At 45.9% G+C, this 102632-nt stretch carries 83 protein-coding genes (1 of these 83 only partly in view); 46 read left to right on the forward strand and 37 right to left on the reverse strand.

Annotation, left to right across the window (positions count from 1 at the left end):
• Positions 1–2391, forward strand: the 3' portion of a protein-coding gene (locus BLR32_RS12875) for an efflux RND transporter permease subunit (RefSeq protein ID WP_089832359.1). It extends 783 nt beyond the left edge of the window; only the last 2391 of its 3174 coding nucleotides appear in the window; its start codon lies beyond the left edge, outside the window; it ends in the stop codon at positions 2389–2391.
• A 75-nt stretch (positions 2392–2466) separates the two neighbouring features.
• On the opposite strand, the gene BLR32_RS12880 is transcribed toward BLR32_RS12875, so the two are convergent.
• Together BLR32_RS12880 and BLR32_RS12885 are read right to left on the reverse strand one after the other, a co-directional pair.
• Positions 2467–2880: a hypothetical protein gene (locus tag BLR32_RS12880; RefSeq protein ID WP_089832361.1), complete on the reverse strand. Its 414-nt coding sequence runs from the start codon at positions 2878–2880 to the stop codon at positions 2467–2469.
• A gap of 199 nt (positions 2881–3079) precedes the next feature.
• Positions 3080–5761 (reverse strand): AsmA family protein, encoded by a 2682-nt coding sequence (locus BLR32_RS12885; RefSeq protein WP_089832363.1) that lies wholly within the window; start codon positions 5759–5761, stop codon positions 3080–3082.
• 105 nt (positions 5762–5866) lie between these two features.
• Here BLR32_RS12885 and BLR32_RS12890 point away from each other — a divergent pair, with 105 nt between their 5' ends.
• Positions 5867–6457: a TrmH family RNA methyltransferase gene (locus BLR32_RS12890; protein WP_089832366.1), complete on the forward strand. Its 591-nt coding sequence runs from the start codon at positions 5867–5869 to the stop codon at positions 6455–6457.
• A 191-nt stretch (positions 6458–6648) separates the two neighbouring features.
• Entirely contained in the window at positions 6649–7473 is an 825-nt protein-coding gene (locus BLR32_RS12895) for a class I SAM-dependent methyltransferase (RefSeq protein ID WP_089832368.1), read from the forward strand.
• Positions 7474–7566: 93 nt separating this feature from the next.
• On the opposite strand, the gene BLR32_RS12900 is transcribed toward BLR32_RS12895, so the two are convergent.
• The gene (locus BLR32_RS12900; protein WP_089832370.1) at positions 7567–8646 is read right to left on the reverse strand and encodes a fatty acid desaturase; all 1080 of its coding nucleotides are present in this window, start codon (positions 8644–8646) and stop codon (positions 7567–7569) included.
• 232 nt (positions 8647–8878) lie between these two features.
• Complete coding sequence (locus BLR32_RS12905) at positions 8879–9640, reverse strand: Fic family protein (RefSeq protein WP_218124191.1); 762 nt, start codon at positions 9638–9640, stop codon at positions 8879–8881.
• A gap of 207 nt (positions 9641–9847) precedes the next feature.
• Between BLR32_RS12905 and BLR32_RS12910 the strand changes: the two genes are divergently transcribed.
• Entirely contained in the window at positions 9848–10228 is a 381-nt protein-coding gene (locus tag BLR32_RS12910) for a hypothetical protein (protein ID WP_143011459.1), read from the forward strand.
• A 71-nt stretch (positions 10229–10299) separates the two neighbouring features.
• Here BLR32_RS12910 and BLR32_RS12915 read toward each other — a convergent pair whose 3' ends face one another.
• Positions 10300–12708, reverse strand: a complete 2409-nt coding sequence (locus tag BLR32_RS12915) for a ribonucleoside-diphosphate reductase subunit alpha (protein ID WP_089832376.1) — start codon at positions 12706–12708, stop codon at positions 10300–10302.
• A gap of 86 nt (positions 12709–12794) precedes the next feature.
• Positions 12795–13766: a ribonucleoside-diphosphate reductase small subunit gene (locus tag BLR32_RS12920; RefSeq protein ID WP_089832378.1), complete on the reverse strand. Its 972-nt coding sequence runs from the start codon at positions 13764–13766 to the stop codon at positions 12795–12797.
• A gap of 466 nt (positions 13767–14232) precedes the next feature.
• Here BLR32_RS12920 and BLR32_RS12925 point away from each other — a divergent pair, with 466 nt between their 5' ends.
• From BLR32_RS12925 to BLR32_RS12945, 5 genes are all read left to right on the forward strand, one after another.
• Complete coding sequence (locus BLR32_RS12925; protein ID WP_089832380.1) at positions 14233–14865, forward strand: ABC transporter ATP-binding protein; 633 nt, start codon at positions 14233–14235, stop codon at positions 14863–14865.
• Positions 14866–14875: 10 nt separating this feature from the next.
• Positions 14876–15982: a hypothetical protein gene (locus BLR32_RS12930; RefSeq protein WP_089832382.1), complete on the forward strand. Its 1107-nt coding sequence runs from the start codon at positions 14876–14878 to the stop codon at positions 15980–15982.
• A gap of 87 nt (positions 15983–16069) precedes the next feature.
• Positions 16070–16942, forward strand: coding sequence for a YegJ family protein (locus BLR32_RS12935; RefSeq protein WP_089832384.1), 873 nt, complete (start codon positions 16070–16072; stop codon positions 16940–16942).
• 26 nt (positions 16943–16968) lie between these two features.
• The gene (locus BLR32_RS12940; RefSeq protein WP_176842260.1) at positions 16969–18048 is read left to right on the forward strand and encodes a Gfo/Idh/MocA family protein; all 1080 of its coding nucleotides are present in this window, start codon (positions 16969–16971) and stop codon (positions 18046–18048) included.
• A gap of 244 nt (positions 18049–18292) precedes the next feature.
• Positions 18293–19159, forward strand: coding sequence for a hypothetical protein (locus BLR32_RS12945; RefSeq protein WP_089832386.1), 867 nt, complete (start codon positions 18293–18295; stop codon positions 19157–19159).
• A 238-nt stretch (positions 19160–19397) separates the two neighbouring features.
• Here BLR32_RS12945 and BLR32_RS12950 read toward each other — a convergent pair whose 3' ends face one another.
• Positions 19398–20951, reverse strand: coding sequence for a hypothetical protein (locus tag BLR32_RS12950; protein ID WP_089832389.1), 1554 nt, complete (start codon positions 20949–20951; stop codon positions 19398–19400).
• Positions 20952–21167: 216 nt separating this feature from the next.
• Here BLR32_RS12950 and leuC point away from each other — a divergent pair, with 216 nt between their 5' ends.
• From leuC to BLR32_RS12975, 5 genes are all read left to right on the forward strand, one after another.
• Positions 21168–22565, forward strand: coding sequence for a 3-isopropylmalate dehydratase large subunit (leuC, locus tag BLR32_RS12955; protein WP_089832391.1), 1398 nt, complete (start codon positions 21168–21170; stop codon positions 22563–22565).
• 11 nt (positions 22566–22576) lie between these two features.
• A complete protein-coding gene (locus tag BLR32_RS12960) occupies positions 22577–23335 on the forward strand; it encodes a class I SAM-dependent methyltransferase (RefSeq protein ID WP_089832393.1) in 759 nt (252 codons plus the stop codon).
• A gap of 39 nt (positions 23336–23374) precedes the next feature.
• Positions 23375–23974 (forward strand): 3-isopropylmalate dehydratase small subunit, encoded by a 600-nt coding sequence (gene leuD / locus BLR32_RS12965; protein WP_089832395.1) that lies wholly within the window; start codon positions 23375–23377, stop codon positions 23972–23974.
• A gap of 97 nt (positions 23975–24071) precedes the next feature.
• The gene (leuB, locus tag BLR32_RS12970; RefSeq protein WP_089832397.1) at positions 24072–25151 is read left to right on the forward strand and encodes a 3-isopropylmalate dehydrogenase; all 1080 of its coding nucleotides are present in this window, start codon (positions 24072–24074) and stop codon (positions 25149–25151) included.
• Between the two features lie 57 nt (positions 25152–25208).
• Complete coding sequence (locus BLR32_RS12975) at positions 25209–26717, forward strand: 2-isopropylmalate synthase (protein ID WP_089832399.1); 1509 nt, start codon at positions 25209–25211, stop codon at positions 26715–26717.
• A gap of 48 nt (positions 26718–26765) precedes the next feature.
• On the opposite strand, the gene BLR32_RS12980 is transcribed toward BLR32_RS12975, so the two are convergent.
• Positions 26766–27467: a M15 family metallopeptidase gene (locus tag BLR32_RS12980; protein WP_143011460.1), complete on the reverse strand. Its 702-nt coding sequence runs from the start codon at positions 27465–27467 to the stop codon at positions 26766–26768.
• 133 nt (positions 27468–27600) lie between these two features.
• Between BLR32_RS12980 and BLR32_RS12985 the strand changes: the two genes are divergently transcribed.
• The 10 genes from BLR32_RS12985 (at position 27601) to BLR32_RS13030 (ending at position 35204) form a co-directional block, all read left to right on the forward strand.
• Positions 27601–28383 carry an SDR family NAD(P)-dependent oxidoreductase gene (locus BLR32_RS12985; RefSeq protein WP_218124192.1) on the forward strand — a complete coding sequence of 261 codons (783 nt, stop codon included), beginning with the start codon at positions 27601–27603 and terminating at the stop codon, positions 28381–28383.
• Between the two features lie 91 nt (positions 28384–28474).
• A complete protein-coding gene (locus BLR32_RS12990; protein ID WP_143011461.1) occupies positions 28475–29221 on the forward strand; it encodes a hypothetical protein in 747 nt (248 codons plus the stop codon).
• Positions 29222–29281: 60 nt separating this feature from the next.
• The gene (locus BLR32_RS12995; protein ID WP_089832405.1) at positions 29282–30133 is read left to right on the forward strand and encodes a fumarylacetoacetate hydrolase family protein; all 852 of its coding nucleotides are present in this window, start codon (positions 29282–29284) and stop codon (positions 30131–30133) included.
• Between the two features lie 5 nt (positions 30134–30138).
• Entirely contained in the window at positions 30139–30471 is a 333-nt protein-coding gene (locus BLR32_RS13000; RefSeq protein WP_089832407.1) for an L-rhamnose mutarotase, read from the forward strand.
• A gap of 68 nt (positions 30472–30539) precedes the next feature.
• Positions 30540–31367 (forward strand): amidohydrolase family protein, encoded by an 828-nt coding sequence (locus tag BLR32_RS13005; protein ID WP_089832409.1) that lies wholly within the window; start codon positions 30540–30542, stop codon positions 31365–31367.
• Positions 31368–31402: 35 nt separating this feature from the next.
• Positions 31403–32185: an L-fucose dehydrogenase gene (locus tag BLR32_RS13010; RefSeq protein ID WP_089832412.1), complete on the forward strand. Its 783-nt coding sequence runs from the start codon at positions 31403–31405 to the stop codon at positions 32183–32185.
• A gap of 36 nt (positions 32186–32221) precedes the next feature.
• Positions 32222–33517 carry an L-fucose:H+ symporter permease gene (gene fucP, locus BLR32_RS13015; protein ID WP_089832413.1) on the forward strand — a complete coding sequence of 432 codons (1296 nt, stop codon included), beginning with the start codon at positions 32222–32224 and terminating at the stop codon, positions 33515–33517.
• 63 nt (positions 33518–33580) lie between these two features.
• Positions 33581–33898 carry a hypothetical protein gene (locus BLR32_RS13020; protein WP_089832415.1) on the forward strand — a complete coding sequence of 106 codons (318 nt, stop codon included), beginning with the start codon at positions 33581–33583 and terminating at the stop codon, positions 33896–33898.
• Between the two features lie 110 nt (positions 33899–34008).
• Positions 34009–34998 (forward strand): AAA family ATPase, encoded by a 990-nt coding sequence (locus BLR32_RS13025; RefSeq protein WP_262487414.1) that lies wholly within the window; start codon positions 34009–34011, stop codon positions 34996–34998.
• Positions 34998–35204 carry a hypothetical protein gene (locus tag BLR32_RS13030; protein ID WP_089832418.1) on the forward strand — a complete coding sequence of 69 codons (207 nt, stop codon included), beginning with the start codon at positions 34998–35000 and terminating at the stop codon, positions 35202–35204. The genes BLR32_RS13025 and BLR32_RS13030 overlap by 1 nt, the downstream gene beginning before the upstream one ends.
• A 187-nt stretch (positions 35205–35391) precedes the next feature.
• On the opposite strand, the gene BLR32_RS13035 is transcribed toward BLR32_RS13030, so the two are convergent.
• Both BLR32_RS13035 and BLR32_RS13040 read right to left on the reverse strand, forming a co-directional pair.
• Positions 35392–35805 carry a cupin domain-containing protein gene (locus BLR32_RS13035; RefSeq protein WP_089832420.1) on the reverse strand — a complete coding sequence of 138 codons (414 nt, stop codon included), beginning with the start codon at positions 35803–35805 and terminating at the stop codon, positions 35392–35394.
• A 165-nt stretch (positions 35806–35970) separates the two neighbouring features.
• Positions 35971–36549, reverse strand: a complete 579-nt coding sequence (locus BLR32_RS13040; protein WP_089832422.1) for an O-methyltransferase — start codon at positions 36547–36549, stop codon at positions 35971–35973.
• Between the two features lie 62 nt (positions 36550–36611).
• On the opposite strand from BLR32_RS13040, the gene BLR32_RS13045 reads away from it, so the two are divergent.
• Positions 36612–37337, forward strand: a complete 726-nt coding sequence (locus BLR32_RS13045) for an MbnP family protein (RefSeq protein WP_089832424.1) — start codon at positions 36612–36614, stop codon at positions 37335–37337.
• A gap of 6 nt (positions 37338–37343) precedes the next feature.
• Positions 37344–38402, forward strand: a complete 1059-nt coding sequence (locus BLR32_RS13050; protein ID WP_089832426.1) for a cytochrome-c peroxidase — start codon at positions 37344–37346, stop codon at positions 38400–38402.
• Positions 38403–38406: 4 nt separating this feature from the next.
• Here BLR32_RS13050 and BLR32_RS13055 read toward each other — a convergent pair whose 3' ends face one another.
• Positions 38407–40644 (reverse strand): DUF4954 family protein, encoded by a 2238-nt coding sequence (locus BLR32_RS13055; protein WP_089832428.1) that lies wholly within the window; start codon positions 40642–40644, stop codon positions 38407–38409.
• Between the two features lie 24 nt (positions 40645–40668).
• Positions 40669–42507 carry a glutamine--fructose-6-phosphate transaminase (isomerizing) gene (glmS, locus tag BLR32_RS13060; protein WP_089832430.1) on the reverse strand — a complete coding sequence of 613 codons (1839 nt, stop codon included), beginning with the start codon at positions 42505–42507 and terminating at the stop codon, positions 40669–40671.
• A gap of 220 nt (positions 42508–42727) precedes the next feature.
• Between glmS and BLR32_RS13065 the strand changes: the two genes are divergently transcribed.
• Positions 42728–43258 (forward strand): histidine phosphatase family protein, encoded by a 531-nt coding sequence (locus BLR32_RS13065; protein ID WP_089832431.1) that lies wholly within the window; start codon positions 42728–42730, stop codon positions 43256–43258.
• Between the two features lie 134 nt (positions 43259–43392).
• Here BLR32_RS13065 and mgtE read toward each other — a convergent pair whose 3' ends face one another.
• Positions 43393–44769, reverse strand: coding sequence for a magnesium transporter (mgtE, locus tag BLR32_RS13070; RefSeq protein ID WP_089832433.1), 1377 nt, complete (start codon positions 44767–44769; stop codon positions 43393–43395).
• A gap of 51 nt (positions 44770–44820) precedes the next feature.
• On the reverse strand, positions 44821–45690 hold the full coding sequence (locus BLR32_RS13075; protein WP_089832435.1) for a bestrophin family protein: 870 nt from the start codon (positions 45688–45690) through the stop codon (positions 44821–44823).
• A 97-nt stretch (positions 45691–45787) separates the two neighbouring features.
• On the opposite strand from BLR32_RS13075, the gene BLR32_RS13080 reads away from it, so the two are divergent.
• The 5 genes from BLR32_RS13080 to hutI all read left to right on the forward strand — a co-directional run bounded on the left by BLR32_RS13080 (position 45788) and on the right by hutI (position 51278).
• Positions 45788–46177, forward strand: a complete 390-nt coding sequence (locus tag BLR32_RS13080; RefSeq protein WP_089832436.1) for an SET domain-containing protein — start codon at positions 45788–45790, stop codon at positions 46175–46177.
• Between the two features lie 154 nt (positions 46178–46331).
• A complete protein-coding gene (locus tag BLR32_RS13085) occupies positions 46332–46817 on the forward strand; it encodes a MarR family winged helix-turn-helix transcriptional regulator (protein WP_089832438.1) in 486 nt (161 codons plus the stop codon).
• Between the two features lie 20 nt (positions 46818–46837).
• On the forward strand, positions 46838–48406 hold the full coding sequence (gene hutH, locus BLR32_RS13090; RefSeq protein WP_089832440.1) for a histidine ammonia-lyase: 1569 nt from the start codon (positions 46838–46840) through the stop codon (positions 48404–48406).
• Positions 48384–50048: a urocanate hydratase gene (gene hutU / locus BLR32_RS13095; protein ID WP_089832442.1), complete on the forward strand. Its 1665-nt coding sequence runs from the start codon at positions 48384–48386 to the stop codon at positions 50046–50048. The genes hutH and hutU overlap by 23 nt, the downstream gene beginning before the upstream one ends.
• Positions 50049–50051: 3 nt before the next feature.
• A complete protein-coding gene (gene hutI, locus BLR32_RS13100; protein WP_089832444.1) occupies positions 50052–51278 on the forward strand; it encodes an imidazolonepropionase in 1227 nt (408 codons plus the stop codon).
• A gap of 73 nt (positions 51279–51351) precedes the next feature.
• Here the strand turns inward: hutI and BLR32_RS13105 are convergent, their stop codons facing one another.
• The 4 genes from BLR32_RS13105 to BLR32_RS13120 form a co-directional block, all read right to left on the reverse strand.
• Positions 51352–53169 (reverse strand): OmpA family protein, encoded by a 1818-nt coding sequence (locus BLR32_RS13105; protein ID WP_089832446.1) that lies wholly within the window; start codon positions 53167–53169, stop codon positions 51352–51354.
• 12 nt (positions 53170–53181) lie between these two features.
• Positions 53182–54183, reverse strand: coding sequence for a PorP/SprF family type IX secretion system membrane protein (locus BLR32_RS13110; protein ID WP_176842262.1), 1002 nt, complete (start codon positions 54181–54183; stop codon positions 53182–53184).
• A gap of 5 nt (positions 54184–54188) precedes the next feature.
• The gene (locus BLR32_RS13115; protein WP_089832450.1) at positions 54189–58364 is read right to left on the reverse strand and encodes a DUF7507 domain-containing protein; all 4176 of its coding nucleotides are present in this window, start codon (positions 58362–58364) and stop codon (positions 54189–54191) included.
• A 1110-nt stretch (positions 58365–59474) separates the two neighbouring features.
• Complete coding sequence (locus BLR32_RS13120; RefSeq protein ID WP_089832452.1) at positions 59475–61721, reverse strand: cellulase family glycosylhydrolase; 2247 nt, start codon at positions 61719–61721, stop codon at positions 59475–59477.
• A 213-nt stretch (positions 61722–61934) separates the two neighbouring features.
• On the opposite strand from BLR32_RS13120, the gene hutG reads away from it, so the two are divergent.
• The gene (gene hutG / locus BLR32_RS13125) at positions 61935–62936 is read left to right on the forward strand and encodes a formimidoylglutamase (RefSeq protein ID WP_089832454.1); all 1002 of its coding nucleotides are present in this window, start codon (positions 61935–61937) and stop codon (positions 62934–62936) included.
• Positions 62937–63073: 137 nt separating this feature from the next.
• Positions 63074–63676 (forward strand): hypothetical protein, encoded by a 603-nt coding sequence (locus BLR32_RS13130; RefSeq protein ID WP_089832456.1) that lies wholly within the window; start codon positions 63074–63076, stop codon positions 63674–63676.
• Positions 63677–63890: 214 nt separating this feature from the next.
• Here the strand turns inward: BLR32_RS13130 and purU are convergent, their stop codons facing one another.
• Positions 63891–64754, reverse strand: a complete 864-nt coding sequence (gene purU / locus BLR32_RS13135) for a formyltetrahydrofolate deformylase (protein ID WP_089832458.1) — start codon at positions 64752–64754, stop codon at positions 63891–63893.
• 65 nt (positions 64755–64819) lie between these two features.
• On the opposite strand from purU, the gene BLR32_RS13140 reads away from it, so the two are divergent.
• Positions 64820–65311 (forward strand): metallophosphoesterase family protein, encoded by a 492-nt coding sequence (locus BLR32_RS13140; protein ID WP_089832460.1) that lies wholly within the window; start codon positions 64820–64822, stop codon positions 65309–65311.
• Between the two features lie 41 nt (positions 65312–65352).
• Positions 65353–66447 (forward strand): DUF4421 domain-containing protein, encoded by a 1095-nt coding sequence (locus tag BLR32_RS13145; protein ID WP_089832462.1) that lies wholly within the window; start codon positions 65353–65355, stop codon positions 66445–66447.
• 122 nt (positions 66448–66569) lie between these two features.
• Here BLR32_RS13145 and BLR32_RS13150 read toward each other — a convergent pair whose 3' ends face one another.
• Both BLR32_RS13150 and BLR32_RS13155 read right to left on the reverse strand, forming a co-directional pair.
• Positions 66570–67214 (reverse strand): HD domain-containing protein, encoded by a 645-nt coding sequence (locus BLR32_RS13150; RefSeq protein WP_089832464.1) that lies wholly within the window; start codon positions 67212–67214, stop codon positions 66570–66572.
• A 75-nt stretch (positions 67215–67289) separates the two neighbouring features.
• Complete coding sequence (locus BLR32_RS13155) at positions 67290–69563, reverse strand: aconitate hydratase (protein WP_089832465.1); 2274 nt, start codon at positions 69561–69563, stop codon at positions 67290–67292.
• 234 nt (positions 69564–69797) lie between these two features.
• On the opposite strand from BLR32_RS13155, the gene BLR32_RS13160 reads away from it, so the two are divergent.
• Positions 69798–70019, forward strand: a complete 222-nt coding sequence (locus tag BLR32_RS13160) for a PspC domain-containing protein (protein WP_089832467.1) — start codon at positions 69798–69800, stop codon at positions 70017–70019.
• 153 nt (positions 70020–70172) lie between these two features.
• Complete coding sequence (locus BLR32_RS13165; protein ID WP_245705419.1) at positions 70173–70976, forward strand: DUF4382 domain-containing protein; 804 nt, start codon at positions 70173–70175, stop codon at positions 70974–70976.
• 82 nt (positions 70977–71058) lie between these two features.
• On the opposite strand, the gene BLR32_RS13170 is transcribed toward BLR32_RS13165, so the two are convergent.
• Both BLR32_RS13170 and kdsA read right to left on the reverse strand, forming a co-directional pair.
• On the reverse strand, positions 71059–71463 hold the full coding sequence (locus tag BLR32_RS13170) for a hypothetical protein (RefSeq protein WP_089832471.1): 405 nt from the start codon (positions 71461–71463) through the stop codon (positions 71059–71061).
• 257 nt (positions 71464–71720) lie between these two features.
• Positions 71721–72545, reverse strand: coding sequence for a 3-deoxy-8-phosphooctulonate synthase (kdsA, locus tag BLR32_RS13175; protein ID WP_089832474.1), 825 nt, complete (start codon positions 72543–72545; stop codon positions 71721–71723).
• Between the two features lie 253 nt (positions 72546–72798).
• On the opposite strand from kdsA, the gene BLR32_RS13180 reads away from it, so the two are divergent.
• Positions 72799–73743, forward strand: a complete 945-nt coding sequence (locus tag BLR32_RS13180) for an NAD-dependent epimerase/dehydratase family protein (RefSeq protein WP_089832476.1) — start codon at positions 72799–72801, stop codon at positions 73741–73743.
• 86 nt (positions 73744–73829) lie between these two features.
• Here the strand turns inward: BLR32_RS13180 and BLR32_RS13185 are convergent, their stop codons facing one another.
• The 9 genes from BLR32_RS13185 to BLR32_RS13225 all read right to left on the reverse strand — a co-directional run bounded on the left by BLR32_RS13185 (position 73830) and on the right by BLR32_RS13225 (position 82306).
• The gene (locus BLR32_RS13185) at positions 73830–75077 is read right to left on the reverse strand and encodes a sulfate adenylyltransferase subunit 1 (RefSeq protein WP_089832477.1); all 1248 of its coding nucleotides are present in this window, start codon (positions 75075–75077) and stop codon (positions 73830–73832) included.
• 102 nt (positions 75078–75179) lie between these two features.
• Positions 75180–76088, reverse strand: coding sequence for a sulfate adenylyltransferase subunit CysD (cysD, locus tag BLR32_RS13190; RefSeq protein ID WP_089832479.1), 909 nt, complete (start codon positions 76086–76088; stop codon positions 75180–75182).
• Positions 76089–76143: 55 nt separating this feature from the next.
• Positions 76144–76827 (reverse strand): phosphoadenylyl-sulfate reductase, encoded by a 684-nt coding sequence (locus BLR32_RS13195; protein ID WP_089832481.1) that lies wholly within the window; start codon positions 76825–76827, stop codon positions 76144–76146.
• Positions 76828–77850: 1023 nt separating this feature from the next.
• Entirely contained in the window at positions 77851–78279 is a 429-nt protein-coding gene (locus BLR32_RS13200) for an RrF2 family transcriptional regulator (protein WP_089832482.1), read from the reverse strand.
• Between the two features lie 62 nt (positions 78280–78341).
• Positions 78342–79058, reverse strand: a complete 717-nt coding sequence (gene dapB, locus BLR32_RS13205) for a 4-hydroxy-tetrahydrodipicolinate reductase (protein ID WP_089832484.1) — start codon at positions 79056–79058, stop codon at positions 78342–78344.
• A 49-nt stretch (positions 79059–79107) separates the two neighbouring features.
• The gene (locus BLR32_RS13210; protein WP_089832486.1) at positions 79108–79800 is read right to left on the reverse strand and encodes a DUF5683 domain-containing protein; all 693 of its coding nucleotides are present in this window, start codon (positions 79798–79800) and stop codon (positions 79108–79110) included.
• Entirely contained in the window at positions 79793–80722 is a 930-nt protein-coding gene (locus BLR32_RS13215; protein WP_089832488.1) for a ParB/RepB/Spo0J family partition protein, read from the reverse strand. Before BLR32_RS13215 ends, BLR32_RS13210 begins: the two co-directional genes overlap by 8 nt.
• A complete protein-coding gene (locus tag BLR32_RS13220; RefSeq protein WP_089808678.1) occupies positions 80706–81527 on the reverse strand; it encodes a ParA family protein in 822 nt (273 codons plus the stop codon). Before BLR32_RS13220 ends, BLR32_RS13215 begins: the two co-directional genes overlap by 17 nt.
• A 98-nt stretch (positions 81528–81625) precedes the next feature.
• Positions 81626–82306 (reverse strand): metal-dependent hydrolase, encoded by a 681-nt coding sequence (locus tag BLR32_RS13225; RefSeq protein WP_089832490.1) that lies wholly within the window; start codon positions 82304–82306, stop codon positions 81626–81628.
• Between the two features lie 293 nt (positions 82307–82599).
• On the opposite strand from BLR32_RS13225, the gene BLR32_RS13230 reads away from it, so the two are divergent.
• The 5 genes from BLR32_RS13230 to porQ all read left to right on the forward strand — a co-directional run bounded on the left by BLR32_RS13230 (position 82600) and on the right by porQ (position 89550).
• Positions 82600–83859 carry a metallophosphoesterase gene (locus BLR32_RS13230; RefSeq protein WP_089832492.1) on the forward strand — a complete coding sequence of 420 codons (1260 nt, stop codon included), beginning with the start codon at positions 82600–82602 and terminating at the stop codon, positions 83857–83859.
• A 109-nt stretch (positions 83860–83968) separates the two neighbouring features.
• A complete protein-coding gene (locus tag BLR32_RS13235; RefSeq protein ID WP_143011462.1) occupies positions 83969–84907 on the forward strand; it encodes a hypothetical protein in 939 nt (312 codons plus the stop codon).
• Between the two features lie 194 nt (positions 84908–85101).
• On the forward strand, positions 85102–85716 hold the full coding sequence (locus BLR32_RS13240; protein ID WP_089832497.1) for a porin family protein: 615 nt from the start codon (positions 85102–85104) through the stop codon (positions 85714–85716).
• Positions 85717–85889: 173 nt separating this feature from the next.
• On the forward strand, positions 85890–88292 hold the full coding sequence (gene lon / locus BLR32_RS13245) for an endopeptidase La (protein ID WP_089832498.1): 2403 nt from the start codon (positions 85890–85892) through the stop codon (positions 88290–88292).
• Positions 88293–88497: 205 nt separating this feature from the next.
• Positions 88498–89550, forward strand: a complete 1053-nt coding sequence (gene porQ / locus BLR32_RS13250; protein WP_089832500.1) for a type IX secretion system protein PorQ — start codon at positions 88498–88500, stop codon at positions 89548–89550.
• A 62-nt stretch (positions 89551–89612) separates the two neighbouring features.
• On the opposite strand, the gene BLR32_RS13255 is transcribed toward porQ, so the two are convergent.
• Both BLR32_RS13255 and ahcY read right to left on the reverse strand, forming a co-directional pair.
• Positions 89613–90344, reverse strand: a complete 732-nt coding sequence (locus tag BLR32_RS13255) for a pyridoxine 5'-phosphate synthase (RefSeq protein ID WP_089832502.1) — start codon at positions 90342–90344, stop codon at positions 89613–89615.
• 110 nt (positions 90345–90454) lie between these two features.
• A complete protein-coding gene (gene ahcY / locus BLR32_RS13260) occupies positions 90455–91783 on the reverse strand; it encodes an adenosylhomocysteinase (RefSeq protein WP_089832504.1) in 1329 nt (442 codons plus the stop codon).
• A gap of 518 nt (positions 91784–92301) precedes the next feature.
• Between ahcY and BLR32_RS13265 the strand changes: the two genes are divergently transcribed.
• Together BLR32_RS13265 and BLR32_RS13270 are read left to right on the forward strand one after the other, a co-directional pair.
• The gene (locus BLR32_RS13265; RefSeq protein ID WP_176842264.1) at positions 92302–98349 is read left to right on the forward strand and encodes a T9SS type B sorting domain-containing protein; all 6048 of its coding nucleotides are present in this window, start codon (positions 92302–92304) and stop codon (positions 98347–98349) included.
• A gap of 2 nt (positions 98350–98351) precedes the next feature.
• The gene (locus BLR32_RS13270) at positions 98352–99263 is read left to right on the forward strand and encodes a PorP/SprF family type IX secretion system membrane protein (protein WP_089832508.1); all 912 of its coding nucleotides are present in this window, start codon (positions 98352–98354) and stop codon (positions 99261–99263) included.
• A 300-nt stretch (positions 99264–99563) separates the two neighbouring features.
• Here the strand turns inward: BLR32_RS13270 and BLR32_RS13275 are convergent, their stop codons facing one another.
• The 3 genes from BLR32_RS13275 to BLR32_RS13285 are packed head-to-tail and all read right to left on the reverse strand — an operon-like array spanning position 99564 to position 102411.
• Positions 99564–100058: a GNAT family N-acetyltransferase gene (locus tag BLR32_RS13275; protein WP_089832510.1), complete on the reverse strand. Its 495-nt coding sequence runs from the start codon at positions 100056–100058 to the stop codon at positions 99564–99566.
• Between the two features lie 19 nt (positions 100059–100077).
• Positions 100078–100704: a DsbA family protein gene (locus BLR32_RS13280; protein WP_089832512.1), complete on the reverse strand. Its 627-nt coding sequence runs from the start codon at positions 100702–100704 to the stop codon at positions 100078–100080.
• A 33-nt stretch (positions 100705–100737) separates the two neighbouring features.
• Positions 100738–102411: a DNA polymerase/3'-5' exonuclease PolX gene (locus BLR32_RS13285; protein WP_089832514.1), complete on the reverse strand. Its 1674-nt coding sequence runs from the start codon at positions 102409–102411 to the stop codon at positions 100738–100740.
• Positions 102412–102632: the final 221 nt, after the last annotated feature.

The following is a 102632-nucleotide window of genomic DNA, read 5'->3' on the forward strand; positions in this document are numbered from 1 at the left end:
GTATACCTGAAAGATGTAGCCCGCGTACAGCTGGGTAAATTCAGCTATAGCAACAACTCTTATGTGGATGGCAGAAGAGCATCTTACCTGCTGGTATACCAGGCGCCGGGTAGTAACGCGATCGAGACTGCAGAAGCTGTGTATGAAACCATGGCTCAGCTGAAAAAGACCTTCCCTAAAGATGTGGACTATGTAGTACCGTTCGAATCAGTTTCCGTGATCCAGGTATCCATCCATGAGGTGGTAGAAACACTGCTGGAAGCGCTGTTACTGGTGGTGGTAGTGGTATTCCTCTTCCTGCAAAGCTGGAGGGCGACCATTATCCCGGTACTCGCGATCCCCGTGTCTATTATCGCAACGTTCATATTCTTCATACCACTCGGATTTACCATCAACACCCTGACCCTGTTCGGTTTCGTACTGGCCATCGGTATTGTGGTGGATGACGCCATTGTGGTGGTGGAGGCGGTCCAGCATAATATGGACCATGAACAAATGACACCTAAGGAGGCTACTTATGCAGCCATGCAGGAAATCTCCGGACCAGTAATCGCCATTGCGCTGATCCTGGCGGCGGTATTCGTACCGGTAGGATTTATACCCGGTATCGTAGGCCGTCTGTATCAGCAGTTTGCGATCACTATCGCGATCTCCGTACTGATCTCCGCTTTCGTGGCATTGTCACTCACACCAGCCTTGTGTACGCTCATCCTGCGACCAATGCATCTCGATAAGAACTCTAAGGGTCTGAATAAATTCTTCTTCAAATTCAATACATGGTTTGGTCATGTAACCAGCCGCTATTCAATGGGTGTGAAGAAAAGTATCCGTGGGGCGCGCTATGTGCTGATCATCCTGATCTGTATCATGGTAGGTACCGTGATGTTGTTCAGAGGTAAGCCTACAGGCTTTATCCCGACAGAAGATGAAGGTCGTGTGTACATCACTTTCGACCTGCCGGAATCATCTTCTACAGAGCGTACTATTGCCGTGATGACAGAAATGATGCATACGCTGGATAGTGTAAAAGCAATTGATCACTACGCGGCCCTCGGAGGTCTGAACGTAGTAAGCTTCGCAACAAAATCCAACAGTGCTACTATCTTCTGTCAGCTGAAACCATGGGATGAACGTAAGGATAAATCACAACAGATATTTGCGCTCGTAGCCCAGCTGCAGGCTAAACTGTCAAGATTTAAGGAAGCCAATGTGGTGGTAATTCCTCCTCCGGCAATTCCGGGTCTGGGTTCCACAGCAGGTTTCTCCTTCATCCTGCAACAGAAAGGCGGTGGCGGAGACATTAAAGAGTTTGAAGGTGTATTGCAGAAATTCACAATGGCCATCAACCAGCGTCCTGAAATAGCAAGGGCATTCTCCTTCTTCACGGCGCGTACTCCTGGCTACCAGCTGGAAATAGACCGTGAAAAAGCCAAGAAAATGGGTGTGCAGATATCCTCTATCGCTACCGCATTACAGACATACCTGGGTAGTGCTTACGTGAATGACTTCACCGTATATGGACGTAACTTCCGTGTGGTAACACAGGCCGACTCTTCTTACCGTGGCGATATCAAGGATCTGTCCCAGTACTTTGTACGTAATTCTTCCGGTACGATGGTGCCATTGAGTGCACTGACATCTTATAAGGTGACAGAAAGTGCGCCGGTAATTTCCCACTACAACCTGTTCCGCTCAGCGGAAATAAACGGTAGCCCTGCTCCGGGTTATAGTAGTGGCGATGCCATTAAAGCGCTGGAAGAAGTGGCCGCACAGGTATTGCCTGAAGGGTACGGATATGAGTTCTCCGGTTTGAGCCGTGAGGAGATCCTGTCAGGATCGAAGACGGTTTACATCTTCATCCTGTCTATTGTATTCGTATTCCTCTTCCTGGCAGCCCTTTATGAAAGCTGGACGGTACCATTCTCCGTACTGCTGGCAGTACCTATCGGTGCCTTTGGTGCGATCCTGACGCTGACCTTCCTGCCTAGTCTCACCAACAACGTATATGCGCAGATCGGTCTGATTACGCTGATCGGTTTGTCGGCAAAGAACGCGATCCTGATCGTGGAATTTGCGAAAGAACGTGTGGACAGAGGTATGGAACTGGTCACAGCGACCGTGGAAGCGGCCAAGCTGCGTTTACGTCCTATCATCATGACGTCCCTGGCGTTCCTGTTAGGTATTATGCCGCTGGTAGTATCCAGTGGTGCAGGTGCGGAATCCCGTAAAACAATGGGTTGGACAGTGTTGGGTGGTATGTTTACCGCTACCTTCCTGGCTATCTTTATTGTACCGGTATTATTCGTAACTATTACCCGTCTGGCTTACGGTAAAGAGAAACTGAAAGCTATGCAGGAAAATTATAAAGCAATGCAGCATCACGAATTATAAACGGAAATATTGCAGAGAAAAAGAAAAGGCGCCTGCGTTAGCAGGCGCCTTTATTTATTTAGAACTATTCTGGGCTTATTTGATGGTCATGGCAAAAAAGATCACTGATGCAAGAATGGATGCAGCAATCATTACCAGCAGGCTAATAAGTAAGATCTTCCAGCCTACATGTACTCTCATCTGGTGAGCAGGAGGTACAATATCTTCAAATCGGACAGCTTTTCTCTTTGTATACAAGTTGGCGGTGATAGCAGGCACTCCAGCCTCTAATGCAACCTGTTGCATAATGGCCGTTTTCAGGTGAGCAGGCGGCAATGCCGCTTCTTTGAAAGCCAGGCGTTCAAGTTTACGCTCGATTTCCTCTTTTTCGGTCTGTAGTTCCGGGAAAATATCGAGATAGAACTCATACTCAGATTCTTCCTCCGGCGTAGCAAAGCCGAGAAGCACCTTTTCGAGATTTCCATCTGATATGTAACGCTCGTAGTCCATAGTTGTGATGAGGGTATTTTCTCAAGTTAACACATCCGCCTTCGGCGGGATAGAGAAATATGCTTATTTATCCGTTCTGCGAATTTGGGGAAAAACTTAGAGAAAAAGTTGTCCAAACTAGCAAAATGGTTAACAGTATAAAAAAAGTAAAAACGGTCTGAAGGAAGTTTTCAGACCGTTTTTATCTTGACTGATTATTTTAGTTCGTTTTTTTCTTGTTAAACAGGTTGCCGATCGTGTTCTTTACAGCCTGTCCTGCCTGTTTGCCGGCATCCTGTAAAGGCGCTGATTTGGTACCGGTAGTATCTTTTTTACCGGTCAGCTGTTTAGTGATCTCATTTTTTACACCTGCAATAGCGTTATTTTTCACTGATGTGAGGGTATCCTTCAGGGCTGTTTTCACAGTATCCACTTTATTCTTTACAAGTGTGGATGCCTGGTCTTTCAGGTTGTTCAGTGTACCGGAAGCGGTTTCCTGCAGGTCGGTCTTGTAAGTCGGTTTCATGATATTACCACCCAGCAGCACATTCAGGTGAACGCTGTCGCTGACATTCACAGGAATACCTTTGCTGCTTGCTTTTGATGCCAGGCTGGTGATCAGTGCATCACCCTGTTTGCCGATCACGCTGCGTGGGAGGGTCATCTGCAGGGTATAGTCCAGTGACTGGTCAAAGCCATGGGAACCGCCTACCAGCATACTGATATTGCTGAAATTCACTTTGAATGGATTTACTTTCACGCGGCCATTCTCAAAAGCGAAATAAGTCTTGATATCTTTCAGGGAAAGATTTTTCAGCTGGGTTACGTTCAGTGTATTGGCCAGTTGGTCCACCGGAGCAAATTTCTGCAATGCACCTTCCAGTACCAGCAGGTCACCATCACCAGTCAGGCTGCTTAGCAGCGGCATCATATCCTGTCCCAGTTTGCCGGTAAGTGCAAGCTTGGAATTGATCTTACCATTCAGGAATTTAGCCACAGGCATGAGGGCCTGTACGGTATTGAAGGCATTGAAAGTCTGCTGCACGTCTACATTCTGTACGTTGTAAGACATGTTGATATCCGGGTTGGTCTTACTGTTTTTGGTGCTATAGCTGCCATTCACTTCCATGCTTCCCTGCAGGGCGTTTGCTTTGATCTGCTGTATGGAAACGGTTTCGTCTTTCAGTAAGAGGTTTCCGGAAAGATTGGACATATCCAGTTTATCGTAGTGTACTTTATCTACCAGTGCCTGTAAAGCGAAGTTCAGGTTAGCCGGAACAGCGAAAGGAGCGCTGGCTGTATCAGCAGGTGTTGCTGCCGCAGTTGTTTCAGTAGTACCCATCCATTTGTCAAGGTTGACTTCATCCGCTTTAACGGCCAGTTTACCATCCAGTGCCTGATTTTTCAACACATAAGCCAGCATGTTATTCACTTCACCGTTTGCCTGGAAGTTAGTACCCAGGTATTGTCCGTCGAACTTAGACACGGTCACATTCTTCGGATTGAACTGCATGGACAGGGTGTTCACCTTTACGCCATCTGGGTAATCCTTGCTGCGGTACAACAGGTTACTTACCAGGATGTTTCCTGCAGCATAGAATTTATCGTATGCCTGTCTCTCAATAGCGCTCATATTTCCTTTTGCGCTTACATCTGCATCTACCAGACCACTCAATGCTGTACCCTCTTCCAGTTTGTAAAACTGGGATACTTTGGAGAGGTCCAGTTTACCTTTTGCAGCACCATCCACATACATATCCGAGATAGGAGTTTTCACCAGCAGGCGCATATCCAGTGGGGTATTGTCCATTTCCACGTGCGCAGAAGGCATGTCTACAACGGTATGATCAGGAACACCATCCGGGTTGTTCACGCTCATTTTAACCTGGATATTCTTCACTGGTTTAGGCAGATCAGGATATTGGAAGAAACCGTCCTTTACAGCCAGGTTCAGGCCAAAAGCAGGCATCTGGGTAGCGCTGTAGGTGCCTTTTACATAACCGTCAAAAGCAGCGGTACCCTCAGTTCTGATCTTGTCGAAATCCTGCATGAAAATAGCCGGTACAAGAGAGAGGATGTCTTTGAATTTGGTAGACGGTGCCTTCATGGTAAGGTCCATGCCGTAGGTGCTGTCATTCACCATTTTAAAGAAGCCCTGGAAAGCCAGTTCCAGGTTATTCAGCGTAGCCTTTCCTTTCTGGAAGGTGTAGGTGCTGGTTTTGTTATCTACCTGTATATCAGCGTCCATTGTTGTTTTGGTACGCAGCAGGTAGGGGATGAGTCCATAACGGAAGGTAACGCCTTCAGCCTGGGTATTGGTCTGCAGGGTGAAAAGGTCCTGCGTGAAGTCGCCTTTCCCCTGATGATCCAATCCTTCTATGAGTAAAGCCATATCACCCTGCTGGTCATCGTAGCGGATGGTGGCATCTTCGATACTATATTTCTGGAGGTTCAGAGCGAATTTGGAGGTGGCGGTATCTGCCGGATTGGCCTGTGCGGTATCAGGCTTCATAATATCCCAGTTTACCAGCCCCTGTTTATTGATGATAGCGTGTACTTTGGGTTCCTGGATGCTTACATTGTAAATATCCATTTTATCCCCTTTGATAACGCTCATAAGGTTCAGTGCCAGGTCGATTTTCTTTATTGCAACGAGTGTATCGCCGGCAAATGGGGCGCGGTTTACAACGCTGAGGTCTTCCAATGCTACAGCCAGTCTTGGAAAATGTCTTATCAGGCTGATATCCACATCTTTAAAATCGACGTCTGCGACAAGTTGTTTGTTCAGCTCCGTCTTAACGAGAGACATGATCTTGCCTTTGAAGAAGTAAGGGATGGCAATTGCTGCTATAACCAATACCAGCAAGAAGATTCCTACGATTTTGAGGATTTTTTTGAACATGTTTTAGATAAATGTTTTTTATTATGTATGAAGGTAACAAGGAAAACCCGTATTCGAAAGTTTGATTTAGGTTAAATTTGCCCCCTGAAATTAATATAATCTTATATGACGCCGGAACGCAGGGAAAGGTTACTATCCGTATTAAATAAAAGACAGGCAGGGCTGACCGTTGTACTGGAAAACGTACAGGACCCCCATAATATTTCAGCAGTAATGCGTACCTGTGATGCTGTAGGCATCCAGGAGATCTATGTCCTGAACAACAAAATCGCCCGGCATAAGAAGTGGGGTGCCAGGAGTTCTTCCAGCGCTGCTAAATGGCTGACTATCCATCAGTTCTCCGATACGGCGGAATGTGTGGCGGCGCTCAGACAAAAATATGATAAGATCTTTACTACCCATCTTGCAGCAGATTCAGTTGGCCTGTACGAAATTGATTTTACCGGGTCAGTAGCATTGGTATTTGGGAATGAACATGAAGGGGTGGGCGACGAGATCCGTGCGGCGGCAGACGGGAATTTTGTTATTCCCCAGGTAGGGATTATCAAGTCGCTGAATATATCAGTAGCATGTGCAGTGAGTATTTATGAGGCTTTAAGGCAACGGACGATTGCAGGGTGTTATGAAAAGAGGAATCTGCCGGATGGGCAGTTTGAGGAGCTGCTGGAGAAATGGGGATTTGAGGAGGAAGAATAAACGGAGATACTATGGAGTATATTAAGAAGGCGCTTAAGCAGGAATGCTTAAGCGCCTTTAGTTTTTAGGGGTACCTGGATGGAGTTACTATGTATTCGTGCAGTCAACTAACTGTAGTAATATTTCTTCTGCATAAGGGAATTTCTGTCTGAGCATTGTCTTAATCCATTAAAAGAACAACTAACAACACTATGAATCCATTTACAGGCCACAACATCGCTCTGGGCAAAGAGAATACAATGGGTGATTCGGTTATGCTATTAGGTGATAGCAATCTTTGGAAATCAGTAAAAAAAACCGTTGAATTATTTTATCCAGGCTCGCCGAAAGAAAATGCCAACTACAGTGTAGTGGACCTTGGATGCCTGGAAGGAGGGTATTCCGTGGAATTCGCCAGGATGGGATTTAATACAACGGGTATTGAAGTGAGGCAGGACAATATTGACAAATGTAACTATGTCAAACAACAGCTAGGTTTGGACAACCTGAAATTCGTAAAAGATGATGTAAGAAATCTGAAGAACCACGGAAGATTTGATATTACACTCTGTTATGGATTGCTCTATCACCTGGAAAATCCTGTAGCGTATCTGAAAACGATCTGCGAAAACACCAATAAGCTATTGGTCCTACATACGCACTATGCCAATGAGCATGATTTCAGATATAGCCTCGGAGCGCTTAACAATCTTTACAGCCCGTTTGAGAAAAGAATTAAACCGCTGTACACCAAAAGGAACTACAAGTTAGGACGATTGACAACAAATGAAGGTTATAGAGGGAGATGGTATAAGGAATGGAATGCAGGAACTTCAGAAAATAAGGTGAGTAAGATGTTATGGGCGTCTCATGGTAATGATAAATCATTCTGGCTGCTAAAAAGAGATCTGATGAAAGCTTTGTACGCTGTAGGGTTTGATCATGTATTTGAGCAGGCAAACTTTATAGGAGATCTGGCTGCTGATAATTATATTGAGTATAATGATAGGAGTATGATCATAGCGTTTAAGAAATAAGGATAAACAAAAAAGCCGTTTTCCCCTGTTTCTAAGGCCGTTGTGAAACATGACCTTAGAAACAGGGGAGCGGCTCTTTATTAATATACCTTATCAGGCAGCTGTTTCGGCTTGTGCAATAGTCTGCTTCACCCGCTTTACTTCTTCGAGATAAGGATTCCTGTAAGTCTCTATGAACTGCTTCTTGGCATCGCGGCAGGAGCTCACACCACCAATAAATTTCAGGGTCCTGATGTAATACCAGGCGAAATCAATCTGGCCTGGTAAAAAACCCGACCTTGCACTTGCAGGATAGAGATGATGGTTGTTATGCCATTCTCCTGCAACGATTCCCGGCCACCACTGATTGATGGACTTATCTTTTGTATTAAAGTCAAATCCTACCACCTGCTTGTCTTCTCCTTTGGCATGTCCTTCATAATTGAAAGTTCTAACACCTACACCCCATACACAAGCGCCGGCCAGCAGTGCTGTTACCAGGTAAAACCCGCCGATAACATAAAAAACAGCAATCCAGAATGCCCAGTTTGCAAATGTGGTAATCACTGTCCTTAAAGGGTGCGCTACAGATCCCCATTTAAGATAGCTGGCATAGCTATTGGCTTTTACACCTGTATGGCTTAACATAGCCGCTACTTTATTGTAATCTTCTTCACTTAAGTTTTTAGCTATAGGCTGATGGTTGGCATCTGCCAGAAAGCAGTATAAAAAACCACCCTCTGCATTATAAGGATCACCTGGTTCGTCTGATAAAGCATGATGCACATGATGCGATACAATATAAACTTCTTCCGCCAGCATCTTAATCACGAGGTTAGCCGTAAAAAAGCGCCAGAATTTATTGCTGAACTTGTAAGCCTGATGTGTGCCATAGCGGTGGTACCAGATGGTGCCATGTGTCCCAATAAAAATCATTCCATACACAAAGGCCGCCAGTAAATACCAGATGTTAAAATCCTGTACCTGCATTACAGTAAAAATAATGACGAACGGAGCAAGCAGCAGGATACAGAGCCAGGAGAAAAACGGCAGCCAGTTTTTACGGGAGGCCGTAATATTGATTCTGCGGAAAAATTCGGTAAACAGTTGTCTAACAGTTGGCTTCACAAGCAAACCATTGCCGTCTTTCCAGCCATAGCTGGGAACAGCCAATACATTCTCAATAAATGACATACGCTTTAAATAAACAGTTGTAAATAAGTTTCATAGGACCCACTAAAGGAAAAAAGGAGACTAATGGGAGAGCGATAGAGGAAAGAATAATAGTTACGCTAACGTAAAAAAATAATTCGCATACAAGATGGCTCTAATCATCGATCTGAGCTCAATATAGTTCATAAATCACAGAACTATATGTTAAAATTATCAAAATGAGTAGAATGAAGCGGGCAGGACTGCTAACGACTTAGGAAATCTTTACGCCACTTTTCAAGAGTGCCGCATTTATGCTCAAATCGAGACTCCAGATTAATTGCTGAGAAATATATTCTATGAAAGGTTCCGGATTCCCACTATCAGCGTCAGCTAATACTTGCAGATACTCTTTTTTATTTGCAGACTTAATCACTACAGGCGGCAGATGATGTTTAAACAAAACATAATTCATCAACAATCGCGATAGCCTTCCATTACCATCATCAAATGGATGTATGCGCACAAAATTATAATGCAACATCGCCGCTAATACCACAGGATGCAGCTCATTCTTTTCCTCCTCTTCCCGCAACCACATCATTAATTCCCCCATCTTTATCGGTGTCTCTTCAGGAGATGCATAATGGAATATTTCTCCGTTTGGCAAACGTACAGAATTGGGATACTCTTTGTAATTACCTACTTTGATTTCGCGCCGTGTATACTGCCCATCCGATGTGATGGCCTCTTTCCAGAAAGGGCGGACTAATAATAATGAGTGCAGATTTTTAATGGTAGTCTCAGTAAGTGGTCTTTCATTATCAGCCGCTAATTCTTTTATTAGCTCATATGCAACATCATGGCCTTTCATTTCCTCGTACTCCCGCAGCTCATGATTACCTGTTGTTCTGTCGAAGATCAGTAACAATTCAGTTTCTCCGTACGTAAGCGTATTGCCTTCCAGATGATTGGAATTGTAGTTGAATTCCAGCCTGAACTTTTTGTCAAGCCTTTGCTTGTATTCAGCTTTCATGGGGAGAAGTTGTCTTAACTGTTCAGTTAACAGTGTTACTTTTTCAACGCCGGATGTCATCTGCTGTAATTTGTTTAAAATTAGTCAATTGAGATAATGCAGAAAAATCCATTTACTCAATCCCATAGAGTACTCATTCATTCTGTTCATTATTCTTCTTAAATTACTATTGATATACCCTAAATGTTGACTCAAAACCCAATCTCCATGAAAGCACTATCTATGTCCCTGCTTTTCGTTTTGGCATCGTTCGTATTTTCATCATTCAAGCCGCTGCCGGCGGCCATGACTACAAGCACAGCGAAGTTTGCTGATGGCACACTCGTTGGTTACCAGATCGATGGTACATCATATGCTTATTTCTTTTCTGCGGATCTTTCTGCCTCTTCTCCTTATCCGATCACACAGATCTCTGTGTCTCGTTTATCAGGAGAGTCATTAGCGGTAGTAGGATTTTCCGGAAGTGTTGTACGTGCACCGTTCCTCCATTTCAACATCAATGGAACGGCTACGGTGACATTCATCGACAATGGCACAACGGTGACAAAGAATCTGACAGGTTTTATTGAAGGTGGCATCATTGAATAAGCCTGTTATACGACAACAAAAAAGCCGTCTCAACTGAGACGGCTTTTCTTATATTGATAACTGTTATTTCATCATGCACTGCAGGTTACACAACCTTCTTCCATGGTACATACTGCACCTTCCACAAATTCAACTTCATCCAGTTTGGAATCAACCGCAGCTTTCGCACCTTTCGCTTCCGCTTTCTTTTCCACCATTGGTTCCATCTGCTGACCACCTTGTTTTTCAACAGTGAACTGTACCGCCTGTGCAGCAGCCTGCGTACGCAGGTAATACATACCTGTTTTCAGACCCTTCTTCCATGCGTAGAAGTGCATAGAGGTCAGTTTAGCTGCAGATGGAGTGTCAACGAACAGGTTCAGTGACTGTGACTGGCAGATGAATGCACCGCGGTCTGCCGCCATGTCGATGATAGTACGTTGTTTGATCTCCCACACTGTTTTGTACAGGTCTTTGATCTGTGTTGGAATCTCTGGAATATGCTGGATAGATCCGTTGGAAGTAATGATCTTGTTCTTCATATCATTATCCCACAGGCCCAGTTCTACCAGGTCTTTCAGCAGGTGTTTATTTACTACTACGAACTCACCGCTCAGTACACGACGGGTGTAGATGTTTGAAGTGTAAGGCTCGAAACATTCGTTGTTACCAAGGATCTGAGAAGTAGATGCAGTTGGCATTGGCGCCAGCAACAGGGAGTTGCGGATACCATGTTTCTTGATCTCAGCTTTCAGCGCTGTCCAGTCCCAACGTGGAGATGGTGTTACACCCCACATATCGAACTGCAGGATACCTTTGGATGCAGGTGAACCTTCGTAGCTTGAATAAGCGCCATCTTTTATAGCCAGATCTTTGGATGCAGTCAATGCAGCAAAGTAGATGGTTTCAAAGATCTCACTGTTCAGTTGTTTCGCTTCTTCACTTTCGAATGGATAACGCATCAGGATGAACGCATCAGCCAGACCCTGTACGCCCAGACCGATAGGACGGTGACGCAGGTTACTGTTACGTGCTTCATCAACAGGGTAGAAGTTATTATCGATGATGCGGTTCAGATTGAGCGCAGCCTGATAAGTTACTTCATATAATTTCTCATGATCGAATTTACCATCTATCACGAAGCGTGGTAATGCCAGTGAAGCCAGGTTACATACCGCTACTTCATTTGCATCGGTATATTCAATGATCTCAGTACACAGGTTGGAACTCTTGATAGTACCCAGGTTCTGCTGATTGGATTTGCGGTTGGCAGAATCTTTATACAGCAGGTAAGGAGTACCGGTTTCGATTTGTGCATCGAGGATAGCAAACCACAGGTCCTGTGCTTTTACTGTTTTACGTGCACGGTTTTCCTGCTCATATTTTGTGTAGAGTTTTTCGAACTCTTCACCCCAGCACTCATGCAGTCCTGGTGCTTCATGAGGACAGAACAGGCTCCACTCACCATTTTCTTCTACACGTTTCATGAACAGGTCCGGCATCCACAGTGCGTAGAAGAGGTCTCTTGCACGCATCTCTTCCTTACCGTGGTTCTTGCGCAGGTCAAGGAATTCGAAGATGTCAGCATGCCATGGTTCCAGGTAGATAGCGAAAGCACCTTTACGCTTACCACCGCCCTGGTCTACATAACGTGCAGTGTCGTTGAATACACGCAGCATTGGAATGATACCATTGGAAGTACCATTGGTTCCGCTGATGTAAGAACCTGTAGCACGGATATTATGAATGCTCAGACCAATACCACCAGCGCTCTGGGAGATCTTCGCAGTTTGTTTCAATGTATCGTAGATACCCTCGATACTGTCGTCCTGCATGGTGAGCAGGAAGCAGCTGGACATCTGAGGTTTAGGTGTACCAGCGTTGAAGAGGGTAGGAGTAGCATGTGTGAACCAGCGCTCACTCATCAGGTTGTATGTCTTGATAGCTGAGTCGATATCTTCTTTGTGGATACCAACAGACACACGCATGAACATGTGCTGCGGACGTTCTGCTACCTTACCATCCACTTTCAGCAGATAAGAGCGTTCCAGTGTTTTGAAGCCGAAATAATCGAAAGCAAAATCACGGTCGTAGATGATGCTGGAATCCAGGACCTCAGCATTTTTTCTAATGATCTCATATACATCGTCAGCGATCAATGGAGCAGGTTTACCTACTTTAGGATCGATGTATTCATACAGTGTCTTCATTGTTTTAGAGAATGATTTCACTGTATTTTTATGGAGATTGCTCACCGCAATACGCGATGCAAGCAAGGCATAGTCAGGATGTTTTGTAGTAAGCGATGCCGCTGTTTCTGCAGCCAGATTATCAAGCTCGCTCGTAGTCACTCCGTCATATAAACCCTGTATCACTTTCTTAGCTACATCGATAGCGTCTACATATTCCGCATTCAGTCCGTAGCAGAGCTTTTCGACACGAGCAGTAATCTTATCAAACTTAACAGCTTCTTTGTGGCCGTCGCGCTTAATTACAAACATGGGCAAGTGAATTTAAGAGGTTGAGTAATATATGAATTATGGTTAGTTGGCAAATTGTGCAATAGAATGCAATTATTATGCCTTTATTAGAAATCTTCGTCCAGGCTGAAGGTTTGTGTATCCTTACCAGACATCACACCTGCTTTCTGGTAATCGCCTACTCTCTTTTCAAAGAAGTTGGTCTTACCCTGCAGGGAGATCATTTCCATAAAGTCAAACGGATTTGCCGTGTTATATATTTTAGCATAGCCCAGTTCACTTAACCAGCGGTCAGCAACAAACTCGATATATTCTGACATCAGTTTGCTGTTCATACCGATCAATGCTACAGGTAATGCTTCGGTGATAAATTCTTTTTCGATAGAAACTGCATCACGGATGATGGTATGTACCTGTTCCTGTGGCAGTTTGTTTTCCAGCATGCTATACAGCAGACAGGCAAATTCACAATGCAATCCTTCATCACGGCTGATCAGCTCATTGGAGAAGGTCAGTCCCGGCATTAAGCCTCTCTTCTTCAGCCAGAAAATGGAGCAGAAACTACCGCTGAAGAAGATACCTTCCACAGCTGCGAAAGCTACCAGGCGCTCAGCGAAGTTGCCATTCTCGATCCAACGGAGTGCCCACTCAGCCTTTCTCTTTACTGCAGGTACAGTTTCGATGGCATGGAACAGGCGGTCTTTTTCTACCGGATCCTTTACATAAGTATCTATTAATAATGCATACGTTTCCGAGTGGATGTTTTCCATCATGATCTGGAAACCATAGAAGCAACGCGCTTCCGGCAGCTGTACTTCACTCATGAAGTTAACAGCCAGGTTCTCATTCACAATACCATCACTTGCGGCAAAAAAAGCTAATACGTGTGTAATGAAATGACGTTCTCCATCATTGAGGTTATTCCAGTCCTTCATGTCTGCACTCAGATCGATCTCCTCTGCTGTCCAGAAACTCGCCTCATGTTGCTTATACTTCTCCCATACCTTCGGATAGTTGATAGGCAGCAGTACAAATCTGTCTTTGTTTTCTTTTAAAAGCAGTTCATTCTCTAAATTCATCACTCAGTAAATTTTATATGGTTAACGTATACAGAAAAGAAAGGACATGACGGAGATGTTATTCTCTCGTTAAATATTGAACCCTTTCTTGCTACCCTTTGATACGTGTGTGTTCCGACCGAATTTCATGTGCCTGCTGGTTGCAAATTTCCTGCCTGACTACCGGGGGGTGTTCATTCATATCCCTGGAGACTAACAATCGCATCGTGAACTGATACAAATGTACACATGAATGAAAACCCACCCCTTTTTAGTTTTTAACAGCCTGTGGAAAAACAGCTGATGAATTTCGAAGACATACTATGACAGCGCACTCAGGCGAAACAGGGGTATTAATAAATCCTTAAATCCACACAGACTCATATGAGTAGTGGAATATGGGACGAAAGTTTTGTTAAATCATCCGGGGTAAATTGACTTTCAGCTATTTATTGCACATATTTACAAATAAATCATATTTCATCCGATGGCATCTCATGTATTAAGTCTTCGCCATATTATTAAATCTTATCATGACAATGTAGTGCTGGATATCCCCAACCTCGAACTGGACTACGGTGTGTATTGGTTATTGGGAGGTAATGGCGCCGGTAAAACTACCTCTATGAAGGTCATGGCCGGACTGATCCCTTTCCGGGGCGATATTCTGGTGGAGAATAATATCAGTTGTAATAAGCAGCCTGTCCAATACCGCCGCCTGGTGAATTATGCAGAGGCAGAGCCGCTGTACCCGGGTTTTATAACCGGCAGCGACCTGGTATCCCTGTATGTGAAAACCAAGGGCAAAGGGTACAAGGATATTCAGGAAGTGATTGACCTGCTGGGAGTTGCATCGTTTATCCACCAGCCGGTGAGCAGCTATTCGAGCGGCATGTTGAAAAAGGTGTCCCTGCTGCTGGCTTTTACCGGTACGCCCAGGGTGATCCTATTGGATGAACCTTTAATTACACTTGACACACAATCACTTCCACTGTTATACACATTGGTAGAAGAATTTCATCAACAATATGGCGTCACTTTTTGCATCACCTCCCATCAGCCGGTAACCGCAGGATCAATCCATCTGAAAGTGGAAGGAAAAAATATTGTGAAGATCTAACTTATCCCCAATGGCTTTATCCAAGATATTCACAATACGTTATTATGCGAAAAACACAGGATTTTTCCTGGTGATATTCTATTTCTTTTTTGGCATCGTTCCCGGTGGACAACTACTTTCTTATCACCATACGCTCATAAAAGGCTTTACGGGCAACATGGACTTCCTTGCCCTGGTTTGCCTGGCCTGGTTGTTGTACAACCTGAAGTGCATTGCTTTTGTCGTGAATGTGTTATCCACAAAAGAACATACTTTCCTTTACGGTACCCTGGGATTGCTGGAAGGTTCCACCAAATGGGGTACCTGGTTATGGTTGCATACGACTCTCTACGCGCCTGTGTTAATTTATAGCGGTATTGCAGCGATGATAGCCATACAGTTACATTTCTACCTGGCAGCTGTCGTTATGGTTTTGTTCAACATTATGATGCTCATTGCGCCACTATGGTTCTATGATCATAAGATGAAACATCCCGGTACGGTATCCTTCCTGGCCAGGTGGCAGCAATGGCTGAACAAGACGATCAGGAAGCCTGCCTGGGCGCTGTATGGTTATGAATTGCTGAATAACAATATGAAGTCGCTGGCAATTGCCAAAGTGGTGTCATGCCTGGTGGTCATTGCTACCTGTTCGCTGATGGGGAAAACATATGATGTACGTTTCATCCTGGTTGGCTTTTTGGTATGTATCTTGTCCCAGGTGATACTGATATACAATCACAGGCGGTTTGATGATCTTTATCTTTCCCTGCTGCCCCAATTGCCTTTGCCGGTGTGGAAAAGATATCTGCAGACGGGATTACTTTATTTAGTACTGTTACTGCCGGAAAGCATGCTGCTGGCATATAAAGTATGGCAACAGGCAGCACCGGAGCATCTCATCATGCTGGTAGCTACTGGCGTATCTGTTTTAATGCTGTTACGCAGCTTACTGTATTTTCCACGTATGGACCAGGACAAGTATTTCCGCTGGGTGCTGATCATCATCGTAACCCTGCTTTTTCTGGGCCTGGCCCATTTGTATTGGTACGGAATTATCCTGCTGCAGGTGCCTGCCTTTACTATTTTTTACAATAGGTTTTACCGTTATGAGGCCCCGCTGGAGAAGGTCGATTAGACACTCACTTCAAAATGAAAATATGGGTATATTCGTCCGTAGATCATAAACAGGGGGCACAGGACACAAATATTTTAACCATTGACTATGGGTTTCTTATCAAAAATCTTTGGTAGACGCGGGAAGGGCGGTACTGAAGATCAACTACCTGTTGTGCACATAGCTGATGATGATGAACGTATGAACTGGGCTATCGAAAAAGCCAACGCCACTTTACATTATTTTCAGACTTGTTTGCAGGAGCCGGATCCGGAGCAGCAGTACTTTTCCGTAAAAGTGCTGATCGACGATGGTGTGAACCGCGAACACCTGTGGCTTGTCTCCCCTAGCTTCGATGAAGAAGGCAACCTGTATGGCGTAGTCGGAAATAAACCAGTCTATGTCAATTCTGTTACGATCAATCAGAAGATCGGTATCGATCCCCGTTTTATTTCAGACTGGATGATCATTGAAGAGGGAAGGCTGATAGGAGGGTATACCATCCGGGCTATCCGGGATGGCAGACCTGCACATGAACGGCCTGAATTTGACCGTCAGGTAGGGTTATACATTGATGAAGGAGTTGATTACTTCGCACACGATTTTTCCACACCTGAAGGAGCCATCCTATGCCTGGAAGACGCCTACGATGAACAGGACATAGAAAAGGCTCTTGCCTGTAAAAACTTTGAAGAGGAAGCGAGATTGCTGTTGCTGAAAATGAACGACAGATTCAGTGGAAAGGAAATATTGGAAACTACCGCCGACATCCTGCGCGCATCTTTCATCAAAAGCCTTAAAAAGGACGGATTTCCGGTTTTCAGAGACCTGCGCCGCGCCTATCCTTATCGTAAAAAGATTACAGACAATCTTTACCTGATCACAGAAGTCTGCATTTTCCCTGATGGTAAAAAAAGCAAACAGGAGATCTACACCTTCAAAGGTGACGACGGTTGGAGAGTATTAAATATAGTAGAATAACAATTTACAGGTCAAATATCCATGTCATGATGAAGAAGGTCTTAAGTCAGAGCTTTTTGTTTTTATTTGCTGCTTTCGCAGCAGTTGCACAACAACCATTGAATGTAGGTGTAGTTGGTCTGTCGCACGACCACGTACACCTGCTGATGCACCAGTGGAAGAAAGGACAGGTTACCATCGCTGGTATTGCCGAATCAGATCCGCAACTGATAGCCCGTTACAAGAAAAGTTATCAGCTGCCAGATTCCCTTTTCTATCCGGATCTGAATACCCTGCTGGCACGTAAACACCCGGATGCGGTATTGGGGTATAACCCGGTGGCAGAACACATTAACATCGTAGAAGCCTGCGCTCCCAAAGGTATCCCGGTAATGGTGGAAAAGCCACTGGCTACCACCGTCGCCCAGGCGGAAAGAATGGCTGCGCTGGCAAGGAAGTATCATATTCCCTTGCTGACCAACTTCGAAACTACCTGGTACAATACCAATCAGTATGTGTATGATATGGTGAAAAAGCAGGATGCTATCGGCCCTGTGCGTAAAATGGTGGTGCACGACGGTCATGAAGGTCCACGGGAGATAGGTTGTAGTGAAGACTTTCTCCGTTGGCTGACCGATCCTGTGAAAAACGGAGGCGGAGCACTGATGGACTTTGGTTGTTATGGCGCCAACCTGATGACCTGGTTGATGGATGGCAAAGCACCTATCGCAGTTACAGCAGTAGCCCGTCATATCAAACCGTCTGTATACCCAAAGGTGGAAGACGACGCTACTATCCTGCTGGAATATCCTGAGGCAACCGGTATCATTGAAGCGTCCTGGAACTGGCCGTTTAGTATCAAGGATTGGGAAGTTTTCGGTAAATCAGGTTATCTGCATGCACTGAACCCCAGCGACCTGCAACAGCGTAAAAAGAGTGAATACCAGCCCGTTAAGGTACCGGAAGCAACCTATACGGATAATATTACATATCTTGCAGCTGTGCTGAATGGTACACTGAAGCCAGGAAACGATCTGTCTTCCCTGGAAAACAACCTGATCGTAGTACGTATTCTGGAAGCAGCCCGTACATCTGTGAAAGAAGGAAAACGCATTGTTCTTAAGTAAGAATGGGATTGAAACTTTCTATAATAACTGGCAGAGAGGAACGAGAGAACAAGCAGAGAATAAGCAGAGAAGACGGAGAGAACAAGTATGCCAGACGAACAAGCGTCGAACAAGCGTCGAAGATGCGTCGAACAAGCGTCGAACAAGCGTCGAACAAATACTAAACAGCCACACCGTTGTCATAAGCAATAGTGTGGCTGTTTGATAATACTACTATCCAACGTAACGCTATTAATAAATACCTATGTCCAACACATCACAGCAAACCCGGTCTGCTAAAGACCGTGCCTGGATTATTACCCTAACTATCCTTTTCGGCGTAATGGCCATCCTCCTTTTTTACACTATCATCTGCATCTGGCCTTCTGGTTATGTGAGCAGTAAAGACCCTTTCAAACTATTCGGAAGTATCTATACTATTACTGCAGAACACCGTTTTCTACTGCTGATGGTACTGGGTGGAGCCCTGGGCGCTAATGTCCATCTCATTATCTCATTTACTGCCTTTGTAGGTAACCGCACATTCGTAACAACCTGGATTCCCTGGTACTTGTTAAGGCCCTTGATCGGAGCCGGTATGGCGATGTTCTTCTATATGTTGCTGAGAGGCGGCATCCTGACTTACAGTCCGCCGGTAGCGCCTGAACTGCCTGAAAACAATCAGGTAACAGAAGCTACTTCCACGCCGGCTGTTACAGAAGGAGAAGTAAGCGCCAGCTCCGTACCGGAAGAATCCACCGTTCATGGTGCCACCACCCAGGATTCTACAGCTGCGGACTCCACTGCTACAGCTTCCGATTCCACCGCTGCAATACCTGCTGCAGAAAAGAGCGAGGCAACCGAACAGCGTGACAGTGTGCCGCTGAATCCTTACGGTATGATGGCGATAGCCTGCCTGGTAGGCCTGTTCTCAAAAGAAGCGTCTGAGAAACTGGAGGAGGTGTTTAAAACGCTGTTCAACGTCAAAGAAAAAGTGCAGTATAAAGATCCACTGCCGGCAGATAAGAATGGCAATGGGAACGGGAATGATAATGAAAACGTTAGTAATCAGACGGATGTAGCTGATACCGGTCTGGCTGATTCGAAGACGGAGCCAACTGAAGGGGTGTAATTTTATATTTGCCGGTTATACTTTGTTCAGGTAGGTACAGGGCGTATTGGTTCCTATCTGAGTTGCTACAAAGTTGCATATGACTTGCATTATCTTCCGATAATCCTCCGACTTGATCGGAAGATAATGCAAGCCATATGCAAGTTAGAGCGATATCAATACGGCTTCTGTCTTAGTACAGAAAAACTTTACAGTTTTTATAGTGAGGTTCAGGATTGACTTTACATTCCGGACGATATTATATCCTCTTCTCCTTCCTGACAAATTTCCGGTGAATGATCTCCTGCACCGGTATCCCCTCAATCTTACTCTCCAGCCAGGAAATAATATCCAGGTACAGGAACGACCGCCTCTCATAAGGATTCTGGGACAACTGCACCAGTCTTTCCTTCAGATCAGCAAAGGCACTGCGCAGCGCTTTCGGATGCGCGTAAATATTCCGTCGTAAGAATTTCAGGATCTCCTCCATCATCTGGCCAAGGTCTTTATTCTTGGCAATGAAGTGGTACACCGATTTGATCAGGTATTCCACCAGGCTGTAGTTTTCCAGCTCATAGTGGGCTATCAGGTGAAGAATGCGTGCAAAACATTGAATATCAGCACGCAGATTGCCTATACGCAGGTGAATGATCTTATTCAGATAATCGATCGCCTTGTTATTATCCCCGCTGCCAAAGTACAGGCAGGCTATCTTGTAGTAGAACAACAGTACCCTGTGCTGGTCTATTTTCAGCTGATGCTCAGCGATTTCCGTTTCCAGCTGCGGTACGAGGGATAGTCCCTCGCTGAAGGTCCCCTCCAGGAAGTAATGGTTAATACGTGCCGTATACACGTACACAAAGGCTGAGGTCTTGGTATTCTCATTGAAGCTTTCCAGGTTCTCGGCAATGAAAGTTTCCAGCTCTTCCAGATCCCGCATGAACTTTTCATGGTTCATGGTATAGAAATGGGCAGTCAGCAGGTTGTGCATGGCTTTGATGTACAGTTCCACATCGGTCCGCTGCAGGGAAGGGTAGTCCTTGAACAGGTCCACCCACTTCTGGGTGTAACGGTAGAACATGACAAAGTCCTGGAGGATGTAGTAATACCAGCTATATGCCTGGTAAAGGTGGATCTTCTCATAGAAACTCATGTCTGTACCAAAGTTGGGAGGCAATTCCTGTTCGAAGAACATCTTGACCATGTCGGCGTCCTTTTTATCCCGGGCATGGCCCAGTTTCAGGTACAGGCCGTACATACGGAGGGCCAGCGTGGAAAGACGGCTGATATTGCTAAGGCGGTGCTCTATCTGGCGTGACTCGGCGCTCAGTTCGTCAGCCCGGTTTTCCAGGCTGCGGGTAATGTGCCGGCTCTCAATCTGCTTTTCAAATTCGATGATTTCATAACTTAGCATTACCTCTTCCTGTTCAATGGCCATCGCTTTAGCCCGGGAAAGGATCTTAAGGCTCTGGTTATAAAGCCCTTTACTGTACAATACGCGCGCATAATCCAATTGCTCCCGAAGGTCAATCAATGGATCTTTCTGCTTGTACAACAGGCGGAGGCTGGTTAACAGCTGTTTGTAAAGATGGGCCTTTACATTGCTGAGCTGCTGCTTTTTAATGGCGGGTATCTTCTTGAGGATCAGTTCTTCATCATACTCCTTTAATTTGTCCAGCGTATTGAAAAGTTGAATAAAGAGAACGTCCTCCTTAGTGTTATTTTTATTAAAAGCAAGTTGAAAATTGCGCTTTTCAGCTTTTGTGAGTGTTTTAATTAATATAAAGAGGGCGTCGTGCTGGTTGTTGGACATCGTTAATAATATGTTATAATTAACTGACAATCAAAACAATAGTCGATGTCAGGCCTAGTTATATATCGTAATTAAGTCAAATTTAGCTATATGGTAATTAGCATTCACTATTAGCTTTGAAGGTACAAACAAACAAGGAAGCACAAAATTATCAATTTCGCCGGTGTCAATGTCTCACGATCTTAGCACGTGGCGTAACAAAATGTAAAATTACGGATGGGAAAAACATTATTTGACAAGATCTGGGACAGCCACGTAGTGGTTAGCAAGCCCGGCTTTCCGGATGCAGTATACATCAACACGCATTTTATTCATGAAGTGACCAGTCCGCAGGCATTTGACGGACTGCGCAAAAGAGGTATACCGGTTTTCCGTACTGCTAAGACCAGGGCTACGGCCGACCATAATGTGCCCACCATTGACCAGCACCTGCCTATTAAAGAGGCCCTGAGCCGCAAACAGGTAGAGATGCTGACCACCAACACCAAAGAATTCGGCGTAGAGCTCTACGGTCTGGGGCACCCTTACCAGGGCATCGTACACGTAATCGGACCTGAACTGGGTATTACCCTGCCGGGAATGACTATCGTGTGCGGCGACAGCCATACCAGCACACACGGCGCTTTCGGTGCCATTGCCTTCGGTATTGGTACTTCCGAGGTGGAACAGGTACTGGCTACCCAGTGTATCCTGCAATACCGCCCGAAACGTATGAAGATCGAGGTGAACGGTAAACTGAAGAAAGGCGTGGTGTCCAAGGATATCATCCTGTACATCATCTCTAAAATATCCGCTTCCGGTGCTACCGGCTACTTCGTGGAATATGCCGGCGAGGCGATCCGCAGCCTGAGCATGGAAGCTCGTATGACCATCTGTAACATGAGCATCGAAATGGGTGCACGTGGTGGTCTGATCGCTCCAGATGAAACTACTTTCGAATATATTAAAGGCCGTGAGTTTGCTCCTAAGGGCGCAGACTGGGATAAGTCACTGGCTTACTGGAAGACGCTGTACACCGATGCAGACGCTGCTTTCGATGTAACGCTGACCTTCGACGCGGCTGATATTGAGCCAATGATCACCTACGGTACCAACCCGGGTATGGGTATTGGCGTAACCCAGCATATTCCTACGCTGGAAAGCCTGGAAGACAAGGAAAAGCCATCCTTCAAAAAATCCCTGGACTATATGGGCCTGGAACCAGGCAGCGGACTGCTGGGTAAAAAGGTGGATTATGTATTCATCGGTAGCTGTACCAATTCCCGTATCGAAGACCTCCGCATGGTGGCCGACTTCGTAAAAGGAAAGAAAAAGGCTGATGATGTGGTGGTATGGATCGTACCAGGTTCCAAACAGGTGGAAGCACAGGCGAAGAAAGAAGGTATTGACAAAATATTTGAAGAAGCAGGTTTCAATTTACGTCAACCGGGTTGCTCTGCCTGCCTGGGTATGAACGAAGATAAAGTACCTGCCGGTATGTATTGCATCTCTACATCCAACCGCAACTTCGAAGGCCGTCAGGGACCTAACGCCCGTACCTTCCTGGCTAGCCCGCTGTCAGCAGCAGCAGCAGCTATCACTGGTAAAGTAACAGATGTAAGAGAACTGGTATAATCACTGAAAAGATGTCCTGGAACGCAGAATTATATAAGGAAAAGCACGCTTTTGTATTCGAATACGGCAATAGCCTGATCGAATGGCTGCAGCCAAAGGAAGGGGAGCACATCCTCGACCTGGGTTGCGGTACCGGCGAGTTGACATCCCAGATAGCGGCTAGCGGCGCGAAGGTAACGGGACTGGATAGTTCCGCCACTATGATCGCCAGTGCACAACAGCACTTCCCGGATATCACGTTTAAAGTGGGAGATGCTACTTCCTTTTCCCTGCCTGAAACATTCGATGCGGTATTCACGAACGCTACCCTGCACTGGATACGCCAGCAGGAAAAAGCACTGGACCGTATCTGGCAGCACCTGAAACCCGGAGGGCGACTGGTGCTGGAAATGGGAGGTAAAGGGAATGTGAACGATATCACGGGCGCGCTGGAAAAAGCCCTGCATAGCAGAGGGTATAGCTATAAGCCATTCTGGTATTTCCCTTCCGTAGGAGAATATACATCCCTGCTGGAAGAATATGATTTCAGAGTGAACCAGGTACTTTACTTTGACCGTGAAACTGAACTGGCAGACCCTGAGAATGGTATTGTGGAATGGCTGCAGATGTTCGGATCACATCTCCTGGAACAGGTACCGGAAACAGACAGGCTGCTTGTTCTGCAGGAAGTACAGGAGGCCTTACGGGCTACCAACTTCCGCGATGGTAAATGGTACTCGAAGTATGTGCGCTTACGTGTAAAAGCAGAAAAAATCAATTCAGATCTTTAACTTGTAAAATGAAAGACCTTCCCTGAAGGCTATTAAATAATGAGTAAGAATTTTCAACACCTGGTATCCACCGCAGTTCCTATTGCGATAGAGAATATTGATACTGATCAGATCATCCCTGCCCGCTTCCTGAAAGCAACAACAAGGGAAGGCTTTGGAGAAAATCTTTTCCGTGACTGGCGTTTTGAAAGCAACGATGCACCTAAAAAGGACTTTGTGCTGAACAATCCCATCTACAAAGGTGAGATCCTGGTAGCAGGTAAGAACTTTGGTTGTGGCTCCTCCCGTGAGCACGCGGCCTGGGCTATCGCCGACTATGGTTTTAAAGTAGTGATCAGCAGCTTCTTTGCTGATATCTTCAAGAACAATGCACTGAACAATTTTATCCTGCCTATCCAGGTAACTGACGAATTCCTGGACAAGATCTTCTCTGCTATCGAAAAAGATCCTGCTGCCAAACTGGAAGTAGACCTGGACAAGCAGTCGCTGAAGATTGTGGCCACTGGTGAAGAAACATCGTTCGACATCAATCCTTACAAAAAGACATGCCTGACCAACGGCTATGATGATATTGACTATCTGTTGAGTCTTCGTAAAGAAATAGAAGCCTACGAAGCCAGCCGCGAGTTTAATTTTTAACATTTTGCTTCAGTTGTTTCGCCGTACTTTTCGAGGAACGGCAAACCGCTGCGGTGTGCAATGAAGTAAACATCAATTTAAATCAACTTTAAACTAAATGGGCGTAGACAAAAAGATACTGGTAATTCCCGGTGATGGTATCGGACAGGAAGTAACTGCCTGGGGCCAGAAAGTACTGGAAACAATTGCTGTAAACTACAAACACAACTTTGTTTTTGAAGAAGGCATAATGGGCCATGTTGCCATCGAAGCTACCGGTAATCCGCTACCTGATGAAACACTGGACAAAGCCCGCAAAAGTGATGCGATCCTCTTTGGTGCTATCGGTCATGCCAAATACGACAACGACCCTACACTGAAAGTACGTCCTGAACAGGGATTGCTGAAGATCCGTAAGGAACTGGGCTTATACGCCAATCTGCGGCCTATTAAGTTGTTTGATGAACTGCTGGAAGCATCCAGCATTAAACCGGAAATACTCCGCGGAGCAGATATCCTGTTCTTCCGTGAGCTGACCGGTGATGTGTACTTTGGTGAAAAGAAACGTTCGGAAGATCGTAATACTGCTTCTGACCTGATGATCTATCACCGCTATGAAGTAGAACGTATCGCCCGTAAAGCATATGAAGCTGCCCGCAACCGCCGTAAAAAGCTGTGCTCTGTAGATAAAGCGAATGTACTGGAAGCCAGCCGCCTGTGGCGCGAAGTAGTACAGGAACTTGCGAAGGAATATCCCGATGTGGAAACAGAACATATGTTCATCGATAATGCTGCCATGCAGCTGGTGAAAGATCCTAAACGTTTTGATGTGGTACTGACAGCTAACCTGTTTGGCGACATCCTGACCGACGAGGCTTCTCAGATCGCTGGTTCCATGGGTATGCTGGCGTCTGCTTCTGTAGGCGATAGCACAGGTTTCTATGAGCCTATCCACGGTTCCGCGCATGACATTGCAGGTAAAGGTATTGCCAATCCGCTGGCATCTATCCTGTCTGCAGCACTGATGCTGGACATTTCCTTCGGACTGAAAACAGAATCACTGCGTGTGATCAAGGCAGTAGAAGCAACATTGAAACAAGGCTTCCGTACCATGGATATTGCGAACAAGCATACGGAAAATCACTTCGTGATGGGTACAGATGCAATGGGTGCAAAAGTGCTGGAGAACCTGAGTTAATACAGCCAACACAATTGCCAACTAAAGTAAATTATCCAATAACACAAATAATTTAAGATGAGCGATAAGAATCGTGTATACGTCTTCGATACTACTCTCCGTGATGGTGAACAGGTGCCCGGCTGTCAGCTGACAACTGTTGAAAAAATTGAAGTAGCGAAAGAACTGGAAGCGCTTGGAGTAGATGTTATTGAAGCCGGGTTCCCTATCTCCAGTCCCGGCGATTTTCAGAGTGTGGTTGAAATATCCAAAGCAGTGTCTGAGCCGGTTATCTGTGCGCTGACACGTGCCAATACCATGGATATTGACGCTGCCGCAGAAGCGCTCCGTTTTGCTAAACGTAAGCGTATCCATACTGGTATCGGTGCATCCGATATGCACATCAAATACAAATTCAACAGTACCCGTGAGGACATCCTGAAACGCGCTGTAGACGCTGTGAAGTATGCCCGCAAGTATGTGGATGATATTGAATTCTATGCAGAAGATGCAGGCCGTGCCGACAACGAATACCTGGCAAGAATGATCGAAGCTGTAATTGCTGCAGGTGCTACCGTAGTGAACATTCCTGATACGAATGGTTACTGCCTTCCTGACCAGTATGGCGCCAAGATCAAATACCTGATGGATAATGTATCCAACATTGATAAAGCGATCATCTCCGTGCATTGTCATAATGACCTGGGTCTGGCTACTGCCAATACCATTGCAGGTGTGATGAATGGTGCACGCCAGGTGGAATGTACCATCAATGGTATCGGTGAACGTGCCGGTAACACTTCCCTCGAAGAAGTAGCGATGATCCTGAAAACCCATCATGCACTGGGTTATCACACAGGTATCAACTCAAAACGTATCTATGGTATCAGCAACATGGTAGAGACCATGATGCGTATGCCGGTACAGGCTAACAAGGCTATCATTGGCCGTAATGCTTTCGCACACAGCTCCGGTATTCACCAGGATGGCGTGCTGAAACACCGCGAGAACTATGAGATCCTGAATCCGGAAGATGTAGGTATCCCATCCAATTCAATCATCCTGACTGCACGTAGTGGCCGTCATGCGTTGAAACATCACCTGGAGCGCCTGGGTTATAAACTGGATAAGATCAACCTGGATGAAGTATATCAGCGCTTCCTGGTAATGGCCGATCAGCGGAAAGATATCAACGATGCTGATCTGCAGGAACTGATGGGCGATGGTGATGATAAGAACTATGATGATAAAGCGATCAAGGTAACATTGCTGCAGGTAGTATGTGGCGATCCGCTGCGCCCGATGGCAACTGTGAAACTGAAGATCAACGGTGAAGAGAAAGAGGCCAGTTCCGCAGGTAATGGTCCTGTAGATGCTGCTATCAATGCTATTCACGAGATCATCAAAGATCAGATTGATATCGATGAATTCAATATCCAGTCTATGCGCGGTGGTAGTAAAGATGTGAGCAAAGTGAACATGCGCGTGAAACACAATGGCCAGGCTTATTATGGCTATGGTTATTCTACCGACATCGTGAACGCTTCCATGCACGCTTATGTGGATGCACTGAACAAGATCTATTAAGCAACATTGATATGAATGAAGAGGCTCTGTCAACTGACAGGGCCTTTTTTATTGGAGGTCTTTAAAAGCAATGTTCATCAGTGGATACAGCTTATGATCTTTCAGATAATAATGCCACCACTCTGTAGCCAGCGGCACAAAGCCATATCGTTCCATTGTACTGCGCAGTAGTGCCCTGTTGGCCGCTATCGCGGGATTGGGTTCCGCATAGTCATGATGTGCTTTCTCTGTAAAGTCGTCATAACCGCTGGGCATCGGAAGGGGCTTACCTGTGCGCAGATCTACAATGGTCAGATCCACTGCTACACCGCGGTTATGTCCTGAGCCTGCATGCGGGTCTGCCGCATAACGATCATCCGGTACGATTTCCCACATCATTTCTGTTACGCTATAAGGCCGGTAGCCGTCAAATATTAGTAGTCCCAATCCTTTTTTATTCAGTTCCAGTTGTACGGCCTTCAATGCTTTAGCTGCGGGCAAACGCAGGTATACAGCGGCATAGGGGTATAATACTTTATGGGTAAAGTTGTTGGCAGTAGCATAGCGGATGTCCTTGCGGATACCGGGGATGTAAGTCATAATGTTTACGAAGGCCTGGTTGCTGTCCGCTGATACCAGCTCCTTATACAGCGCAACAGTATTGACCACCGGCAAGCCGTATTTATTCAGGGGGATCTTTTGTGCATATGCTAAGTAAATATTGTTTGTCAATATGACATATAACAATAAAATAACTGTCTTGAGGAGCATCCTGTAATTGATTTTCAACCTTTTTTTATTTAAATATTCATAAATATGGTAATAAAGTACAAATTACTGGTAAAAAAGGATAGCTTTTGCCTTCTTAAAAGGGTTATTTTAGAACCCTTAAATCAGACAAAATATGAACCTGTTTAGATTAGACAATAAAGTGGCTGTGATCACCGGTGGTGGTAGCGGCATAGGACAGGCAATTGCGAAGGTATTTGCAGCGCAGGGTGCTAATGTACACATCCTTGAGCTGAATGAGGACGGAGGTAAGCAAACAGCGGCAGATATTGCTGCGGCAGGAGGGAAGGCGCAGGTATACGGTTGTAACGTAGCACAGCAGGCATCTGTAACCGAAACGATGGATAAGATCATTGCTGCGGCAGGACGTATCGACATCCTGGTGAACTGTGCCGGTATTGCCCATGTAGGCAAGCTGGAAACCACTACAGAAGAAGATCTGGACAGGATATATAATGTGAATGTGAAAGGTACGTACAACTGTATGTATGCGGTGATAAAACAAATGAAGGAACAGAAAAGTGGTGTGATCCTGAACGTGGCGTCTATTGCGTCCAGCGTGGGTATCCCCGACAGGTTCGCATATTCCATGAGTAAGGGTGCGGTACTGACCATGACCCTTTCTGTAGCGAAAGACTATATCCAGGACGGCATCCGTTGTAATTGTGTGTCGCCTGCACGTGTACATACGCCTTTCGTTGACGGATTTATAGCGAAGAACTACCCGGGTAAAGAAAAGGAAATGTTTGATAAACTGTCAAAAACACAACCAATCGGACGTATGGCAAAACCGGATGAGGTGGGCACACTGGCCTTGTTCCTGTGTGCTGAGGAAGCAGGTTTCATCACAGGTTGCGACTATCCACTGGATGGAGGATTTATCAGACTGAATAATTAAGAATCTGCAAAATGCATTTTACGAATGAGGGATTAGTTATATTCGTAATTCACATTTTTAATTCTTCATTCGAAAATCAATGCACAATTCCATGAAAGTTTGGCCATTATTACTTGCAGCAACCTTATTCTTTGCCTGTGGTCCACGTCAGGAACCGGTATCCAACGAAGTAGAAGATACTTCTTCAGCAGGTGAGGCCTTTGAACCAGTAGCACCAGCAGGAAAGGTCAGCGTATCTTTCCCGGTGACCGATACCACTGAGATTAAGATCCTCTTTGAAATAAATGGTCAGAAAAAGGAAAAAAGCTTTGAGCTGCCGCTGGCAATAGATGTTGAAGAGAAGGACCTGTACCGCCTGGTATGGGACAAGCCAAACAGCTGTTACATCGGTGTGTTGAAGAAAAACCGTACTACCCGTTACTATCACGCCAGCGTGGATGACAAGGGATACCTGCAGATTAATCACGTAGGAACACCTCCCGCAGGAGTATGGCAATATGCGGAAAACAGGATGGGATTGGGAAAAGTAAGTGTGTCAGCAAAAGCGAAACTGGAAGAGACCTATAAGAAGAATTTGAAATCAGGTACAATCATCGCAGACTTTATTGTCAGGGTGATACCACTGGCGTCTAAAGATTCTGTGCATATTTATGCTGAATTCGGCGGTGCTAACAGGACCATCTCTCAGGCAGTACCAGCAGGTTACAAAGCAGGCGTGCTTGTGTCAGAAGACAAACCGGCTGCATGTTTTATAGCGTTGGAGAAAGATGGTCAACTGCTCAATACTACAGAGATAAAAGTAGAGAGCGGACATTTACAGATCAACAATTTAAGATAATAGCATGTGCTGCGTAGCAGCCATCACATATAGCAAAACGTATAAACAGTAATTTTTTATATGAAACTGATCAGATTTGGTTTACCGGGTGCAGAAAAGCCGGGTATTGTAACAGAAGCAGGTACATTCGATGTAAGTGCATTTGGAGAAGACTTCGGCGAAAAGTTCTTTGAGACAGATGGTTTACAGCGCCTGGCTGTATGGTGGGAAAAGAACAGCGGTAGTTGTCCGCAGGTGCCTGCCGGTACACGCCTGGGATCCTGTGTACAGCGACCTTCCAAGATCATCTGCATAGGCCTGAACTATGCTGACCACGCAAAGGAAACCAATGCACAGATACCTGCAGAACCTATCGTATTCTTCAAGAGTACTTCCGCCCTGGTAGGACCTAACGATGATCTGATCATTCCACGTAACAGTGAAAAAACTGACTGGGAAGTTGAACTGGTTGTTGTGATCGGCAAAAAAGCCAGCTATGTTGATGAGAAAGATGCGCTGGATTATGTAGCCGGTTATGCATTGCACAATGACTACAGCGAACGCGCTTTCCAGCTGGAACGTGGCGGACAGTGGGTAAAAGGCAAGAGCAGTGATACCTTCGCTCCCCTGGGCCCATGGCTGGTAACCAAAGATGAAGTAAAAGATGTTAATAACCTGCGCCTCTGGCTGACCGTAAACGGTAAGACCATGCAGGACGGTACTACCGCTAACCTGATCTTCAAAATACCTTTCCTGGTATCTTACCTGAGCCAGTTCATGACACTGCTCCCGGGAGATGTGATCTCTACCGGTACACCTGCAGGTGTGGGACTGGGTATGAACCCACAGGTATATGTGAAACCAGGCGATGTGATCGAACTGGGTATTGATGGATTAGGCAGCTCCAAACAAACGGCTGTCGCGTATAAATAAACACTATGAAACGTTACTGCCTGGCATTGGACCTGGTGAATGATCCGGCCCTGATAGCTGAATATGAGGCCTACCATCGTGAGGTATGGCCTGAGATAAAAAAGAGCATTACAGATAGCGGTATCACTAATATGGAGATCTACCGCATCATGGATCGTCTCTTTATGATCATGGAGGTGAATGACAGTTTCTCCTTTGAAGCGAAAGGTGCAGCAGATGCTAGCAATCCTAAAGTACAGGAATGGGAGGAGCTGATGTGGAAATATCAGAAGGCCCTGCCAGTAGCAAAGCCGGGAGAAAAATGGCTGATGATGGACAGGATTTTTTCACTACATTGATGAAGCGGTATAGCAGTAAGGAAGTATAGCTTTATAGCCCTGGGAAGGAAGCTAAACGTTATGAAAAAATGATTATAGACGCACACCAGCATTTCTGGCAATATCACCCTGTAAAGGATGCCTGGATCACTGACGATATGAAAGTGATCCAGGAAGATTTTCTGCCACATCATCTGCAGCCTGTGTTGCAGGAGAATGGTGTGGATGGTTGTGTAGCTGTACAGGCAGACCAGTCGGAAACAGAAACCGATTTTCTGCTTGATCTGGCCGCTCAACACAATTTCATTAAAGGTGTAGTAGGATGGGTCGATCTTCGTGCAGATAACCTGTCTGAAAGACTGGAACATTACAGCCGATTTGAAAAGCTGAAGGGTTTCAGGCATATTGTACAGGGAGAACCTGATCCTGCTTTTATACTCGGGAATGGTTTCTGTCAGGGAATACGGGCATTATCAAAATACGATTTTACCTACGACATACTGGTATATCCCGTGCAATTACCTGCTGTTGCAACCTTTGTTCAGTTGTTCCCCGATCAGCGGCTGGTCATAGATCATATGGCCAAACCCTATTTCAAAACGGGAGATATCAGCGCCTGGGAAACACATATGCGTGCGATTGCAGAACATCCGCATGTATATTGTAAACTAAGCGGACTGGTAACAGAGGCTGACTGGCAAAAGTGGGATGCTGCGCATTTTACACCTTTCCTGGACGTCGTGCTGGAAGCTTTTGGGCCTGAACGCCTGATGTTCGGTTCTGACTGGCCGGTATGTAAGCTGGCAGCCAGTTATACAGAAGTAATAGGGATTGTTAATGATTATATCAGCCGCCTTTCTGCAGATGAAAAGGCGGGTATCATGGGCGGAAACGCTGTCAGGTTCTACGGTCTGTAGAGCCTTGCTCAATTAAAACAATTTAAACAGTTCACATGGATCTGGGATTAAAAGATAAAGTATTTATAGTTACAGGCGGTGCTAAAGGTATTGGTGAAGCGATCTCTAAACTGATCGCTGCAGAGGGTGGTATTACCGTGATTGCCGGTAGAAGCACAGAAGACAACAATAAAACAGTAGCTGCTATCACTGCTGCCGGTGGTAAAGCAGTGCAGGTAACTGCAGAACTGGGAGTGGCCGCAGCCTGTAAAAAGGTGATCGATTTTACCGTTGAAAAATATGGCCGTATCGATGGTTTAGTGAATAACGCCGGTGTGAACGATGGTGTAGGTCTGGAGAGTGGTAGTCCTGAGAAGTTCATGGCTTCTTTGCAGAAGAACATCTCTCACTACTATAACCTGGCGCACTTTGCATTACCTCACCTGAAAGCGACCAAAGGTAACATCGTGAATATCGGTTCCAAAGTAGCAGATACTGGTCAGGGTAATACATCCGGTTATGCAGCTTCCAAAGGTGGTATCAATGCACTGACCCGTGAGTGGGCAGTAGAGCTGGTACCTTATGGCATCCGCGTAAATACAGTGATCCCTGCAGAAGTATGGACGCCACTGTATGAAACCTGGATCAACTCTTTACCGAATCCACAGGAGAAACTGGCTTCTATCGTAGCCAAGATCCCGTTTGAAAAACGTATGACTACTTCAGAGGAGATCGCTAACATGACGGTGTTCCTGTTGTCTGATGTGTCATCCCATACCACTGGTCAGATTGTATACGTAGATGGCGGTTACACACATCTGGACAGGTCTATCAGCTAGTTGCCAACAGCAATTTTCATCATATAAACATTACATATGGCCGGAGCCGCAATGCCCACTTCCACAGTTAAGGCAAACACCGATACAAAAAAGAGTTACCTGTTCCCATTCATACTGGTAACCAGTTTATTTTTTCTCTGGGCACTGATTCACAACATGAGCCCTATCCTTATTCCACACCTGAAAAAGGCCTGCCAGTTGTCAGACATGCAGTCTGCATTTATTGACTCTGCAGTTTTTGCAGCTTACTTCCTGATGGCATTGCCTGCAGGAGCGGTGATGAAGAAGTTTGGATATAAGGCGGGTATCATCCTCGGATTGGCCCTGTATGCATTGGGCGCTTTTTTGTTTATTCCGGCCGCAAATGCCCGTGAATATAGCTTCTTTCTGGGTGCTCTGTTTATTATTGCTACCGGGCTTACTTTCTTGGAAACGGCTGCAAATCCTTATGTAACTATATTAGGTAATCCGGATACATCTACGCAACGTCTTAATCTTGCACAATCATTCAATGGTGTGGGTGCAATGATAGGACCTTTATTAGGTTCTCAGTTTATCTTAACGGGTGTGGAACTGAGTAAAGAGCAACTTAATGCTATGTCTCCGGTGGCTTTGCAACAATATCTCGCAAGTGAATCAGGTACAGTAAAGATTCCTTATCTGGTGATTGGTATTGTGGTGCTGTTAATTGCACTACTTTTCGTCTTTACCAAAATGCCGGAATTGACCGAACAAAAGGACGAGAACATAGATGCCACAACAAGTGAGAAAGGAAATATTTTCAGACACCGTCACTTGGTTGCCGCCGTAGTGGGAATGTTCTTTTACATTGGCGGACAGGTGGGAGTAAATGCTTTCTTTATCCGTTTTGCAAAGTATACCGCGGGTATTGGTGAGAAGGAAGCTGCCGCCATGTTAAGTATAGCAGGTTTAGGTTTCATGATTGGCCGTTTCTTCGGTACATTCCTGATGCGTAAATTCAAACCACAGACCTTATTAACATTGTATGGCGCTATCAATGTGGGATTGATCCTGATCGCCATGACCACCAAAGGACAGATAGCAGTATGGACCGTACTGGCTGTACCGTTCTTCATGTCTATCATGTTCCCGACCATCTTCTCACTGGGTATTAAAGGCCTGGGAGCTGATACCAAATTCGGATCATCACTGATCATTATGTCTATCGTAGGTGGGGCAATTTTCCCTCCGCTGATGGGACTGATCTCTGATAATTCCAATATCCAGATGGCGTATATTCTGCCACTGATATGCTTTGCGGTGGTGGTGTGGTTTGGAACGAAAGGATATAAGCTGGATAAAGCACACTAATAAACAATCAAATATTTCAATAGGAGGGTGTCAGTGATGGCACCCTCTTTACATTGATGATGTATGGACGATTTAAAAAATAAAGAACAGAGTATTATATACATATATAATTTGATTGTAGAAATGTTGGGAGAAGATGCTATTGAATCAGTTGACTTTTGGGAGGCTGATTTATATGCTACCGGGTTTAAGAAGAAAGATAAGTTGGTTTATGTTTCAACATGGGGGTGTAGAGATTGTACGCAGGAAAACATGAAATATTATGCAGAGTTTGAGGTGATTGATGAGGTTACATCAGAAACCCAAAGTATAGCAAAGATGCTCAAGGACGTTAGTGAGGAAGTGTTGTTGAAGGAGGTGTATGATTATTTGAATGGGTGAATTTTTGTCTTCGGATCGTGGATAGTTATATCTGGGTAGTGGACATTTATACCCGGGGGGTAGACATTCAGCTCTTGATCTGTTCAGAAAATGTCCTATTTTAGCTAATGATGGCAAATTCGCTCGATCATATATTTGTTAATAATTTTAAATCCATCAGGAACCTGGAGCTCCACGGCTTCAAAAGGATCAACCTTTTTATAGGTCGGCCTAATGTGGGGAAATCTAATATCATTGAGGCTTTATCGTTATTTTCATTACCCTATCTGAGAGAGAATACATCAAAAAGGTTGAATAGCCTTATTCGTCTGGAGCATGAAACAGAATTGTTCTATAATGGCAATACTGTGAATAGTGGATTGATCAGAACGAATGGGGGGAAAGTCGAATTGAGATATCATCCTAAGGAAGGGTTGAATATTGTTTTGGCGTTATCTGGTGGTAAATTGTTCGATTTTCATGTAGATGAAAAGCTATTAGTAAAGGGAGGGAGAAAAAATGATTCTTTTGAATCTCCCATCAAACGATACACCTATAAATCAGAGGTTGCCTATAAAAAAGGGCATGGTAAATATCTTATCCCACCTTATGGCTTCAACCTGTTATCTATCATCGAGCAGTACGGGGAACTCAAAAGCCAGGTTACGACTTTGTTCAAAGAATACGGATTGGACATTGCTTTTGATAAGAGCAGTCAGACTGTTAAAGTCATCCAATCCAATGACAAGGATGGAATGTTCCTGATACCGTACAATTCCATTGCAGATACCCTTCAACGTATTATCTTTTTTAAGGCAGCTATTGCTTCAAACAATGATAGTGTGCTACTGTTTGAAGAACCGGAGGCGCACTCATTTCCGCCATACATGGCGCATCTTACTCAGGAAATGATCCATGGCCCGAACAACCAGTATTTTATTGCCACGCACAGCCCTTTTATACTAAATGATCTGTTAGAAAACAGCCGGAATGAACTATCAGTTTTCTTAGTTCACTATGAAAATAGTGCAACAAGCGTTAAGCAACTTTCTGAACAGGAATTGCATGACGTTTTTCAAAACGGAGTAGATTTATTCACCAATAGCGAAAGCTTTATTTAATGGATTTAGCAATCATCCCGGAATGTTTTGTAGACACCAATCTTCTTGAAACTTTAGTGCCACCGATGACACGGTATAACCACCAAAAAGGCTGTGGTACGGTTGCTAAGGTAATGAAGCAACACTTTGCAGATCGGTTTGCTCTTGGTATTATAGATAAGGACAAAAACGAGGTAGATTATCTCAAAATACTCAAAGGGATTTAGGCATTTTACGATATATAATTCGGGATTACGACATATAGGTGTCGTAATCCCGAATTATATATCGTAAAAACAGATTTTATGTCGTAATTAATGGGTTATATGTCTTAATTGTTGATTTCATGTCGTGAAAAAAGAAAGGCTCCCAGGTACTCACCCGAAAGCCTTTTACCAAAAATAGGAGATCACCTCACTTCGCCAATACTACCAGCGGCTTCCCTTTCTCAACAACATACGTCGCCAGCTCTTTCGCCTCTCCTTTGCCCACATTCTTCACCTCATGTTTCACGCCATATGGTATAAACAACACATCTCCCGCTTTAAGTATCACAGGTGCTTTCCCTTCTAGCTTATACTCCAATACACCTTCTTTCACATAAATAATCTCTTCGCCCGGATGGCTATGTTTGGGAGCTGTCACGCCCGGTTTAAAATCTACCATTACCTGAACAGCTTCCCACCCCGGAATACTCAGATCATGCTGCTGAAGATCCTCACGGCCGAGGCCTTTTAATTGTGCTTTAGCGGAACTGGGTGTGAGCATTGCTGCTGCCATCATAACTACTGTAACGACTGTACTTGCGAGGATATGTTTCTGTTTCATTGTGTAAGTGTTTAATTGTACTGTAAAGGTATAGCGGGCGTGTAGCCCTGACCAGCACTATCTCCCGAGGTGGACAAGATTTGCCGCGAAGCGGTCATTCCAGTCTTTAAAAAAGCAAAGGCCTCCGGAAACGATCCGGAGGCCTTTAAAAAAATGACATACAAATTATTTTTTCACTGCAATAATAATCCCTGATGCCCACACCATTTTGGTAAGCAGCAGGTCTTCTCTTGCTTCAAGGTCTTTTATCAGCAGAATCACCTTATCCTGGTGGCCTTCCGGCCAGTTAGCCTGTGGCAGCATATCATCAATAATGTAAAGTCCTCCTTTATTGAGCATGGCCAGTGTTTCATCCAGCATCATGTATTTACCAGGCCAGGTATCTGCGAAGATGTAGTCAAACTTCCTGCGCCTGTTTTCCTTCAGCCATTCGTTGCCATCGGCATGTACGAGTTTTAGCCGCTTGTCGTCGCTTAGGAACTGTTTGGCGATATCAAGGAACTCGGCTGTATTATCTACCGAAATAAGGGTGCTTTCCTTATCCATGCCGTCCAGTATCCATGACGTGGATAGGCCGGTGCCTGTGCCCAGTTCAAGAAAGCTGCCATAGGGTTTGGAGGTTGCCAGTGTGCGGAGCAGGGAACAGGTCAGTGGATCGGAGGCCATAGTGAAGCCTGAAGCGGTCGTAGCGTCGGAGATGTACTGATAGTGTTCCGGGAATTGTTGTAGTATGTCTTCTGTCATGGGTTATAGTGTTAAATCGTCTTTCAACAAGGTAATAAAAAAAATCGCTTACTTTCGATATTATGAACCGTCTGTTATTACTGATACTCCTGTTTATGGCCTCGCGCACAGCTGCACAGCAGGTACAGCTGGAGATCAGTCATGCGGTAGCCGGCCAGCCTATGCAGCTGCAGACAGCTAGTTATACCAATGCCGCCGGTGATACTTTTAACATCACATTGTTCAAATATTATCTCAGCAACTTCTCATTGATAGCAGCTGACGGCCGGAAGATCACGTTAGACCCTGCTTATTTCCTGGTTAGTGAAGATAACCCTGCTTCAAAGAAGATCCTGCTGCTACAATGCCCGAAGGGGGAATATACGCAGTTGTCTTTTATGATAGGCGTGGATAGTGTGCTGAATTTCAGCGGCCCACAGGATGGAGCATTAGATCCTTTACACGGGATGTTCTGGACCTGGAACAGTGGTTATATCATGGCAAAACTGGAAGGCACTTCACCGTCGTCCCGTTTGCCTAATCATATGCTGCAATTCCACATCGGTGGATACAGGGCGCCCCATGTCACCCAGCGAATGGTAACACTGCCCCTGCCTTCTCCGCTACGGACGGGGCCGCAATACAGGCCCCAGGTTTTGTTACAGGCAGACGCCATGACCTGGTTCAACGGTGCGAATCAGATCAGCTTCCGGCAGATGGCAGGTTTTATGACCCCTGGCACACCGGCAGATCGTATTGCAGATAATTACCAGCACATGTTTTCCGTTAAAAAGATTGTAAACCAATAACAGCCCATGTTCCGGAAATCGGCATATATCCTTATCGCCTTCTGCCTGTGGTTATGGATCGCAGGAAGGGACCGGCATGCGCTTACCGCTCATTCCCCGGCGGTGGAATATTACCAGCTGAAGCTGCCCGACAGCTTGCCGCCCCCGGTATACGATTTTAAGAACAACCCACTTACCAAAGAGGGAATAGCCCTGGGCAGGCACCTGTTTTATGACCCGAAACTATCTATTGACAGTTCAATCTCCTGCGGTTTCTGCCATCAGCAGTTTGCCGCTTTCGGGCATTTTGACCACGCTATCAGTCATGGGGTGTTGGGCAGGACGGGTAACCGCTCAGTGCCGGCATTGTTCAACCTGATCTGGCAGAAAGACTTTATGTGGGATGGGGGAGTGAATCACCTGGATATTCAGCCTTTAACGCCCATTACAGACGAAAACGAGATGGGGATGGATCTTGGAGTGCTCGTTAAGCGTTTACAGGGAAATAAGACCTACAGGAAGCTTTTTAAGGCAGCGTATGGTACTGAGGAGGTAACCAGTCAGCGATTATTTAAAGCACTGTCCCAGTTCATTGTGACCATGATCTCTTTCGAATCAAAATATGACAGTGTGATGCGCCGGGAGCCGGGAGTGACCTTTACAGCGGAAGAACAGGGGGGATACCGGACCTTCACCCAGAAATGCGCCAGCTGCCATAAACCGCCTTTCTTTACGGATTATACCATACGGAATAACGGCCTGCCTTACCTGCCTTCCATGAACGATGTGGGCAGGATGCGTATCACCAACAATACTGCGGATTATCTGAAGTTTAAAGTGCCTTCCCTGCGCAATGTGCTGGTCAGCGCTCCCTATATGCACGACGGCAGGTTCTTTGATATTTTCCAGGTCTTTGCCATGTACGATCACGGACAGCAAAAAGGGAACACCATTGATCCTCTTGTGAAGAATGGTATTCCCCTGACAGAAAAAGAACAGCGGCAGCTGTATATGTTCCTGAATACGTTGACAGATAAAAAATTCCTGACCAATAAGGACTTGAGCGAAGTGCTGATCACTGATTAAAACGTCATTGCCCGACTACCGGAGCGGCGCTTAATCCCCACTCTTCAATCAGACCGCTAACCTTCTTTTTATATGCTTTCAACTCGGCAAGTGTCTGCTGTATAAAGCTGTTATCTTCCAGCTTACCTATTACTGCATCCATTTCAGCTTCGTTCTCATAAACCATCTGGCGGAAAGGATTCTGATAATCTTTCGCCCTGGATTGATAAATGCCTTCTGTAAGGAAAGTCTGTATGTGCACGGATTGTAACAGGCAATCCTTGAGGAAGGATGGCGTAAAGTCTCTCGCAGTTTTTTCTTCTATGTACAACAGTGAAGCAATCGCATGTTGCAGTTTGTCTTTTGCATATTGCTCACCGATGATCCTGTAGTTTTCGTGTAATGCATTCCAGCTGTCGATATCGCCTGAACGGATCCTGTCCTTCAGGTCCATCAATGTTTCTTCTTTCATCAGCTGTCCGCCTACATTGTACCATGGTCCGCGTTCTGCCGTTTCCACTATGGCACGTAGTGCCGTGAAATAATGCCCGGAGTGCTGCTCAAAATAGCTGAGGATATTACGCACAGCATAGAGGTTAATCAGTTCACGGAACATCGGATAAGACCTGTGCACTTTCAACAGCTGCACTTTACGTGAACTGTTCTCCACATTCGGAGCAAATATCTGAAGGCCTGCTACCATTTCAGGATCATGTATCAGCAGTTCCTTTCCTTTCTCCTGCAGGTCGTGTTCTGACACATCAGCCAAAGGATCATGCTGCGTATACCATGCTTTACCGGTGGCGATTTCCATCAGCGCCATAGCGTGGATCATCTCTTCTACGCTATCCGGCGCGAGGTAATCGTACTCTATCAATTGTGTTTTATCAGTACGTTTATCGCGGTCAATATACTTCCAGGAGTTACGCGCCAGCGCATACATGTTATGCATGAACCAGTAGCCGGTCATCACTTTCAGGCTGTTGCTCTGCTCATCGTTCAATATCAGGCTGAATGGATAAGGTACATCCATCTCATACATGTAAGTGCCTTTGGCGATCAGCGTGAAGCTGGCAAAACGGGAATTATGTTTCAGGCTCACACATAGTCCTGGCCAGAAGCCACGACCTGCTATTACTTCGCCATCTGCGCCGCGGGAGTTATGATTGGACCCTATCGTCGCACCGGCAGCCATATTGCTCTGTCCCATGATAAGTGCAGCGCAGAGGAAAGAGTTGTTATGATGCTGTTCGTGTGCAGGAAATATCAGTGAATTCAATACTTCACAACAGGAGATCGTTGCATTGTTGCCCAGGTAAGAGTTAATCAGGCGGGCGCCATATTTCAACTGTGAATGAGAAGCCATCACAAAACGTACCGCCTTCACACCATAGAACACACGACAGCCATAACCCACAATACCATTCACCAGTTCACAGCCTTCACCTATCTGGCTGGTTGCCTCGGACGAGCTGTTGATGGTGACATTCTTGATCTTGTTGGCGCCTTTGAGATAAGCATCTGTACCAATATGCACATCCTTGATGATCTTACAGTTCTTGATCACACAGCGGTCACCTACCATACCGTAGTAACCACGTTTTTTGTCAAACTGGTTCTCGGTGAATTGTTTGAATTGTTGCTGTAAGGCTTTATCATCACGGTTGCGCGTCCACAGCCAGGCATCGCCGGGCAGCATGCCATCAAAAGGCATTACGCTTCTGCCACCATTCTCGTTGCACAGTTCCAGCCAGATACGCAGACTTTCAGGCTCGCCTTCTTTCACAATACCATTACCAAATTTCGAATGATCTGTAGTAGCCATCTCGTTCACGTTTGAGATGATCACTTCATTACCGATGATATAGTGTGAAAGGAAATTGACATTATGGATAGCGGCGTTGTCGCCAAAATCGCAGGAAGTGATGGTGCTGTTATACAGTCCTACCGGTAGCCTAAGATTATGGAATTCCAGGTAATAAGGCTCCAGCTTACCGATGCGCACTACGCCGAAGAAGTGGCAGTGCTTTACCAGCTGCGGGGTGAACTCATTGGCTACGTAGATATTGTTCCAATCATCGGAGGTATTGTCATTGCGCACTAATATCTCAATCTCAAGTGCACTGAGCTTACGGTAATTACTTTGCTGTTTGCCCAGTTGTTTATTCCGCAGGTAGTATTCGTCTTTACCTTCAGGTAAATAAGATGCCGCTACAAAATTGTAGCCTAACTCTGTGAGTGGCTTCTTCTGTATCACATTCATCGGAAAAAAATTGAGGTTAATAGATTATTCTACTGTCACTGATTTTGCGAGGTTCCTCGGCTTATCCACATCAAATCCTTTCAGTACGCCAATATGATAGGCCAGCAATTGCAGCGGAATAACAGAGAGAATAGGCGCTATCAGTTCATCTGCTGCCGGTACTTCGATGACATCATCTGCCATACCGGGAATAGTCTGGTCGCCTTCTGTTACTACTGCGATCACTTTACCCTTACGCGCTTTAATTTCCTGGATATTAGATACTACTTTCTCGTAATAGCTGTCGCGGGTTGCTACGAAAACAACCGGCAGGTTTTCATCCACCAGTGCGATGGGACCGTGCTTCATTTCTGCTGCAGGATAACCTTCTGCATGTATATAAGAGATCTCTTTCAGTTTCAGCGCTCCTTCCAATGCCACCGGGAAGTTATAACCACGGCCGAGGTAAAGGAAGTCGCGGGCATCTTTATATTTATCAGCGATCTGTCTTACCTGGTCATTGAGCTTCAGCGTTGTTGCTACTTTTTCAGAGATAGCATCCAGTTCATCCAGCAGGTGCTGGAAGCGCTGTTGTGTAATAGTGCCTTTTTCCTGCGCTACTTTCAGCCCTATCAGGCAAAGCACAGCCAGTTGTGCGGTGAATGCCTTGGTACTTGCCACGCCTATCTCCGGACCGGCATGTGTATAGGCGCCTGCATGGGACAGACGTGCGATGGAAGATCCTACTACGTTACAAACGCCTAATATGATCGCCCCTTTCTGTTTGGCGCTTTCAATGGCGACAAGTGTATCTGCAGTCTCGCCGGATTGTGATACAGCGATGATTACATCACCTTCGCCCACCACCGGGTTACGATACCTGAATTCAGAAGCGTACTCGACCTCTACAGGAATACGGCATAACTCCTCGATCATATATTCGGCTACGAGCCCGGCATGCCAGGAGGTACCGCAGGCTACGATGATGATTCGCTTGGCGTTGCTGAGCAAAGCTGCATGTTCCCTGATGCCGCCCAGGGTAAGGGTACCGCTTTTTGCATCCAGACGGCCACGTAAACTATCAAAGATGGTCTGAGGCTGTTCGAAGATCTCTTTCAGCATGAAGTGGTCATACCCACCTTTCTCAATAGCAGCCAGTTCAATATCCAGCTTCTGAATATAGGGGGTCTGACGCTCATTGGAGATATTTTTCAGGATCAGTTCGTCTGCCTTTATGATAGCAATTTCATAGTCATTCACGAACACCACTTCCTTGGTATATTCCACGATAGGAGAGGCGTCTGAGGCGAGGAAATGTTCTCCCTTACCTACGCCTATTACCAGGGGACTCCCTTTACGGGCCGCGATAAGTGTATCAGGATTATCTTCGTCCACCAGTACGATCACATAAGCACCTACCACCCTTTTTAAGGCGATACGCAGGGCTTCTTCAAGTCCGCACTGGTTACTTTGTTGAATTTCTTCTATGAAGTGAATGAGCACTTCGGTATCCGTGTCACTTTTAAAAACATGGCCTTTTTTCACCAACTCCTGTTTGAGTTGGGAATAATTCTCTATGATACCATTATGTATCATGGCCAGCTTACCGTTGCCGGAGCTATGGGGGTGGGAGTTACGGTCACTGGGCTCGCCATGGGTAGCCCATCTTGTATGGCCGATTGCCACATGACTGCCTACGTCCTTACCACTGAGGTGGTCTTCCAGTTCGGCAACTTTTCCTTTTTTCTTGTAGACTTTGAGACCGTTTCCGTTGAGCAGCGCTACGCCGGCACTGTCATAACCGCGGTATTCTAATCTTTTCAATCCTTTTAATACGATGGGGTAGGCTTCTCGTTGGCCTATGTAAGCAACTATTCCGCACATAAAGTTTTTCAGTTTACATGGATAAGACGTGCAAGATGAATAAAAAATGTGAAAAACGTACAAAAGATTGCGAAGAATGACTCGGAATAACGAAATGAGAGTCACTCTTTTAGCCGTATAAGTAGCAATACTTATGCGTTTTGCGCCATTCAGAGTTATCAAATTGCATGCCTGCTAAGAAAATTCGTAATTTGTACCCTTTAATCGAATCAGAGGTCCTATGAGATACATTGTAATAATATTACTATGCTGCCTGGCATGTGATGCACCTCCACCTGAGAGGCAACCTATCCCGATTGCTGAAGACAGTACCTTTCTTACCGGCACGTTTTACCTGGTACGCCATGCTGAATCAGGTGCCGGTGAGGATTCCGCGCTGACAGAAGCAGGCCATCACAGGGCAGGAGCGCTTTATAGGTTATTACAGGACTCGGGGATACAGAAGGTTTATTTCACCCATTATCAGCGTAGCATCCAGACGGCAGATTCCATATGCCAGTACCTGGCCATCGATACGGCATCCTATAAGCCCGATTCCACAGGGGAAGATCTGTTGTACGAAATTACCCGTCACAATGATTGGGGAAAGAAGTTACTGGTGATAGGACAAAGTAATACGCTGGTGCCTATCATGCACTCATTAAAAGCCAAACCGAAGATCGATTCTATAGAGAGGAAGGATTATAGTAGCCTGTATGTTGTAAAGAAATACCGGGATAGCGTGAAGTGCTGGAAGACCAGTTATGAGTAAAGGTTCTTCGGCAATAAGTATGTTCGCAATAACGCATTTAACAAAACGGACCAGGACTCCGCCAGGAGTCCCAGTGTGTGTAGCCCAGGGTGATAACCCGGGGGATAAAATGATGTGATAACCCCGGGGACCTATTACAGCAATATCCCCTTCATCAACGTATAAGCCACAGAGAAATAGATCAATAGTCCCGTTACATCCACAAGTGTGGCCACAAAAGGGGCAGAAGATGTGGCAGGATCCGCCCCAAGTCTCTTTAAGATCAATGGTAGCATGGAGCCAGATAGTGTACCCCATAACACAACACCTATCAAAGATATCCCTACGGTTACCCCTATCAGGATAGTATGATCGCCATAGGTGTGGAAAAAGGAATTCCACAACAGTATACGCGTGAAACCAATAATACCCAGTACACCGCCCAGGAGTAATCCTGAGATGATCTCTCTCCTCATCACACTCCACCAGTCGGAAATAGTGATCTCGCCCAGCGCCATTGCCTGGATGATAAGGGTAGATGCCTGTGAACCACTGTTACCGCCACTGGAGATGATCAGGGGAACGAATAAGGCCAGTACAACGGCTTTGGCTATTTCATCCTCAAAGAAGCCCATGGCCGTGGCTGTGAGCATCTCTCCGATGAACAGTATCACCAGCCATCCTATCCGCTTCTTCACCAGCTTCATTAAGGGAATATCAAGGTAGGGTTCATCCAGGGCCTCGGTACCACCGATACGCTGGATGTCCTCCGTATGTTCTTCATTAGCGATCCACAGGATATCGTCGATCGTGATGATACCCAGCAGGATACCTGCATCGTCGACCACAGGCAGCGCCACACGGTTTTCCATACGGAATACCTGTATCGCTTCTTCCTGGGTATCGTTTACGTGTAAGGCCACAAAACGATCATCCATGAGCGTATGCACTACTGTGTCGGGCGATACCAGCAGGAATTCCCTGATACGGAAGTCGTCTATCAGTTTGCCTTTTTCGTCTACAACGTAGATCACGTCAATGGTTTCACTGTCCTTGCCGTATTCCCGGATATAACGCAAGACCTGTTTCACCGTCCACTCTTCCCTTACGGCTATATATTCAGGCGTCATGATACGCCCTACGCTCGTTTCAGGGTATCCCAGCAGGCTGAGAGTGATCTTACGCTCTTCGGGGTCCAGTAACTTGATCAGCTCTTTCACCACATCGCTATGCAACTCACCCAGGAAGGAGGTACGGTCATCCGCCGGCAGCTCATTGAGCAACTCTGCTACTTTGGTGGCAGGCAGTGCACGGATCACCTCTTCCTGTACAGGAAACTCCAGGATCCTGAAGGCAGCAGCAGCACGGCCTATGGACAAATAGTTCATGATCACGTCAGCATGCTCCGGCAGCTCGTGAATGAGCTCGGCCATGTCTGTGATGAGCTGGTCATCCAGGTACACTTTCAGTTCCGGGTAGTTCTGCTCAGCGACCAGCGTCTCAAATTTTTCCTGTAAAGCTTCATTTTCCATATTCCAAAATGCTGTCAGTGAGGCGAAATTAAACAAAGTTGGTGTCCCAGATTACAATATCTCTGCTACATGTTTACGGATATTGGTAGAAATCATATCCGTAGGCAGGTCATTGGCATCCAGGCCAAAGGGGTCTTCAATCTCTTCTGCAATCAGCTCGAGGCTGGCCAGTACGTAGAAAATGAATACGACAACAGGTATGACAAGGTAATGGAGACTAAACACATAACCCAGCGGTAGCGTCATAACGAAAAAAAAGATGAACTTCTTGATAAAGACACTGTAAGAGAAGGGGATAGGGGTATTCCTGATCCGCTCACAGGCACCGGAGATATCCGTAAAGGATTGCAGCTCTGCATTGATGGTGATCAGCTGTTCGCCGGAGATCTGCCCCTGGCGGTACAGTTCATGCACATGCGCCATTATGAGGCCAGCTACCTGGTTAGGTACATGTTTATCAGGCTGTAGCTGAACGCCTGGCGGCAGCTGCAGCTCTTCAACAATGTATTTATTACGCAGGTGGTTCTTCAGGCTAAAGGCGAAATTCGGGATCATGATCCGGAAGTACTCACGGGAAGCCGTATTGGATGCCGGCAGCATCGCCGCTAGTTTAAGGGCAAGGTTACGGCTGTTATTTACCAGGGCGCCCCATAACTTACGGCCTTCCCACCAGCGGTCATAGGCGGTGTTGGTGCGGAATACCAGTAATAAGGATATCACAAAGCCGAGTAATGAATGGATCAGGGTGATTTGCTTGAGTTCACTGTTCTGCGTCAGGTGCAGTATGTCCAGCTCAAGAAAGGCGATCAGCGCAGAGTAGGCGGACATAGCTATAAACATGGGGAAGAGCTTCCTGACTGTATCCGCTTTATGGAAGCGGAAGATAAAAGTGAACCAGGCTTTTGGGTTGTAATCAATCATATATTTTAAAAGAGATTTCCGCAAACCTAAAAATTTTACACATGATTTTGATAACTTCCTGCTTTACCTTTATTTTACGCTTCGTTTACATAACATTATGATCAAGCCATATTTATTCGTCGACAAGACAAAAGGCAAAGGCCGCGGTGTATTTACAAAAGATAAAATACCAGCCGGTACCCGCATAGAAACTTCCCCTGTACTGGTGCTGTCTTACGACGATACAGCGATTGTCGATAAAACTAAACTGCATAATTACATCTTCCTGTGGGGTGCACGCGAAACCCGTTCTTGTATAGCACTGGGTTTCTGCTCCATCTACAACCATTCCTATGAGCCCAATTGCGAATACGAAATGGACTTTGATGCTGAAACCATGAGCATTATCACCCGCCGGGAGATCAAGAAAGGAGAGGAACTGTGCATCAACTACAATGGGGACGTAACCGATACATCACCTGTATGGTTTGATGTAAAGAAGAAATAGTATTGTAAAGGGCCATTTAATACCGCTTCACAGGTCTCAGCCGGGAAAGCCTTCACCAGCCGGAAAGCCAACTCCATGAAGAAATAAATAAGGAATTGAGAAATTCCTTATTATTGTACCAAAATATATAAGTGCTTATATAATTTGTTGCCTTATGAGTTTTTATGCTTCTTTAGGATACCTGGTCTTTGGCAGCCGTTTAAGACGGCTGAGCGAATACTTCCTGATGGAGGTCAATAAGGTATATGAGCAGTCTGGTATTGCCTTTGACGCCAGCTGGTTTCCCGTTTTCTATATCCTGTCCCGCCAGCAGAACATTCCCTTAATAGATATTGCTGAACAACTCGAGGTTTCCCATTCCGCTGTCAGTCAGCTGATTACCGGTCTGAAAAAGAAAGGCCTGGTGAAGACTGCACCCTGCCCGGATGATGGTCGGCGTCAACTGGTAATGCTCAGTAAGAAAGGGGAGGAGCTGCTGCAACAGGTGCAGCCGGTATGGGCCGCTATTACGGAAGCCATGAAAGAACTGACAGACGAACATAAGCAAAGCAGGTTATTGCTGGAGGCGGTGTCGCAGGTGGAAAGTGCTGTGCAGGAAACACCTTTATCCGTGCGGATCCTGGCGTCTATGAAAAACTAATCGATTCAATCCAATCAACAATGATACACCAATTCAAGTACGGAATTGATCAGCTTACCGTGGGTAAAGCGCTGGATGTGGCGGCTGGCCGCCTTCCCGGCGTACTGGTACCCGAGGTGACTGAGCGCATAAAAACCAGTGCCGCACATGTACAGGCCATTGTAGCGGCACACAGTACCGTATATGGTATCAATACAGGCTTTGGGCCTCTGTGCGATACCAAGATATCCGAAGAAGATACCCGCGCTCTGCAATACAACATTCTCCAGAGTCATAGTGTAGGCATCGGCAACCCCATCCCGGAAATGGTAGCCCGTGTGATGCTGGTGACCAAAGTACATGCATTGGCGCAGGGTTATTCTGGTGTGGCGCTGGCTACGCTTGAACGCATCATCTGGCATATCGAACATAACGTTACCCCGGTGGTGCCGGAAAAAGGTTCTGTAGGTGCTTCGGGCGACCTCGCACCTTTATCTCATCTCTTTCTTCCATTGATAGGTCTTGGCGAAGTATACTATAAAGGACAACGCCAGCCGGCAGCGGCCGTATTACAGGCCGAAGGACTGGAACCAGTGGTGCTGGGACCTAAAGAAGGACTGGCACTCATCAATGGTACACAGTTCATCCTGTCTTTTGCCGTGACTGGTTTACAACGGATGCATAATGCATTGGAAGCTGCAGACGTTATCGGGGCTTTATCCCTTGAAGGACTGATGGGTACTTCCCGTCCCTTCGATCCACGCCTGCACGCCATCCGTCCCTTTGCCGGCAATCAGCTGGTAGCGCACCGCCTGAAGACCATGCTGGAAAACTCTGGTATCATGGCGGCTCATGTTGACTGCGGCCGTGTGCAGGACCCTTATTCCCTGCGCTGTATGCCTCAGGTGCATGGGGCTTCCCGCACCGCATGGCTGCACCTTTGCGACCTCACCGCTATAGAGCTGAATGCCGTGACCGACAACCCGATCATCTTCAGTGCAGATGATACCATTAGTGGTGGCAACTTCCACGGACAACCACTGGCCTTACCGCTTGATTACGCTACCATAGCTGCTGCGGAAGTAGGTAATATCTCCGACCGCCGATGTTATATGATGATTGAAGGTCGTTACGGACTGCCTAAATTACTGATAGAAGATGCCGGTCTGAACTCCGGTTTTATGATACCACAGTATACTACTGCTGCCTTAGTGACAGAGAATAAAACCCTCTGTTTCCCTGCCAGCGCCGATAGCGTACCGACTTCTCTTGGTCAGGAAGACCATGTCTCTATGGGTTCTATCAGTGGCCGCAAACTCCACCAGGTTATTGACAACCTTGAATATATCCTCGCCATAGAACTGTTGTATGCTGCACAGGCGGTGGATTTCAGACGTCCGTTGAAGTCTGGTCCTATCCTGGAAGCTGTTCACGCCTTTGTACGTGAAACGGTTTCTTTCGCAACAAAAGACAGGATCTTTGCGAACGATATACAACTGTTACATCATCTCATCGCCAATCAATCTTTAGTAAAAGTGGCCAATGATGCGGCCCTCGATAATCATTTATCACTAAACGGTATTTATCATGACCAGTTCGGAATTTATTAAAACATATGCGGCACATCCGCACTATAAAGCTCCCCGTGGCAACCAGCTGCATGCGCGCTCCTGGCAAACGGAAGCGCCCTTACGCATGCTCCTGAATAACCTCGACCATGAAGTAGCTGAGAACCCTGATGAACTGGTGGTGTACGGTGGTATCGGCCAGGCGGCACGCAATAAAGAAGCATTACAGCGGATCATTGAGATACTGCTGGAGCTGGATGAAGATCACTCTTTGCTGGTGCAATCAGGTAAACCTGTAGGAGTCGTACGTACACATCCACAGGCGCCACGTGTGATGCTGGCTAATAGCAATCTCGTGCCGAAGTGGGCTACCTGGGAACATTTCAATGAACTGAGAGCGAAAGGCCTGATGATGTACGGTCAGATGACAGCAGGCAGCTGGATCTATATTGGAACACAAGGCATCTTACAGGGAACATATGAAACCTTTGTGGCTTGTGGTAAACAACATTTCAATAGCGATCTGAAAGGTAAGTTAGTTGTAACAGCTGGTTTAGGCGGTATGGGCGGCGCTCAGCCACTGGCGGCTACAATGGCCGGTGCAGTGTTCCTCGGTGCAGATGTGGACGAATCGCGTATTCAGAAGAGAATAGCTACCCGTTATATAGATCGCATTACACACTCTTATGAAGAAGCCATTGCCTGGGCCATGGACGCTAAAGCTAAAGGGGAAGCACTTTCCATTGGATTAGTAAGTGATGCAGGCGATATGCTGGAACGTTTATTACAGGATAATATCATTCCCGATGTATTAACAGATCAGACATCTGCGCACGATCCTGTGAATGGTTATATCCCTAACGGGATGTCTTTGCAGGAGGCGGCGGATCTGCGTAAGAAAGATCCGGCTGCATATAAACAACGTGCATTGAAAAGTATGGCCCGTCATGTGAGTTATATGCTGGCATTGCAGGAGAAAGGCGCTATCACTTTTGATTACGGTAATAACCTGCGTGAGTTTGCACGAGAGGGCGGAGAGCCGAATGCATTTAACTTTCCGGGTTTTACACCTGCGTATATCCGTCCTTTATTCTGCGAGGGGAAAGGTCCTTTCAGATGGGTGGCATTATCAGGCGATCCACAGGATATTTATACTACCGATCAGGCTTTGATGGAAGCATTCCCTGAAAATAAAGCATTGATCAACTGGCTGAAGAAAGCACAACAACAGGTGGCCTTCCAGGGTTTACCTGCCCGTATCTGCTGGCTGGGATTGGGCGAGCGTGAAAAGGCTGGTCTGATCTTCAATGAACTGGTAAGGACAGGTAAAGTGAAGGCGCCTATCGTTATTGGTCGCGATCACCTGGATTGCGGCTCAGTAGCGTCTCCCAACAGGGAAACAGAATCCATGAAAGACGGCTCTGATGCGGTGTCTGACTGGACATTACTGAACCTCATGGCCAATACCGGCGGTGGTGCTACCTGGGTATCTTTCCATCATGGCGGTGGTGTGGGTATGGGCTATTCACAACATGCGGGTATGGTGGTACTGGCCGATGGTACGGATCGTGCTGAAGCCTGTCTGCAAAGAGTACTGTTCAATGATCCCGCTCTTGGTATCTTCCGCCATGCAGACGCAGGTTATGAAGAAGCAAAGGAAACCGCCAGAAAATTCAATATCTGATGTATGGAACTAATTGGCCCATTTTCACAAATATTACCGCTCACAGATCTTCCGCTAAAGGGAGCTTTGCATGATGAACAACTGCTGATCATCGAACATGGCGGTGTTGTAACAGATAGCGGCAAAATACTGGCTGTCGGCGATTTTAAAGCCTTGCAACATCAGTATCCTGATTGTGATGTGACACATATTACCGTGCCTTCGGTGTTATTGCCAGGCTTCATAGACTGCCATACGCATATCTGTTTTGATGGTTCCCGCAACAGGGATTACGCCATGCGCATAGCCGGTAAGTCTTATCTTGAAATAGCCCGTGCAGGTGGTGGCATATGGGATTCCGTCATGAAGACAAGAGCGGCAGATGAGGAAACCCTGATGAACAATACAGTAGCCCGTGCGAACCGGCATTTACACGAAGGCGTTACCACCATCGAAGTAAAAAGCGGTTATGGTTTAAACCTGGAAGGTGAACTGAATATGTTACGCGCCATCCAGGATGCTGCCAGTCATACAAAGGCCACACTGATCCCGACCTGCCTTGCGGCGCACATGCGACCTAAAGACTTTGAGGGAACAGAGGAAGCTTATCTTAACTGGATCATCAGCACCTTACTGCCCCTCATTCAATCAGAACAACTCGCACATCGTGTTGATATCTTCATAGAAGAAACTGCATTCACACTGGGTCCTGCAAAACATTTCCTGCAACAGGCTGCCGATATGGGGTTTGCTGCTACTGTACATGCCGATCAGTTCTCCACAGGCGGCACTGCAGTGGCAGTAGCTGCCGGTGCGCTTTCTGCGGACCATCTGGAAGCCAGTGACGATGCTGCCATTGCATTACTGGCAGCGGCAGATATCGTTGCAGTTGTATTACCAGGTGCATCACTGGGCCTGGGCATGCATTATGCACCGGCAAGACGTTTGCTCAATGCAGGCGCCTCTGTGGCCATTGCAAGCGACTGGAATCCCGGCTCCGCACCCATGGGAGATTTGTTATTACAGGCCGCAGTATTAAGTGCGGCAGAGAAATTATCAACTGCGGAAGTATTTGCAGCCCTTACTACCCGTGCTGCAAAAGCATTACAACTACACAATATTGGGCAACTCGCCCCCGGATATGTAGCAGATATGCAGGCGTATCCATGTGCCGATTATCGGGATATCCTGTATTATCAGGGTAAGATGAAACCGATAAGGGTCTGGAAAGAAGGGGAGCGGGTGAAATAAGCAGGTTGCTATGGCGAACCTGGATCTTTGCATGGCACTTCAGCACAAGTCCAGACAAGCAGTAATGAGCTGCTTAGTAAATTACTCTCAGCATAGTGCGCCTGTTCCTTTGGTGCTCTGCCTCGCTACAAGGCACACCGTCTCCACAATCATTTACCAGCCCTCGTTCTCCCAGGTTCTCATAATAAAGATGGCTTGGGGGAATTCCCTGTTTGATGAGGTAGTCAATGACAGCAAAACAACGAAGTGCAGTAAGGTCATTATTGTATTCGAATGACCCACGACTGTCTGCATAGGAACATATCGTGAGCTTCCAATCCTTATGTTGTTTTAGCACGGTGGCCACTCTGTCTAACAATTCTTTAGAGCTCGTCAGCAATATGGCGCTGTTATAATCATAATAGAAACAAAGCTGCTCCAGCTTATGAATTAAACCAGTATCGGCAGCTTCAGGTGGATTTATTGTTTTAGCTACACTATCCGGAGCTTCAGGCGCTGCAGGAGGTATAGGTACTTGCGTAACTGGTTGAGGTTTTTTTAAATTTTCAGTAAAGTGGTTATCCAGAAAATGATACACGTCATCTCCTCCTGTGCCACCTTCGCGGTTGGATGAAAAGTAGCCTTCATAATGGTTGTCTTTCATAATAAATCCCAGATCATCGCCTCCGGAATTATAAGGGTTCCGAAGGTTCAACGGGGGCGTCCATTCATCCCGGCTACCGGATGCACGGAAGATATCAAACCCTCCCATACCAGGGTGTCCTTTACTTGAGAAATATAGTACGCCATCTTCATTGATCGTCGGGAAGCTTTCTTCCCAACGGGTATTTATATCACGACCACAATTTTTAGCTTGTCCCCAGGCGCCATTTGCCAGCCGTTCGCTATACCAGATATCTGTTTTGCCTACTCCGCCAGGCCGGTCAGAAACAAAATAAAGCGTCTGTCCATCCTCACTTAGCACCGCATTGCCGGTATAACTACCTGGAAAGTTTAATGTGGTTAAAGGCAGTAGCGGCGACCAGGTGTCGCCCTTCTTCACAGACATGAATAAGGACATTAACCGTTCCCCATTCAGGGGGCCTCTCCGGGTCTTGTTGAAAACATCCTTATTGGCTTCACTCAATGTAATATAGGCAGTATCTTCCCTCCTGTTGAAGCATACAGGCCCTATGTGATACGGGAGTTTTTTAAGCAGGTCTGGCAATACTTCTTCCAGGTAAGTATTTGCGTTACTACCTTTCTCGTATTGCTTATAAATATATGGTTTAAAGTATGGTTCATTCACTCTGAGATCGATATCGGGGTTCCGCTCAGCCCCTGTGCTGAGTGCCATTTTACGATACCCATTTGAAACCAGCAGCAATCCTTTTTTCACGACCCCACTTATCCAATCTGCACCTTCAGAGTTCAATTCCTTAATACTCTCTATCGCAACAGTGGAGCCTAAAGACTTCCATTGAACAGCGCTATCACAGCCGGACAGCAAGAGCTGTTTCCATTGCAGGCTATCGGTGTTCGTTGTTTGATAAAGTGCTATATATTTTCTTGCAGTATCATAAGAGCCTATGCTCATTTGCATTTCTCCATAACATAAATTAGCATAGGAAGGCTTATCGGGACGACGGAGTAAATGTAAATAATAAAACCCGGCATCTTCGAACCTCGCCATCTCAACATAACAATGTGCCAGTTTTTCCAGCACAACAATTGGGGTCCTTCTTCCCTTCCTTTGCTCCACCTTACCATACAAACCAGCAGCTACTGCATATTCCTGGCGTACAAATGCTTCATTTCCCAGCTCTTCCAGGCTTTTATCTTCCTGGGCTTTTACCTCCAGCGATACGAATAAATATATGATGACGAATAGTATTATATGACAACGTAACATATCATTCTACATTTAAAAATAGCGGGGGCTATAAACACTGAATTTCTTTGAAGGAAACAGAATGCCAATTGATATTTCATGAGAGCCACCCTGTGCATCTGCCATCTGATTAATATTCAGATCATAGGCGTAACCTATACGGTATCTGTCGGAAATATAATATTCAATGATAGCACTTGCAGCATTTCTTTGCTCCAGCCTGGACGGAAGCTCTTTCTTCCATATAGGCACAGCTGTTCTGTAAGAACCTCCAATCCATAATACCTGGTCTATTAACAACATTGTTGTAAGATCCACAGCCGTAGGACCATTAAGGTCATCTTTAAGCATGACGGAGGGTTTTAATTTCAGCTGTTCGGATATTGGCACCATGCAACCAGCAGAGAGGTACAGGTGCCGGGTCTTCCGGATATTTTCATAGTCATAGCCTTTCCATTTAAAATCGGAAGTGATCACGTTGCTAAAGAGGTCCAGTACAGAAGCGCTGATAAAAAAAGAAGGAGAATGGTAGAATATTCCAAACCTTGCATCCGGGGAAAAGGCATTCACACTACCGGCAGGGAAAACTGCATCCTCTGAATCAAAGTATCGCAGGCTGTTTCCATCCAGTTGATATTGGGATATGCCTATTCCCAGGCCAAAACTTAGCCTGCGTGTGTTGTCGTCATCCAAAGAAATGATGTACGAATAGGAGCCATATACTGAATAGGATTTTTGTGGCCCCAGCATATCAGCTGTTAGCTGAAGTCCCAACCCTATAGCGGCACGGGACTTCATAGGACGTAATGGGCCATCCACCGATACCCCCGCTGTGCGGGGAGCTCCGGGTAAACCTGTCCATTGCTGCCGGTAAATACAGTTTATATACAGCGCATCTTTATAGCCGGCATAAGCTGGATTTACACTCAGGCCATTGAAAGCATACTGGCTAAACTGGACATCTTGCTGGGCGTGTATTCGAAATGATATCAACATCAATATTGCACAAAGGCAATACTTTACTCCTGCATTCATATTTATTATTTTCTTTTTAATAATATCCATCCTGTATATGTCTTCTTGCCATCGGCTCCTGCGATTACCAGTTTATAGTAATAAGTCCCTTCACTTAATCCTGCACCATCCCAATTGTTATTGTAAGCTGATGACTGATAGACCATATTTCCCCAGCGACTAAATACGAACAATGATGCAGGCGGATATTTTTCAAGTCCTTTTATTATGAAATATTCATTCTTTCCATCTCCATTCGGGCTCATAGCATTTGCAAATACTAATGCAGCATCTCCGGGGATAGTGCTGATACTTGTTCCTGTACCTCCTGTACAATCAGGCGATGCTGGATCACATCCGGAGGTAGGTTTTGTGCTGGTACCATCTGTTGCTGATGCGGTGTTGACAATTACAGGGATGCTATCCAGGTTGTCAGCGGCTTTAATAACCATGGTGATCTCTGTGGTAGCACCTACTGCTATTGCCGCCACACTCCAGGTAACTATGTTGGTCGATGGGTCCAAAGTGCCGCCGTTACCTGCACTTACAAAAGAGGTATGTTCAGGTATGGGGTCTGTGACTACCAGGTGATCGACTGCTACATTACCTGTATTCCTGATATGAATGGTATAGGTAAGCTCTTCATTAGGTTTTACCTTATCATTGCCGGAGGCGGTCACTACTGTTTTCCAGCATTCCCAGTTATTCAGCTTATCTACCGGGATGCTAGTAGAAGGGCCGTCTGTAGGATCTGTAGCAGGGTTACCGGGATCATTAGTCATTGGTGGAGAAGTAGGCTGGTTGCCTTTTCCATTGCCGTTATCTACTCCGGCGGTATTGATGATATTTGTTGCGCCGGTAAGTTCACTGGCTACTTTCACAATAAATCTACGGATGATATCTGCTGACCCTACAGGAATTTCAGCGATGGTCCAGGAGAGTTTTTTGTTACCATCAGGAGTGATCCCTTCATCTGCACTTACAAATTCCGTATAGGCGGGGATGGTGTCTACTATCTTCACGTTTTCGAGCTTTATACTACCTGTATTGCGGATATGGACCATGTAGGTAATGAGGTCTCCTGTAGTGACGCCACCGTTAATACCGGAAGGAGTATATTGAGCACTCTTCCAGTTGAGGGACAGCTTGCCGGTATCTACAGGGATCTCTGTGGAAGGCTCGTTAGGATCCGGATTTGTTTTTGGTTCATTTGGATTTGATGGATCGGGTGGTGTAGTTGAATCGCCATCTACATAAGCGGTATTAGTGATATATCCGGCGTTGGTCAAGTCACTGGCCACTTTTACTGTGAAGCTGCGGGTGATATCTGCTGCCCCTACCGGGATATTAGTGATTGTCCAGGTAAGTTTGCCGTTAGCATCAGGCGTGATCCCGCCATCTGCACTTACAAATACAGTGAATGCGGGAATGGTGTCAATGACATTGACGTTGTACAGCGCTACATCACCGGTATTCCTTACATGGATCGTGTAGGTGATCTCATTCCCCGATCTTACCATGCCGCCCTGGCCAGTACCTGTATAAGCAGCGCTTTTCCAGCTGATGGATTGCTTGCCACCATCATCTACTGGAACATCAGTAGATGGTTCGTTAGGATCTGGATTGGTCTTTGGATCATTTGGATTGGATTGATCTGATGGTGTAGTAGGATGCTGACCTGTTCCATCTCCGTTATCTACATCGGCTGTATTGGTGATATGGGTTACATTGGTCAGGTCATTGGCTACTTTGACTGTGAAGCTGTGGGTAACATCGCTGGCACCTACAGCTATTGATGTGATTGTCCACGTAAGTTTGCCATTAGCATCAGGCGTGATCCCGCCGTCTGCGCTTACAAATACTGTGTGTGCAGGGACTGTGTCAATGACAGTGAGGTTGTCCAGCTGTACACCGCCGGTATTTCTTACATGGATGGTGTAAGTGATCACATCGCCTGATTTTACCGCTCCACCCTTACCTGTTCCCGTATAGGCCGCGCTTTTCCAATTAGCGGAGCTTTTGTTAATAACTTCCCAGTAAATTAGCCCTCTTCCTCCGCCGGAACTCATATAGACCCTTCCGGCAACGTTCATGTCTCCAATCAACAACGGCGCTCCCGCAAATTGGTGGGCATCATCATTTATCTTTAGCCAGGTCCCCCCCTGATCTGTTGATCTGAAAAGACCCGTCACGCCTGAGACGGTGCCCCAGATGAAAACAGTAGGATAGCTGGATCCGGGCATCGCCTTTCCTATCCCAATGCTTTTACAATAGGTGACATTTGAAACAGTGATATAAGTCGCTCCGGCGTTGGTTGAATATTTTAATCCATTGCGGCCAAGAGGCACCCACACATGCCCTTCAAAGCCCGGCACCGTCCGGATCAGGGCTGCTTCCCAGGGGTAATTCGCAGTTGAAGCCCCCGGCGTGCCCGCCACTGAAAAACTGACTCCTTTATCGGAGCTCCGCAGCAGCTGTCCGTTGTTTGGAATGTATACATAAAAATAATTCGGATTTACCTGGTCAGCCACCGGGGTAGCGCTTCCCAATGACACACCTGAACAGGCCGACCAACTGGCTCCGTTGTTCGTGGTATAGTAGGTCGTTGTGGAACCTCCGGGGCAATGTAATATAGTGCTTCCATCTGCACTGATGGCAACCTTTCCGTCTTTACCCATATTAGTCGCGGTTCCCGTCCACGTAGCACCCTTATCGTTGGAGTAGTAAACAACGCTACCGTCATTAGCAGCTCTTACTACTCTGCTTGTGTTGGCACCAGCATAAGCAATGCTCTGGTTATTCTGATCTGCAGGCGCAAGCTTTTTAGCCGGATAGGAAGTCAGCGGCTCATGTACAAAGCCTGTTACATCGCCAAAGGAAGAAATAAATGGCCCTCCGGGAATGCTTGTCCCGTCCAGAAATGCGGTTTCTTCAATCCCGATCACATCGTATTTCCATGAAGGATTTGTGGCAGTAATGTCTGAACAAGTGTATATTCCACCACCACCGACCACCCGTACTTTTGAAAGATTGGACTGGTCAAACTCGATACAGTCCATCCAGTTAACCGCGCCTCCGTCAGTCCATGCCATGCCATTACTATCATATGTGGCGTTCGCGCCGTTTTTAAGCGTCCAGGTGGATCCGCCATCGGTAGAGAGGAAAACAAAGTCACCCCAGCCGGTACCAAACTGGTTGTTCCAATACATGCCACAGGTAGAAACTATTACCCGATTAACATTAGTCGGGTCTATACTTACTCCACCGTATGGATAATCCTTTGAATGAACAGGGGTAACGTTTGTCCACACACCGGTAGCCGTATTGAGCTTATATAATTTCCCATATCCTCCACTGGATTGCGGGCCTGCATCATCTGAATAGGTAACATACATGGTAGTTCCCTGCAGTGCCGCGCGATGCGGCATAAAGCTGGTAGTGGCGGAAATGTCGGTAAAGCTGGCACCTCCGTCTGTACTCTTATAAATATTAGCGCCTCCGGTGCGGGAAACGCCTATGTACATGGTTTGAGTAGCCCCACCCACTGCGGCGCTCGAAGGATCATACACTACAAAACATATTCCGTTCTCATTGGGGGTGGTAGTTACACCGTTCCAGGCAAGGTTCCAGGTAACGCCTCCATCCATACTTTTCCATAATCCGTTAGCCCGGGTTCCGCAGAACAATATGTTACTGTTTTTGGGATCCACTGCAAGACGTTCTCCGTTCCCGCGTCCGCTCCCATTTCCATGCGCTTTAAATTTAGCGGTAACATCTGTATAAGTGAAAGTATTTCCTTTGTCCGTGGATTTCAATATAGCCGTTCTTCCGCTGTTGATATAGGAGGTGCCGCAAAGCATATAAACATTGTTGGGATTTTGCGGGTCCAGCGCCAAAGCTTCTACTCCAACAAATCCATTTTCTGACTCGTCAAGCCAGTCGAGCAACTGAACCCATTTATTGTTCGCTGCATCCCAGCGGTAAGCGCCGCCTACATCTGTGCGGCAATACCTATCGCCGGATGTCTTGTGTGTAATGATCCCTGTCACAAATCCGCCACCGCCAATAGGTGCATTCTTCCAGACATAGCTGGCTGTAGTTTGGGCCTTTACCTGATAGCCCTGAAACACAATGATCAGGAGAAATAAACAGGAAAAGGCAAGTACCTTCTGCCTGCACTGCAAGTATATTCTGAAAGACATGAAAAGTAGTTTTGTTTTCATAGAGTTTTTTCATTCCATTGTGTGTTACTAGCGATAGTCACATCAGACGTACCTCCGCTTGCCCGAAAGCAATTTCAGCTAAATAGACTGACAATTGAGGTGTAATGACACTCCTTTTACTATAGTATGTACATATTACAGCCACAATTACAAGATCTGTAAGCGCGTACCAACACCTGGTTTTCATATTTGTGTATTTGGTTAAAAAGTTTGCGTTATTAATCCTGACACCCTGATGTTGTCAAATAGTAGCCCGCAAGCTCAAGGCTGGCGGTAAAGCGGAAAAGTCCCTCTATAGACCGAATATCTTGTTAATAAGTTCCGAACAAGACATGAGTAAACACGCTAGCAGCAGCAGGTGTAGTTTATTATGGTCTTTAATGATTTGCGTCAGCATGTAATACCGTCTGCCGACTGAAACTGATCAGAAAGTGTGATATAAGCGAACGGAACTACCAATAAGTCGTTCAAAAAGGACAGAAGCCAATAGACTAGACAGATACAATCTAATTTCATATACGTCGGTTAGGAGCTGTAAAGCTATTACGTATCGTCTGAAAGCAGGGGGCGGAATGTTTCAATTTGTGGCGGTAAATGTTACAAACAGCTGGTTTTCACCGCTGGATTTTGACAGAAAGGAACTAATTATCTTATTACCAATATTTGTAGCATATTGTGAAGGTAATATCCGAACAACCCAGTATCCGACCTTCGAAAATACAGCAGAAATAGCTTTCCCATGCTTGTTGGCCATAAATTGTGTCCATAATATCTTTATTTGCAACAGTTGGACGATTCTGACAGTTTTGTTAATGTCAATACTTGTACTATACAGTAGTATCAAGCATCGGTCATTAAAGAGGCTGAGTCATAGTAGGGCAATATGATATTGTTCATACGGTACAGACTTAAGTGTGAACTAATGCGAAGGCACAGTGGTTGTGTAGACATATCATGCGCTATGTGTTACAAAAAAGAGTTCTTTGACATATGGAATTTTCAGATAACCGAAACAGATCTCAATAAAAAACCGCCTCATTTCCATGAGACGGTTTCCGTTTGGTGGTTGGCAATATTGCTACATGATCGTTATTGTTTTACAACTTTACGTGTAAGGGCTTTTTCACCATAAGTCAGTTTTACTGTATACACGCCTTTGGGGAGATAATGACCTGCAAAGCTGCTGTTATACTGTCCTGCATCCAGATGGCCACGTTTCAGCACCGCTACCTGTTTGCCATTGATGTCGTATACTGCCAGTGTTACCTCAGCTGGTTTTTCCAGGGAGAAGCTAACAGTACTGTTATCGTTGAACGGATTGGGATAGCTGGTCAGTGTAGTGGTCAGTTTGATCGGAGGTTTCTCTGATGCTGCCGCAATTGTTTTTGCTGCAGGTGTTGCAGAAGTGATCACCAGTTGTGGGGCTGTCAGACCTGCTTCTTTTGATCTCCAGAAAATACGTGGCTCAGCAACGGTGCCGCTTAGCAGGGCCAGAGAAATGCCGTTACGGCCAGCTGCTTTTTCGCTTTGTACATAACTGGTGATATCCCATGAATAGTATCTGCCGGTGGAGTCGGTCACTGTTGCGGTCTGCAATGCAGTGCTGCCTGCAGCAGGTTTGTTGTTCCATGTCAGCGCTGATTCTGTCCAGGTAGTATTGCCTACAGCATAAACGCCTACAGGAATGTTAGACACACGATTATCTTCGATCTTACCAAATACTTTCAGTACAGCGGAAGAGATGTTGCTTACACCGCTTACATCGAAACGCAGATAGGTCTGACGGTCGTAACCCGGTGTGGTAGCCACATTCACCTTGGAAGCCAATACTGTAGGATCGGTGGTGCCGTAAGTGGTAGATGCATAGTCTCCATTCCTTACATAAGCATCCTGCAATGGCGCCAGGGTAGTCTGCGTTGAAGAAGTAGACGTAACGATCCTTACTTCCGTCAGACTGTTCCATGCATTGACGCTGTTACCGTGGCAAAGGATCCTTACATGTTTTGCACTACGTGCAGAGAACGTGAATGTTTCCAGCGCAGTGGAGGTACCACTGCTGTGAAGGCCTGTAGCAGCCGATGACCAGTTGCTGCCATCAGTGCTGGTTAAGATATCGAAGAATGTTTGTCTCGCTGTACCGTTGTAGAACGCGATATCAACACGTGATACGGTAGTAGTGGCATCAAGACAGAACTGTATCCACTGACCATCGCCTTCGGCAGACCAGCGGGTGTTGTAGTCATTGTCCTGTACGTTGGCTGGTACGTTGCCATCGTTAGCGCTGGCGGATACCGGTACGCAAACATTACCACCAGGGAAATCATCCGCAGGATTCAGCATACGCTCACGAACCCACGCGCCTGCAGGTTTTAACCTGGCAGTAGTCCACGGGCCGTTGGAGCAGGTACCTGTTACCCATACCGCGCCTGAACGGAAGTCGTCAGAATAGTTCCAGTTAGTCCAGCTGATCTTTTTGTTGCGCATCAGATCGATGTACTGTTGTGCCATAGCAAAGTCGTTCGGACCGTCGCCGCTTGCTTCCTGTGTACCGAACTCAGTGACGAATACAGGCAGTCTGTCAGACGCTGTATTCAGCTGGTTCAGGTATTCTGTACGATGATCCCTAGCATAGAAGTGGAAGGTATACATCACGTTAGGATACTGCAGCGGATTGTTGAGGATATCCTGCAGGGAGCCATCACCGGAAAGACCCATAGTAGACCATCCGTGGGTACCTACAAGGATAACGGCATCGTTATCAATGGCACGGATAAAGGGGATCATCTGGTCTGCATAGGTTTTGATCTTTGCCCAGGTAGCGCCTGAGTTAGGTTCATTACAGATGTCGTAAATGATGTTGTTCTTGTTCTTGTGTGTGTTGGCAATAGCCGAGAAAAAGGTTTTCGCTCTTGAAAGGTTGTAGTTTGGATCGCCTGGTGTGAGCTGATGCCAGTCAACAAGCGCATACATGCCACGTGCAGTAGCTTCTTCGATAAGACGGTTCACCTGTGCGGTAAAACCCGCAGGGTCGGTTTCATAACCGCCTTCCTGTACATAAAGGGAAATACGCAGTACGTCTGCACCCCAGTCGTTGGCAAGGGCATCAAGAGAGGCTGCTGTCAGACAGCTTCCCCAGCCATACCATTGAATACCATGTGTGCTCATGCCTCTGAGCTGGATGGGATTGCCGTACTGGTTGCATAGTTTGGTACCGATCACCTGGAGCTGACCATTTCTGGCTACCGGTGTCTGTGCGTGGCTCTGTGAGAAGATGCCTGTCAGGCATAACAGCAACGCCGCAAGTTTGAAAGAAAGGTGTCTTCCATTCTTTTTCATGTGGATAGTTGTTTTGAGGGTGAGAAAATAAAAAGTTGATATGTTGATTTTTGTAATGGTTACATAGGCGATATTGATATGGTTATACCATAGGTTGATGCTACAGGTTAAATGCTACAAGGTCGCTATAGGTTGTTTAATTCGCTTGCCGCAATATAGGTACAAATTTTTAATACGAGTTAATTTTGAGTAACAATACTACCTTTACAACATATGAAGAAGCCTGAGTTTTACCGGCAGCCCGTTGCATGGACGGGCAGGATAGATGGTACGGATGAAGAATTATTGCGCTGGCATCAGCGTATGATACCCCTGAATCTGCTTACGGGTACATTACCTGTATTAAAGCCACATCAGCAGGGCATTGCGTTTCTCGGGTTTGCATGTGATGAAGGCGTACGCCGCAATAAAGGACGTGTAGGCGCTGTAGAAGGACCTGCAGCATTGAGACGTGCGTGCAGCAACTTCCCTGTACATTTCGACGCTGATCTGGTATTTGCAGATGCAGGCGATATCATCTGTAAAGATAATCAGCTGGAAGAGGCACAGGCCGCACTAACAGATACTGTACTGACTATACGTAAAGCCGGCTATCTGCCGGTGTTGCTGGGTGGTGGTCATGAGATCACTTACGGACATGCACATGGTATTTATCAGCACCTGCAGCAACGCAGGAGGAATGAGAAACTGGGGCTGGTGAATATAGATGCACATTTTGATCTGCGTATACCCGGACAGGAGGGAAGTACTTCGGGTACCGGATTCTGGCAGCTGGCGCAGGATTGTAAACTGGAAGGCGTTCCCTTTCATTACCTGGCCTTGGGCATACAGGCCAACAGTAATACACAGCAGCTGTTCCGTATAGCGGGCGACCTCGATGTACAGTATGTGGATGCTGACGCCTTCCTGTTGCAGGATAAAGTGCTTTTACAGGCCGCTATAAGCCAGTTTCTGAGAGATGTGGACCATGTATACCTGACGGTAGATTTGGACGTTTTTTCGGCCGCTTTTGCCCCTGGTGTGAGTGCTGTTGCCTATAATGGTATCCGTCCCGACGGTTTGTTCCTGGAATGTTACCGTAGCATCCTGCAAAGTGGTAAGCTGGCAGGTATTGATATAGCGGAGTTAAACCCTTCTCTGGATATCGATAATCATACAGCAAAACTGGGAGCCTCTCTCTTGTTTGAGATGGCAAGTAACTTACATTATCACTAAGATTGTTATTAGCGCTTTATAGCTGCAAAATAGTATCAGTATCCCCGGCAGGATGTACGTAGTTCCCGTAAATCTTGCCGGGGAATGTTGTTTTTTGGAGAGCTTTTCTATATTTATGGCACAAAAATATATTAGCCATGACATTCATCCCCAAAGCGGCTATTATCGCTGTAATAGCCTTATCTTCCGCCTACATGGCAGAAGCCCAGAAAATCAAAACTACAGAAGGAAGCCTCTCTGCATTAAAAGGACAAACAGAGATCAACGTTGAGTATGAATATGATCATCTTAAGGTAGGCGAGTTTGATAAAGAGGAGGATTATATTCAGAAGAAAAAAGACGAGTACAATAAGAAAGAACCCGGAAAAGGTGATACCTGGGAGACCGCATGGAAGAACGATCGTACTACCCGGTATGCGCCTAAATTCGAGCAACTGTTTGCAGAAAATTCCGGTATCAAGGTAGGCAAATTCCCACAGGCAAAATACACGCTGATCTTCAAGACCACTTTCATTGAACCGGGCTTTAACGTAGGCGTAGCTCATAAGAATGCTTATATCAATGGGGAAATATGGGTCGTGGAAACAGCTGATCACAGTAAGGTAATAGCCAAATCTACTGTAGACAAGGCTCCTGGCCGATTGTTCGCTATCGATTTTGACAGCGGTGTACGTATTGGAGAAGCATATGCTGCCACCGGTAAGGTATACGGAAAGCAGGTCAAAAAAGAGGTTGAATAATTGCTCAGGCGCCTATTGGTGCTGAATATGACAATAAGTAGGAGTGGATACCAATGATAAGATTCCTTGGTATCCACTCCTGTATATAGAGGATGCTTCTGTCATTCCGGATATATCCTCAACTGCTATGCAACCTGACAGTCATTGTGACTGTGAAAATGCCGGTAAATCATCTGCCGGAGGCGAAATAAAAATTGCAGATAAAGCTCTTCTATCAGAATACAATCGTCTTATTGCCATGAATGATGATCCTGTCCTCCACATGCGCTACCACTGCTCTTGTCAGCACCTGTCTTTCTATATCACGCCCCAGCGCCACAAGATCGCTTACATCATGCTTATGACTTACACGGGCTACGTCCTGGTCAATGATCGGACCTTCGTCCAGGTCGTTGGTTACATAGTGCGCCGTAGCGCCTATCAGCTTCACGCCACGTGTATAGGCATTCTTATAGGGATTGGCGCCTGCAAATGCGGGGAGGAAGGAGTGATGAATATTGATGATCTTCCCCGGAAATACACCGACAAAATTGGGAGATAAGATCTGCATATAACGCGCCAGTACTGTGAAGTCGGCCTTTGCTTCCTGTATAAGCCGGATGGCTTCCTGCTCCTTTTCTGTTTTAGTGGCCGGAGTAACCGGCAGATAATGGAATGGGATACCGAAATCTTCCGTCAGCTCTCTCAGGTCTTCATGATTGGAGATCACCAGCGGAATGTCCACCGGCAATTCTCCGCTGCGCCAGCGCCAGAGTAACTCCATGAGGCAATGGTCGTAACGGGATACCATGATGGCCATCTTTTTACGATGGGTTGTATAGGCAATATGCCAGTCCATCTGCAGTGGCCTGGCTACTTTTTCCTGAAATTGTTTTTCCAGTTGTTCACTTGTTATGCCGGTATTTTCCAAGTGGAATTCCATGCGCATGAAAAATACCCCTTCTTTCGGGTCGGTACTGTGCTGACTCGCATCCAGGATGTTCGCGCCACAGGTATAAAGGAACTGTGATACGCCGGCAACGATTCCGGGCCGGTCCGGACAGCAGATCAGTAGCCTGCCGGTAATATCGCTCTGCATAAATCGAAAAATATATTCCCAGTAAAATACTAAATGTTATTTTACTTTTGGGCCAATTTTGAAGCATGAAGAAGATAGGATTGATGTCAGATACACATAGTTACCTCCATCCGGACGTGTTCAGATACTTTGATAAGGTAGATGAAGTATGGCACGCGGGAGATATCGGTAACACTGAACTGGCGGATAAACTGGAGGCTTTCAAGCCCTTCCGTGCTGTATATGGGAATATAGATGGGGCCGATTTGAGAGTCCGTTATCCACTTAACCTGCATTTTGAACTGGAGCACGTAAAAGTTTACATCACCCATATTGGTGGTTATCCGGGGAAATACGCCCCGGGCATAAAGGATGAACTGCTGAAAAACGGGCCTAAGCTGTTTATCTGCGGTCATTCTCACATTCTGAAAGTAATGCCTGATCCGGCTTTGAAGCTGCTGCATATCAATCCCGGCGCCTGTGGTATACAAGGATGGCATAAGGTTAAGACATTATTACGTTTTGAATTGTCAGATGGAAATATCAGTCAACTTGAGGTAATTGAGTTGCCAAAATAGAGAGGAAGTAATTCGTGAAGTATCAAAGACCTGTTACACTAATGCAAAAATGGCTCATCCTGTTGTCGGGATGCCTGTTTTTATGTCTGGCTGTTCCGGCGCAGAAAACTTCGCTGTTCAAAAAAGTGGGAAGCTGGCTGGATGCGGGAAATGATCCACAGTATATCGAAGAACATACCAAAGACCTTACTGTTCGCGTGTTCGGTTCTCGTAAATATAATTATTACGATATCGTAGATAATAAGATCGTAGATAATGGGATTGTAGATAACGGTATTGTTTCAAGTACAAAAAATTCCAAGGAAGTATTGTACAGACCCAATACGCCATTTAACGTTGGATTGGGCTTTAACTACCGTTTTATAGGCGTGAACGTCGCTTTTAACCTTCCGTTTATCAATAAGGAAACGGGAGACTATGGCCGGACGAAAGTACTGGACCTGCAGACGCATATTTACACCCGTAAACTGGTAGTGGACTTTTACGGGCAGGTTTACAGGGGATATTACATTGCCAATACAAGACGGCTGTTCAGCAACCTGGGATCGGGCAATGTGGAAATGATCCGGCCGGATGCCCGGAATGTGAATATGGGCCTGGATGTACAGTATGTATTCAATGCAAAGAAATTCTCTTACCGGGCGGCCTACCTGCAGAATGATTACCAGAAGAAGAGTGCAGGATCTTTCCTGGTGGGAGGGGGCATCTTCGGTATGAGAATGAAAGGAGATTCAGGTTTAATTCCTTCATATCTGCAGAAAGCGGGCTTCTTTAATGGCGTGAATTTTTACAGGACAAGGGTCCTCAGTGCCGCTGCCAACGTAGGTTACGCCCATACATTTGTTTATAAGAAGCATTGGTTTGCCACGCTCTCCCTGACTGGAAGCCTGGGAGTGAACTATACGACCCTGAACAGGGTAAAAGATGGCGACGTGAATAAAGTAGGATTACAACTGAATAATAATATCCGTATTTCCATCGGCTATAACTCCGCACGGTATTTTGCAGGCATCCACTATGTGGATCTGACCACCAGAAGCCAGTCGCCCGTACCGGATACTTACCAGACCATGGGTGCAGGCAATTTCCGTATCAGCATTGCACGAAGGTTCAAATTGAAGAAGCAGTTGTTTTAAGGGCTGATACTTCATCAGCGTTTCATATATCAAGTTTGTTTGTCAGATGCCGGACTATCTTCAGTAATCAATTCCGGGTTGCTGTATTGTATCTCTGTAAACGGCCAGATCATAGGGCTGAATTATTCTCTGTCATCATCCATCGTCTTCAACTCTTCCTCCATATTCTGCCGGGCGAATGCCTCTCTTTGTTCTTTGAACAGATCTGTTTTATAAATGGCCGGAAGCGCCAGGAAATGGGCCAATACTTTCTTTCTGCCGGGTTTATACAGTTCGTCGGGGTAAATGCTGTATTCCTTCCTGATCTGCTGTGTATAGGCAATATAATCTGTAGCAGGCGCACTTAATATAGACAGGTCGAAGTCCAGGAAATAATCCAGGTCTGTATTGCCGCTGGTATTCAGATGTGTTTTGGTGGCGCGGATAAAGTCCATTACCTGTGCTATCTTGCCAACCGGATAGTTGGTCTGTCGCAGGAAATTGCCTGCAGCCAGCGCACTCTGTTCTTCATTATCCGTTTGTTTCACATCATAGATTATATCGTGGAAAAAGATGGCCAGTGACAGTGTTTCATTGTCAGTGATGTGATCGGCATATGTGTGTTGCAGCTGCAATAAAGCATGCAGGTGGTGCAGGTCATGATAATGCCGGTGTGTTTCTGTATAATGGCTAATGATCGTTTGAAAGCCTTCTTCAATAAGACCCTGATCGGGAGTATATGGCTGCAGCAGTTGTTGCCAGCGGATATGCAGTGTGTCTCTCAGCATAGGTCTAAAGTTAAAATAAAAATCCCGCCTACTATATGCAGGCGGGACTTCTTTATCATTCATAGCCGGAGGCTATTATGCTTTTGCTTTTGCAAACTGTGCACGGATCACGTTCAGTGCACCACCTGCTTTGAACCATTCGATCTGTTGTTCATTGTAAGTGTGGTTTACCAGGATTTCGTCCTTGCTGCCGTTTTTGTGGTTAGCTACAACAGTCAGTTGTTTGCCAGGAGCGAAAGTGGTCAGACCAACGATATCGAAGGTATCATCTTCCTGGATCTTTTCGTAATCATCCTTATCAGCGAAGGTCAGCGCGAGCATACCTTGCTTTTTCAGGTTGGTTTCGTGAATACGTGCGAAAGATTTAACCAGGATAGCGCGAACACCCAGGTGACGTGGTTCCATTGCAGCGTGTTCGCGGCTGGAGCCTTCACCGTAGTTTTCATCACCTACTACTACAGAGCCGATGTTAGCAGCTTTGTAAGCACGCTGTACAACAGGTACGCCTGCATATTCACCAGACAGCTGGTTCTTTACAGAATCAGATTTGTCGTTGAATGCGTTGATCGCACCGATCAGCATGTTGTTGGAGATGTTATCGAGGTGACCACGGTATTTTAACCACGGACCAGCCATGGAGATGTGGTCAGTAGTACATTTACCTTTTGCTTTGATCAGCAGTTTCAGGCCTTTCAGATCAGTACCTTCCCATGCAGCGAATGGCGCCAGCAGCTGCAGACGGTCGCTGGTTGGAGATACGATTACCTGAACACCTTTACCGTCAGCTGCAGGAGCCTGGTAACCAGGATCATCTACAGAGAAACCTTTAGCAGGCAGTTCGAAACCGGTAGGCTCATCGAGCATTACTTCCTTACCATCTTTGGTTTTCAGTTTGTCTGTCAGCGGATTGAAGGTCAGATCACCTGCAATAGCGAAGGCAGTAACGATTTCCGGAGATGCCACGAAAGCGTGTGTAGCAGCCAGACCATCATTCCTCTTAGCGAAGTTACGGTTGAAGGAAGTGATGATGGAGTTCTTACGGTTAGGATCGTCGATGTGACGTGCCCACTGACCGATACAAGGACCGCAGGCGTTAGCCAGTACAACACCACCGATCTGGTCGAAAGTATTTAACAGACCGTCTCTTTCGATGGTATAACGTACCAGTTCAGAGCCCGGAGTGATGGTATATTCAGCTTTAACGTCGAGGTTCTTGTCAACCGCCTGTTTCGCCAGGGAAGCAGCACGGGAGATATCTTCGTAAGAAGAGTTGGTACAGGAACCGATAAGGGCAACTTCCAGCTTTTCAGGCCAGTTGTTTTCCTTTACAGCCTGTGCGAATTTGGAAATAGGCCATGCCAGGTCCGGAGTAAAAGGACCGTTCACATGTGGTTCCAGTTCGTTCAGGTTGATCTCGATCACCTGATCATAGTATTTGGAAGGATCTGCGTATACTTCAGCATCAGGACGCAGGTGATCTTTCACACCGTCAGCCAGTGCTGCGATATCAGCACGTTCAGTTGCTGACAGGTAAGCAGACATTTTGGTATCGTAGGCAAATACGGAGCAGGTAGCACCTATTTCCGCACCCATGTTACAGATAGTACCTTTACCCGTAGCGCTCAGGTTATCAGCACCTTCACCGAAATATTCAACGATGCAACCGGTACCACCTTTCACGGTCAGTACACCGGCTACTTTCAGGATTACGTCTTTAGGGGAAGACCAGCCGCTCAGTTTACCTGTCAGTTTAACACCGATCAGTTTTGGCATTTTCAGTTCCCATGGCAGACCAGCCATCACATCCACAGCGTCAGCACCACCAACACCGATAGCCAGCATACCCAGACCACCCGCGTTAGGAGTGTGGGAATCAGTACCGATCATCAGACCGCCCGGGAAAGCATAGTTTTCCAGTACAACCTGGTGAATGATACCAGCACCTGGTTTCCAGAAACCGATGCCATATTTATTGGAGATAGAAGACAGAAAATCGTATACTTCCTTATTGGTGTCCACAGCTGTCGCCAGGTCTTCCGTGGCGCCAGTCTTGGCTTGAATGAGGTGATCACAGTGTACGGTAGAAGGAACAGCTACTTTATCGCGTCCGCAGGTCATGAACTGTAACAGGGCCATCTGTGCGGTGGCATCCTGCATTGCTACGCGATCTGGCGCAAACTCTACATAAGACTTTCCACGCTCATAAGCCGCAGTGGTAGGTGCATATAAGTGAGCATATAAGATCTTTTCTGAGAGTGTGAGCGGGCGTCCCAGCAGTTTACGGGTAGCTTCCACTTTACCCGGCAGTGCCGCATACACTTTTTTAATCATTTCAATATCAAACACCATGGAAAAAAATTATTTAAGACCGGTTAGAAAATGCACCGCGAAATTAATTAAATTCAACAAGTTTTTAAAAGATATGTAGACTATTGTCTATAAATGATAAGCCTGGAAAATGACCGCTTACCCCGCCGGTTCACTGTATGAAATGCCGCTAAAGCACTGCCAGCTTAATATCAGCTATTTATTGATATAGAAATCAGACTTGTTTTTAACCCGGGATTGTAATAAATTTGATATATGAATAGATTTAAAGATTTCGTGGAATGGCAGGCCTTCGGGGTTTGTACAGCTATCGGCAATAAGCTGGGGATAGCCACCTCCCGTATCCGTCTGTTTTTTATCTATACCTCTTTCATCACAATGGGCTCCCCTCTCATTGTTTATATGATCATGGCCTTCTGGGTGAATATGAAGAATTATATCCTGAACGCCCGAAGGAACCCTCTCAGATACTTATAGCAGATTGAGCATCATTTTTGTATATAGTCATTTTAAAAGAATGGCCAGGAAACTAATCCCTGATAACAGGGATGTTTTGCATTAGGTTTAGTTTATATATTCGTGCCACGATAAGGATAAGGAAGCGAAATTTTAACCAAATACACATACAAAATGAGAATGCCTTCATGGAAACACCTGGCAAATGGTGTGCTGCTTTTATCTACCACGTTATTTATGGCTGCATGTTCGAAAAACGATAACGATGGCAAATCGAGAATTCAGGTCGCACTTACCGATGATCCGGGAGATTTTAAAGCTGTTTACATCGATGTTCAGGAAGTAAATGTCAACTACAGCGACAGCGATGACAATGGCTGGCAGACATTAGCCGGCATGAAAAAAGGTCGCTACAACCTACTTACACTCGTTAATGACAAAGACACTGTACTGGCAGATGCAGATATCGCATCGGGTACAATTAAGGAAATCAGGCTGGTACTGGGAGATGACAACTGGGTGGTAACTAACGCAGGTGACTCTATCAAACTGCAAACACCAAGTGGACAGTCTTCAGGCGTAAAACTGAAAGTTAACATGCCTGTATCCGAAGGGGTGCTTTACAAATTGTTGCTCGATTTCGACGTAGCGAAATCCATTCATGAAGCAGGAAACGCCGGCAAGTACATGCTGAAACCGGTTATCAGAACTGTGCTGGAAGCACAGGGTGGCAGCATTAAGGGTGTCGTATTGCCTGCAGTAGTGCCTTCTGCCGTACTGGTACTGAATGGTGCTGATACTGTTGCCAGCACTTATTCCGGTGTAGGTGGTGCTTATCAGCTGAAAGGTATCGCAGCCGGTAGCTATACCCTGCACTACATTTCTACCGATTCTACCCTGCAACCTGCTACAAAACAGGGTGTAGTAGTAGAAACAGGCAAAGTGACAACAATTGATACGCTGACATTAGTAAAATAGGCTTGTCAGTTACAGACTGCAATGAACACATAAAAAAAATCCATCCGCATGCAGCCGGATGGATTTTTTTATTTTATTATGCTTAGTCCAGGTGGAAATTTGTCATTGCCTGATAGTGGTTCTGTAACTGGTTCACAGTAATGGAACCTTTGATCTCCCGGTGTTCATCCCGGTAATCGAGACGTGTAGCCGGCATCCCATCTGCCAATGTATGCAGCTTTACTGAGAATGGCCCGCGTACATAGATCTGCCCACCGCCATTAACAGAAAGGGATTCGTCTTTTTTAAATTTGAGTCTGAGTAACTGATCTTCATTTAGTGGAATGGGGTAGAGGTCTTGCAGGTCGTACCAGAACTCCTGTTCTCCTGTTTGTACGCAGACCTGTTTGTCTTCACGGTTAACTTCCAATACCTGACCTTCCACAGTGTTTCCTTCGTACTGCACCAATACTATATCTCCTGCTTTTACATCTTGTAAATTGATCATGGTGAATAAAATTTTGGGTGTTTTGAGTTATATGTTATAGTCTGTAAAGAGCGATAGTAGTCTTATCCTAAGATAAGCATAAGATAAGAAATAGTCCATAGACTCCGGACATTTTCCCATCTTCTGTTTTAATACAAAAGGCAGGCCATCCGGCATCTATGGACTGTTAAATAATTGTCGTCTATAAATGTTTGACTATAAACACGTTGACATGATTAGGCAGTGATAGATCATCACTACCGCGCAGGAGACCCGTTTTATTTCACTACTTCACGAAGTTTCACCAGTTGTTCCAGCAAACCTTCCAGCAGGTCGAGATGCAGCATGTTGGCGCCGTCTGACTTAGCCTTTGATGGATCAGGATGGGTTTCAATGAACAAACCATCAGCTCCGGTAGCAATGGCGGCTTTGGCGATAGTACCGATCAGCTTGGGATTACCGCCGGTAACACCGCTGGTCTGGTTGGGCTGCTGCAGGGAGTGGGTACAGTCCATGATCACAGGTACGCCATGTTCCTTCATAATAGGAATATTGCGGTAGTCTACCACCAGGTCCTGGTAACCGAAGGTGGTACCACGCTCGGTCAGCCATACTTTATCGTTACCACCCTGTTTAACCTTTTCTACAGCAAATTTCATCGCTTCGCCACTCACAAACTGTCCTTTCTTCACATTGACGAATTTACCGGTTTCCGCTGCTGCCAGCAGGATATCGGTCTGGCGGCACAGGAATGCCGGAATCTGCAATACATCCACATAAGCGGCTGCCATGGCAGCTTCTGCTGCAGAGTGAATATCTGTGGTAACAGGCAGGTTGAATGTTTGCCCTGTTTTCTGTAATAGATCCAGGCCTTCCACATCACCTACGCCACTGAAGGAGTTGATGCTGGTACGGTTGGCTTTACGATAAGATGCTTTAAAAATATATGGAATATTCAGGCGTTTACAGATGCCTGATACCTTTTCAGCTACATGCATCAGCAGCGCTTCATCTTCTACTACGCAAGGCCCGGCTATCAGAAAGAAGTTGTCTGGGTTGTATTGATCCTTAAAAAGTGACTTCAGGTGTGTTTGTGCTGACATGATTTTTGTATTTGAGAGTGCAAAGTTATGCTATTCTAAGGGATTACTTTTCAGCAACGGGGATAGCCGCGACTCGCTGAATTGTCATAATATTGTAATTCGATACTATGGAATGTTTACTGGGCTTGCGTCTGTTCCAATGGGATTCCGGGGATTGTTACCGCATTGTCATGCGCTGAGAGGGTTTGTTCTGAATTATTGCGGAAGCTGTTAATATTACGCCTAAATTTCAAAGTCATTCATTCGAGATAGCATGAAGAAAGATAAAATACTGGTAATCGGCGCCTGCGGGCAGATTGGTGTTGAACTTACACTGGCATTAAGGAAGATATACGGAGACGCCAATGTGGTTGCTTCAGATCTCCGTGAAGAGCATGACCTGCTCAAAGGCACGGGCCCTTACGTATCTCTTGATGTCATGAATAAGGAGATGCTGCACGTACTGGTTATCCGTCATAATATCACCCAGATCTATCTGCTGGCGGCTATCCTTTCTGCTACCGGCGAAAAGAATCCGTTGCTGGCCTGGCATATCAACATGCAAAGCCTGCTGAATGTACTGGATATTGCGAAAGAAGAGAATGTAGACAAAGTGTACTGGCCAAGTTCTATTGCGGTATTCGGGCCTGATTCCCCTAAAGAATCCACTCCGCAACATACCATCATTGAGCCTACCACCATTTATGGCATTAGTAAGTTTGCCGGTGAACGCTGGTGCGAATATTATAGCCACCGTTATGGCGTAGACGTACGCAGCCTGCGTTATCCTGGTCTGATCAGTTATAAATCCGCTCCGGGGGGTGGTACAACAGATTATGCTATTGAGATCTTCCATGAAGCCCTGGAAGAAAAGAAATATACCTGCTTCCTGTCCGAAGGCACTTATCTGCCAATGATGTATATGCCGGATGCTATCCGCGCTACCATTGAGCTGATGGAAGCCGATAAAGCGAAGATCAAGGTGCGTTCTTCCTACAACCTGGGCGCTATGAGTTTCTCCCCTAAAGAGATAGCTGCAGAGATCAAAAAGCATATCCCGGAATTCACGATCAGTTATGAACCAGATTATCGTCAGCAGATAGCCGACGGATGGCCTCAGAGTATGGATGATAGCCAGGCCAGCCAGGATTGGGGTTGGAAACCGGAATTCGACCTGGAAAAGATGACCGTAGATATGCTCAAGAACCTTAAAAAATAAGCAGGGTAACTTCCGCGGAATATATCTTCAAAAAAAAGACGAATGCATTAACGCATTCGTCTTTTTTTTGAAACACTTATAATTTATTAGTCTACAAATCCAACAGCTACTGTTGAATTACTGAATTCGTCGATCAGGATGAATGCACCATTGGCAGGATTCGCATCGTAGCTATCTGCAAATATCGGGTGCGCGAGCTTCACTGTAATTTTACCAATATCATTCAGGCCCAGTTCCTTCTTATCTTCCACGATCTTATTGGAAGTTACATCGATCACATGCTGTATCTGCTGCACCTTTGCTTTCACACGGTTAATACCATGCTGCAACAGGTAAGTCTTTCCAGGTACAAGTTTCTGCTGATCCATCCAACATACCTGTGCTGATATTTCTTTCAGCAGGGCAGGTGCATTTTCTGGTTTGGAAAACATGCTGCCACGGCTGGTGTCTATCTCATCTTCCAGTGTGATTACTACACTCTGACGTGCTTCTGCAGTCGCCAGCTGTGTTTCGAACTGCTCGATAGTTTTGATTCTACTTTTCTGCTGAGAGGGGAGGGAGATGATCTCGTCACCTATATTGAAATGACCACTCACCACCTTACCGGCAAAACCACGGAAGTCGTGATATGCTTCTGTTTTAGGACGGATCACCGACTGTACCTTGAAGCGGGAAGGATGGCTGTTATCAGCATGATCGAAAGTGATCTGTTCCAGGTATTCCAGCAGAGAGTCGCCACTGTACCAGCTAATCTTTTCAGAGCGGGCTGCCACGTTCTCACCATAGAGGGAAGAGATCGGAACGAATTTAATAGAAGGTGCTTTGAATGTTGCACTGGCAATCAGCGCCTGGAAGTCTTCCACGATCTGATTAAAACGTGCCTCGCTATATTCCACCAGGTCCATTTTGTTCACGCATACCACCAGGTATGGGATACGCAGCAGGCTGGCGATAAAGAAGTGACGGTAAGTCTGTTCTACAATACCTTTACGTGCATCGATCAGTATCAGAGACACCTGTGCATTGGATGCACCGGTCACCATGTTACGGGTATATTCGATATGTCCGGGAGTATCGGCAATGATGTATTTACGGGTAGGAGTAGAGAAGTAAATGTGTGCCACGTCGATGGTGATACCTTGTTCACGTTCAGCTACCAGACCGTCTGTCAGCAGTGACAGATCTGTAAAATCAAGTCCCTTACGTTTGCTGGCAGCGTGTAACGCTTCCATTTTGTCCTGTGGAATAGAATGTGTATCATACAGCAGCCTGCCTATCAGGGTGCTTTTGCCATCATCTACGCTGCCGGAAGTGGTTATACGTAAAACCTCCATGTTATATTTTTTGAGTGCGGAAAGCCTTGCTGTCCGCTACGATTTTATACTAATTGATTAAATCCTGTAACCGGAAAAGAAAGTGATAACTTTCGGCGGCTATTAAAAGTAACCAGCCTGTTTTCTTTTCTCCATCGCTGCTTCTGAGCGCTTATCATCGATACGGGCGCCTCTTTCAGATATTTTGGCTTCCAGTATTTCACCGATGATATCTTCCAGCTTATCAGCTTCTGAGATCACTGCTGCGGTACAGGTCATATCACCAACGGTACGGAAGCGTACCTTCTGGCGGAAAGGCACTTCTTCTTCAGTTGTATTGAGGAAAGGGGAGTAAGGCCAGTACATGCCATCGCGTTCGATGATCTCTCTTTCGTGAGAGAAATAGATAGATGGGATCTGCAGGTTTTCCCGGCGGATATAGTTCCATACATCCAGTTCTGTCCAGTTAGAGATAGGGAATACCCTCACGTTCTCACCCAGGTGTATTTTGCCGTTGAGCATATCGAACAGCTCAGGGCGTTGCATTTTAGCGTTCCACTGACCGAATTCATCTCTTACGGAGAAGATCCTTTCTTTCGCACGTGCCTTCTCTTCATCGCGGCGGGCGCCACCGATGCAGGCATCAAATTTCAGTTCTTCGATAGCATCCAGGAGGGTTACCGTCTGCAGGGCATTTCTGCTGGCGTATTTACCAGTTTCTTCCTGCACTTTACCCTGGTCGATGCTGTCCTGTACATTTCTTACAATAAGATCAAGACCTAGTGATTCCACAAGCCAGTCGCGGAACTGGATAGTTTCGGGGAAGTTATGTCCGGTGTCTATATGCAGTAACGGGAAAGGAACTTTACCCGGATAGAATGCTTTCTGTGCCAGGCGCACAATGGTGATTGAATCCTTACCACCTGAGAACAGGATGGCGGGGCGTTCAAACTGTGCAGCTGTCTCACGTAAAATATAGATGGCCTCATCTTCCAATGCCTGCGGAAACTCCCACTGTATTTTATTGGTCATAAGTCTTTATTTAGATGTCCCCCGTGGGACCAGTTAAATCAATTTTTGTTTGTAATTATCCGTGCAATCCGCACTCTTTCTTGGAGAGTTCCCACCACCATCTGCCGGCGCGGGGATGTTCTCCGGGTTCTATCGCACGTGTACATGGCGCACAACCGATGGAGATAAAGCCTTTATCGTGCAATTTATTGTATGGTACGTTCTTTTCCTTCAGATAATCGATCATTTCGTCATACGTCCAGTTGATCAGTGGATTGTACTTGTATAGTTGTCTGGCTTCGTCCCATTCAATGGCGTGTAATGACTGGCGGTTTTCGGACTGTTCTGCGCGAAGACCGGTGATCCAGACCTTAACACCCTGAAGGGCGCGGTTCAGCGGGACAACCTTACGGATATTACAACACTCCTTACGATTTTCAACGGATTCATAGAAGCTATTGGGCCCTTTTTCCGCCAGCAGTTTTTCTACTGAAGCTGTTTCGGGAAAATAGACTTCGAAGTTTTTCTTGTAGCGGGCGCGGGTAAGGTCCATCAGGTCATAGGTCTCCTGGAACAGACGTCCAGTGTCGAGGGTGAATACCCTGATCGGCAAGTTGGCACGCCAGATCATGTCGGCAATCACCTGATCCTCCTGTCCAAATGAGGTGGAGAAGGCCACCGCTCCGGGGAATTGTGCTGCCAGATACTGCATGGCAGCGATTGGATCTAGTCCTTCCAGTGCTGTACTGATATTATCCATGTGAATCTATCTCAAATAGCTGACATCCGGTCTATAGTTGCCCTATAGATGCCAGTAATTACTTCCTTTAGTTAATTGGCAACTTCTGCTGTCTACAAAAATACATAAACTCTATAAAAAGGATAGACTTTTTTTAGTGACAGGGTGTGGATATGTCTGTTTGTTGATTATCATGGTTTTATGTGGTGGTGATTGGTGTGGGAGGCTGTCTGCCGGTTTCAGTAGCGGACCGGGCTGTGCTTCTTGCGGGCATAGTTAATTGTATGGGGTGGTTGGTTTTGGAGGGAAGGCCGTCTGCTGGTTTCAGTGAGGGATACCGGGCTGTACCCCTTGCGAGCACTATCTATTGGGTATTTTCAATCGTATGGGCATTGGAATGTGGATTAAACCCCTGTCAATCGTATAGGGGCTCGTCAAGGGCTAAGGCCCGGTATCTCCTCCTGAAACCGTTGTGATTCGGGCCTTCCGGTTGAGTTTGGGGCGTGGGGAGAGTGCGATTAAGCCTTACAAGTAAGTTTGGGAGGAAAATGAAAATGATGAAAAATTTACGATCTCCCTAATGGCTATAGTTGTGGAAGGGTTGTGAAATAACCCTCAATAACCTCCAATAACCCTCAATTACTATAGTCGGATATATAATTATTGGGAGGCATGAAAGAGAGCCACTCATAATCCTTCTCTCTCCCAAAAATCCGTTGGGAGGCGGAAGTAGCGGACGGTTCCAGATGGAGACTGGGGGCCTTCAGCTCTTCGGGTGTACGATTGATGAAGCTTAATACATAATTCCACAGCTTATACGATTGATAAAGCCTAATAGCAATCCTGGGCCCGGAGAGGTGCCGACCGCGGTCCCATCTGGAACCGCAACGCGTATCCCATTCCCGACGCTAATCCCACCACAAAACACAATCCTAACAATCCTTAATCAAGGGAGGTGCGACCGCGGTTATATAATACCTTCCCTGTTCCGACAAGCCTTATAAAAACAAAAAAGCCGGAGATCAACCCCGGCTTCTAAAAAGATTATAATATCGAAACATTTCTCGTCAATATATCCTTCAGTGTTTTATTCTCAAGGATCTTCAGCGTCGCATCCCGCACTTTACTCATGACGTCATTCAGCCCGCACACTGCTTCGTCCCGGCAATTCTCGCATCTTTCATAGTAATTGAGACTCACGCAGGGAAGTAGTGCAATTGCCCCATCCAGCAGACGGATAATCTTCGCCAAAGGAATTTCCTTCGGAGCCTTCAGCAGGTAATAGCCACCACCTTTACCTTTCTTACTTCCCAGAATGCCGGCATTCTTCAATTCCAGCAGGATGTTCTCAAGGAATTTGATAGAGATATTTTTCTCCTGGGCAATTTCAGAGATGAGAATGGGACCTTTATCTGCATGTTCTGCCAGGTGTATGAGCGCGTGAAAAGCGTATTGCGTTTTTTTAGACAACATATCGATTGATTTGCATCCCTCCCAGATGTTCTTGTACTACAAAGATAACAGCTTTTTACGTCTTACAGGCTCAGTACATCTTTCATACTGAAGATGCCTGTTTTTCCCTTCAGCCATTCTGCAGCAATCACAGCGCCGGAAGCGAATCCTTCGCGGGAGTGGGCGGTATGGGTAATTGTAATATCATCAATTGCGGAGGTGTAGGTAACGCTATGCGTGCCAGGAGCTGGATCTTCACGTTTGGAAATGATGGACAGCTGTTCAGGACGGGAAGATTCCTCATTCACCCATTCCTGCTTGCGACGCACTTTCTCCATCAGCTGCTCAGCCAGGGAGATGGCGGTGCCACTTGGCGCATCCCGCTTCTGGGTATGATGGATCTCTTCCATCTTTACCTCATATTGGGGCTGATTTGCCATCAGTTCCGCCAGGCGTTTGTTGATCTCGAAAAAGATGTTTACACCCACACTGAAGTTGCTGGCGTAAAGGAATGCCTGATGCTGTTCCAGGCACAGGGATGTTACAGCAGGGAGCTGCTCCAGCCAGCCTGTGCTGCCACAAACGACAGGAACATTGGCGGCGAAACACTTCAATATATTATTATAGGCGGTTTCCGGACCGGTAAACTCAATAGCCACATCAGCCTTGCTGAGTTCTTCCTTTTCCAGCAGGTGCTGACTGTTCAGGTCAACACGATGAACGATCTCATGTCCTTTGGCTACGGCGATGGCCTCAATTGCCTTTCCCATTTTTCCGTAACCGATAAGCGCTATTTTCATAATATATTGAGTTAGAAACTATTAGTAGAGATTAGTAGAAGGGGAGAAATTACCACCTGTTGTTGCTCAGGGCTACCTGGCTGCTGTACTTCTTTTTGCCGCCTATAGAGATACGAAGACTGAGCCCCAAAGCCTGATTATTTATCACGGTTGGTACGATCTTCATGCTCAGGTCATCCGACATGTTAAAGTCCTTCAGGTGGGCAAATACGGTAGCATCCACGATATTCAATCCATAGGCGAGCACAAATACAAGCACGGAGTAGTCCACATATTCCCGGTAAGCATCACGCAGGAATTTAAGGCCATTGTCGCTGTACAATCCAACATAGTCGTCCACCGTATCGGCATTGCCGTCCATACGGATACGATAGGCATTCCGGAAGGTACGGTAGTTGTCCATGTTGACAATAAAGGTGCCGGTAGTGATGCCGAGGGCGGCATATACCAGGGGGATCTTCCAGTACTGCCTGTTGTAAGCCTGTCCGAGGCCTGGCAGTACGGCAGAATAAAAAGCTGCCTTCCGCGGACTATGAGGTGTTCGGGGGGCAGGTTTTACGGAATCTCTTTTAATAAAAAGTTCAGTACTGTCTTTCCGGTTGTCCGGCTGCTGTTTACGCAGGTAATCGGCCTTGGTGCTGTCCTGGGCCAGCAGGTTAGCAGGCAGACAAACAAATACCGGTAATACCAGTAAACAAAGACGTAATAAGTAAGAAAATGTATTCCCGGACTGTTTAGCCACCGTATAAGTCTATTTTTTCTAATATGCTATCGAGTTCCTCGTCAGAGTAAAACTCGATGGTAACACTGCCTTTACCGTTCTTGCTTCTGTCCAGTTTCACTTTTGTGGCAAAATGAGTTGCCAGGTTATCTTCTATCTTCTGATAGGCTGGTGGTAATGAGCTTTTTGCTGGCTTTTTCACATTGCCTTTGTCAATATGGGTGGTTTTACGCACCAGGTCTTCCGTCTGACGTACGGAGAGCCCGTTCTGCATGATCTCATGGAAAACGAAGAGTTGTTTCTCTACATTCTCTACGGCGATCAGTGCTCTGGCATGTCCCATGCTTATTTGTCCGTTGCGGACAGCTACCTGGATATCAGGTGGCAGTTTAAGCAGGCGTATATAGTTGGTAACGGTACTTCTTTCTTTACCCATGCGGTCGGCTACCTGTTCCTGGGTGAGTACACACTCTTCCATGAGGCGTTTGTAGCTCAGGCCGATTTCTATGGCATTCAGATTTTCCCGCTGTAAGTTTTCCAGCAGGGCCAGTTCCAGCAGTTCCTGGTCGTTTGCCTGGCGGATATAGGCCGGAATATCTTTCAGACCTGCCATCCGGCTGGCGCGTAAACGCCTTTCACCTGCTATCAGCTGGTATTTATTGCCCACTCTTGACACGGTAATAGGCTGTATTACGTCGTGCAGTGAAATGGACATGCTTAATTCCTGTAAAGCTTTCTCGTCAAAGTCCCGGCGTGGCTGTTTAGGATTGACTTCCACCTGGTCAAGCGGGATACGCTCAATACCGGTAGCTCTTGCCACAACCTGCTCTCCCAAAGCGCTGGTAGTCTGTTTCAGGTCGGTATCAATATTTTGCAGCAGCGAGCGGATACCTTTACCCAACGCCTCTTTCTTATTCGGATTCCCCTTACTCTGATTGCTCATTGTTAATTGCTAATATTTTATCTTCCAGGTTAATACGCGTAAAGTTATTCTTTTGCAGAATTTCTTTTGCCAGGTTGAGATAGTTGATCGCACCGGTGCTGGCGGCATCGTACATGATCACGGATTTACCGAAGCTGGGCGCTTCACCCAGTTTGGTATTACGGTGAATGATTGTGTTGAATACGCTTTCCTCAAAGTGTTGTTTCACTTCATCTACTACCTGGTTACTCAGGCGCAGACGGCCATCGTACATGGTCATGAGGATACCCTCGATGGCCAGGTTGGTATTTAAACGGCTCTGAACGATCTTAATTGTATTTAACAACTTGCCCAGACCTTCCAGTGCAAAAAACTCGCACTGTACCGGAATGATCACAGAGTCGGATGCCACCAGGGCATTTACGGTGATCAGACCCAGGGAAGGGGAGCAGTCTACTATAACAAAATCATAATCCTCCTTTACAGCATCTATCACCTGCTTCATCACCTGCTCCCTGTTGGGATGATTAATGAGCTCCAGCTCTGCACCTACCAGATCAATATGCGATGGCAGCACTTTCAGATTGGGTGTATCTGATTCCAGGATCACATCTTTGGCCTGCCCGTCATTAACCATACAGTCATATAAGCTCTGCTGTATATTACGCAGGTCAAAACCTAAACCGGTGGTGCTGTTAGCCTGCGGATCCGCATCTACCAGCAATGTTTTATATTCCAGTACAGCCAGGCTGCTTGCCAGGTTAATGGCACTGGTAGTTTTTCCTACCCCACCTTTCTGATTAGCGATTGCAATTACTCTTGCCATTGTTGATTAGGTATTTCTTAGGTTTTACTATAGGATAATAAATAGGCATGGCTTAAGAAGATTCCGGCCTCTTTCACCATGAAAAGATATGCGTTTTACTATAGATTGATACTGCTTCCTATTGTCGGCAGCAATAATTCCAGTCCTGCGGCTGAAAACTGTTGCTGCGTTTTCTCCTTATCTATCTTGATATACCCAAAGGTGTCGTAGTGTACGCCGATAATGCGTTTACAATCAACGAATCCTGACGCTACAATCGCATCGTCAGCTCCCATGGTGAAATTATCTCCTATTGGTAAAATTGCAAAATCAAGTTTAGCATATTTGGGTATCAGCTGCATATCTAAAGTCAACGCTGTGTCCCCTGCAAAATAAAAATTTCCCTCCTCAGTCGTAAAGACAAATCCCATAGGATTACCCCCGTAGGAACCGTCTGGCAGACCACTGGAGTGATGGGCTACTACACATTTCACTGTGCCGAAGTCAAAATGCCATTTTCCCCCTGTATTCATCGGGTGTACTTTTTCCAGCCCCTGTCTGCCTGCCCATTCAGTCAGTTCAAAAGCACCTACTACAGTCGCATTGGTACGTTTGGCCAGTCCTATCAGGTCGGCTACATGGTCTGCATGACCGTGGGAACAGAAAATATAGTCAGCCTCTATCTTGTTGATATCTACTTCCTTAGCCAGTTCGTTGTGCGTAATGAAAGGGTCAAAAACAATCTTCTTACCCTTGATTTCAACCGCAAAGCTGGAATGTCCGTAATAGGTGAATTTCATCTTGCAGGTGCTAATGTGAACAAAGTATACTTACCCAAAGTGTACAAAAGTACAACGATTAGAGAATAATAAGGTCTACCCCGCTATTTATTTATTCACAGCTGCTGCACATTTCAATTGTTAATTAGTTCACAATGAATTGTTTAATGTTATTTGTTAAAGTAAATGCAAAATCTATCCTTCTGGTACAATATGTGGACCGGTAAATCGTCATAACAGGATACTGCCTCTGGTACCAATAAAAAAGGAAAGGTTTACCGAAGGGGCTATTTTTGCAAGGACAAATATTCTACATGCGCTCAGGATTCAATACGATAGTACTGTTAATCATACTATTATTACTCGATCTTTATGTTTTTATGGCCATTAAGGCCATTTTTAATGGTTCATCGACGAGAGTGCGGAGTTTCGTATTCGGCAGCTACTGGGTAGTATCAGCCCTGGTAATACTGGTTATTGCCCTCTTGCCCTATATGAACTGGCAGGAATGGCCTGCCAATGCCCGGTCTTATATACTTACTATCATATTCGGACTGGTTTTCGCCAAAATACTGGCGGCCGTATTCCTGTTGCTCGACGATGGTCGCCGTGGTATTCAATGGATTATCAGCCGGTTTTCTTCCGGTGGAGGAGAGGCTGTTGCTGCCAATGCCATCACCCGCTCAAAATTTCTCTCCCAGATGGCGTTAATACTCGGCGGCGGCATGTTTGCCACCCTGGTATATGGCCTGTCCAATAAATACAATTACCGGGTGCATAAGCTGAAACTTGCTTTCAAGAACCTGCCACCTGCCTTTAAAGGACTTCGAATCGTACAAATATCTGATATTCACTCCGGTAGCCTGACCAATAAAGAGGCGGTAGTGAAAGGAGTGGAGCTTATCAACGCACAAAAGGCTGACATTGTGCTCTTTACCGGCGACCTGGTGAATGACCGTGCCACGGAAATGGATAACCTGATGGAAGTTTTCAGCCAGGTGAAAGCTCCTATGGGCGTTTACTCGACCCTGGGTAACCATGACTATGGCGATTACTACGCCTGGCCTGACAGGGACGCTAACGGCTTCAGCGCGCTGCGGAATCAGAACCTCGAAAGACTGAAAGCCGTGCATGGCGAACTGGGATGGAAATTGCTGATGAATGAACATGTTACCCTTGAGCGTGGCGGACAACAAATTGGGTTACTGGGCATTGAGAACTGGAGCGCTATGAGCCGCTTCCCCAAATACGGTGATATGAAAAAGGCGTACGCCGGCGCTTCACACCTGCCATTTAAAATCCTGATGTCTCATGACCCTACCCATTGGGATGCCCAGGTAAGAACAGAATATCCAGATATTGACCTCATGCTGGCAGGCCACACGCATGGCATGCAGTTCGGTGTGGAGATCCCTGGCTTCAAATGGAGCCCTGCCCGGTTTATTTATAAAGAATGGGCCGGCCTTTATAAAGAGGGAGATCAGCGCCTGTATGTAAACAGGGGGTTCGGATTCCTGGGATATCCGGGCCGTGTAGGCATCCTTCCGGAAATTACTGTGATAGAGCTGACTTAGTTTGTCGGCTCTTGTTTCGCAGTCAACGACGTTCCGTCCCCGTCCACCGACAAACAGCTATGGTCTATCGACTATTTACCCTATCTTGCGGCTGTAAAATGCTCCGTGCATGCGCTGCTGCTTTCTATTCTTATTTCTGTTATGTAGTAAGGCTGCTATGTGCCAGTCCCTTGCCGAATTGGAGAAACAACTCGATTCCCTGCTGAAAAAGAGGGAAAGAAGTGAGTTGATCCTTGGTGTCGGGTATGGTAATAGTCCTGCCTACGGCAAGAAAACACAGACGTATGAGACGCCCATCGTCATGAAACCCTTCATTAACCCAACGGTTTCCTACTTCCATAAAACAGGATTATACGCCAATGTAAGCAGCTATTACCTCTTTCAGTCAATCGGTAAACCCTGGTTCGAATGGGACCTTTCCGTAGGGTATGATTATTCAAAGAACAGGAAATTCCTGACAGGTATTTCCTATACAAAATACATCTTCACCGATTCTGTTGATATACCGGTTACGCCTATCAACAATGAATTATTCGCTTACTTCTATTACAGGGACTGGTGGTTGCAGCCCGGCGTCAGTCTGGACCTGGGATGGGGTAATACACAGGAGAAATTTGCAGGAGGCAGATTGAGCCGGAACATCTCCGGAAAGGACTTCAATATCGTAACAGCTGTCCGTCACCCTTTCATCTTTATCGATGTATTAAAGCATGATGACGCCATTTTACTGACGCCGTCTGTTGGCCTCACGATGGGTACCGCCAATTACTATAGCAATCTTAAATCATTCCAGTATATTTCCCGCTCTCCAAAATTACATTGGGAATGGAGCGATACCCGGCCACCGGAAGATATCCAGAGAGCATTCATGAGTAGCAAAACCGCTACCGGATTTGAAATAAGGGCTGTAGACCTTACCCTCAATGCATCTTATATGTTGGGCAACTTTACCATTTCACCATCCTATACCATTTTCAAACCTTTCCAGGGAGAAGAAAAACAACTCACCGGCTATTTTACCGCCAGATTAGGGTATACTTTTAAATGATTTCTCCTGCTATTCATCTTCACGTTACTGTTTTTTCTATTTTGTTATCCACACATTGCTAATTGTTAATAATTGTAGCACGCATTTTGCTATCTGTCAGATAGGGGTATGTCTTGTGAGGAACGTTATTAATCAGAGCCAGAAAAACCTTTATATCAATCAATAAATATCCTCTTCTGTTAAAAAACAACTATATGAAAAAACTGTTTCTCGCGATCGCAGTACTCAGTGTGACTGCCGTTTCTACCACAAATGCCCAGACCAGATTTTTAAGATTCGGTCTTAAAGGAGGTGCTAATCTGGGTAAACTGGACGGTCAGGGTTACAAAGATGGTTTCAATCTGGGGTATCACCTGGGTGGTTTTGCACAGGTTAACCTGACAAAAGGCTTTGGTGTACAGGGTGAATTGATCTTTTCTTCCAACACAGTAAAAACCACAAGTAATTTTGGCGAGGTCGTTGATCCTGAAAATCTGAACGACCCTGCAAATAACAACAAAAAGATAAAGCTGAACTACCTGAGCATTCCGTTGCTGGCAAATATCTCTTTGGGTAGCCCGCGTGTTAAACTGCAGGTAGGTCCTCAGTTCAGTGCCCTGGTAAGCGATAAGAATGTATTCAAAGGCGCGAATGACGCCTTCAAAGGTGGGGATGTATCCGGTGTGGCTGGTCTCTGGCTGCAGCTGCCGATTATCAACATCAGTGCCCGTTATATCATCGGTTTTACCGATGTGAAAGGTGTGAATACATTAAGTACAGACAACTGGAAAAACCAGAGCATTCAGCTGGGTGTAGGTGTGACTTTATAAGAACAGCTTAAATGATATTGAAAAAGTCGCTTCGTTATAAAACGGGGCGACTTTTTTAATATCATTTGTTTTTTCGTGGCATTAATCTTGACAATATACCTATGCTTATAAAAATGAATGGAAAGGGGGCCGCAGGCTGACAATTTGGCCACTTTCACGATTAAACTACGCAGATGAATAGATTCTATTTTGCAAACTCGGAAGAAGAGATGGAATTCATGCCGATTATCCCTTTAAATGAAGAGAATGATGGGCTGGAGGACGAGAAAATACCTGATGAACTGGCCTTACTGCCACTTAGAAATACAGTACTTTTCCCTGGTGTGGTACTGCCAATTACAGTTGGCAGGGATAAATCCATAAAGGCAGTGAACGATGCCTATAAGGCAGACAAACTGATTGGGGTTGTAGCACAAAAAGACAGTACCGTAGAAGATCCCAACCTGGTCGATCTTACTGATGTTGGTACTGTTGCCCGTATCGTTAAGCTTATTAAAATGCCGGATGGCGGCACCACTATCATTATACAGGGTCGCAAGCGATTTAAGATCAGTGAAATAGTATCGGAAGACCCTTATTTCAAAGCACGCATTGAATTGCTGCAGGATGAAATAGTGACAGACGATCCGGAATTTGACGCTTATATATCCTCCATTAAAGACCTGGCAGGTCAGATCATTCAGTTATCACCAAACCTGCCATCTGAAGCCAGTATCATTCTGAAGAACATTGAAAATCCATCCTTCCTGGTACATTTCGTGTCTTCCAATCTGAACTGTGACCTGAAGGATAAACAGCAACTGCTGGAGATCAATAACCTGCGCACCCGCGCTGAATTGCTCCTGAAATTATTGCAGGTGGAACTGCAGCTGGCAGAGCTGAAAAATAAGATCACCAATAAAACCAAGGCGGATCTCGATAAGCAACAGCGGGAATATTTCCTCCAGCAACAGCTCAAGTCCATCAAGGAAGAGCTGGGAGGAGATACAAACGACCGTGAAGTCAAAGAATTACAGCGTAAAGCGGAAAAGAAACAGTGGACAGAAGCCGCTGCGGAACTGTTCCGCAAAGGCATAGAAAAGCTGGAGCGCATGCATCCCAGCACGCCCGACTACTCTGTGGTGTACAATCACCTGGACCTGATGCTGGACCTGCCCTGGAAAGAATACACCGAAGACAGTTATGACCTGAAAAAAGCGAAAAAGATCCTGGATAACGACCATTACGGTATGGACAAGATCAAGGAACGCATCCTGGAATACCTGGCTGTACTCAAACTGAAAGGAGATATGAAGTCTCCGATCCTTTGTTTTGTAGGTCCTCCGGGTATTGGTAAAACCTCCCTGGGCCGTTCCATTGCCAGCGCTATTGGCCGTAAGTATGTACGATTAAGCCTCGGCGGTCTGCACGACGAGAGTGAGATCAGGGGCCATCGTAAAACATATATCGGCGCTATGCCCGGTCGTGTATTGCAGTCCATCCGTAAGGTGAAAACTTCCAACCCTGTCATGATCCTCGACGAGATCGACAAGATCGGTAATGACCACCGCGGAGATCCGAGTTCTGCGATGCTGGAGGTGTTGGATCCGGAACAGAACGGCACTTTCTATGACAACTATTTGGAGCTGGAATACGACCTGAGTAAGGTATTGTTTATCGCTACCGCGAATAATATTAATGCTATCAGTCCTGCGCTTCGTGACAGGCTGGAGATCATAGATCTGAGTGGTTATTCCATTGAGGAAAAAGTGGAGATCGCCAAGCGTCACCTGATTCCTAAACAGAAGGATGCACACGGTCTGAAAACGCTGAAAATGCGTATCAGCAACAACATCATTGAAAGGGTGATCCAGGATTATACCCGTGAAAGCGGTGTCCGTGAACTGGACAGGCAGTTTGCATCTATCATGCGTTCCATTGCGAAAGATGTAGCATTGGAAGAGGAAATTCCGGAAAGCCTGACAGAAGATCATATAGAAGACATATTAGGTAAGTCCCGGTATTCCAATGAGATCTACAAGGTGGGCAACCCGGCAGGTGTAGCCGTTGGACTGGCCTGGACATATGTAGGGGGAGACATACTGTTCATCGAGACCAGTCTGAGCGAAGGTAAGGGTGAGCTGAAGCTGACTGGTAACCTGGGCAACGTGATGAAGGAATCCGTGAGTACGGCGCTCAGCTATCTGCAGGCGCATGCCAAAGAGTTCAAGATCGATCCGAAGCTGTTCTCTCAGCGTAATGTGCACGTACACGTTCCGGAAGGAGCCGTGCCAAAGGATGGCCCAAGTGCCGGTATTACCATGCTGACGGCCTTAACGTCCGCATTTACAGGCAGAAAGGTGAAGTCCTACCTGGCTATGACAGGTGAGATCACCCTCCGCGGACAGGTATTACCGGTAGGAGGTATCAAAGAAAAGATTTTGGCTGCCAAAAGAGCAGGTATTAAGGAAATTATCCTCTGCTGGCAGAATGAAAAGGATATCAAAGAAATAAATCCCGACTATATCAAAGGATTAAAGTTCCATTTTGTAAAAGAAATGAACCAAGTTGTCGATATAGCGTTATTAAAGAAGTAACATTTCCCTGCCGGCCTTTTTAACAGTTGTGGCTGGCAATGGATACTAATGTTGATTGTTTTAAGGGTTTGGAGATGCCATATGCATAGCATATGGCATCTCTGTTTTAAAGTAGGCCATTGAGCCACCATTTAAGCCCATTCTACTGAAAGCAGACTGGCTTTCGTGTTTTATAACCTATTATTATTTAGTTTTATGCCTCTATATGAGGAAAAACATCATTGCGCTACTGATTGCGCTCCCATACCTCTGTCTTTCTATGAGAACCGCCAGTGCCCAGGTACTGGGAGGAAAGAGCGTATTTTCCTTTCTTGATCTGCCCGTTTCGCCTCAAATAGCTGCCCTTGGTGGCTCTAATACCAGCTTACAGAATAACGATATAGCCTTGTCTGCGCTGAACCCGGCCCTGTTAAGAGAGAGTATGTACCAGCATTTACAGGTGAACTATACCAATTATTTCGCCGGTGTGCAATATGCACAAGCACTATTTGGCTACCACCTGGAGAAGTATGCAACCACGCTTGCCTGCAGTGTACAATACATTGATTACGGCAGTGTCACACAAACAGATGCAGCAGGTAATATTCTTGGGAACTTCAAGCCCAGGGACATGGCCTTCCAGCTAACAGCCTCCCGCAGATACCTGGAAAGATGGTACTATGGCATCAGCATTCAATACGTTCAATCCTCTTATCAACAATACAAAGCCTCCGGATTAGCATTTCATGTAGGGCTGAACTACCAGGATACAACCCATCACTGGCAAGCGGGTCTGGTAGTACGCAACATGGGGGCACAATTAAAAACTTATACAAAAGACAACCAGGAACCTTTACCTTTCGATCTGCAAATCGGTATTTCGAAAAAGCTGGAGCACCTTCCCCTGCAATTCTCAGCTACGATACATCACGTCCATCAGTTTGATGTTCGCTATGCAGATCCAAACTTCCAGGAAGGCACCATCATTTCAGATGGAGACACAACCACGAGTAGCAATACCGCAGACAAAATCTTCCGGCACTTTATCCTTGCCGCACAGTGGGAGATAGGCCGTTATATAGAACTGACGGCATCTTACAATCACCTCCGCAGACAGGAGCTAGGTTTACCACAACAAAAGGGTATGAGTGGTTTTGCGGGAGGAATTGGCATCATTACCCGCAAACTGCAATTAAGATATACCCGTTCCTGGTATCAACGCAGTGAAGCCTTAAATCAGCTAGGTATTAATCTCCCGTTAAAGGAGTGGAGATATTAGATCAAATAAAAACGGGACTACAGAACGCATCCGTAATCCCGCAAAAAATATAACAATAGCAGCTACTCTTCCAACTGTCTCTTATACAACTGTATCGTATTTTCCAATCCAAAATAAAGTGCATCACACACCAGCGCGTGTCCAATAGACACCTCTTTCAACTGAGGAATATGCAGCTTAAAAAAGCGTAAGTTATCCAGATTGAGATCATGTCCTGCATTCAGATCTAATCCTATAGCAGTCGCCGCACGGGCGGTATTCTTATAGTCATTGAACAGCTGAAGATTCTGCGGTTGTGTCCGCGCGCGCTCATACTCTTCCGCATAAGGGCCGGTATAGAGTTCAATACGATCTGCACCGGCAGTCTTCGCTGCTTCCACTTTATCTACTTCAGCATTCAGGAATATTGATACACGGATGCCTGCAGCTTTTAAAGTACTGATCACCTCGCGGAGGAAAGATTGGTTCTTAACAGTATCCCAGCCGGTGTTGGAAGTGATCGCATCAGGTGGATCAGGTACTAATGTTGCCTGATGAGGCTTTATGGAAAGCACAAGGTCCATAAAGTCTTTCGAAGGATAACCCTCAATGTTGAATTCCGTTTTCACCAGCGGCTTCAGATCTCTTACATCCTGGTAGCGGATATGCCGTTCATCCGGTCTCGGATGTACGGTGATACCATCTGCGCCGAAACGCTCGCAGTCCTGCGCTACTTTTAATATATCCGGCATATTACCACCACGTGCATTGCGGAGGGTAGCAAATTTGTTGATGTTTACGCTTAGCTTGGTCATAGTACAAAAATAGTGGAATTACAGTGATAGATGAAGGGCTAAGTGAACTAAAGCAAATAGCCCATAACTATCAAAGTTATGGGCTATTGCTAATATAGTGATTAATCAGATTAGTATCTGTAGTAATCTGGTTTGAATGGACCTTCAGCAGGGATGTTCAGATATGCTGACTGTGCAGGAGTCAATACATCCAGTTCAACACCGATCTTCTTCAGGTGCAGACGTGCAACTTTCTCATCCAGGTGTTTAGGCAGTACGTAAACTTTGTTCTCGTATTTGTCTGTATGCTGCCACAGTTCCAGCTGAGCCAGTACCTGGTTGGTGAAGGAGTTACTCATCACGAAGGATGGGTGACCAGTAGCACAACCCAGGTTTACCAGGCGGCCTTCAGCCAGCAAGATGATGTCTTTACCGTCGATGGTATATTTATCTACCTGAGGTTTGATCTCAACTTTGGTATTACCATAGTTTTTGTTCAGCCAGGCAACATCAATTTCGATATCGAAGTGACCGATGTTGGAAACGATACACTTGTCTTTCATCAGTTTGAAGTGTTCCGCAGTGATGATATCGCGGCAACCGGTAGTGGTTACGATGATATCAGCTTCTTTCACCGCATCACTCATTTTCTTTACTTCATAACCTTCCATAGCAGCCTGCAGGGCGCAGATAGGATCGATCTCTGTTACGATTACGCGGGCGCCTGCACCTCTCAGCGATTCTGCAGAACCTTTACCTACGTCACCGAAACCAGCAACAACAGCAACTTTACCAGCGATCATTACGTCTGTAGCACGACGGATAGCGTCTACACAGGATTCGCGGCAACCATATTTGTTATCGAATTTGGATTTGGTAACAGAGTCATTGATATTGATAGCAGGGATAGGCAGTGTACCATGCTGCATACGCTCATACAGACGGTGAACACCGGTAGTGGTTTCTTCACTCAGACCTTTCACATGCTGGATCAACTCAGGATATTTATCAAATACCATGTTGGTCAGGTCGCCACCGTCGTCCAGGATCATGTTCAATGGACGGTCCTGGCTACCGAAGAACAGGGTCTGTTCAATACACCAGTCAAATTCCTTCTCATTCAGGCCTTTCCAGGCAAACACAGGTACTCCTGCAGCAGCAATGGCAGCAGCAGCGTGATCCTGGGTAGAGAAGATGTTGCAGGAGCTCCAGCGAACTTCAGCACCCAGGTGAACCAGGGTTTCTATCAGTACGGCAGTCTGGATGGTCATGTGCAGACATCCGGCAATACGTGCACCCTGTAAAGGCTTGGTGTTGCCATATTCTTCGCGCAGAGACATCAGACCCGGCATTTCGGCTTCTGCGAGTTCAATTTCTTTACGTCCCCACTCGGCCAGAGACATATCTTTTACCTTGTAAGCAAGGGTAAAGTCAATGTTAGAATTAGCTATTGTAGACATTATATCTTGTTTTGTGCAAATCTAGCGTTATTTTATGGGTTTAAACTATGCATTTGTTCTTTTTTTATTTAGCCAAACAGAACAACAGTACTTTTACAAGCCCCTTAACCTCACAGAAGTGCTAAAAAGATGTTATGACACCGGTTTAGCATAAGTATAACAACTTTTTCCACTTTAAATGTGGATTTGTAATTTATTGAGCACTAGTACCTCATGATAGTTATCCACATTTCATGACACAACATATTCACAGAATATATAAATTTGTTTGTATAAGTAGGGAAATATAAATATGTTTGTATCTTATATATATGTATTGTCTTTTATTTTATCGGATAATACGATAGGTGGTTCCCAGAAATGGGGTGGGTTGAAATTGTTTGATGCGGACTACCAAAAAAATCTCGCACCATCAAAGTGTGTAGGCTAACCATCTTTATTGAGCAGTGACTTTTTTTAAGTATTTGATGGATTATTACAACTTTACACAGTTTACTATGTTTAAGCTTCCCAATCCTATGAAACGCAGTTCCATTGCAGCGTTGCGTAAATTGCCGAATGCCATTTGCAGGATCGTGCTGCCATTACTGCTGCTACTGATATGCAGTCAAGTCAATGCGCAGACTGTTAAAGCTGTTATCAATCCGACCGGTGGTACTCCTGCTTCTAACGACCTGAAGATCGAGGTACTGAGTGACGGTGGTATTAAGGTCACGCGGAAAGGATTATTAGAAAGTTATATCAGAACAGACAGCTCTCAGGGTATGAGAGCTTTTTTAGATTTTAAGAATAGCTCTTATCTGGTTCCACCAAACCTGAAAAGTCCTTCCGTTTGTTACATTTCGCCAATATCAGGTACAGGTGAATACTGGGATCCTTACAAGGTACATATCGTAGGTACTATCCTCGATAAATATAAAAACTATCCTACCGGACAAACCGGTACGGTAACCATCATCTTGTCCTACGTGAAGAATACCAATTACTTCTTCATGGACTACGTATTGCACCTGCCGCAGACCAGCGGCTTTACAAAAGCATTACTGTATCAGTCAGAACAGGTTGTAATGGGTGCGGCCGCCACGGATGATCCGGATGCGGCCAGTACCTGTGCCTATGGTTTCATAAGTGCAGATGGTACTACTGTCGGTGTATACCGTGACGCCAGCTGCGCGGTGACCCCGGAAGCGCCAAGAAGCCATGTATACCGTTCACTGAGGAAGTTCGATTCCTGGGAGGTTTCCCTTCCGGGCCATCGTTTCTATATAAATGACGCCGGTTATTTCCCTTATAATACCGTTGCCGGTGGTATTGACGGCAATGCCCGTTCCATGGGTATCATGAAACAGTTAGGCTCCGTATTCCGTGATGGAACCCTGGACCCTGACCCGATGAACTTTAAAACATATCGCCTGCTTTCCGGATATGGAACAAGTATGACCGAGTTCGATACCATTGCGGCGATGAAAGATACCATCCCTGTTCCCGGATTTGCCGCGGTGAATATCAAATTCTCCAACGGTACCTTATCTGGTAACGAAGGAAATACAGCCGACGGTGAACAACCTGCACAGGGGCTTACCCTGACAGTATCCGGCGGTAAACTGAATGCACCTGCTTACGTACTGGTGAAATATGATCCGGCGTATGCATCCAACTACTCACATCCGGCTGCACCTGGAACAGACTTTACCCTCACACAGGAAGCGTTCCTCGTGCCTGCGGGCGACTATACCACGCCTAAAAACGTGACGATCCCTAACCTGCATGTGATTGGTAATGACCAGTTACAATACAGCCGTACCCTTCGTCTCAAACTGGTAAGCACCTGTACTTCCCTGTTAAGCATCTCCGGAACTTCCGAAGTGGATTATACCATCGTGGACGACGAGCCGAGAACGCTGACAATGAATATTGACAGCACTTCACTGTTCGAAGGAAATTCTTCCAAGGCAAGGATCACCATGCCAATCGGTATTACCTGTCCGGAAGATATCGTGATCACCTTCTCCCGCGTAGGAACATCTACCGCTGGAGATACTGACTACGTTGTACCAGCTAATGTTGTAATACCAGCTAATCAGACAGGTACACCAGTATTCACTTTCTCTGCGAAATCAGATAAGGTGCTGGAAAACACAGAGAACCTGTCCCTGAAATTCCAGGGTACCATTTTAGGTATCGGTGTGGCCAGCCAGAAAGATCTACAGATAAAGGATAGTACCTTCCTGAACCCTGCTTACTCGCAGATCCAGGCCGACTGTGTCTCTCCTGATACATCACGGCCTATACCTGAGGGTTATAGCGGGTTCCTTGGTCTGCACCTGCCTCCGGGAGTTACTACAGAGGTGACCATCACCATGCAGGAGATCTATGTGGATTGGGATAATGCTACTGCGGAAGACCAGGTAGACTTTGACCTGAACTATTATTCCGGTCTGGAGTTTAAGATCACCCCAGGTACTACAGTTACCAAAGTGCCTTTCACTGTCTTTGCAGATAAACTGATAGAAGGTCCTACTCCTGAATACTTTGACCTCGATATCGTGGCAATGGATGATGTGGGCGCAGGTCGCGTATATAATTATACTGGTCCGCAGATAACTATCAAAGACGTTGACGCCGACAGTTCAAATAAAGTAATTCTGACAGTTACCCCGTCAACTATTAAAGAAGGAGACGCTGGCGCTACGGTAACAGTATCGTTACCGCCGGGTGTTACTGCCTTATATGATATTCCGGTAGTTATATCAAAAGGCCTGAGCTCAAAAGCAACAGATGCTGATCTGGTAACTGCATTGCCAACCAGTGTAGTGATCAAAAAAGGTCAGAACTCAGTTTCCTTCCCGGCCAGGGTAATTGCGAAGGCAGATAATGTATTGGAGAATGATGAAAGCCTGTGGATCGTTACTCAACCTAACGGATTCACCACAGACTCATCCCTGATCACCATCCAGGATGCTACCGGAGATGTACCAGGTAACAAGGATATGAAGATCGAACTGGAGACGCCTACATTAAAAGAAGGCAGCAACAGTGGTATTAAGATCAGTTTTGTGAATACTGCCGTTACCGCTGAAGATCCGATCTCTATCACATTATCGCACGATGCTTCTTCTGCAGCAGCGACTACTGATTATACTGCTCCGGCTACGATTATCATGCCAGCAGGTCTGAATACTTATACTATACCTGGTGGCTTTGTTGCTGTCAGCGATAAGATCTTTGAAGCGGATGAAGCAGTAACCCTCGTAGGAGTGGCTACTACTCTTCCTGGTCTGACAGTAAGCGGTTTCAGTGGATTGATCCAGGATGCTACCGGAGATGATCCTGCAAATAAACAGATCACCGTTACGGCCAGTCATCCGGAAATGGATGAAGGAGGCACTGGTTACAGCTTTACTTTCAGTCTGCCTGCCGGCTTCACCACAGAAATACCTATCGACATTGCACCGTCACTGGTACCGCCATCTACTGCTGCTACGGATGATTATACCTTAGCTACCACTCCGCTTACAATAAGCAGCGGCAGTAGTAGTGTAACAACTGGCGTAACAATTGCGGCAGATGTTGTGGTAGAAGGAGACGAAAACATGGTACTCGGTGGTACAGCCAGTACTGCATCCATCACCGGTTGGACAGTAGTACCTGCTACCGTGATCATCAAGGATAAAACAAAGATCTCCGGACCAAAAGTTACGGTAGACACAACTAATATCGTTGAAGGTGGTGCTGGTGCGTTTATCACCATTACTTTACCATCAGGTACAGTGCCTTCCACACCTTTGACTATTAACCTGACAAGAGGACTCAGCTCTCAGGCTGTTGCCGGCTTTACCGGTCTGCCACAGACAGTTACACTGAGTGGTAACTCCGTTACCATTCCTGTGCCTGTAGCAGCCAGCACAGATAACATACTGAATGATAATGAGAAACTGGTGGTGATAGTAGAAACAGAAGGTTATCCAAAAGATTCAGTAACGCTCAACATGATTGATGTTACTGCAAATGATCCAGCCAACCTGAAAGTCACTTTCACACCGCAGCCAGCCACCCTGGGTAACCGTGTAAAAGAAGGTGTTCCATATGTGGTACGTGCCAGCTTACCTCCGGGAGTGACGCCGTATAAACCGGTATTGTTCTCCGTATATGCAACATCGGCTTCAGATGCAGTAGCTGCAGATTACACCGGAGTGCCTACCAGCTTTACGCTGAATCCTGCAGTAGGTTACGCAGACTTTACAATCAAGCCAACGGCAGACAAGATTATAGAAAGCCCCGAACTGCTACAGTTTACCGGCAGCTCGGCCGTGATGCCAAACCTGGTCGTTGACACTTTTGATCTTTATATAGACGATGCTACGATTACAGATCCGACTAAAGCAACATTGCAGATATGGTTCGATTCTACTGCCATCACCAAGGGTGGTGGTGCAACAAAAGTGACAATCGGATTTACTGATCCTGCAGTGATAACAACGCTGCCTATCACTGCCAGCATCACACCTGATCCTTCTTCTACTGCTGATATCACTAACTATGTTGGTCTGCCAACAACGGTGACGATAGCGAAAGACAGTAACCATGTTACTTTCTTCCTGAGCGTACCAGACAACTACAGGCTGGAAGGAACTACAATACTGCAGTTTGCCGCCAGCGCTACCGGCTTCAGCTGGGCGCCTATACCTCCGCTGAACATCCTGGAAATAGCAGGACAGGCACTGACGATAGAGAAAGTAGCTGACGCAGCAGAACCATTAACAGATGGCGCCTTTATTATAAAAATGCCGATTGTTTCCACTTCAGATGTTACGGTGAGTTACAGGGTTACATACGGCAGTACGAATATTGAACCGCTTCCAACATCAGTGATCATTCCGGCCGGTTCACAGGAAGTGACTGTGCCTGTCCGTATCAAGGATGACCTGATACTGCAGGGCGATCAGACATTAAGGGTGATATTGACAAACGCTGTTGCTGATAATGGTGGTAATCCTATCAACCTGACAGTGGATATCACACCTGTATTGCTGACAGTAGTAGATGATGAAAATGCTACCACTGGTCCGAAAGCAACAGCCCGTCAGATATTAGTAGAAAAAATGAGTGATGCAACCCAGCCTTCTACGCCGGGTTCATTCAGGATCCGCTTCAATGACTCCACACTGGTGGCTTCAGATAATGTGAAAGTGATTTACAACCTTGGCGGTACTGCAACACCTGGAACTGATTATACACTCTTACCTGGATATGCGATCATTCCAAAAGGAGAAAGCATGGTTTATGTAACAGTAACACCTGCAGGTATCCGTTACGCGGGACCAGATGTAACAGTACAATCTACGTTAACAGATGCTACGTCTTCACTGCCTAATGTGACCTGGACATTTGTCAGCAATCCGGTTGCAACAATGACCATCTATAACCACAACATCGATACACCAACAGTGAACCTGTTTGCTGCTACCAGCCAGATCACAGAAGGACAGGACGTTGAATTTATAGTAAGATTGAGCAGGACCATTACAGTGGATATACCGATTACGCTTGATTTAACCAACGATGTTTACAGAACACTCACACTTTCAGGCGGCACAGTAAACGGTAAGAGCATTGAAGTAACGGTACCGAAAGGAGCACAGGAAGCACGCTTTAAAGTGACCGTAAACAATAACGAACTGAGTGATGACGATGGATGGATTAAGGCGGCAGTAAGAGACTTCGATCCGCTGAGTGGAAAGCCTCCTTACTATACTGGTCTGGCAAGTGAAGTGACCAATTCTGTAGGAGATGATGATTCACTGACACTGACCTTTACTGACAATCGTTATTCTGTGAAAGTGGCGTTTGATACTGTTGGTCAGCCATTACCATTCAAGCTCCATTTCAACCGTGCAAGTTCACGTATCATCACTGTATACTACGAGTTCTATACACCGGCGCCAACTGAGATCCCTGCCAATACACTGGCAGCAACAGCGGTGAAAGACTATGACAATACTGTATCGCCTATACTGGTATTACCAGGTGAAACAGATGTTGATATCGTGGTACCGGTAAACAGTGTAGAGAAGGATAAGATCTTTGGTATGCGCCTGCTGAGGGCAACTGTATCATCCAACCAGCATCCGCCAACCCTGGATTCTATCGTGGCTGCAACTGGTCTGATCCAGATCTGTATGGAGTGTGATGTGGATGGAGATGGAGTACCGGATTACGTAGAGCGCTTTATCACTGATGGAAGATGGAGGGATGACAATAAGGGTAACCTGCGTGTGCATCCTGCAATGTCTCCTAACAATGACGGGTTGGGTAATGATGTGATGCAGATTGAGAACATTGAAAAATATCCGGAGAATGAAGTAACAGTATTTAACCGGTGGGGTGGTACAGTATTCACAACGAAGAACTATAACAACCAATCGAACAACTTTAATGGTAAGGGTAATGCTGGTGGTGCAAAAGGCCAGGATGTTCCGGATGGTTCTTACTTCTTCATCATTCATACTACGGATGCCAATGGTAATAAACAACGTTACACTGGATTCATTGTAATAAAAAGATAGCGATGACTGCGAAGACGAAAATCCTTTTAAATCTACTTGTAGCTGCTGCATGTTATGTACCGGCGAAGGCTCAGCAGAGTCCTATCTATTCCCAGTACATGATGAATGGAGTAGTGATCAATCCTGCTTACGCCAGTACGGATGAATCAGCCAGTTTAACGGTAGTAGGACGTAATCAGTGGGTAGGAGTGGACGGTGCGCCTAAAACAGCCACCATGTCGTTTTATACGCCGTTGAATCAGAAAGGGACCAGCATTGGTTTCTCGGCTATGAGGGAGTCGATCACGGTACAGACACGTACCGACTATAATCTCCTGGCAGCACAGAAGATATCGCTGAACGAAACTTTCCAGCTGGCCCTCGGTTTACAGGCAGGTATGTCACAGTATAATGAAAAGAATAGTGAGTTGACCACTACCGACCCGACATTCGCTTCCAATCTGAGTTATTGGAAGACGCAGGTAGGTTTTGGTTTCGCTCTCTTTTCGGAGAATTTTTACCTGGGTTTATCTGCGCCTGCCTTCAAAAGTTTTGATTTGGGCAACAGTGTAAATAAAGTGAAGACAATTTCACACTATTATATGCAGGCGGCCTATGCAGCGAGGGTAAATGACGATGTACTGGTAAAACCGTCTATATTGCTGAGACAGGCAAAAGGGAGTGGTTTGCAGTATGATATCAACACAAGTGTGTTATTGAAAGAGGTAGTTTGGCTGGGGGCTTCCTACCGTTCTGAGAAAACAGTGACGGGTTTGGTACAGGTGAGATTAGGTACTTATTTCCAGATTGGTTACTCCTACGATACGCCAATGTCATCAAATCTGAAAGGCGCACAGACAGTATCACATGAACTCATGCTGAACCTGCGTTTCGGATGGAGTCCTGATCATGAAATTCTCCCGCGTGTCTTCTAATTCTTGAGCTTATATTACCGAAAACACATACTGATTTAGCAATTTCCCGCATTTGTAATGCGGGAAATTTTTTTATTGCCGTATTCTATTGATAATGAGCAAGTAATGAGGTTTTTCTCTTTTCAGGAAAAAGGCCTGTGCCAAAATCCATGTTTAAACATTTACCGTAAGTATGTATAGATAGGTGAAGAGGGATAATAATATTTTCCGGATACACCTGAAGAATTTTAATTAGAAAAGTTGTGTCTTTTAATGGTTAACTTGGGAAACAGCCTGGTATTTTTACCAGGCTGGATTTTTTTATAACGGTTTCCTCATCACATAATCTCTCATCCAGTAACCGTTACCGATATCAGTATCTTTTTCTTTCAGGATGGTAAAACCTTGTTTTTCATAAAAGAATCTCGCCTTATTATCTCTTTTCACATCCAGTTCCAGCGTATTGCCATTAGCCGCTTTTACGCGTTCAATGACGCTCTCAAGCAGGAATCTGCCTACTCCTTTCCCCTGATAATCGCCGTGCAGATATATCTTCTGCAGCTTGTATATGCCAGCTTCATCCGTGGTACTATATGCCGCAAAGCCAATAGGTCGCTGGTCATCATATAAAAGCAGGAATTCATGTTGTTTTTCTGTCATCTGGCTGGTCAGCGAAGCTGTGCTGTATATCATTGCTATCATATATTCAAGCTGCTCTGGTGTCATGAGATCCTTGTAGGTGGGTCTCCAGATCTCATCTGTCAGTTGCTGTATAAGCGGAATATCTTCTATCGTAGCTGTTCTTATCTGATACATAGTTAACCGGTATTATTGTTTATGCCTTTCCTCTGATTTTTTCTATTACTTCCAGCAGTCGTTCTAGCGGCGTATATCCTTTGGCGATCAGGAAGTATTCTTTCCCATCATCCAGGATAGCAGCCGGGAAGCCTGTGATGCCCCATTGTTCTACCTGTTTAAATTCCTGAACAGTATCGTACCTGTTAGCATCCTCTTTCATTTTGTCCAGGAATTCATCTATCGGTAGCTGATATTTTGTTAATAACTGGCGATAGGTATCATCTTCATTCAGGCTTTTACCTTCATAGTTTAATGCCAGCTGCATATCATGTGCGAAGGATAGCGCTTTAGCGGGTTGGTATTGTTTGAAGACGGTCAGCGCGATGCTGGGTTTCTCAGAATCCATGATGTCATCCGTACGCAGGTATTCTTCCAGGAATGCCGGTCCGAATTTAACACCAGTTACGGCCTCGACCTGTATATGGGCCTGGCTGATATAATTGTACATGGCTGATGCCGGCCTGTGATTGGCGCTCAGGAACATGCCCCCGGAAAGGACGTCAACTTCCATTTCATCTCCGAAACGCTGCAGCAATTCCTCTATAACAGGTGTAAATCCATAGCACCACCCACAGAGGGCGTCATATATATAGATCAGTTTCATGTATGCGGTTTACGTTGGCACCTCTCAATATCGTTATTTTTTCTTTTTGCTGATGAAGGCTTCCAGTTCTGCGGCACTGAAGCTGCTCAGATTATGCGCTGCTGTTAATCTACCCTTACGTGCGGCCAATGTACCGTAGTAAATGTCATGGAATCCATCGGTGCTGTGTGCATCCGGGTCGATGGACAGCAGAACGTTTTTCTCCATGGCATAAGGTATCCATTCCCAGTCGATGTCCAGTCTTCGTGGATGCGCATTGATCTCAATCACCACATTGTTGGCAGCGCATGCATCAATGATCTGCTGGTGGTTTACAGGGTATCCGTTACGGCTCAGGAGCAGTCGTCCGGTCATGTGTCCGAGTATAGTTGTATATGGATTTTCGATGGCTTTCAGCAGGCGCGCCATGGCTTTCTCTTCACTCATCTTCAGATTGGAGTGAACAGATGCGATAACCAGGTCAAATGTCGCCAGTATTTCATCCGGATAATCGAGGCTACCATCATTCAGAATATCTGCTTCAATACTCTTGAATATGCGGAAGGGCGCCAGTTGTTTATTCAGTTCATCGATCTCTGCGTGCTGCGCCTGTACCCTTTCTATGCTCAGACCATTGGCATAGAATGCAGAGCGGGAGTGATCGCTGATAACGAGGTACTCAAAGCCTTGTTCCTTTGCTTTCAGGGCCATTTGTTGCAAGGTATGTTCGCCATCGCTCCAGGTACTGTGACTATGGATGATGCCTTTAATATCCTTGTGTGTGATCAGTGTTGGCAGTTGTTTCTGAAGCGCCAGATCAACGGTCTCTCCACTGTATCGCAGGCAGGGCTCAATGTAATCCATGCCGGCGAGGCTGAAAATCTCAGCTTCTGTGGTATTAGCCGGCGCATTATTTACATCGTATACGGCATTGAAACGTTCCAGGAAGGAAGGGGAGGCCGTAGTAGTGAATAATGTTTTGCCAAAGTTTTCCGCTGTCGCGGGATAGATCCGGATCTTAATATGTTGTTCATGCTGCCCCAATAGAGAGTCTTCTAAGGCAGTTAGCTGACTCAATACGGAAACCTGTCCCAGTTTTTCCTGCAGGGCAGGAGTGGGGAGGGCGGCAACTAATTCTATTTCATCAATAATATTTTCAGTACGGCGGAACTGACCTGTCAGAGATACAGCGGCAGGCGCCAATAGCTGTTGCAGGTCTTTTTCGAGCGATAATGCGAGTGCTTCTGCCTGGGCATAAAGGTAGCGGCCCTGGTTACTGAAGTAGAATTCTATGCTTTGTTTTACTGCATCCTGTGTTTTCTGGCCGAATCCTTTGAGGAGTGTCAGGCGGTTTTCGTTACAGGCGTACAGTAATTCTCCCAGTGATTCCACTTCCAGTTCTTTCCAGATAGTAGCGATCTTTTTAGGTCCGAGCCCCTTTATTTTCAGCATTTCGAGTATGCCGGGAGGTGTTTTAAGCAGGTATGTTTCGAGCGCGGAGAATTTTCCGGTTGTCAGCATTTCCTGGATAGCTTTGCCGATGGAATCGCCGATGCCTTTTATTTTAGAGATCTCTTCCTGCGGAGTAACCTGTAATTGCACGGGTAGTTTTTCCACGGTAAAGGCGGCGCTGGAAAAGGATTTGGCTTTAAAGCTATTGTCTCCCTGGATATCCATTAGTTTGGAGAGGAGGGAGAAGTTATCGGCAATGGCGTAATTATCGAGCATAAGTAAGATTGAATTGCGAATTTAATGGATCAAGTTGAAAACCTGGGGGAAAGGTTACTGCATTTCAGCTCTGCTTTGGAGGGGTGTATGTTTAAAGTGTTTATAGCGCGGGGCAACTCCGGGGATAAAATGGCATCGGCAAAATGAGGGGACAAAACGGTATCGGCAAAACAGTATCATTCGCTGTGATCAGCTCCGTTAGGAGCTGCGTGTTTGTAGCG

The organism is Chitinophaga filiformis (assembly GCF_900102545.1).
Taxonomy (GTDB): Bacteria; Bacteroidota; Bacteroidia; order Chitinophagales; family Chitinophagaceae; genus Chitinophaga; species Chitinophaga filiformis.

Bases quoted from the DNA above. Each gene is read 5' to 3' on its own strand.
- BLR32_RS13130 (WP_089832456.1), top strand. From the start codon at position 63,074: ATGACATTCATCCCCAAAGCGGCTATTATCGCTGTAATAGCCTTATCT.
- lon (WP_089832498.1), top strand. From the start codon at position 85,890: ATGAATAGATTCTATTTTGCAAACTCGGAAGAAGAGATGGAATTCATG.
- BLR32_RS12990 (WP_143011461.1), top strand. From the start codon at position 28,475: ATGAAAGTTTGGCCATTATTACTTGCAGCAACCTTATTCTTTGCCTGT.
- BLR32_RS12885 (WP_089832363.1), bottom strand. From the start codon at position 5,761: ATGTTCAAAAAAATCCTCAAAATCGTAGGAATCTTCTTGCTGGTATTG.
- hutU (WP_089832442.1), top strand. From the start codon at position 48,384: ATGACCAGTTCGGAATTTATTAAAACATATGCGGCACATCCGCACTAT.
- leuB (WP_089832397.1), top strand. From the start codon at position 24,072: ATGGGCGTAGACAAAAAGATACTGGTAATTCCCGGTGATGGTATCGGA.
- BLR32_RS12995 (WP_089832405.1), top strand. From the start codon at position 29,282: ATGAAACTGATCAGATTTGGTTTACCGGGTGCAGAAAAGCCGGGTATT.
- BLR32_RS13055 (WP_089832428.1), bottom strand. From the start codon at position 40,644: ATGAATGTGATACAGAAGAAGCCACTCACAGAGTTAGGCTACAATTTT.
- BLR32_RS13225 (WP_089832490.1), bottom strand. From the start codon at position 82,306: ATGAAATTCACCTATTACGGACATTCCAGCTTTGCGGTTGAAATCAAG.
- mgtE (WP_089832433.1), bottom strand. From the start codon at position 44,769: ATGGAAAATGAAGCTTTACAGGAAAAATTTGAGACGCTGGTCGCTGAG.
- BLR32_RS13010 (WP_089832412.1), top strand. From the start codon at position 31,403: ATGGATCTGGGATTAAAAGATAAAGTATTTATAGTTACAGGCGGTGCT.
- BLR32_RS13200 (WP_089832482.1), bottom strand. From the start codon at position 78,279: ATGTTGTCTAAAAAAACGCAATACGCTTTTCACGCGCTCATACACCTG.
- BLR32_RS13025 (WP_262487414.1), top strand. From the start codon at position 34,009: ATGGCAAATTCGCTCGATCATATATTTGTTAATAATTTTAAATCCATC.
- BLR32_RS13165 (WP_245705419.1), top strand. From the start codon at position 70,173: ATGAGAATGCCTTCATGGAAACACCTGGCAAATGGTGTGCTGCTTTTA.
- BLR32_RS13080 (WP_089832436.1), top strand. From the start codon at position 45,788: ATGATCAAGCCATATTTATTCGTCGACAAGACAAAAGGCAAAGGCCGC.
- kdsA (WP_089832474.1), bottom strand. From the start codon at position 72,545: ATGTCAGCACAAACACACCTGAAGTCACTTTTTAAGGATCAATACAAC.
- BLR32_RS13145 (WP_089832462.1), top strand. From the start codon at position 65,353: ATGCAAAAATGGCTCATCCTGTTGTCGGGATGCCTGTTTTTATGTCTG.
- BLR32_RS13105 (WP_089832446.1), bottom strand. From the start codon at position 53,169: ATGTTACGTTGTCATATAATACTATTCGTCATCATATATTTATTCGTA.
- BLR32_RS13240 (WP_089832497.1), top strand. From the start codon at position 85,102: ATGAAAAAACTGTTTCTCGCGATCGCAGTACTCAGTGTGACTGCCGTT.
- BLR32_RS12935 (WP_089832384.1), top strand. From the start codon at position 16,070: ATGGGTTTCTTATCAAAAATCTTTGGTAGACGCGGGAAGGGCGGTACT.
- BLR32_RS12880 (WP_089832361.1), bottom strand. From the start codon at position 2,880: ATGGACTACGAGCGTTACATATCAGATGGAAATCTCGAAAAGGTGCTT.
- BLR32_RS12920 (WP_089832378.1), bottom strand. From the start codon at position 13,766: ATGAATTTAGAGAATGAACTGCTTTTAAAAGAAAACAAAGACAGATTT.
- BLR32_RS13185 (WP_089832477.1), bottom strand. From the start codon at position 75,077: ATGGAGGTTTTACGTATAACCACTTCCGGCAGCGTAGATGATGGCAAA.
- BLR32_RS13035 (WP_089832420.1), bottom strand. From the start codon at position 35,805: ATGAAACAGAAACATATCCTCGCAAGTACAGTCGTTACAGTAGTTATG.
- BLR32_RS13230 (WP_089832492.1), top strand. From the start codon at position 82,600: ATGCGCTCAGGATTCAATACGATAGTACTGTTAATCATACTATTATTA.
- BLR32_RS12960 (WP_089832393.1), top strand. From the start codon at position 22,577: ATGTCCTGGAACGCAGAATTATATAAGGAAAAGCACGCTTTTGTATTC.
- BLR32_RS13280 (WP_089832512.1), bottom strand. From the start codon at position 100,704: ATGAAACTGATCTATATATATGACGCCCTCTGTGGGTGGTGCTATGGA.
- cysD (WP_089832479.1), bottom strand. From the start codon at position 76,088: ATGACCAATAAAATACAGTGGGAGTTTCCGCAGGCATTGGAAGATGAG.
- BLR32_RS12915 (WP_089832376.1), bottom strand. From the start codon at position 12,708: ATGTTTGTAATTAAGCGCGACGGCCACAAAGAAGCTGTTAAGTTTGAT.
- BLR32_RS12950 (WP_089832389.1), bottom strand. From the start codon at position 20,951: ATGTCCAACAACCAGCACGACGCCCTCTTTATATTAATTAAAACACTC.
- BLR32_RS13065 (WP_089832431.1), top strand. From the start codon at position 42,728: ATGAGATACATTGTAATAATATTACTATGCTGCCTGGCATGTGATGCA.
- hutI (WP_089832444.1), top strand. From the start codon at position 50,052: ATGGAACTAATTGGCCCATTTTCACAAATATTACCGCTCACAGATCTT.
- BLR32_RS13270 (WP_089832508.1), top strand. From the start codon at position 98,352: ATGACTGCGAAGACGAAAATCCTTTTAAATCTACTTGTAGCTGCTGCA.
- BLR32_RS13040 (WP_089832422.1), bottom strand. From the start codon at position 36,549: ATGACAGAAGACATACTACAACAATTCCCGGAACACTATCAGTACATC.
- BLR32_RS13005 (WP_089832409.1), top strand. From the start codon at position 30,540: ATGATTATAGACGCACACCAGCATTTCTGGCAATATCACCCTGTAAAG.
- BLR32_RS12905 (WP_218124191.1), bottom strand. From the start codon at position 9,640: ATGAAAGCTGAATACAAGCAAAGGCTTGACAAAAAGTTCAGGCTGGAA.
- leuC (WP_089832391.1), top strand. From the start codon at position 21,168: ATGGGAAAAACATTATTTGACAAGATCTGGGACAGCCACGTAGTGGTT.
- BLR32_RS13140 (WP_089832460.1), top strand. From the start codon at position 64,820: ATGAAGAAGATAGGATTGATGTCAGATACACATAGTTACCTCCATCCG.
- BLR32_RS13050 (WP_089832426.1), top strand. From the start codon at position 37,344: ATGTTCCGGAAATCGGCATATATCCTTATCGCCTTCTGCCTGTGGTTA.
- BLR32_RS13170 (WP_089832471.1), bottom strand. From the start codon at position 71,463: ATGATCAATTTACAAGATGTAAAAGCAGGAGATATAGTATTGGTGCAG.
- BLR32_RS13120 (WP_089832452.1), bottom strand. From the start codon at position 61,721: ATGAAAAAGAATGGAAGACACCTTTCTTTCAAACTTGCGGCGTTGCTG.
- BLR32_RS13000 (WP_089832407.1), top strand. From the start codon at position 30,139: ATGAAACGTTACTGCCTGGCATTGGACCTGGTGAATGATCCGGCCCTG.
- dapB (WP_089832484.1), bottom strand. From the start codon at position 79,058: ATGAAAATAGCGCTTATCGGTTACGGAAAAATGGGAAAGGCAATTGAG.
- BLR32_RS13030 (WP_089832418.1), top strand. From the start codon at position 34,998: ATGGATTTAGCAATCATCCCGGAATGTTTTGTAGACACCAATCTTCTT.
- BLR32_RS13045 (WP_089832424.1), top strand. From the start codon at position 36,612: ATGAACCGTCTGTTATTACTGATACTCCTGTTTATGGCCTCGCGCACA.
- BLR32_RS13075 (WP_089832435.1), bottom strand. From the start codon at position 45,690: ATGATTGATTACAACCCAAAAGCCTGGTTCACTTTTATCTTCCGCTTC.
- BLR32_RS13275 (WP_089832510.1), bottom strand. From the start codon at position 100,058: ATGTATCAGATAAGAACAGCTACGATAGAAGATATTCCGCTTATACAG.
- BLR32_RS12895 (WP_089832368.1), top strand. From the start codon at position 6,649: ATGAATCCATTTACAGGCCACAACATCGCTCTGGGCAAAGAGAATACA.
- BLR32_RS13255 (WP_089832502.1), bottom strand. From the start codon at position 90,344: ATGACCAAGCTAAGCGTAAACATCAACAAATTTGCTACCCTCCGCAAT.
- purU (WP_089832458.1), bottom strand. From the start codon at position 64,754: ATGCAGAGCGATATTACCGGCAGGCTACTGATCTGCTGTCCGGACCGG.
- BLR32_RS13160 (WP_089832467.1), top strand. From the start codon at position 69,798: ATGAATAGATTTAAAGATTTCGTGGAATGGCAGGCCTTCGGGGTTTGT.
- glmS (WP_089832430.1), bottom strand. From the start codon at position 42,507: ATGTGCGGAATAGTTGCTTACATAGGCCAACGAGAAGCCTACCCCATC.
- BLR32_RS13150 (WP_089832464.1), bottom strand. From the start codon at position 67,214: ATGCTGAGAGACACACTGCATATCCGCTGGCAACAACTGCTGCAGCCA.
- BLR32_RS12925 (WP_089832380.1), top strand. From the start codon at position 14,233: ATGGCATCTCATGTATTAAGTCTTCGCCATATTATTAAATCTTATCAT.
- BLR32_RS12940 (WP_176842260.1), top strand. From the start codon at position 16,969: ATGATGAAGAAGGTCTTAAGTCAGAGCTTTTTGTTTTTATTTGCTGCT.
- BLR32_RS13195 (WP_089832481.1), bottom strand. From the start codon at position 76,827: ATGGATAATATCAGTACAGCACTGGAAGGACTAGATCCAATCGCTGCC.
- BLR32_RS12985 (WP_218124192.1), top strand. From the start codon at position 27,601: ATGAACCTGTTTAGATTAGACAATAAAGTGGCTGTGATCACCGGTGGT.
- BLR32_RS12890 (WP_089832366.1), top strand. From the start codon at position 5,867: ATGACGCCGGAACGCAGGGAAAGGTTACTATCCGTATTAAATAAAAGA.
- BLR32_RS13085 (WP_089832438.1), top strand. From the start codon at position 46,332: ATGAGTTTTTATGCTTCTTTAGGATACCTGGTCTTTGGCAGCCGTTTA.
- BLR32_RS13180 (WP_089832476.1), top strand. From the start codon at position 72,799: ATGAAGAAAGATAAAATACTGGTAATCGGCGCCTGCGGGCAGATTGGT.
- BLR32_RS13215 (WP_089832488.1), bottom strand. From the start codon at position 80,722: ATGAGCAATCAGAGTAAGGGGAATCCGAATAAGAAAGAGGCGTTGGGT.
- ahcY (WP_089832504.1), bottom strand. From the start codon at position 91,783: ATGTCTACAATAGCTAATTCTAACATTGACTTTACCCTTGCTTACAAG.
- BLR32_RS12945 (WP_089832386.1), top strand. From the start codon at position 18,293: ATGTCCAACACATCACAGCAAACCCGGTCTGCTAAAGACCGTGCCTGG.
- porQ (WP_089832500.1), top strand. From the start codon at position 88,498: ATGAGGAAAAACATCATTGCGCTACTGATTGCGCTCCCATACCTCTGT.
- BLR32_RS12910 (WP_143011459.1), top strand. From the start codon at position 9,848: ATGAAAGCACTATCTATGTCCCTGCTTTTCGTTTTGGCATCGTTCGTA.
- BLR32_RS13110 (WP_176842262.1), bottom strand. From the start codon at position 54,183: ATGAATGCAGGAGTAAAGTATTGCCTTTGTGCAATATTGATGTTGATA.
- BLR32_RS13155 (WP_089832465.1), bottom strand. From the start codon at position 69,563: ATGGTGTTTGATATTGAAATGATTAAAAAAGTGTATGCGGCACTGCCG.
- hutH (WP_089832440.1), top strand. From the start codon at position 46,838: ATGATACACCAATTCAAGTACGGAATTGATCAGCTTACCGTGGGTAAA.
- BLR32_RS12980 (WP_143011460.1), bottom strand. From the start codon at position 27,467: ATGCTCCTCAAGACAGTTATTTTATTGTTATATGTCATATTGACAAAC.
- hutG (WP_089832454.1), top strand. From the start codon at position 61,935: ATGAAGAAGCCTGAGTTTTACCGGCAGCCCGTTGCATGGACGGGCAGG.
- BLR32_RS13220 (WP_089808678.1), bottom strand. From the start codon at position 81,527: ATGGCAAGAGTAATTGCAATCGCTAATCAGAAAGGTGGGGTAGGAAAA.
- BLR32_RS12930 (WP_089832382.1), top strand. From the start codon at position 14,876: ATGGCTTTATCCAAGATATTCACAATACGTTATTATGCGAAAAACACA.
- BLR32_RS13235 (WP_143011462.1), top strand. From the start codon at position 83,969: ATGCGCTGCTGCTTTCTATTCTTATTTCTGTTATGTAGTAAGGCTGCT.
- BLR32_RS13285 (WP_089832514.1), bottom strand. From the start codon at position 102,411: ATGCTCGATAATTACGCCATTGCCGATAACTTCTCCCTCCTCTCCAAA.
- BLR32_RS13265 (WP_176842264.1), top strand. From the start codon at position 92,302: ATGAAACGCAGTTCCATTGCAGCGTTGCGTAAATTGCCGAATGCCATT.
- BLR32_RS13115 (WP_089832450.1), bottom strand. From the start codon at position 58,364: ATGTCTTTCAGAATATACTTGCAGTGCAGGCAGAAGGTACTTGCCTTT.
- BLR32_RS13020 (WP_089832415.1), top strand. From the start codon at position 33,581: ATGGACGATTTAAAAAATAAAGAACAGAGTATTATATACATATATAAT.
- fucP (WP_089832413.1), top strand. From the start codon at position 32,222: ATGGCCGGAGCCGCAATGCCCACTTCCACAGTTAAGGCAAACACCGAT.
- leuD (WP_089832395.1), top strand. From the start codon at position 23,375: ATGAGTAAGAATTTTCAACACCTGGTATCCACCGCAGTTCCTATTGCG.
- BLR32_RS12900 (WP_089832370.1), bottom strand. From the start codon at position 8,646: ATGTCATTTATTGAGAATGTATTGGCTGTTCCCAGCTATGGCTGGAAA.
- BLR32_RS12975 (WP_089832399.1), top strand. From the start codon at position 25,209: ATGAGCGATAAGAATCGTGTATACGTCTTCGATACTACTCTCCGTGAT.